This is a genomic window from Parabacteroides sp. CH2-D42-20, from assembly GCF_003670185.1.
Taxonomy (GTDB): domain Bacteria; phylum Bacteroidota; class Bacteroidia; order Bacteroidales; family Tannerellaceae; genus Parabacteroides; species Parabacteroides distasonis.
The window spans coordinates 1-89,894 of record NZ_RAYG01000029.1; the positions used below are offsets into that span (position 1 = coordinate 1).

Consider the following 89,894-nt stretch of genomic DNA (forward strand, 5'->3'; position numbering starts at 1 on the left):
CAACATTCAGATATTCAACAGGTTTTCAAAAATATTCCAATCAACATCTATTTAGCTTATTCAAATACCCCCCACACCTTGTCCCTAAGAGATTTATTCCTTTTTTTCTGTGCTATTGATCTTTTCACCCTTGTGAAAAGAACGTATCACCTAGGTGAAAAGATCGTTTCACCCTTGTGATACGATCATATCATATAGGTGAAAGGATCAATACCTCGGAAGAGGCGATCTACCTCACCTTTATCTTTTGACCACTAAGATATAGAGTGGACGGTAAGTTAATGTGACCCCACCATCCGCCGAGGGGAATCTCTCTTGATAATCCCGGCAGAAACGTTCCTGTTTTCCCCGTGTCCAGACGCAAGAGGCGTTGGCCGTGACACCCGTGTACTTTAGATGTCTTAGCACCTCCAGCGGGTGCCGGAAGGTCAGGGCGATATTTCCTTCCTCTTCATGGACGATCCGGAAGTAGGTGGATAACCACTCCCTTAATTGTCCGGCGGTAGGATAGGTGAGCCCTTCTCCGGTCAGTTCCTTGATCTCGTGAAGGTTGTCTGGCGTGAAGGTGTTGAAAGCCAGCATGCCTCCGGGCGATAGGGTGGACGATAGCTTATGGAGGAAACGTGGAAGGTCTTTCATCCATTGCAGGGCGGAGGCCGAGGCAATCAAGTCGAACGTGCCGGGAAAAGCCAGTCGCTCGGCATCACCGGCCAAGAATAGAGGAGTGGCGGAAGGAAACAACTCCTCGATGGCGCTTTGCCAAGTCTCGCAAAGATCGTTGAGTACCCATTCCTCGATTTGGCATTCTTGTTTTAATAAACGGGTGAATCCGCCGCTTCCGCAACCGATTTCCAGCACCCTGCGGAAATGAGAGGAGGTGTATACGGTCAATAGCTGTACCAGATGGGCGCATATCCGTTTCTGGGCATCCGCGTGATCGTCGTATGTATTCACCGCTTGGCTGAAACGCCGGCGGATCCGTTCTTGTTCGATTACTTCCATAATTCGTTCCATGATTGATAGTGGTAAAAAGGAAGATGAGGCGCCTTGATCTCTTGGATGGGGCAACGGCCTTGCCAGTAGTTCCGGAGGTTGGTTGCCGGGAATATCTTATCTTCGGTGGATAGGATGGCTTGATCCCAGAAGGCGGATATCCGCGGATCGGCTGATTCGAGCTTTTCCGGGAGGATCTGATTATATAGAGATTCCAGTTCCTCCTTGATCTCCTCCAGCGGACGTGGTGAGAGTTCCGAATAGCGATTGAATGTCTCCTTGTCTCCGCACATCCTGCGGTTAAAGCGACGCATGCCTTCCTCGCTGATATGATGGAGGGTTCCCTCGAAGATCGCGGTCGGGATGCCTAGCGTATCGTGCATGGGAAAAGGGGTACCGTTCAGGGCGGTCGCCGTGGTAAAGGATCGGTGGCCTGCCCAGAGTCGGGTGGCTACCCATACGCCTAGAGACCAAGCGACCAGATGTACCTCTTTATAGGGGGCGAATGTCTCTTCGAATGCGAGCGTCCTGTAATCGTAGGCAATCCATAGGTCTGTCTGCTCCGGTACTTCCAGATGGCGGAAAAGCTCCGGCGAGGTGGACCAGCCGGCGAGACAGAGGATCAGACTAGGGGATAGCTTATTTATTATCTTATCTATATACATACTATCAATTCAATTTATATACATACTATCTATCCAGTTATCTATCCGGGGGTGTAGAGACGGGGCATGTCCCGGTGGGAGACAAGGCACGCCCCGTCTCTACAATCAGTTGATGAATATTTTTTATTGTGAGGTTTGCCGTAAGGGAGAAGCGGATACGGGAGGTACCTTTGGGCACTGTCGGCGGGCGAACGGGGAGGCAGTAGAAGCCTTTTCGTTGTAGCTCTTCCGCTTTCCGTACGCAATCCTCGCTCTCTCCCACAATGAAAGGGATGATGTGGCTTTGGCTGATCTCGCCTCCTTTGCCCGTTAAAGCCTCCGCCAGCAATCGGCTATATGCTAGAAGATTCTCCCGTTCCTTCGTGAACGAGGGGAGTTGCTCCCAGATGAAGGAAGTCCATGCGATTTGGAACGGTGGCAGGGCCGTACTGAATATGAGCGGTCGCATCGTATTGACCAGATATTCCCGTATCGTACGGGAACAAACCAAATAGGCCCCCATAGACGCTAACGCCTTGCCGAAAGTACCGACCAATAGATCGATCTCTTGGATACAACTTTGTTCCTCGGCGATACCTAGCCCCGTCTTTCCACGGGCTCCGATGGCATGAGCCTCGTCTACGTACAATAGGATATTGGGATATTGCCTTTTGATAGCTATCAGGCGGTTTAAATCCGCTACATCCCCGTCCATGCTGAAAATGCTTTCGGTCAAGATGATGATCGTCTCGTATTGACAGGCGTTCTTTTGTACGAGGCGTTCCAGTTGGTCATAGTCGTTGTGGCGGTAACGGAGGAATGGGGAGCCACTCAACAAGATGCCATCGATGATGCTGGCGTGCACCAGCTTGTCGGCGAGTAATAAGGTCTGTTTATCGGTTAAGGCCGGGAGGATTCCGGTGTTGGCATGATAGCCACTATTGAAGATCAATGCGGCTTCCCGGTCGAAGGAGCGGGCGATCTGTTTCTCCAGTTTCGTATAGACGGAGAAATTACCCGTCAGCAAGCGGGATGATGAGGAGGAGTAGGGATAGAAGCGGTCTTGTGTGGATGCTTGAAACTCCTCTTGTAAATCCTGCCGGCTGGCTAATCCAAGATAATCGTTGGAAGAGAGATTCAGCATACGCATTCCCTCTTTTAATATCCATATTCCTTGATGCTCGACTTCCGGTAGGTGCCTAAGATTCCCGGAGGCTCGTAAAGCCGTAAGTTGCTCGTTATATGATTTCATATATCTATATATTACCCGGTTGTAGATATGTTAATTATGCGTTAATACTCTCAATAATCCGGAGGTTAGTCTGGATAGTTCATATGTGGAGATAACGAAAGGAGGCATGAGATAAACCAGCCGTCCGAATGGACGTACCCATATCCCTTCCTCTACGAATTGGCGTTGTAATACCGCCATATCCACCGGATGCTTCATCTCGATCACCCCGATCGCCCCCAATACCCGTACCTCAGCGACTTCAGGCAGCTTGGCGGCTGGCGCTAACTCCGCCCGCAATTGTTCCTCTATAAGCTTCACTTTCTCCTGCCAATGACTGGCGATCAATAAAGAGATCGAGGCCGAAGCGATAGCGCATGCCAAGGGATTTCCCATAAACGTAGGTCCATGCATAAAGCATCCCGCCTCGCCGGAACAGATCGTGTCGGCTATCGGCTTTGTCGTGATCGTGGCGGAAAGCGTAAGATAACCTCCCGTCAATGCCTTTCCGATACACATGATATCGGGTTCGACTCCCGCATGTTCCCATGCGAATAACTTTCCGGTACGTCCGAAGCCTGTCGCTATCTCGTCGAATATCAATAAGACGTTATACCGGTCGCAAAGTTCCCGGGCACGCACGAGAAAAGTGGGGGAGTAGAAATACATGCCTCCTGCCCCCTGTACGACCGGTTCCAAGATCAAGGCGGCGATCTCGTCGGCATGCCGCTCTAGTAAATCCCGCAAGGGAGCCATGGCCTCCTCTCTCCATTCCTCGCCGAATCGGACCGAAGGTTGAGGTATGAAGTATTGGATGGGTAGGCTTCCGGAGAAGATCCCATGCATACCCGTCACCGGATCGCATACCGACATGGCGTGCCAAGTATCCCCGTGATAACCGCTACGGATCGTGGCGAAGGTATGTTTTCCCGGTATGCCTTTGGACTGCCAGTATTGGATCGCCATCTTTAAGGCTACCTCCACGGCTACCGAGCCGCTATCTGCTAGGAATATCTTTTCTAGAGAAGGGGGCAATAGCGGTAGTAATTTAGCGGCCAACTCGACAGCCGGCTCGTGCGTGAATCCCCCGAACATGATATGGCTCATCTTATCCAATTGGGCTTTAGCCGCCGCGTTAAGTACCGGATGGTTGTATCCGTGGACTGCCGCCCACCAAGAAGACATTCCGTCTATTAGCTCCCTGCCGTCCGCAAGGGTTATCGTTACGCCCTCCGCTTTGGATACCGGATAGACGGGAAGTGGATCGATGGTCGAGGTGTAGGGATGCCATAGATGATCCTGGTCGTATTGTAAAAGTTCGGTTGTTGTCATTTTTCCCAATCGGTGTTTTCGGTGAGTGAATAGCCTTCGGAGGTAAATAAGACTTTGTCTTCCTCTACCTTGCTTCCGATAGTCGTTAATAAGTCTCCGATGATCGCGGAGTTAATCCCGATATATAGGGATTTCCGTTGCGTGGCCTCGCTTAATTGTGCCCGTCCGCCGGAGAAACGGAGAAATGCGTTCGGATTGATCAAGCGGAAAAGGGCGATCGTTGTTAGCCATTCCTCTTCTTGTAGGAGCTGTGTATTCTCCATAGGAGTTCCCGGTATCGGCTGTAATAAATTGAGAGGGATGGATAAGATACCTTCTTTCTGTAAGAAACAAGCCATCTCGATTCGTTCCTCCATCGTCTCGCCCATGCCGATAATACCACCGCAGCAGATGCGGAAACCGATTTCTCGGGCGGTATGGATGGTTTCCATTTTCTGCTCGATCGTATGCGTAGAACAGAGCCTGCGGAAATAGGAAGGGGCGGTCTCTATATTGCAGTGATAGTTCTCCACTCCGCTATCGTAAAGCGATTGGAGTTGGGAGCGGGTTAGCAATCCCATGGAGGCACAGCATTTAATATCGCTTTGCCGCTTGATTTGCCGGATCGTATCGGTGATCTGTTCCATTTCTTTGTCCGATACTCGCTTACCGCTAGTCACCAAGGCAAAACGCCGGATGCCCTGTTTCCGGTTATATACCGCATGATAGACACATTCCTTGGCCGGAAGCAAAGGATATAAGTTTACGAGGGTCTTGTAATGTCCCGACTGTGCGCACCATTTGCAATCCTCGCTGCAATTGCCGCTTTTGGCGTTGATGATGGAACAAGTGTCGAACTTATTCCCCATAAAATGGCGGGTGACTTGGTGGGCGGCCTCGTAAAGCGCCTTTTTGTCCGGGTGATTCGCCAAGCTTAAAGCCTGTTCCTCAGTAATCTTCCCACCCTCTAGGATGTACTGCTTTGCTTCTTCTATTGTCATTTTCTCTCATTTAATAATTCCACGTATATATATACCTAGTTGTAGAGACGGGGCGTGCCCCGTCTCATCCCCTCCAAATGGTAACTTAGGGTACGCATTAGTCTGTAGTGAGACGGGGCACGCCCCGTCTCTACAACCGGATGGAAATAAGAAAGGCGGGAAGTATTCTTTCGGATACTTCCCGCCTTTACTATATTATATAATGTATAGTGAGCTACACGATGAGCCGGATGAGCGATCTCACTTGATACCAATACCGGGAGTAATGCCGTAAACAGTCCATGCGATACCGCGAGGCTCCGTTTGTTCTCCTCGGTATTCTCCCTCTCCTCGTTATCCTCTTCGAAAAATCCGTCCGTGAACGTACCGATACCGGTATGTAAAGACTGGTTCTTTTTTTCGAAGCGATCGGCTACGGAAAAGGATAATTGTCCGATCGTAACAGCCCTCTGTATACTGATGAAAGCCGCATACGCCTTCCGGCTCCATCTTCTGAAACGGAGTGCCTGCGAACGATATGTATACGACTTCCTCATCCTCTAATTTTCAATTCTCAATTCTCAATTGTCAAGCCACTTTATCTAGTTTCTTCATGATAGAGAACATGAACAACGCAGACAGTAAGCAAAGAACGATCAACACGCTCCATACCATCCATAATTGCATGCTTCCCCACAAATAACCGATGATAGCGACCAGATAGTTACCGATAGCCGTAGCCACGAACCAACCACCCATCATCATACCTTTGTATTTAGGAGGAGCCACTTTGGATACGAAAGAGATACCCATCGGAGAAAGCAATAATTCGGCGAAGGTCAATACCAGATAAGTCGAGATCAACCAGTTCGGAGAAACCAATACCTGCAATTTGCTATCTGCCGCTAAAGCGTCCGGTGTAGGCAAGCCCATAGAACCGATCGCTAAGATCAAGAAACCGCAAGCGGCGATCATCATACCCAATCCGATCTTACGAGGAGCGGACGGCTCTTTCTTCTTATTAGCCAGATAACCAAAGATCGCCAACGATACCGGAGTCAATACAACCACGAAGAACGGGTTAAATTGCTGGAAGGTCTGCGGAAGGATCGTTACGGTTTCCGGCAGAGCCATATATTTGATACCTAGAGCGGCTAATGCGCCCACGGTCACGATGCTGGCGATCGTCTTACCTTTGCTCGTTGTGGATTGTGCGATAGCGAATCCCCCATACACGGCGATAACCAATAACGTTAAGTTAATCACGTCAAAACCGATACGATCCAACCCGGTCACTTGGTTGGCCGTATAGTCGCGAGCGAAGAACGTCATCGTCAGACCATTCTGATGGAAAGCCATCCAGAAGAACAATACCACGGCGAATACCAGCAGCAAGGCGGTGATACGTTGTTTCGTCTCGGCGGGTGACAATTCCTCTTGCGGAGCGTGGGAAGCCTGTGCCTGTTTGGTGTTGACATCCGCATGCTTAAAGGTAGAGCGGAATCCCATATAGATAGCCATCGATATGATCAATGAGATACAAGCTACGCCGAATCCATAGTTGTATGCCTCGGACAACTTCTCGATATACGTGGAACAGAACGTAGCCATATCGCCGGTGAAACCTTGTGCGCTTTGCAGAGCGGCGAGTGCCTCTTTGTTCTCTGCGGAGATGGTTCCGTTTAAGAATTGGTGAGCGAGTGCCGGAATTTGTGACTCGTAGAAAAGGTTATACTTACCCAACATCCAGTCTGTCATTTTCGTGGCAGCCGTAGGTGCGTACATGGCACCGATATTAATCGCCATATAAAACAAACTAAAGGCTTGGTCACGTTTACTTCTATATTCCGGGGCATCATAAAGATTACCTACCATCACTTGTAAGTTACCTTTAAATAATCCGGTACCGCAAGCGATTAGCGCTAGCGAGCCGAACATCATGATTTTTCCCGAGGCGGCATCTGTTGGGATGGCTAATAAAAGATAACCGACAAACATGATGATGATACCCGAGGTAACCATCTTTCCATAACCGAACTTATCGGCCATCATACCGCCAATCAATGGCATAAAATACACGAACGCTAAGAAGCTAGCGAAAATCGTTGATGTCTCAGCGGCCGTATAGCCGAATTTCGCTTGCAAGAATAATGTGAAAATCGCAAGCATCGTGTAATAACCGAAGCGTTCGCCCGTGTTCGCGAGTGCTAGGGCATAGAGACCTTTAGGTTGTCCTTGTAACATGTGTTTTAGATAATATTAGTTTATACTTATTGAATAATTTGCTTTATGGCGCCGGTTTCCGGATAGAAAAGAACTTTGACGGGGGCTTTCTTATCCTCAAACATAACAGGGGCTAATCCTTCCCGTGTTCCGAATTGAGTGATTTGGGCCTCTCCTTTGTAGAGTGTTTTTTTGTTCATTAGTATTTCTATGCTGGCTTTTCCCGGAACATTGTAGACGATTCCTTTCAATGATTTGTCTTTCTTCTCGGCTTCCTTGGCATCAAGGATCGGAGCTCTTTCTGTCGCTTTCAAGTTCATATAGACAGGGGTACCGCCCAAATCGTCAGCGTCTACGATACCTAGCTGCTTGGAGAAACGGAACAATACTTCTTTGTCTAGGTTGTCGTGAGGGATAATGCTTACCTCATAATGCTCGGTTTCTTTGGTCAAGATTCCGGTGAATAGGTTTGTTAATGCTTTTTCTTGCTCCTCCAATTGCTGGATCACCAGTTTCATGGCTTCACCATCGGGGGGTAAATTATCCGCCTCGCCGGTCAAGATGTTCAAACGGCTTTCCCGGATACGGTAAATTTGTTTAGCGGCCACCTCCGCTTGTTTGGCGGTGGAGCCTGCCATTAGTAATTCCTCCGAGAAAACGGAAGTGTCTGTCACTTTTTGTTGGGAGCCTTTATTTTTCTTTGCGGCATCTAGCTCGGATTCAACCGGTGTATATTCTGCGTTTATCGAGCATAATAATCCATCTTCGGTAAGATAAGCGTAAGGGGCGACCGTACCTTGCTTGAATTCTACGATATAGGTATTATCCGCATCGGGTAATCCCCGGTTGATCAGACTGATTTTTCCGAGGTCGAAATAAACCTTGTCTTCCGTGACTGCATCCTTTACGCCTAGATACTTCTCTGCATATTGGTAGTAAGGCCCGGCTTTGCAAGTTACTTTCGTCACTTCGGCGTCTACGACTAGCGAGGTCTTGGGCAACGAGTAGGTGATTCCGAAATTATTTGCTTTTACGGCGTTCTTTTTTACCACCTTGGTTTGTGCCATAAGCGGCATTCCGAGGAGTAAACTAGCTATAATGATTATATTCTTCATATCCCAGTTTATTTTAATTCTGTAATATTATTGCGCAAAACTAGGAAATATTTTGCTTAAAACCAATTGGAAGCATTCTTATTGCATGAAAATCCCGGACAACGTTAAGAATTTCTAGATTCGTATTGTTCGGGATTCTGAGGATGTCCGGGGAGAAAGCTTAAAATAGCACGTCTATATAGATCGGCAGGTGATCGGACGACTGGATATCGATCACTTGGTCGTTGATAATCCTAAATTCATGCTTTAGGTCGCCGAAGATATAATCTAAACGCAAGCGGGGATGATCCGAGGGGTAGGTCTCTAACGTAGGGTCGGATAAGAGCCTCCACGTTTGTTTCATCGCCTTGAATTCTTTAGAGTCTGGCTCCATGTTGAAGTCTCCGGTGATCAGGATTGGTTTGTTTTCTCTTTTCATCGTCTCATTGATGAGTCGTATAGAGGCCAGGCGAGAGTCTGGGTCGAGCGAGAAATGTGTGTTACACAAGGTATAGTTCGGATATTCGAGACAAAGAAAGGTACGTGGCTCTTCCTTTCCCGGCAGGGGTATGTATTGGTAGCTGCGAGGTTTCTTGCGGGAGAGTGCGGCGATTCCGTATAATCCCTTAGAACGTTCTGTGGCGGGTGCGAAGATTGGATACATGCCGGTCAACCGTGCCAATTCTGCATATTGGTTGATCCATCCAGAGCGTTCGCATACACTGTCCACCTCTTGTAGCCCGACATAGTCCGGCTGGACCTTGTTGATCACTTCAGCGATTCGCTTCAAATTGGTCTGTTGGTCCATACCGATCCCGATGCGGATGTTGTAGCTCATGATTCTTAACGATTGTCGTGTCTTGCATAGGCCACTTCCCAAATTTAGGAGGGCGATGGTTAGGAGAAATAAGATTCGTTTCATGGATTTCTAAGGTATTTCGTGAATAGAAACCCCCGCAGACGACAAGAAAGGACTGTCTGCGGGGGGCTACAGTTATAAAAATTGAAGATTAATAATTATCGTTCTGTGTTAATGCGCCTCCTACATAGTCGATCTCGCTTTGTGGAATCGGGTAGGGGTATGTCTTATCGGTGACGAGTGTCCCGGCACCGGAATACTTGCCCTCATCAGTCTTGCCGAATTTCTGCATCGTAGATACGAAGGTGCCCCAGCGAATTAAGTCGTAGAAGCGTAATCCCTCGCCTGCAAGTTCGATACGGCGTTCGTGGCGAACGGCGGCACGCAGATCATCGGAAGCTTTCACTTTATACTTAGCGTTGAAAGTATCCTCGGTCACTCGATCGCTCTCCTTGAGATTGAACTTACGGTATTTTGCGTAGCTATCTGTCAAGGAGGTTGTCACGAAGGCACGGTAACGTACTTGGTTGATCAGGTCGGCCGCCAGTTGTTTGTCGCCACCCGTCTCGATCAGGCACTCAGCGTACATCAGCAATACATCGGCATAGCGGATGTGATAGTGGGTCCAATCCGTGTTCAATAAATCGTTTAGTGGCCGTCTGGAGAAGTCTGGATACTGCTTGCGGCTGTGTTGCTGTGGGAAATTGTCGTAGCCGGAATAGTCGTGTACCTCTTCGGAACCATCGTTCTTGACGAATATATCGCCGGATGACAATACCGTGTGTACCAAGCGTGGATCGCCTACCTCATATTCGTCTACCAAATCCTTCGTCGGACACTCGCCGCCCCATCCGCCGGCAATACCGCGACCGACATTCATTTGTGGACAAACGCTACCGCCAGTGTAGCTAGGAATGTAAGAGCGCAGGGTGATGAAGACGGACTCTTTTGACATATAGCCCTCTGTGGCGCTATTGAATAGCTTCTCGTAGTCATCTACTAATTCATAGCTTCCGGATTCGACAACTGCCTTCAGGTCTTTCAGAGCCTCTCCGTAGTTGCCGTAGAACATCAATACCCTAGCACGGAAAGCCATGGCGGCCTCTTTGGTGATTCGCCCAATCTCGCTGGTCGGAAGGCTTTTTGCATTAGGTAGATTAGGTTCGGCGATTGCGGTGTTCAGGTCTTTCAGGATAAAGTTCATGACCTCCTCTTTGCTGGATTTCGTGATTGTACTTTTGTCGACGACTTCCAGGGGCTTGTCAAGTAGTGGAATATTCTGGAAGATTGTAGCTAGGTCGTAGTAATAGAACGCACGCATGAATTGAGCCTCTGCGATCCATCGCTGTTTGGTTTCTGTGCTGACCAAGCCTCCGGCATCATCGATCAATTCTGATTCAGGTGTGATTAGCGATAGGAATACGTTGCAGGCTGAGATCGCTGTTTGGTAGCGATGAGTCCAAAGGTCGGACAAGACTTGATTAGTCGCCATTGGTGTTCCGCGGGCGATTTCCGTGATACGAACGCGGTCTCCTGCATCAGAGCCGCCTTTGGAGCAGTCGTCGCTCAATTGATCTCCCATGACAAATTTCATGTCCTGATAGTTCCAGCTATCCTGTAAGGGCTGATAGCAATTGACCAAAAGTTTGTAGCCGGCATCCTTGGTACTCAGATAAGTTACCTCATCCAATGTTCCCAATGGCGGGCGGTCTAGAAAGTCGCTGTTACAGCTTGTCGTAAGGGCACCAACGCATGCGATCGATACAAGTAATTTCCCTATGTTAACTATAGATTTCATAATAATTCATTTTAAGATTATAATTTCAAACTAAGACCGAACATGAATGTACGCGGTTGCGGATAGAATCCCATATCACAGCCTTTGTAAAGAGGCGAGTTATTGATCTCTCCGATCTCAGGATCTAGTCCGGAATAACCGGTGATCGTGAATAAGTTCTGTGCGGCAACAAAGAAACGAAGGTTGTTGATCGTGATCTTCTTAGTCCATTCGGACGGAAGCGTATAACCGATTGTCAGGTTCTTCAAACGAACATAAGAACCGTTTTCCACATACCAATCGGACATCTCCAAGTTCATGCGGCTATCCGCATCGATTGCGAAGTTCTCGTTTGTACTACCTGGTCCGTTCCAGTAGGTTGTTAATATATCCTTCGGAGCATTGTACCAACCGGTACCTGAATAGATGTCATATTTCAATATGTTTAAGATGTCGTTGCCGACTGATCCTTGGAAGAAGGCGGAAATGTCGAATCCTTTCCATTCTGCGCCTAAGGTCAAACCAAAGGTGAAGTCTGGATGAGGATTTCCTGTCATCGTGCGGTCTTCGTCGTCTAGTTTACCATCTTTGTTCAAATCTTGGAACTTTAAGTCGCCCGGCTTTGCGTTTGGCATTACCATTTGACCGTTGTTCTTGTAGTTGTCGATCTCTTCTTGGGTCTGGAAGACACCATCGGTTTTATATCCGTAGAAATAACCGATCGGTTGTCCTGGCTCTGTCATCGTATAGGAGAAGTATCCTAGATGGATGCCTTTACCCGGAATATTCGCTCCACTGCCTAGGCTTTTTACCTTATTTTTATAGGTGGATACGTTTCCGTTGATATGATATTGGAAGTCGTTCCCGATCTTACCGTCGTATCCTAGCGTTACTTCAAAACCTTTATTGCTTACGCTACCGGCATTCATCCACGGCGTGTTGGGGAATCCTAGTGAACTGGGCACGGGTACTTGCACCAACATATCACTTGTCTGACGGTCAAAGTAGTCGAAGGTTGCTCTCAAGGAACCTTGGAAAAAGGCCAAATCCAATCCGAAGTCCAGTTGGCGAGTAGTCTCCCATTTCAGATCCGGATTACCCACCTGCGTACGTCCGGCATACAAGTTCGTCTGATACGGATTACCGAAGAGGTAGTAGCTACCATTTCCGAATGTATTCATATAGGCTCCGGAGGAGATAGTCTGGTTACCGATCTCACCCCAAGCTGCTCTTAACTTACCTTGTGACAGCCACTCAAGGTTATTCATGAAGCTCTCTTCCGAGAAATTCCAACCGGCGGATACGGAGGGGAAGCAACCCCAGCGATTACCATCCGCAAATTTAGAGGATCCATCCCAACGGATATTGGCTGTGATCATATAACGGTTGTCAAAGGAATAAAATACACGACCGAAATAAGAATTCAGCGTACTTGTGGCGTAGTAGCCTGATGCGGCGGGATTCATGGTACCGGCGTTGATGATCTGCTGGTTCGGGTTGTTGTTGACCTGTCCTTCTTTATAGGCGTAGATCTCCTCGTAGCGTTCTTTCTCCGCGGAGGTACCGACCATGGCTGTTACCGCATGTTTGTCGAATTTTTGATTGTAAGTTAGGTAATTGTCAAATACCCAGTAATCTTTATTCGCAACGCTCCGACTGGCGCCCGCATAAGTGGAGTACTCATCTCCATCCAGATAGTAAGAAGGACGGAAAGAGTCGCTTTGGTTACGGACTAAGTCAAGAGCGATACTGGATTTGAAGGTCAAGAAGGGTAACAACTTGACTTCGCCGGAGATATTACTTTTCGTGGCGATCCCGTGCCATTGATTTAATGCGGAGCGGTCTACCTGTCCAACCGTGTTCGGTTTGTTTGAGTAAATCACGCCTGTATAGCGAGACCAAGGATTGGTCGGCTCATAACCACCCATAATCCGGTTTTGCAAGAAATCTGGGATATCCACTAGGTTGTCGCGATATACCGGAGTGATTGGGTCTGCCGCAAGGGTACTGAACACGGTTGCTGTGTAAGAGTTATTCTCATCTAGGTTGCGTCTGGATTCGTACGTGACGTTCACATTTGCGGAGAGGTTCAACCACTTGGTTACCTCAGAGTCTACGTTCAACCGACCGGAGAGGCGTTCATAGTCGGAACCTTTCAAGATTCCTTGTTGATCCATATAGCCAAAGCTAGCACGGTATCTGAGTTTCTTCATACCTCCGGAGAAAGCTAGGTTGTAATTCTGACTGATAGCTTCCTTGGGTTTACGGGTACTCTCTTTCCACCAATCCGTACCGGATCGTCCTCCGTTTTTCCCTAGGAAAGTAAGGATCTGCTCTCGCTTCTCTGATGTGGCGAAATCATCGATCAAGGCTTTCCCGGATGCGGCGTAAGCCCGGTTCTTATATTCCATGAAACCTTCGGCGTCTAGCATGTCATACGTTTTCACTACATCTTGGAAACCAATGTTCATATCAAACTCGATGTTGCTTCGGTAACTCTCGCCGGAAGCTCCTCGCTTTGTGGATACTAGGATCACACCGTTGGCAGCACGGGCACCATAGATTGCTTGTGCGGAAGCGTCTTTCAATACCTCTATGCTCTCGATATCACGGGCATTTAACCAACCGATATCACCTTGAGGTAGACCATCTACTACATACAACGGATCATTATTATTGATAGTACCGACACCACGGATACGGACATTACCGAGTGAACCTGGGCTACCGGAACTAGATGTTATGGTTACACCGGCTGCTTTTCCTTGCAAGGCGTCGGCGGCGCTGCGAAGCGGTAGGTTCGAGATCTCGTCTCCTTTTACTTGAGAAACAGCTCCGGTTAAATCTCTTTTCTTGAAGGAACCGTAACCAACAACTACTACCTCATCCAACTTTTGAGTATCTTCCGCTAAAGTGACGTTGAGGTTACTTTTATTGCCTACGTTGATACTTTGTTGGAGATAGCCGATGTATGAGAATTCAACGGTAGCGTTGGAGGGAACATTCTCTAGAATGTAGTTTCCGTCCATATCGGTCATAGATCCGATTGTCGTACCTTTCACTACAACGTTTACTCCGATCAGAGGCTCCCCATCTTGTCCTACTACTTGTCCGGTTAGCCGTTTGCGATTTTGGTTGGTGGATGGCAACTCCGTATCTTTCATGGTCTTGTTGGTAAGTACTACGTGATTCTTGACGATCTTATACGTAATATCCGTACCTCTAAAGACATTGTTTAATACTTGTTCTATGGATTCTTCATGGATACTGACATCAACCCGTTTATTCAAATTGATTTGATTGTCATTATAAAAGAATTTATATTCACTTTGGTCTTCAATCGCCTTAAAAACTTCAGTGATAGTTCCTTTTGTGATATTTAAGGATATAATTTGTGCTGATGCCGCTACTGTGTACGGCTGGAAAAAGGTTAAGCACAAACCTAAAAATAATGATTTTTTCAGGGTTCTGTAATTAGTTCTACCGGAACCATTGACATTCCCCGATATGAAATATCAGAGATGGATAAACAAGAGGCTGTGGAAGATAATGATCCTTATTCGATACTTAGTATTTTTGAAATAGAACGAATCACGGAAAATACGATAGAGGAATTACCAGATCAATGTAAATCCATTTTTAAATTGAGTCGTATAAATGGACTCAAGAACCAAGAGATCGCAGATAAATTGGATATCTCCGTCCGTACAGTGGAAACACAGATATATAGAGCCCTTAAGATTTTGAAAAGTAGATTGAAAGATTATCTGGTTTCTTGAAAAAATATAATACAAAAATCTATCAATCTTGTAAGTAGCACATCGTTTTGAAGTGTCATACATATAGAATCGAGAAAAAACAATGAAAGAATATATAAAAAATATAATTGCGGAAAGTCTCAAAGACGAAGTAGATGTTGATAGGGAGTGGGAGCGTTTGTTTTCATCCATAGAGAAAAAAACTATTACCAAAATGAAAACAAGAAGGCTATTCCTTCAGTACATGAAATATGCCGCTGCCGTGGTTTTGGGCATAGGTATTTCACTATCAACGTTGTATCTTACGAATCAAGAGAACTTATCGACAGTTGGAAATTATAAATTAGTAACGAGCAAAGGAGAGAAGAGCTATTTGCAATTACCGGATGGTACGAGGGTTTGGCTTAACTCTTGTACAACTCTAGAATATGCGGAGAACTACGGCCATTCCAATCGTAGCATTTATTTGGATGGAGAAGCTTATTTTGAAGTCGCAAAGAATAAAGACTTACCATTTGTTGTAAAGGCAAACGGTATCGATGTGAAAGCGATTGGTACGGCCTTTAATGTTTCCGCTTATATGGAAGACTCGCAACTAACCACAACCTTGTTCAATGGCAAGGTCGCCGTACAACCTACGTTGACTAAACAAGAGGTCTTACTTGAGCCTAACCAAGTGGCGGTTTATGATAAAAGTAGAAATAAGATAGAAGTAGTGCCTTACGATAAGAAACTATTCGCTCAATGGAGAGGAGGTTTCTTGTCTTTTGAAATGATGTATCTGCAAGATATAACAAAGTTGTTGGAAAGGAACTATAACGTTGTATTTCGTTATGAAAATCAAGGGATAAAAAAATTAAGGTTTAGCGGAAGTTTCCGTAACAACGAAGATTTATCGGAGATTCTCAATGTGATAAAGACGAATACGGGCATTCGCTATCAAATACTGAAAGATACTATAGTAATCAAATAATAAATCATTGAATTATTAATCTTAAAAACAGTCTTGCTTATGAGAAATGGATGATTTTTAGTGTAATACGGATAAAAACGTAACATTGTTAGATCTTATTATTAATCTTAAATTTATTAATTATGGCTAATCAGATAGGGAGTTCCGGTAGAACGAAGGTAATTGAGGCATTCGTTCTGTATAGCCCTGTATAAATAAGCGTTTAAAGACGTGTGAATATCGATGTTCTCACGCTTTTCCCAGAAGCGGAGGAAGACGTTTTGTAAGATGTCTTTTGCGTCTTCCGGGTCGGGGATAAATTTTCGGCAATGTATATAAAGTTGGAGATAAACAGACTTGAACAGGGTATTAAAGGCGGCTATATCTCCTTGTTTGATCAATTCGATTATTTTGTTGTCAGATGCCATTTTATTCCCGTGTATTATTAGAAAGGTGGAGCGTATAGGCAAGGAGAACATTCCTTGGGCCTATACGCTTACTGCCTGTCAATTAATGCTAACCCTATTATAAGATTTCGTTTGCGGTTTTATTGAAATATTGGATACATTCTTTAATATCCGGTACTGAGTTTTCCCAGTTGTATTCATACTCGATAGAGAATACTCCCTTGAAATTCTGGGATTTGAGTTCTTTCAACATTTCCTTTACATCTAGGATGCCTGTGCCCCAGATCACGTCGTGCTGCTCATTCTCTCCTGCTTTTTTCGGGGCGATATCCTTGAAATGCAAAGAGATGATTCGACCTTTGAGTTGCTTTAAGCAATCAATCTGGTTTAGCCCCTCCCGACGCCAATGCCCCACATCTGAACAAGAACCTAGCAAGTGGCTGCGTCCGGAAATGGCTTTCAACAAGTTCTCCGGTTTCCAATACTCGGAAGGCTGCGGGTGATTATGGACGGAGATCTTAATGTTGTATTGCTTGGACAATTTTTCTACCAGGTCCCAATCGCTTAAAGCCGGTTCGCAAGTAATGAACTCTAGGTCCATCGCTTTCGCGAATTTGAACATCTTTTCCCAATCGGACGACTTTTCGGCTACATACACCCCGGTTCCTACGATCTTGATACCTTTGGATGCCGCAAGCTCCTTGATCTCTTTCTGAGTTTGTGCATCGAGGTTAAAATCGAATACTTTATCTCCCCATTTACCACCGAGCTTATGGCCGGGATAAATCTCGATGTATTTCAATCCCAGTTCTTGTGTCTTATCGAGAGCTTCCGTCAAAGGGAACAGGTGGAAACTATAGGATTGCATCCCTAGACGCCATCCGTTCTTCTCGGCCTTCGTTTGCGCTTCGGTTGGAATAGCCAATAGGCAGCAAACGATCGCTATCATTATTTTATAGATATGTCTTATCATATTCGGTTGTTATTAAAAGGTTTATCTTGGCATATCCGGCAGAGAGAAACCGTTGTTATACGTATGCTTGATCCATTCGTTGGCCATCTCTGCGGCGTTAAACTCGGCGAAGCGACGGTCGAAACGCGGATCTCCGTCAATTACCTTGAAATCATCCACCGTGACGATCTTGATCTTATCGTTCGGGGAGATGTTCGTAAACCGCATATTCTCTCCATCCCATTGCAACTCACGATGCAAACCTTGCAGTCCGGAGAGGCGAACGGCCAAGACTCCCATCACGACCATCTCGTTGAACGGACCGGAGAACTGGAAGTTGGATGAGGCTTCCGTACGATTTTCCGGGGATTCCTTACATGCACGGATCCAGTCTTGCTCATGGGCGTTGGTAGACCATATGTCTCCATTGCCGCCTTTCACTCTCGGGATCGTAGGTTTGGGCTGGTTGAAATGCTCCATGTCGGAAACCGGTAATAAGGTCGGGTTCATTCCGTAACAGCCTGTCATGATCTTTCCTTTCGTTCCGATGAAGATGATACCGCCGTTCTCGTCGCCCATCATCTGCCCGTCTTTCAATTCTTCCGGACGGGGAGGCATCAAGCCACCATCGTACCAATAGACTTTTACTTCCGGCATCTTGACATTTCCTTTGGGCGGACGTGCGGGGAATGTATACGTTACGATCTGTGCGTGAGGAGGGGAGTACAGATTACTCAAAGTCGAGCTGCCGATTACGCTGGTCGGATATTTTAAGTCGAGTGCCCAATACAACGGGTCCATGATATGGCAAGCCATATCGCCCAAGGCTCCGGTTCCGAAGTCCCACCATCCACGCCAGTTCCAAGGGGTATAGACCGGATTATAAGGCCGCTTTTGAGCCGGGCCGATCCATAAATCCCAATCCAGTGTCTTCGGGCACTTCGGGGTATCGTTCGGCTTCATCAAGCCTTGGGGCCAGATGGGGCGGTCTGTCCAACAATGTACCTCATATACATCGCCGATTACGCCAGACTGTATCCACTCCGCGATCTGCCGGCACCAGTCGAATGAGTTACCTTGGTTACCCATTTGGGTGGCTACCTTATATTTCTTCGCCAGTTTGGTAAGCAAACGCGATTCGTAAACGGAGTGGGTAAGCGGTTTTTGCGTATAGCAATGCTTGCCTAGCGTGATTGCGTGGGCGGTCACGCCGGCATGTGTATGGTCTGGGGTGGCTACCATAATCGCGTCGATGGATTTACCCATCTCATCGAACATGACACGCCAGTCTTTAAAGCGTTTAGCCTTCGGATAGTCCTTGAAGGTCTTGTCCGCATAGTGCCAATCTACATCGCATAAAGCTACGATATTCTCCGTGTTCATGTTGGCGAGGTTACGACGTCCCATACCGCCGACACCGATACCCGCGATATTCAGTTTGTCACTAGGAGCTGTATAGCCAAAGGATTTACCGAGCACGGAACCCGGAACGATCGTTAGTCCGGCTGCCGCTACGGCTCCGGTCTTGAGGAAACTTCTTCTCGAAATGTTTTTCATAACTATTAAATTTTAAGAAAACGATAATTCTATAATGTTTGTAAATGAAGGTTGCGCCAAAGAACCTTGATGCCGCCACCATCATGTATTTGTAACGCGATACGCCCTTGACCGGCTCCGATCTTTTCATCCCGGATGTTTACCATCTCCTCTCCGTTGAGCCAAGTCTGTACATTATCTCCTTGTACCCGGATACGCATCGTGTTCCACTCTCCTTGTTTTAGGATGTTCTCCTTCTCGTCCGGGATCTGTATCAACCATCCTCGTCCGTAGGATTCGTAGATACCGCCCGTGTCAAAACCTTTGGGGGCGACTTCCACTTGCCAGCCGTTTACCTTTACATCTTTTTCTTCTACAAAGGAACGAATAAATACGCCAGAATTACCATCCGCTTCCTGTTTAAATTCCACGGTAAGGTCAAAATCGTCGTAATATTCCCGGGTGGCTAGATAGCCGTATTGTTTATCCGGGCCACTTTCGCATATTAATAAACCATCTTTTACATACCATAATTCTGTGCCGTATTTATCCCAGTTCGTAATGTCCTCGCCGTTGAATAAACGAGCCTCTCGTGTCTTGCGGGGAAGTTCCTTGATCTTGATATTACGGAACCATGCGGGATAACCGTGGTCTTGCAAACAAATCAAGCCTTTATGCGCTAATCCGTATTCAGGAGCGTTCGCCCATTTACCGCTGTTCTTACGGGAGAACCAATCATCAGACCATGCATCGAACTCTACGGTTTTGTGCCCGTTCATAAAGTAGGTGACATGTCCGTTGTCAAAAATAATCTTAGAGTTGTTCCATTCGCCGGCCGGATGTACTTTTATCGTGTTGAAGTCCGGTAAATACATTGCGTAATCCACTCCGCAACGTTGCCAATCTTCCAATGGCTCCGCGAAATTGATATCATCAATCAATTGATACTCGGGGCCGGTAACGTAGGGAACCGGGAATTGAGGACGTTCTACCACATGATATAATAAACCGCTATTTCCTCCTTTCGAGATTTTCCAGTCCCACGAAAGCTCAAAATTCTCATAAGCCTTGTCGGTGACGATGTATCCGCTGGCATCGCTACCTTGCCCGTCCGCTTGGATGGTTCCGTTTACAACTTCCCAAGGTCCGGTCAAGGCGGTTCCGTTATAATCCCGCCAGCCATCCAAGGTTTCCCCATCGAATAGAAGTTCCCAACCTTCCGCTTTCTCTTGTTCGGTCAATGTGTTATGCTTCGTGTTATCACAGGCGATTAAACCGAAAGCAGCTGTCATTACGAACGATACGATTGTTATTTTCATGTACGTATAGCTTTATTGTTAATACAAATTTGTCGGTGTTTTATATATGAGACAACTCTGGGGCAAGGGATACGTAAGCTCTTTTTCCTTTTTTATTTATTTTAACGGAAGTGTATGGCAATCGGTCATTTATTAGTCGGCAAACGCAGTAGTACTGACTTTGCCAAGTAATATATACTAACATCGCCAACGCAGTATATCTGATTTGGATACACTAAATACATTATATGATGTAGCCAAATGTTGCTGTAATAGTTATGGTATCAACGACTGAAGCTTTTCTTTACAGAAAATACTACAATAAGCCAGTAATCGAATGCTTTATTTAAAGTGTTGATAATCAATATTGTGAAAATATCATGATGTTTATGCTGAAACACGTACGTGTTTTCGAAAAAAGTCGTACATGTTTAAAAAAATTCATGTACGTGTTTTTCTATAAAATGATAGGGATACAACTATACATGTTTAAAAGTTACAATAACTCTACTTTACAGAGCTTTGTCATAAAAGATATCGCCGACATTTATCGAGTGAGTAAGAAAAGGTTGAAATGTGATAGCAAAAGGCGTTGGGGTACCATGAAAATTTACTACCACCATTCTATATGTACACTGTAAGTCCGTATAATATATGGAATAGCGGTAGTAATTGTAACAAACGAGAGTAAAAACGCCTGTTGTTTTTGCAGGATTTATTTGATTTGCTTAAATGCTTTTCCGAGCATATCCGTGATGTCGCTGGCGATCATGCTCTCTTCCGAGCGGAAAGCGGCGGCGAGATCACCGGCTGTGCCGTGCAAGAATACTCCGACTACAGCGGCAGTTTCCGGAGAATAGTCTTGCGCCAATAAGCTGAGGATGATACCCGTCAGCACGTCTCCGCTACCGGCGGTTGCCATGCCCGGATTTCCGCAACTATTGAAATAAATGTTTCCTGCCGGAGAACAAATAGCGGTATAAGCACCTTTCAATACGATACAAATCTTATGTTCGGCGGCGAAAGATTGCGCTTTCATCAAACGGTCGTATGAGTTCGTGCTTTCACCCGCTATCCGGTCGAACTCCTTCGGATGGGGAGTGAGGATGCTCCGTGGCGGGATCTTATTGAATAAGTCCTTGTTGGATGCCATTATATTAATAGCGTCCGCATCGATAACGACTGGTTTTGTGCTGGATTGCAGGATACGTTCGATCGCTGCTGCGGATTCTAAATGCTGTCCGAGTCCCGGTCCCATGCCAACAGCGGAGTAACTACCTATCTCGGGAACCGTAGAGAAATAATCAGGATTTGCGTCTAGACTTAACATCGCTTCCGGGAAAGCGGTCTGGAAGATTGATTCGCCTCGGGTCGGGATATGCACGGTCAATAGTCCGGCTCCACTCCGTAAGCATGCCTTCGCGGATAATAGGGCGGCTCCCATTTTTCCTTTACTTCCGGCGATCAATAAAGCATGTCCGAACGTTCCCTTATGGGCGAAACGTTTGCGAGACTTTAACGAATAGGATATATCTTCTTCCGTAACCAATGAGTAAGGGGAAGCCGTCTCATAAATTGCGTCCGGATGGATTCCGATATCCAGTATTTTCCACTCGCCTACGTATTGTTCATTCTCCGGAAAAAGAAACGCCAGTTTCGGGAAGCCGAATGTCAAGGTTAAGCTGGCCTTGATGATCGCCTCCGAGTCATTCTTACGATTATCTTCCCCGAATAAGCCGGAAGGAATATCAATCGCTACGACTTCCGCCTCGGATTGGTTGATATAATTGACCATAGCGGCGAAACCTCCGGTGAGAGGACGGTTTAATCCCGAACCGAACAAGCCATCGATCACCACGTCTCGGTCGGTTAGCGTCGGCGGCTCAAAGTCACGGACCACTTCCGTAAATTCGATCCGTTCCATGTCGAGCAGACGCTGCTTGTTTTGCTCACACTCTACGGACAGATGCTCTGTCGGGTTGAATAAATACGTCTCTACCCGGTATGATTCTTCGTTCAAAAGGCGGGCGATGGCCAAAGCGTCGGCTCCGTTATTGCCTTGACCGGCGAAAATCACGATGCGGACCTGCTTGGAGTAGCGCCGGCAAAACTCATGGACGAACGTCGTAGCGGCACGCTCCACTAAGTCGATCGAACTAATTGGCTCGTGTTGAATCGTATATTGGTCGAGCTCCTTTACCTTGTCTGTAGCGAATATCTTAATCATAATTCTAGATGTCTGGGGTTTTATTCTGCTTACAAATGTATAACAAACTTTGGTATGTTGCTACACTTTTTTGTGCATCGCCGAAAAAGTTGTACATTTGTCCCCTCGAAAACCGAAAGATTTATGGACAGAATTCGTCTAAAAGACAAAGAATTTGAACTGTTTATTCCGGAGTCGGATATTCAGGCGGCTATCGCTAAAATGGCCGTTCAGATTAAAGCGGATGTGGAAGGGAAAAATCCTCTATTCGTGGGTGTGCTAAACGGGGCTTTTATGTTTGTCGCCGAGCTGATGCGTGAGCTGGATGTTCCGTATGAGCTGACATTCGCTCGTTATTCCTCGTATCAAGGAACTTCCAGTACGGGCATATTGAATGAGATCATGCCGGTGCAGGCTGATATTCGCGGACGTATGGTGATCTTATTGGAGGATATTATCGATACGGGCTTTACGATGAGCTACGTGATGGAGAAGCTTCGGAGCGAGGGTGCCGCCGATGTAAGATTGGCAACGATGCTTTTCAAGCCGGAATCCTTGAAATGCGAGTTGACTCCGGATTATGTAGGCTTACAGATACCCGCTGATTTTATCGTGGGACATGGTTTGGATTATGATGAGTTGGGCCGCTCATATAAGGATATCTACAAGGTTGTGGAATAAAATAGTATACATTATATATAATAAAGGAACAATAGTATGTTGAACGTGGTTATTTTTGGTGCTCCCGGTTCAGGTAAGGGAACACAAAGTGAGTTGATTATTAAAGAATACGGTTTGGATCATATCTCTACTGGCGATGTATTGCGTGGCGAGATGAAGGCTGAGACAGAACTGGGCAAGATCGCTAAGGATTATATCGAGAAGGGACAATTGGTTCCGGACGAGTTGATCGTTGATATGTTGGCGAATGTATTGGATAGCAAGAAGCCGGCTAAGGGCGTAATCTTCGATGGTTTCCCTCGTACGATCCCTCAAGCGAAAGCCTTGAAGAAGATGTTGAACGAGCGTGGAACAGACGTTTCCGTTATGTTGAACCTTCAAGTAGAGGAAGAGGAGTTGATCAAGCGTTTATTGGAGCGCGGTAAAGTATCCGGACGTTCTGACGATAACTTGGAGACGATCAAATCCAGACTGGATGTTTACCATACTCAAACAGCTCCTTTGGCAGACTACTATGTAGGTGAAGGCAAGCACGTAGCCATCAAAGGGATGGGAACAATCGAGGAAATCTTCGGTCGTATCAAAGAGGCGGTTAATAATGTAAAATAATTGAAATAAACCAATATGGCTGAATCGAACTTTGTAGATTATGTCAAGATCTATTGCCGCTCAGGAAAGGGTGGAAGAGGGTCTTCTCACTTCCGTCGTGAGAAATACATTCCGAAAGGAGGTCCCGACGGGGGCGATGGAGGGAGAGGAGGTCATGTGTATCTCCGTGGTAACCGGAATTACTGGACGCTCCTTCACTTGAAATATGAGCGTCATATCATGGCCACCAATGGTGAGAGTGGTAGCGCGAAGCGTAGCTCGGGTAAAGACGGGGAGGATCGAGTAATCGAGGTTCCTTGCGGTACGGTTGTTTACGATGCTGAGACCGGAGAGTTTATTTGCGACGTTACGGAAGACGGTCAGCAAGTGATGTTGCTGAAAGGCGGTCGTGGCGGTCTGGGGAATTTTAACTTCAAGACGGCTACCAATCAAGCGCCCCGTTATTCGCAACCGGGTGAGCCGGCATTGGAACGTACGGTGATTCTTCAGTTGAAATTGCTGGCCGATGTCGGTTTGGTAGGCTTCCCGAATGCGGGTAAATCTACCTTGCTTTCTGTCGTATCCGCCGCTAAACCGAAGATCGCTAATTATCCTTTTACTACGTTGGAGCCTAATTTAGGCATCGTGAGTTATCGCGATAACCGTTCGTTCGTAATGGCCGATATACCGGGTATTATCGAAGGAGCAAGCGAGGGAAAAGGTTTGGGACTTCGTTTCTTACGTCATATCGAACGTAATTCATTGTTATTGTTCATGGTTCCCGCTGAGGCAGACGATATCAAGAAAGAATACGAGATATTGCATAATGAGTTAGTGAAGTATAATCCGGAATTGCTGGATAAACGCCGTGTACTGGCGATCACCAAGAGCGATATGCTGGATGAGGAATTGATCGAGGCTTTGTCGCAAGACTTGCCGGAGGGAATTCCGTATGTCTTTATATCTTCTATCACGGGACTGGGTATTGTCGAGTTGAAAGACCTTTTATGGAAAGAGCTGAATAAGGAGAATTTCCATGAGGCAGAGCGAATTGTCCATAAGAATATAGATGTAAGCACGTTGGAATTTGAGGACGACGACGAATACATCTTCCCCGTGGACGAGGACGAGGATGACCCGGATGAGGAATACGAGGAATACTGGGACGATGATGAAGATGAAGATACAAGAAAATAAGCAAATAGAGGTGTCGCGGTTCTCCGGGTTAAGCGGATACCGCGACATTTCTCATTTTACGACAACACGTCATGGCGGCGTGAGTACGGGAACGTACGCTTCGATGAATCCGGGCGTTTATACCGAGGATGATCCGGGCTTCATCCGGAAGAACTTGGAACTTCTTTCGGATGCGGTCGGGATTTCCCTAGAGAATATGGTTATACCTCATCAGACCCATGAGGATCGAGTATTGGCGATCGATGCGTCTTTCCTTTCGCTGAATGATAAAGAGCGAAAGCTACGTTTGGAAGGCGTGGACGCTTTGGTGACGAATGTTCCGGATGTATGTGTAGCCGTATCTACGGCGGATTGTGTCCCTGTCTTGTTATATGCGCCGGATCGTAAAGTGGTAGCTGCCGTCCATGCGGGTTGGCGGGGTACGGTTTTACACATAGCTCGTAAGGCGGCAAGCTTGATGATCGAGGCATACGATTGCGATCCTACTCAATTGGTTGCCGGAATAGGTCCCTCTATCAGTCAAGCGGCATTTGAGGTGGGAGAGGAAGTCGTAAAAGCTTTTCAAATGGCGGGCTTCCCAATGGAGCGGATTCTTCGACGTAATGCGGAGACTCAAAAAGCGCATATCGATCTATGGGAAACCAACCGTTTACAATTGTTAGAGGCAGGATTGCTCTCCGAGCATATAGAGATCGCTGGCATCTGTACTTATATTCGGTATGAGGATTATTTCTCCGCTCGTCGCCTCGGTGTCAAAAGCGGCCGGATCCTTACCGGGATATGCTTGAAAAAATCTTAGTTATATTGGCTCAAACTTATAATAGACATGATTTCAATCACTCTTTCATCTGAGATATCGGAGGCTTGCCCCGATCTTCACGTGTTGGCTATCGCCTGCCAAGTAAAGAATACGGAGCCCGATGAACGACTTTGGGAAGAAATAACCCGTGTTGAGGAGGACATCCGTTCTACCTGTAAGATAGAGGATATTAATAAGTGGACTCCTATTTTCGCTACCCGTCAGGCTTATAAACGTCTGGGGAAAGACCCGAACCGGTATCGCCCTTCCGCCGAGGCGTTAAGACGACGGATACTTCGTGGGCTTCCTTTATATAAGATAGATACCTTGGTGGATATCGTCAATCTGGTTTCTATCCGTAGCGGTTATTCTATCGGAGGATTTGACGCGGATAAGATTGTAGGCGGATTGGAACTAGGTGTCGGAAAAGAGGGGGAAATTTATCACGGTATCGGACGTGGTGAATTGAATATCGCCGGTCTTCCAGTCTACAGGGATGGAGTAGCGGGTGTCGGAACGCCTACCAGCGATGAGGAACGTACCAAGATTGAAATGTCGACCACTTCATTGTTAATGATTCTGAATGGTTATTCCGGTAAGGAGGGCTTATTGGAAGCGGGTGGTTACTCGGTTGACTTATTAAAAAGATATGTCTCAGCGGTAAACGTGGAAGCGGAACTGATATGCCGAGAAAACAGAGGAAAAATAACGTTATAACCGTGTTAATATTGTTTACAAAGCGAAAAATGTCCATCTTTTATGCTAAAAAACATCTATAATCTTTTGTTTTAATCATTTAATCTATAAATTTGTCCCCAGTAATCAAATGTTATCATAAAATGATTGAATTAATTGGTACAAACGCCGGCCTTGTATGGAACGTTTTAAATGAAGGCGGTAAAATGAGTTTTAAGGCAGTGAAGAAAGCCACGAAGATTAAAGCGGAAAAAGATATGTACGCCGCTTTTGGTTGGTTGGCGAAAGAAGGTAAATTAGCTTTCGAGGAGATTGAAGGTGAAATGTATGTTTCTTTAGTGTAAACAAGAGGAACGTTTACAAGAATTAGGGAGGGCTGTTCGATTTTTTTGGACGGCCTTTTTATTTGTCCATACGTTTTCTGTCAAAATAATTAAGTCTACAGTTGGTTAATTCAATTCAAAAACTTACTTTTGTGTAGAATTTGGTGTGAAATGACCGAAGATCATAAGAGATTGTTAGCTGTATTTGAGGTTAGAGTTCGTGATTTGATGGCGTTATGCGATCAGCAGAAACGTAGAATTGACGAACTTACAGCTGCTTTGAGCCTTAAAGACGAGGAGTTGCGGCAGGCGAAGGATATGATTGAAGGATTGAATGCCAAATGTGATAACATGCTGACGGCGCGAATTGTTTCCACGAACGAGGAAGAGATGAAGAACGCCCGGATGCGGTTATCAAAATTAGTGCGGGAAGTAGACAAGTGCATCGCACTTTTAAATGAATAGAAGCGATGGACGAAGAATTTCTTATAAATATAGTGATAGCCGGAAAGAAATATCCGCTTACGATCAAACGTCATGAGGAAGAGTTGGCGCGTGCCGCCGCTGATCAGATCAACAGCAAGATTCTTCAATACAGGCAGCATTTTGCGGTCGAGGTGGATACGAAAGATTTGTTAGCCATGGTGGCTTTTCAACTCTCGATGCATAATCTGGAGTTGGAAAAACGGAATGATACAAATCCTTTTACGGATAAGATACAGGAGCTTACAACCGAGTTGGAAGGATATCTGAAGAAATAACATACATATTGTAAGAAGAGAGTTTCCGCACTGCTTTGCACGGTGAGACCGTGTGATGGTAGTGCTTTTTTTGTATATAAATAAATGAATCTTAAATTATTAGTTAAATGGTTGGAATGTATATAATCATACCGATAGTAACCTTCATCATTGGTGGGTTGCTTGCGTGGCTGGGCATGCGTTTCCTTCTGAAGTCGAAGTACGACTCCGTGCTTCAAGAGGCGGAGAAGGAGGCCGAGGTGATAAAGAAGAACAAGATGCTGGAAGTAAAGGAGAAGTTTCTTCATTTGAAAGCGGACTTGGAAAAACAGGTATCACAGCGTAACGCTAAGATCCAGTCTGTCGAGACTAAATTGAAACAAAGAGAACTGACGATGAATCAACGTCAGGAAGAGTTACAGCGTAGGAATAACGAGGTAGAGGCTGTAAAGGAGAATTTATCTTCTCAGTTGGAGTTGGTGGAGAAGAAGAAGCAAGATTTGGATAAACTTCATCAGAAGGAAGTGGAGCATTTGGAGGCTATCTCCGGGTTGTCCGCCGAGGAAGCCAAAGAGCGTTTGATCGAGTCCTTAAAGGATGAGGCAAAGACGCAAGCCGCTTCTTACATCAACGAGATCGTCGAGGAGGCGAAGATGACCGCTAATAAGGAGGCGAAGAAGATCGTGATCCAGTCTATCCAACGGGTAGCGACGGAGACGGCTATCGAGAACTCTATTACCGTGTTCCATATTGAATCGGACGAGATCAAAGGCCGTATCATCGGTCGTGAGGGACGTAATATCCGTGCTTTGGAGGCCGCTACCGGTATTGAGATCGTGGTGGATGATACGCCTGAGGCTATCGTTCTTTCTGGATTCGACCCGGTTCGTCGTGAGATCGCTCGTTTGGCTTTGCATCAATTGGTGCAGGACGGACGTATCCATCCGGCTCGTATCGAGGAGGTGGTAACGAAGGTGAAGAAGCAAGTGGAAGACGAGGTCGTAGAGACCGGTAAGCGTACCGTGATCGATTTGGGAGTGCACGGTTTGCATCCGGAATTAATCCGTATGATCGGTAAGATGAAGTATCGCTCTTCTTATGGACAGAACTTATTGCAGCATGCTCGTGAGACGGCCAACCTTTGTGCCGTGATGGCTTCTGAGTTGGGCTTGAACCCGAAGAAAGCGAAACGTGCCGGATTGTTACATGATATTGGTAAAGTGCCCGATGATGAGCCGGAATTGCCGCACGCTATCTTGGGTATGAAGCTTTGCGAGAAATATAAGGAGAAACCGGATATTTGCAACGCCGTAGGCGCTCACCACGATGAGGTGGAGATGCAGACGCTGTTGGCTCCGATCGTACAGGTTTGCGACGCTATTTCAGGTGCTCGTCCGGGAGCACGTCGTGAGATCGTAGAGGCTTATATCAAGCGTTTGAATGATTTGGAACAATTGGCTTTATCGTATCCGGGTGTTGTCAAGACTTACGCTATCCAAGCGGGTAGAGAATTGCGCGTAATCGTTGGCGCTGATAAGATTGATGATAAGGACACTGAGAACTTGTCCGCTGAGATCGCTAAAAAGATTCAGGATGAGATGACTTATCCGGGACAGGTTAAGATCACGGTGATCCGTGAGACTCGTGCGGTAAGCTACGCTAAGTAAGAATATATTTAATATAAATAAAAAAGGCCGGCTTGTGTAAGTCGGCCTTTTTTATATCTGTCGTTATCGATTTCCCAGATCGTCGTATAAAGTTTGTAATAGGACTTTTCCTTTCTCCAAGCGGGTCTCGTTTCCGCTTTCAGGTTCTTCTACTAAAATCTTGTTCCCTTCATTGTCGTATACGGAAACACCGGATTCGTCTATAAAGCCAAATCCATTATTGAATGTATAAAAGGCGTAATGCGGGACGCAAGGATTCAATATATCTTTGCTGAATGAGAACTCATCCGTGGGGAGACCCATCTGATTTAATAAGGTGGCTGCCAAATCGGTTTGGTTCGCGTACGTATCGATCACTTTAGGTTCAGCGATCGCTCCGCCTAGCCATAGCATAGGTATGTGGAAACGCAAAGGTCCGTACTCCTGCATGTTTTCAGGGTAACGGTATCCGTGGTCGGAGACAAAGATGACTACCGTATTTTTCCATGCCGGCAGTTCCTTGAACGTATCAATGAAATTGCCGATACAGCTGTCCGTAAACGCGACGGAGTTTAGATAGGGATGCTCCAAATGGTGAAACGGGACCTCGAATGGCTCATGGCTACTTAATGTTAGGAATGTACTTAACCAAGGTTTGCCGTCGACTGGTCTTTGCTTGATATCCTCGTAAAGATGCGAGAACGTGATATCGTCGTTTGCTCCCCATTTACTCAGACGGCTGCTCAAGGGAAAATCACGGTCTGCCGTTATCTTGCTGTAGCCGGAACTATAGAAATAACTTTGCATATTCGTGAAATTGATATCACCTCCATAGAGCATATCTGCCGTATATCCTTCTTTGTTAAGACTCTTTGCGATAGATGGAAGGGTCTGGCTTTTCACCGGATACTTCATGATGGAGGTGGTGGGTTGGGCTAAATAGCCGTTCAATACGGAGACTAAGCCTCGGTCGGTACGGAATGAGTTGGCATATAGGTTCGTGAATAATACACCTTCTTTGCTCAGCCGATTCAAGTTCGGCGTAATTCCCGGCTCACCACCAACAGCCTCGATAGCATTTGCCGTGAAACTCTCCATGATGATAATGAGAATATTGGGACGAGTCGTTGTCAATAGCTTGACAGGCTCTGTAGGTATGGAATCTCCCGGGCATAAGGAGTCTTGGGCTTGAATGAGCGTATCGAATAAGGCTTTCCGCTTTTCCTCCGGGTAGAAATCGAATTGCGAGGCAAAATCCTGTTGCTTACTCAATGAGGCTATCAGACTGAAACACGGGTTGATCGCCGAATGATTCAAGAACTGGTTCTGGCTGAAATAAACCATGCCGACATTTGCCGTAGACGTAGTTACGCCTCCCCGGATCGGAATAAACAATATTCCCCCTGCTAAGAGGATGGCGAAAGTACTTCCCAATTGTTCCAATCCCGTAGGTGGAAAGCTAGGCTTTACTGGCGCGAACCGGAGGATGAAGGTGAACCAAGCATAGATACCTAGCGCATATGCCACGAATACCAATAATTGGATAAAGAACATTCCTAACGGAACACTCGCCATCGCATCGGCGGGCGATTGCAGGTAGAAGAATAAAGTAGCGTCCAACCTGAATCCCCAAAAACTGTATAAAGCCACATCTACGGAGAAGATTGCCGATACCAGAATTCCCATGATCAAGAAGTACCCTTTCAATACCTTCTTCAACCAAGTGCCCGGAAGCCAAACTGATACTAGAGTCAATAGGAGAGGGATGGCGGTAAGGTATCCCGCTATCGTACAATCCAGCTTCAGCCCATGAAGCATAACCTGTAGGAAGTCCGTGAAGGTACAAGCCTCGGACAACGCATGCTGATAAAACATAAATACCGGTTTTTGAATAACAAAAACCGGTAGCCATGCGATAAAAACGATTAGTATGAATAATAATCTTTTTTTCATTTCGAATATAACTTTTCCCGTAACTCCGCGATAGCCGGATCTGTGATGTAATCATCATAATCCATCATCTTATCGATGATACCGTTAGGAGTCAGCTCGATGATACGGTTCGCTACGGTCTGTATGAACTCGTGGTCATGGCTGGAGAACAGGATATTGCCCTTGAATGTCTTCAACGTATTATTGAAGGCTTGGATGGATTCCAGATCCAAGTGGTTGGTCGGCGTGTCCAATATGATGCAGTTGGCGTCGGTGAGCATCATACGTGAGATCATACAACGCATCTTCTCACCTCCGGAAAGTACGCTTACCTTTTTCATGAGCTCCTCGCCCGAGAACAACATACGTCCGAGGAAGCCTTTCAAGAATACCTCGTTAGTATCCGGCGAGAACTGGCATAACCAATCGAGCAGGTTGATATCTGTATTGAAATATTTGGAGTTATCGAGAGGAAGATAAGAGGTCGTGATCGTCTGTCCCCATTGATACGTACCGGCATCCGCTTTCTCCTCACCGTTGATGATCTGGAACAAGGCGGTCATGGCACGAGGGTCGTGACTGATAAATACGATCTTGTCATCCTTCTCCACGAAGAAGTTCAAGTCCTTGAACAATACCTGTCCGTCGAAACTCTTCGACAATCCTTTCACTTCAAGGATCTGGTTGCCCGGTTCGCGGTTAGGCGTGAACAAGATTCCCGGATAGCGGCGTGAGGACGGTTTGATCTCCTCGATATTCAGCTTCTCCAACATCTTCTTGCGACTGGTGGTCTGCTTGGACTTCGCTACGTTGGCGCTGAAACGGCGGATAAATTCTTCCAACTCTTTCTTCTTTTCCTCGGCTTTCTTATTCTGGTTCTGCTGTTGACGAAGCGCTAACTGGCTAGACTCGTACCAGAAGCTATAGTTTCCGGCGAATAATTGTAATTTACCGAAGTCGATATCCACGGTATGCGTACAAACGGAGTCGAGGAAGTGACGGTCGTGGCTAACAACCAATACGGTATGCTCGAAATTAGAGAGATAATTCTCCAACCAAGAAACCGTCTCAAGGTCCAAGTCGTTCGTCGGCTCATCCAATAATAGGTTATCGGGCTGTCCGAACAAGGCACGGGCCAATAAGACACGTACTTTCTGCTTACCGCTCAAGTCCTTCATATACATATAATGCAAATCCTCCTTGATGCCTAGTCCGCTCAATAGGTTGGCGGCGTCGCTCTCTGCGTTCCAGCCTTCCATCTCGGCGAATTTCTCTTCCAGTTCCGATACGCGGATACCGTCGGCGTCGCTGAAATCAGGTTTCTCGTAAAGGGCGTTTTTCTCGCTCATCACCTCCCATAAGGTCGTATGTCCCATCAATACGGTATCCATAACCGTATATTCATCGAATGCGAAGTGATCTTGGCTCAATACGGAAAGACGTTCGCCCGGTCCTAGGTTAACGCTACCTCTGGTAGGGTCTAATTGCTTGCTGATTACACGGAGAAACGTAGATTTTCCGGCCCCGTTAGCACCGATAATACCGTAGCAATTGCCCGGTGTAAACTTCATGTTCACATCCTGAAAAAGGATGCGTTTTCCAAACTGTACGTCCAGATTGTTAACTGTTATCATATTTCGTATACCTATTAAATTGCGATTGAGGATGCAAAGGTACGAAAAATATTGTTTATCTTATCATTGGATGTCATACATCCCGCTCGTTCTCTCCCTTTTTTAGGCTAATTATCTTTTGGGCGTTGAGCGGTGAGATAACGCTTTTCCCGGTTTTGGCTTCCAGCTCTAATCGGGCGTTACGAGCCACCTCGCCTCCTTGTTGGGCGACATTTATGTGCTCGCTAAAGGTGTCTGGTTCCGATGCTTCTGATATTTCCTTGGTAGATAACTCGGCCAGCATGTTTAATACAAGCTCTTTGTTTGTCATATTATCTCGAAGATTCTCTTTTCTTAATCCTTTGAATCGTTTATATTCCTTGGAGGTCATGTCGGACCATGACTTATAGATTATGTCGGTTAATGTAGCGAAATGGAGGCCTTCTTCCAGTCCTCTCTTCTTCCATTCGTCTGTTAGATCTTTCCGTATCTCGATGGATTTCAATCGTTGGTTGATCCAATTATCCGAATAGCCCAATCGTTTATAATCGGCCATGGCTTGCTCGATAGACAATTCCGGGTCTTGCATTTGATCCAAACGTTCCTTCGCTACTTGGGCGATCCATAACTTAAAAGGTTCTGCTTTTGGAGATGGTACTGATTGGATAAGGCGGAAGAGTTGCTCGGTATTGGCTACGTCGGTTAAATATTTCTTGCCATCAGCGGCCTGCATTTTCAGTTGACTACAATTTGTAGTCAACTCGCTACCTTCTCTTTTCAATCTGGTTTTTAATACACTCCAGTATTTTCGAGGGTTGGGGCTATCTGTTAAAATAGATATAACATCAACGATCGAGAAATACCATTCCTCTTGTTCGTCATCCCATATGGCGCGAACTTTTCTTTCTTCGAATAAGCGGATAGATTCTTTTTGTGTCATTTGAAGTTGCTTTGAGTAGTTATAGACAAAGGTAAATGAGAATTTAGTATATCCATAGTTTAATAGTTTGATTAAAAGTTTATTTATCGCAAAGTAAGTATATTAATCTCATTTAAGCAAACGATACGCGGTTTAAATGAGAAGGTACGAAAAATATTGCTTATCTTTGCATTATACATTAATATCCAATTGTGTAATGAATAAACAATCTGTCATATCTCTTCTTCGGAAAGCAAAGCAGCCTTTGTCGCAGAGTTGCGGTGTAAAGCAGTTGGGGCTTTTTGGCTCTACTGTTCGTGAGAGCAATACGGAAAGTAGTGATGTGGATATATTGATCGACTTTGAGGATGATAAAGAGACTTATTCCAATTTCCTTTTGGCTTGTGAGATATTAGAGAAGCTTTTTGACAGATTGAAAGTGGACATAGTCACCCTTAAAGGGTTAAGCCCTTTTATTGGCCAGCAGATATTAAAGGAGGTAGAATATGTGTAAGACCCCTATCGCTTATTTGCTGCATATATTGGAGGAATGTAACTACATCCTTTCTGTAGTTACGGATGATCTGCCTATGTATCAATTTCTTTCGGATGAAACGTTAAAGAGGGCGGTTTGCCGTAGTTTGGAGATTGTCGGTGAAGTGACTAAGAAAATTCCCGCAGATGTTAAATATCAATGGAGTGACATTCAATGGAAACATATGGCTGGAATGAGAGATCGGTTGATTCATGACTATATGGGTGTTAATTATCTGATTGTTTGGGATGTGGCAAAGAATATTATTCCAAAATTGCAACCTCAAATAGAAGCGGTGATAGAGAAAGAACAGAGTCGTTGAGAGAGTTGTTGTGTTAGATATGTTTAGAAACCCTGCTATTTCGTAGGTGCTTATCTAGCATGGAACAGTTTTATGTCGTATATTTGCGGCGAATATAAAAACGAAATAATAAGAAACAGAGAGTAAACGATAGAGATATAAGAGATTGACATATTAGTATTTGCTATTTATTTCTTAATGTAGTAAAACGACCAAATAATAAAGCTCAAGAAGAAATAAGTTCGATAGTGAGTACACCCAAACGGGGTGTGTTCCTAGTGCTTATTTGGTTTGGGCTTGGGTGCTTGGTCGTACCTTCTACGTTCTGAATAAGTAGGGTTCACACCTTTTTTTGTGTCCTTATGCCTCTTATTTATTAACCCCATAATAGTATAGCCTATGATTTAAACCCATTCTTTCCTTATTTCCTTAATTTATGCTTCGCCGCATTTCTCCGGAAGAAAAACGACCAATTTTATTCTTAAAGCCCAGAGAAAGGTAAAGGTGGATGCGCCCCCGTTTTATTTTGTTTCGAAATGGGTGCGACACGCTTTTGCATTCTTTTCCCTGTTGGATGGAGATGCAGAGCGTGGCGCACTTTTAGTTTCAAACAATTTAAAAACGAATCTTTTTACGATGACAAATGATGAGTTGCAATCGAAGACGATTGCCTTTTTGCGCTTTCCCTTGATCGTGGGGGTGGTATTGATACATTGCTATTATAAAGAATTGCCGATAGGTGGTGTTAAGGTTCCCGTAATGGATGAATATCCCATTTATAAATTAATAGCGGACCTGTTTTCTCAAGTGCTGGCACGTACTGCCGTACCCCTTTTTTTCTTGATATCCGGTTATCTGTTCTTTTATAAGAGTTCCTTTAGTTGGCCTATGTATGGCTCTAAATTGCGAAAGCGGGCACAAACCTTGCTGTTGCCTTATCTATTTTGGAATGGAGCATTGGTGGGTTTGCACCTCTTGATAGAACTTTTGTTTCCATCTGTGCTTTCCGGTGAGGTTAAACCTGTGCTGGATAACGGATGGTGTGATTGGTGGGATACCTTTTGGGCGAGAGAACCTAGTGAGCCGGGAGGAATGCCGATGCCGATCAACTATCCGTTGTGGTTTATCCGTGATTTGATGGTATTGGTGGTATTCTCGCCATTGGTGTATGCTATGGTACGCTATTTACGGCAATATGCGTTAGCGCTACTTGGCTTTCTTTGGCTCATTTACGATGGGGTCAGTTCGCCGGGTTTAAGTCCGACCGCTTGGTTCTTTTTCTCGCTTGGTGCTTTCTATAGCGTGCATCGGCGGAATTTTGTAGTGGAGACGCGTCCTTTATTACGGGGGGCGGCATTGCTTTATGTGGTTTTGGCTTTAGCGGATCTTCTTTCAAAGGAATTAGGATGGAATGTTTATGTGCATAATGTAGGCATTCTTGTGGGCTGTGTCTTGGCGATCTCTCTTTCTGCGTATGGATTGGAAAAAGCTCTTTGGCGGACTAACTCCTTCTTGGAGGGGGCTAGTTTCTTTGTCTTTGCCTCTCATGTTATCGTGCAGATCTTTATATATCGATTGATATTATGGTTCTTCCGGTCTTCTGCTGAATGGGCGATTATTGGGATTTACTTCGGGGTTGCTTTGGGAGCTATTTTGATCTGCTTGGCTTTCTATGCCATGCTTCGGCGCTTTCTGCCTAGGCTTCTCTCTGCAATCACGGGAGGCCGATAGCTTTCTGTGGGGGTGATGACTTGTCAGTGGGAGGCGCTTTGCTGTGACTATTTGGTCAGGATTGGCGTTTTTCGCTGACAATGCCTTTTTATAGGCAGGGTGAACTGGAGGGAAAGGAGAGCGAAAAAGGTCGGTTTTTACCGGTTTTCGGGTCTGCGGATAGGCATTGTAAGGTTGTTACGATCCAGTTGTAGGGTGTTTACGGCGGCGTTGTTAGTTGCTTTCGACTACGAATGCTATTGTTTTCGGAGCGAAACACTATTGTTTTCGAGTGAAAAGTCTATTGTTTTCGAATAAGAAGTCTATTGTTTGTATGTTTGAGGGTGATAAGAGACGGGAATCCTCGCTAGAATAAAAGCCCCAAAAACGATATATTATTGAAAGATAACTAATTGCGGATTTTTATTCTCAAATATGGAAACCGACTGTACTCTGGGGCGAAATATTCGATTCTCTGGAGCTTTAGAATACAAAATGTCAGAATGTCAAATTGGGCGATCTTCTATTATTAACAAAGGAAATCTCATTATCTTAGGGCAATGTCATAGGTTGTAGAGACGGGGCGTGCCCCGTCTCCCGTATCATGTGCGATGGATTCATGTTTCTTTGGCTATGGATGAAATTTGGTATGGTTGCCTTGTTTTTATCTGAATAATAAGGCTGGATTGGAAATAAATATCTACTTTTGTGCTCTAAAACATTAAAGTAAACGAAAATAGAAAGATGGCTGCAACGAAACGAATGAAACGTGCCTTGGTCTCTGTGTTTCACAAAGACGGGCTGGACGAAATCCTAAAGAAATTGCATAGCGAGGGTGTGAGCTTTGTATCAACAGGTGGTACTCAATCATTTATCGAGTCATTGGGTTTGCCTTGTGATGCGGTAGAGGACTTGACTTCTTATCCGTCTATTTTGGGCGGTCGTGTGAAGACGCTTCATCCGAAGGTATTCGGTGGTATCTTGGCTCGCCGTGAGAACGAGAATGACCAGAAACAATTAGCTGAATATGAGATCCCGGAGATTGACTTGGTTATCGTTGACCTATATCCTTTCGAGGAGACTGTCGCTTCCGGCGCTGAGGAACAAGCAATTATTGAGAAAATAGATATAGGCGGTATCTCTTTGATACGTGCCGCCGCGAAGAACTTCAAGGATGTGGTAATCGTAGCTTCCAAGGCTCAATACCAGCCGTTGATGGATCTTTTGAACGAGAAGGGCGCTGAGACAAGCATCGAGGATCGTAGATGGTTCGCCAAAGAGGCGTTCGCCGTTTCCTCGGGTTACGACTCCGCTATCTTCAATTATTTTGATGGCCGCGAAGGTTCCCATTTCCGTGCAACGGTAGATAGCCCGATGCATTTGCGTTATGGCGAGAATCCTCATCAAGCCGCTAAGTTCTATGGTAAGTTTAACGATATGTTCGATCAAATCCATGGAAAAGAGATTTCTTACAACAACTTATTGGATATCGACGCTGCCGTGAACTTGATCGATGAGTTCGACGAGCTGACGTTCGCTATCTTAAAACATAATAATGCTTGCGGTATCGCTTCCCGCAGTAATGTGGTTGAGGCTTGGAAAGAGGCTTTGGCTGGTGACCCGGTTTCCGCTTTCGGTGGCATCTTGATCACGAATACTACGATTAACAAGGAAGTGGCCGAGGAAATCAACAAGATTTTCTTCGAGGTGATTATCGCTCCGGCTTACGACGCTGACGCGCTGGAGGTACTTCAACAGAAGAAGAACCGTATCATCTTGATCCGTAAGGATTGCAAGACTTGCCCGATGCAGTTCCGTTCTTTATTGAATGGTGTCTTGATGCAGGAGAAGGACTTGAGTATCCAAGGTAAGGCTGATTTGGAGCCTATGACGGATAAGCAGCCGACAGCCTCGGAGGTTGAGGACCTGTTGTTCGCCAACAAAATCGTGAAGAACAGCAAGTCCAACGCGATCACCTTGGTGAAGAACAAGCAGCTTTGCGCCAGCGGTATCGGGCAGACCTCTCGTGTGGACTCTTTGAGACAAGCCATAGAGAAGGCTAAATCATTCGGCTTCGACTTGAATGGCGCCGTGATGGCTTCCGACGCTTTCTTCCCGTTCCCCGATTGCGTTGAGATCGCAGACCAAGCAGGTATCACGGCCGTAATCCAGCCGGGAGGCTCTATCAATGATAAGTTGTCTGTCGAGTACTGTAACCAACATGGTTTGGCTATGGTGAAGACAGGTGTTCGTCATTTTAAACATTAATAATAAGACTAATGGGATTGTTTTCTTTCACACAAGAAGTTGCCATAGATTTGGGTACCGCTAATACCATTATCACGTGTAATGATAAGATGGTGGTAGACGAACCTTCGGTGATTGCTTTGGATGCTCGCTCGGACAAGGTGCTGGCTGTCGGTAAGGTGGCCCGTGAGATGTACGAGAAGACGCACCCGAATATTCGTACCGTACGACCGCTTCGTGAGGGAGTTATCGCGGATTTCTATGCTGCCGAGCAAATGATTCGCGGCTTTATCAAGATGGCGAGCGGAAGGAAGCGCTGGTTTGCTCCGTCCTTACGTATGGTGATCGGTATCCCTTCTGGTAGTACGGAGGTAGAGATACGTGCTGTGCGAGACTCTGCCGAGCATGCCGGCGGACGTGATGTGTACATGGTTTTTGAACCGATGGCTGCCGCTATCGGTGTCGGTATAGATGTCTTGGCTCCCGAGGGTAATATGATCGTGGATATAGGAGGTGGTACTACCGAGATCGCTGTCATATCCTTAGGTGGTATCGTGTCGAATAAATCAATCCGTATGGCGGGTGACGATTTAACAGCTGATATCGTGGAGTATATGCGTCGTCAACACAACGTGAAGGTGAGTGAGCGTATGGCCGAGCGTATCAAGATCAACGTGGGTTCCGCGCTTACGGTATTGGAGGACGCTCCAGAGGATTACGTGGTTCATGGCCCGAATCAGATGACTGCCTTACCGATGGAGGTACCCGTCTCTTATCAGGAGATCGCCCACTGTCTGGATAAGTCTATCTCGAAGATCGAGGCGGCTATCTTGAGCGCCTTAGAGCAAACCCCTCCCGAGTTATATGCCGATATCGTGAAAAACGGTATCTATTTGGCTGGTGGTGGCGCTATGCTTCGCGGTTTGGATAAGCGCTTGCGGGATAAGATGAATATCCAGTTCCATATCGCCGAGGATCCGTTGCATGCCGTGGCTAAAGGTACGGGAGTCGCTTTGAAGAATGTGGAGAAGTTTAATTTCTTAATCCGATAAGAGTAAATAATTGGGAATTGAGAATTGAAAGTTGAAAATTAGCGAGCCGATAGGTTTAGTTCTTTTCAATTTTCAATTCTCAACTTTCAATTTTCAATTCCTATGCGTAAGTTACTAGAATTCCTGATCGGGAAGAGGCATTGGTTTTTGTTCATTCTGCTTGAGGCTATTTCGTTGATGTTGGTCTATCGTAATAACGCATACCAACGGAATATTATATTCAGCTCAGCGAATGTCGTGACAGGATATATCGCCTCGATATCCGGATCTGTTACTTCTTATTTGAATCTTCGGGATATCAATAAGGAGTTATTGGAGCGTAACGGACAGTTGGAATTGCAAATGCTGGATCTGCAAGATCAGTTAGATGCGCTGATTGCGGATACGGTTAGTTTTAAGGGATTCGCGCCGGATTCGACGGAGCAATTTCCTTATTCGTTTGTCGTGGCGGATGTAGTGAACAACAGTGTCACGCATTTGTCCAATTATATTACCGTGAATAAAGGGAAGCTGGATGGGATCATGCCCGATATGGGAGTTGTCTCTGAACGAGGTGTGGTTGGTATCGTATCGACGGTTTCCGATCATTTCTCCGTGATCATTCCGTTGCTGAATCCTAAGTTCCGGTTGAGTTGTAAGGTGTTAGGTAGTAGTTATTTCGGGTCATTAAGCTGGAATGGGCGCAATACGCTGTACGCCAACCTCGATGAGTTGCCGCGTCATGTGGAGTTCCAGAAAGGCGATACGATCGTGACGAGCGGTTACTCCGCCGTATTCCCCTCGGGTATTATCGTAGGTACGGTCGCTGATTTCGAGAAACAACACGATGATAATTTCTATTCATTACAGGTAGAGTTGGCTACGGATTTTCAAGCGTTGAACAACGTGCGTATTATCAAGAATTTCCGTCAGACGGAGCAAATTGGTGTAGAACAAGAGGCGAAAAGAAATGATTAATAATTTACTGCGTGGTTTCATATATTTCGTGGTGTTTGTGTTGATTCAGGTCTTGGTCTTGAACAACATTCATTTCTTGCGGATCGCTACCCCGTTTCTGTATCTCTATTTCATTATTAAGATGCCGGTCGGTAGCTCACGGACGCAAGTCGTTTTCTTCTCTTTCATAGCCGGGGTGGTTATTGATACGTTCAGCAACACACCGGGTATGCATGCGGCCGCCTGTACATTGGCGGGATTTTGCAGGGAGCCGTTAATCCGTGTATTCATGGGGAAAGATTTGCCGGAAGGTATTTACCCGTCTTATAAGACCTTTGGTTTCGGAGGCTTTTTCCGATATGTGTTATCGTTTGTGTTGATACAACATACGACTCTTTTTGTGATTGAGTCGTTGACTTTATTTGACCCGTTGTTTCTGGTTGTCCGTATCCTCTCGAGCGTGGTGATGACAACCTTATTGATTTGTACGGTAGAAGCATTCAATATAGAGTCTCAGAAAAGTGGAGAATAATACCAAGTATGAGTTTGAGAACAGGCGCTATGTCTTAGGTGGGGCGGTGATCCTGTTGGTTATCATCTTTATTATCCGTTTGTTCATCCTTCAGGTGGTCGACAACGATTATAAAGCTTGGGCGGATAGTAACGCTTTCTTGAAAAAAACCTTATATCCTTCCCGAGGTATGATGTACGATCGTAATGGTAAATTATTGGTCTATAACCAGCCCGCTTACGACGTGATGCTTATCATGCGTGAGATACAGCCTTTCGATACCCTCGATTTCTGTGATGTGCTGGGCATCACGAAAGAGCAATTCCTCAAACGTATAGCGGATATTAAGAACCGGCGGTTAAATCCCGGTTATTCTTCCTATGTCCCTCAAGTATTTATGAACCAGCTTTCCGCGCAGGAATATGGCGTGTTGCAGGAGAAGTTATACAAATTTCCCGGCTTCTATATCCAGAATCGCACGATCCGCCAATACGAGTATCCCAATGCCGCTCTTGTGCTGGGAAATATCGGCGAGGTAAACCGGAAAGATATAGAGAATGACGCTTATTATACACAAGGCGATTACTCCGGCAGGACCGGGATCGAGCAATCGTACGAGGAATATTTGCGGGGCGTGAAAGGAGTCGAGATCCTGTTGCGTGACGCTCACGGACGTATCAAGGGGCGATACGAGGAAGGCAGGCACGATATCCAGCCGGAATCCGGCAAAAACTTGAAATTATCCTTGGATATGGACTTGCAGGCTTATGGGGAGAAGTTAATGCAGAATAAATTAGGGGGTATCGTGATGATAGAGCCGGAGACAGGGGAGGTACTTTGTATGGTTTCCGCTCCTACATATGATCCGAGTATCTTGATCGGGCGCCAGCGGGGAAAGAACTACGTGGCTTTGCAGAAGGACCCGTTGAAACCTTTATTCAACCGCCCGCTCATGGCGCAATATCCTCCCGGATCTACATTTAAACCGACTCAAGGTTTGATCTTCTTGCAAGAAGGGGTGATTACTCCGGAAACTCAATATACCTGTGCGCATGGATATACCTTCCGGGGAGGTAAGCCGGCTTGTCACGGGCATCCGTCTCCTCTGAATCTGGTCGGGGCGTTGGCGACCTCTTGTAACTCTTTTTTCCCTTGGGGATTGCATGATATGATCGACAGCCGGAAGCGATATCCGTCGGTACAGGAGGCTTTTGAGGTTTGGAAGAATTATATGGTTTCTATGGGGTATGGCTATAAGCTGGGAATCGATCTTCCGGGGGAGAAGCGAGGGTTCATTCCGAATAGTAAGTTCTACGATAAGGTGTACCGGGGACGTTGGAATTCCAGTACGGTTATCTCGATCGCTATCGGTCAGGGTGAGATATTGGCTACGCCTTTGCAAATCTGTAATTTGGCGGCTACTGTCGCTAATCGGGGATATTATATTACTCCGCATGTCGTGAAAGAGATTCAAGACACCCCGCTGGATACATTATATAGTAAGAGGCATTATACATCGGTGGATACGCATTATTATAGTTATATTGCCGAGGGTATGCGAGGGGCTGTTACGGGAACCGCTTATGGTGGAACCTGTCGTGGGGCGGCTTTACCGGATATCGAGGTTTGTGGAAAGACGGGAACGTCGGAGAACCCGCATGGTAAGGACCATTCTATTTTTATGGGATTCGCTCCTTATCAAAAGCCGAAGGTCGCCATTGCCGTGTTTGTGGAAAACGCCGGATTCGGTGCTACCTATGCGGTGCCTATCGGTAAATTGATGTTGGAGAAATATTTGAAAGGAGAAATATCCGAGGCTAACAAGGCGACGGAGGAATATATTATGAATGCCGTAATACTACCGAACAATGCGCTATAGGAAAACGGAAATATGGAAGTCGGTAGACTGGATTACTATTTTGTTGTATTTGATTATGGTAATCGCCGGTTGGTTTAGTATTTGTGGGGCGAGCTACGAGTTTGATAACGTTGGCTTGTTCGATCCGTCGGGTCGTCCGGGGATGCAGATGATTTGGATCGGTACCTCACTCGCCCTTATTTTCGTCATATTGATGCTGGAAAGTGACTTCTTCGATATATTCGCCTATCTGATCTATGCGTGCGTGATCGTATTGTTGATCGCCACTATATTTTTAGCACCTAATATCAAGGGATCGCATTCTTGGCTCGTATTGGGACCTATCCGTTTGCAACCAGCGGAGTTGGCTAAGTTCGCTACCGCTTTGGCCGTGGCGAAGTTTATGAATGGCTATGGCTTTAAGCTAACGACGGTCAAGAATTTCTCAATCACTTTGTTCTTGATCTTCTTGCCGATGGTTTGTATTCTTTTACAGAAAGAGACGGGGTCGGCATTGGTTTACTTGGCATTCTTCCTGATGTTATACCGGGAAGGAATGACTGGATATATTTTGTTGATAGGAGTTTGTGCGGTCGTCTTTTTCGTTACGGGAATGAAATATTCAGAGGTGATGGTGGGTATTACCCCATTGGGTGAATTAATCGTCTCTTGCCTTGTCTTATTAATAACCATGGGATTAGTTGGGAATGTCCGTAAGGATTATATAAGCGTTAAGATCATGCTTGGGGGAATTGCTTCGATATTCTTGATCGGGTATGTCGTTTCTTTGTTTGTCCCGGTAAACTTCGCTTGGATATCGATAGGCTTGGTAGGAGCCGCATCAATCTATTTATTCTATTTATCCATTCGAAACTGGGTATGGCATTATGCGTTAATCGCTCTGTTCGCTTTAGGTTCTATCGGTTTCCTATTTTCTGTGGATTATGTGTTTAATGACATATTGGAACCTCACCAACAAATTCGTATTAAAGTCTCTTTAGGCTTGGAGGATGATCCTAGCGGGGCGGGGTATAATGTGAATCAATCCAAGATCGCTATCGGTTCCGGAGGATTATCCGGAAAAGGATTCTTGAATGGGACGCAGACCAAATTGAAGTATGTGCCGGAACAGGATACGGATTTTATCTTTTGTACGGTAGGCGAGGAGCAAGGCTTTTTGGGAGCCTCTGCCGTATTGATCGTATTCGGACTTTTTATTCTTCGTCTGATTGTATTGGCGGAGCGGCAAGATAATGCTTTCGGGCGAGTCTATGGCTATAGCGTAGCCTCCATATTCTTTTTCCATCTGGCGATTAATGTCGGCATGGTAACGGGATTGACTCCGGTTATCGGGATTCCCTTGCCTTTCTTTAGCTATGGAGGTTCCTCGCTTTGGGGATTTACGATCTTATTGTTTATTTTTCTTCGTTTGGACGCTTCTCGGAAGGAGCGTTAATGGAAGAAGGTAAGACCCGTAAGCCGATTTCCTGAATGCCCGGAAGTTGGTCGTTACGCATCCCCTGCCGGAAGCTAAAGGTATATTGCCCTTTAACGGGGAAATAGTAAGCAGACCGTATCGGGAAACTGGATTGAAACAGGGAGATCCCGTCCCCATACCATTTCCCAAACTCATCAGCTAACATACATTCGATCGTATCCCTTTTTAAAGGACCTATCGGAAGTTCCTCGCTGCAAAATACCCATAGGTTCTGATACGGATACATATTATTGTTCCGTACTTCCAAGGTTAGGTCGTACGGAACCGATATATCCTCAATCAAGAAAGTGAAATAGTACTCCTTATTCTTCTCCCACGAGGTGTTCTGGATAGCTTGATACTGATCGTATACAGCTTCATTCTCGCAAGAGAAGCATAAGAAGCATGTTACACAGGCAGCAATGAACTTTTTAAGCCTCAGGCTTTGTCTCTGGTCTATTCTCCGTTTTATCAGGTCTGGCCTGTTTGATCGGTTGCTGAGGTTTGTCATTATTCGCAGGCTTGTCATTGTTGGATTGCTTATCGTTATTAGCTCTCGGCCTTTGTTTCGGGCGATTGTTTCGGTTGTTCTCCCTGTTATTATCACGGTTGTTCTCCCGATTCTCCCGACTGTTTTCCCGGCTATTATCTTTGTTATTCTCCCGGTTATTCTCTCTGTCCCGGTTATTCTCACGATTGCTATTCCTATTATTTCCTCCGTTGCGGCGATTATTGCCACCGGCTCCGTTTCCTCCGTTGTTCTTATTCTCAGAAACAGGTGCGTCGGTGTTGGTAACTGCCGTCGCGGTGGTGTTAGCTCCGTTCCCGTTTCCATTGTTCTCGCCATTATTCTTGTTGGCAGGACGTTTTTTCTTTTTCTTTTTAACAGAGTCGAAACGTGTGACGCTTTCTTGCCCAAGAATATCTTGAGCGTCTCGTTTCGGTGGTTGTGGCTTCGTATCCGCCTCTAGAGATATCGGCTTCATGCCTTTCTTATTCATGTTAATGACATCGAAAGCACGGCTTGCCGGAATCGTGATAAGATTAGCCGCAAATGATTTATCCGTAGAATAGGTAATTTCCCGTTTGAAAATATCCGTCTTGAAATGATAGTAATTATTATCTTTGGTTTCCAAGACAATCTCCCGGGAAGGAAGGCGTTTCTGGGCTTCCACATATGTATCTACCTCATAATTGATACAACATTTCAATTTAGCGCATTGTCCGGCCAATTTCTGGGGATTCATGGAAATATCTTGATAACGGGCAGCTCCGGTAGCGACCGATACAAAACTTGTCATCCAACTGGAACAGCAAAGTTCTCTACCGCAAGGGCCGATACCACCGATACGTCCGGCTTCTTGACGAGCACCGATCTGCTTCATCTCGATACGAACACGAAAAGCCTCCGCTAGCACTTTAATTAGTTGACGGAAATCTACACGTTCATCCGCTATATAATAAAAGATCGCCTTATTACCGTCACCTTGATACTCTACATCACCGATTTTCATATTCAATCCTAAATCGGCTGCGATTTGCCGCGAGCGAATCATAGTGGCATGTTCCTTTGCTTTCGCTTCCTCATATTTCTCGATATCGGTCGGTTTTGCCTTTCGGTAAATCCGTTTTGGCTCAGCTTCCGTGCGCACGTTGTTCTTCTTCATTTGCAGCAGAACCAATTTACCCGTTAAAGAAACCGTACCGATATCATGACCGGGACTTGCCTCTACGGCTACTATATCACCTTTTTCCAAAGGTATTTTAGCACTATTCAAGTAATACCCTTTGCGGGTATTTTTAAATTGAACCTCTACGAAATCAGTCGAGCCTTCCGCGTCGGGTACATCGCACAACCAATCATAGGTATTCAGTTTATTGTTTTGCCTTTTGCTGCAACCTTTGCAGCCCATATGGCTACTTCCTTTATCTAATATGAAATCCATTTATTTTTAATTTGTAAGAGGGCCATCGACATAACCGCCCAATTTATCTAAATATGCAAAAATAGTGATTTATTCCCATTCAAAATCATAGTTATGATTTTTTCAGTTATAAAAAAAGACCCGAAGATAGGTGTTATACCTAACCTTCGGGCCTTTTCTTATATATTTACACGATTAGTCTACCAACCCATGGCTCTTGAATACCTTGTGGATTGTCTCCAAAGCGTAATCTAGTTGCTCTTTCGTGTGGGTAGCCATAAGGGAGAAGCGGATCAGTGTATCCTCGGAAGCAACTGCGGGAGCTACTACCGGGTTTACGAAGATTCCGGCCTCAAATAATTCTTTTACGATAAGGAATGTCAAGTCGTTGTCACGGATAAACAACGGGATGATCGGGGTAGAAGTATGTCCGATCTCACAACCCATGTTACGGAAACCATCCAATGCGTAATGAGTCAAATCCCATAAATGTTGGATACGTTCCGGTTCGCTTAACATGATATCTAATGCCGCGTTCGCTGCGGCAGTAGCGGCAGGCGTATTGCTTGCGCTAAAGATATAGGAACGGGAGTGGTGACGTAAGTAATTGATAACCGGTTCGTCCGATGCGATAAAACCACCGATAGAAGCGAAAGACTTACTGAAAGTTCCCATGATCAAATCAACATCGTTCGTAACGCCGAAGTGATTACAAGTACCGCGGCCATGATCACCGAATACACCGATACCATGAGCCTCGTCAACCATTACACTTGCGTTATATTTCTTTGCGAGAGCTACGATTTCCGGTAATTTAGCGACATCACCTTCCATGCTGAAGACACCGTCGATAACGATAAGTTTCACCTTGTCTGGCTCGCATTTCTGGAGTTGTTTCTCCAAGGAGTCCATATCGTTATGCTTGAATTTCAATTTCGTGGAGAAAGAAAGACGATGTCCTTCGATAATGGATGCATGATCCAACTCATCCCAAAGGATATAGTCCTCACGTCCGGTGATACAGGATACAACACCTAGATTAACTTGGAAACCTGTAGAGTATACGATGGCGTCTTCTTTACCAACAAATTCTGCTAAACGTTTTTCCAACTGGAGGTGTAAGTCCAACGTTCCGTTTAAGAAACGTGAGCCGGCACAACCTGTACCATACTTTTTAATGGCCTCGATCGCTGCTTCTTTTACTTTAGGATGATTGGTTAATCCTAAGTACGCATTAGAACCAAACATCAAGACTTTCTTCCCGCTGATTAGAACTTCCGTGTCCTGATCGCTCTGGATTTCCCTGAAGTAAGGATAGATTCCCATTGCCATGGCTCTTTGAGGAGCGTCGTACTTTGCTAGTTTCTCTTGTAAAAGTTTCATATTATTATAAAAGAGAATGATTTATCTCGCTATTTATTTATTCTAATAAAGAACACAGGTTCGCCGCGCACATAATCCCATGTTTCGGCAAATCCAGCCGCAAAAGTAGTAAAAAAATAACTTATAGTAGTCGAAATGCTTTAAAAGTTTTATAAAAGCATTATTTTTGTCCTCTCAAATAAAAAAGAAGAAGTGAGGATGAGCGAACGGGATATAAAAGTACAAGCTATCATAAACCCTATATCAGGTGTAGGGTCGAAGCGCAAGATACCTAAGATGATCGAAGGGATCTGCTCGAAAAAGAACTGTTCGTTAAACATTTCTTTTACAGAGTATGCAGGCCATGCCAGCGAGTTGACTCGGCAAGCCATAGAGGAGGGAGCTGAATATATTTTGGCGGTAGGCGGTGACGGGACGGTGAATGAGATAGCGAGAGCTATGATCCATTCGAACGCGATCTTAGGTATCATCCCGAAAGGTTCGGGCAATGGCTTAGCTAGAGAATTGCACATACCGATGGACGTGAAAAGAGCTATCGATCTGATCGCGAAAGGGCATGTTACGACGATAGATTGCTGCCGGGCGAACGGACAGGTCTTTTTCTGTACCTGTGGAGTCGGTTTTGATGCCGCCGTCAGCCAGAAATTCGCGAATGAGAAACGGCGCGGCTCTCTTACTTATATAAAGAATACGATAGAGGAGTATCTGAGCTATAAGCCTGAGCCTTATGAATTGGTGGTGGATAATCAGACGATCAAGGAGAAGGCGTTTCTAGTCGCTTGCGCGAATGCTTCGCAATATGGTAATAACGCGTTTATCGCTCCGCACGCGAATATACAGGACGGACGGATGGACGTTACGATCTTATCCCCTTTTATGCCATTGGATATCGCTCCTTTGGCCATTCAATTGTTTACCAAACAGATTGATCGGAATAGTAAGATTAAGACGATGAAAGCCCAGCAAGTCACGATTATTCGCCAACATCCGGGCGTGATGCACTTGGATGGAGAACCGATCATGGCAGATCGCCGTATCGATATTACGGTGGAACCAAAGGCCTTACATGTGTTGACTCCGGAGGTTGTGTCTTTCACCAAGGAGGTACATAATTTATTTGACGAGGTAACTCGCTTCTTCGATAAAAAACTTCCTTACATTTTCAAGTAAAAGTCTTTAGCTATAGCGGTGAATTCATCGCTATATCGATGCCGCTCGATTTCTAGGGTCAGATGAGACGACTTGGACTTTGCTACCGGCGTCGCTGAGAGTTCTATTAATAAACGCTTAGGAGGGGCATCCGGGATGGGGGAAACGTGGGTTTCTCTCGATGGAGACAAAGACTCTTCTCGAGCGAGGTCTATTAAAGACTCCCGTTGATCAAAGGGAAGCACCAAGGCGATATTTCCTTCGGCTGCCAACAGTTTGCGGCTATCACGCAATAAATCCGGGAGTGATAGAGTATCCGTATGCCGGGCTAGATTACGTTTAGTATCCGGGCATTTCAATGAATCAATAAAATAGGGTGGGTTGGATACGATCAAGTCATATTTGATATTCTCATCCGGCATATATTCGGAGAGCGAGGTTTGATAGACTTGTATCCGGTTGGCGAAAGGCGATTTCGCGATGTTTTCCCGAGCTTGTAAACATGCGTCTGAATCTATATCGATAGCGTCTAGGATCGCGGTGCTACGCTGCGCCAGCATGAGGGCGATCAATCCCGTTCCGGTTCCCACATCCAAAATCCTTTGACACCTCTCTATGCTAGCCCACGCCCCAAGCAAAACGCCATCCGTTCCGACTTTCATGGCACATTTATCGTGCCATACCGTAAATTTCTTGAATTGAAAATAAGGATTTGCCATATCTCTATTGATTGTATGTCGCGAAATTAGTAAGAATTGAATGAAAAGCTGTAACTTTGGCACGTTTATTGTATTAACATATACAATGATGAATGTATATATGAAAGAAAAGACGAGAGTATTTTGCCAGAATTCGTTTGATGACTTGGATGACAATATTGGTATCGTAATGCCAATTCTTACAGAATGCGATGTAGATGAGGATTTCACAGAAGGAATAGAGAAAGTTGGAGACACTATACCCATTCTTCCGTTAAGGAATATGGTACTCTTTCCGGGTGTTGCCTTGCCGGTGATTATCGGGCGTCCTAAATCGATGCGCCTGATCAAAGAGGCTGTACATAAAAAGAGTTTGATCGGAGTTGTTTGCCAGAAAGAGATGGATACGGAAGATCCGGTTTTAGAGGATTTATATACTACCGGGGTAATCGCTGATATCGTTCGTGTCTTAGAGATGCCGGATGGTAGCACTACTGTTATTCTTCAAGGTAAGAAACGCTTTGAATTGAATGAGTTGACCGAGACAGATCCGTATCTTTCTGGTAAGATCACCGTGTTGGAGGACACGAAGCCGGACAAGACAGACCGCGAGTTCGAGGCTTTGATCTCAACGATCAAGGATTTGACCATCAAGATGCTTGGGGCCGTGGCTGAACCTCCCCGGGATTTGATCTTCTCGATCAAGAATAATAAGAATGTCTTGTATGTGGTCAATTTCTCTTGTAGCAATATACCGAGTGGATCGGCCGAGAAACAGCAATTGTTATTGATCGGGGATTTAAAAGAGCGTGCGTATCGGTTACTTTTTATCTTGAACCGCGAGTATCAGCTGGTGGAGTTGAAAGCTTCCATCCAGATGAAGACACATGAGGATATCAATCAACAACAAAAAGAATATTTCCTTCAACAGCAAATCAAGACCATTCAAGAGGAATTGGGCGGGAATATCAATGAGTTGGAGATAAAAGAATTACGGGAGAAAGCCAGTCGTAAGAAATGGCCTGCCGAGGTAGCGCAGGTCTTTGAGAAGGAATTGCGAAAATTGGAACGATTGCATCCGCAATCTCCGGATTATTCCGTACAGACGCAATATGTCCAGAATATCGTTAACTTGCCGTGGAACGAGTATAGTAAGGACAATTTCAACTTGTCTCATGCCCAGAAGGTCTTAGATCGTGATCATTATGGTTTGGAGAAGGTGAAAGAGCGTATTATCGAGCATCTGGCGGTATTGAAGCTGAAAGGGGATATGAAATCTCCGATTATCTGTTTGTACGGTCCTCCGGGAGTCGGCAAGACTTCATTGGGGCGTTCCATCGCAGAGGCTTTGCGCCGCAAATATGTACGTGTTTCTTTAGGTGGATTGCACGATGAGGCCGAGATCCGCGGACATCGTCGTACCTATATCGGCGCTATGTGCGGACGTATCATCCAGAATATACAGAAGGCGGGAACATCGAACCCTGTCTTTATCTTAGATGAGATCGATAAGATCACGAATGATTTCAAGGGGGATCCGGCATCCGCTTTATTGGAGGTCTTGGACCCGGAGCAGAATAACGCGTTTCACGATAATTATCTGGATATCGATTACGATTTAAGCAAGGTAATGTTTATCGCTACCGCTAACAATTTGAATACGATTTCCCAGCCGTTGCTGGATCGTATGGAACTGATCGAGGTGAGCGGTTATATCATGGAGGAGAAGGTAGAGATCGCAGCGAAGCATCTCGTGCCTAAGCAGATGGATGTACACGGCTTGAAGAAAGGTTCCGTGAAATTCCCCAAGAAAACCTTACAAGTGATCGTTGAAGCCTATACACGCGAGAGCGGTGTCCGGGAATTGGATAAGAAAATCGCCAAAATCATGCGTAAGCTAGCCCGTAAGGTTGCTAGCGATGAGCCTATCCCGACTAGTATTAAGCCGGAGGATTTGTATGAATATCTAGGGGCGGTCGAATATTCCCGCGATAAATATCAAGGGAATGACTATGCCGGCGTGGTTACGGGATTAGCTTGGACGGCTGTTGGTGGTGAGATTCTTTTCGTGGAGTCGAGCTTAAGTAAAGGTAAGGGATCAAAGCTTACTTTGACCGGGAATCTGGGGGATGTGATGAAAGAGTCTGCCATGTTGGCACTTGAGTATATCCATGCGCATGCGGCTCAGTTTAATATCAACGAGGAGTTGTTCGAGAACTGGAATGTGCATGTCCACGTACCGGAGGGGGCGATCCCGAAAGACGGACCGAGTGCCGGAATAACGATGGTGACTTCTCTTGTCTCCGCCTTTACTCAGCGTAAGGTGAAAAAGAACTTGGCTATGACCGGCGAGATTACGTTGCGTGGCAAAGTGCTTCCCGTAGGTGGTATCAAGGAGAAGATCTTGGCGGCTAAACGTGCTGGGATCAAGGAGTTGATTCTTTGCAAGGAGAATGAGAAGGATATCAATGAGATTAAACCGGAGTATTTGAAAGGCTTGGTGTTCCATTATGTGAGTGACATTCAACAGGTGGTGGATCTGGCGTTGCTGAGAGAAAAGGTGGATAATCCATTGTTTTAATAACGACTTTTTATGCATATATTGGTGTGGGCTTATACGTATATACGTGTAGGCCCATATTAATATCGGCGTAAGCCTATACGTATATACGTGTGGGCCTATGCCGATATAGGTGTTTTTAAAGGAAGAGTATGCCTTTATTTAGAGCATTTCTGTAGGAATTCCAAGCTGTTGCGTATCTCTTGGATATCGGATTTGAAATCATCGTACTCAATGGAGATAAGCCCGTTGAAATGCTGACGCTTCAGCTCGTTGACGAACGCTTTTACCGGTAAGATCCCGGTTCCCCATGTGGCGTCTTCCATCTTGTCGGTGAGGTCTTTCAAATGCGCCACCTTGATGCGTCCGGATAATTTCTGGAGATTCTTGAGCGGATCTTCACCCACCCGTTTCCAATGGCCGATATCGGCGCATACTCCCATCAAGGAAGAACGGCCTTTCAGCGCTTTCTCTGCCACCTCGGCACTTGCGTAAATGCATGGACTCGGATGGTTATGGATCGCTACCTCCATATCGTACTTCTTGGCGAGGGATTCGATGTAGTCCAACTGGTTTAACTCCGGTTCGACAGTCACGATATGCGCGCCTATTTTATGAGCGAACGCAAAGAACTTATCCCATTCCTCGTTAGTCCCATAAGAGGCTACACCAAAGGCGATCGGCTTGATTCCCCTTTTCTTGAACTCATGGCGTAATAAAGCGCAGTCATCATCGCTCAAGTCGTAATTTAAATACGTCTCTTTTGGGAATGGAGCGCCCAATTCTTGGAAAAAGAAAGCTTCCGCATACCCCATGCCCAGTTGCTGGGTCTTATCCAAGGTCTCCATCAACGTAAGATTGTGGAAAGTCCAAGTCTGTATACCCACCTTCCAGTCCGCTTTTTGCGCCGCCAGCTGTACGGCCTGCCCAAGGAGCATGACCGTACATAGTGCTAATATAATATATCGTTTCATACTTATACCGGCATTTCCGGAAGGCTCCAGCCTTCACGATAGGTATGTCTGATATATTCGTTGGCAGCCTCTAGCGCATTGAACTCCGCGTATTTCGTATCGAAATAGGGGTGACCGTCTATCACCTTGAAATCATCGCTGGTTACGATCTTCAATACGTCGGAAGAGGATATATTGGTGAAACGCATGTTTTGGGCGTCCCACATCAATTTCTTGTTCAAGCCTTGCAGACGGATCGCCAATACGCCTAATAACACCATCTCGTTGAATGGTCCGGAATAAGCGAAGTTGGAAGTTCCTTCCACACGGTTCTCCGGCGATTCTTTACAAGCACGGATCCAGTCTTGCTCATGGAAACCGTCAAAGTATCCGGTAGCGTTCGGGATACGGCGCAAATAGGGGGTTACTTGAGGTACACGGCCGGATAATAACCGGGAGTTGAAACCTCCGCAATCGCAGATCAACGTGTCTTTAGTACCTACGAAGATACATCCACCCAAACCGTCACGCATCATATCTACGCCATCCGGTAATAAGTCCGGACGCTGAGGAAGCATACCGCCATCGTACCAATATACTTTCACTTCCGGCAAGGCTACCTTTGGAAGATTGTCACGAGCCGGGAAGCGGAATTCTACCACCTCCGATTGAGGAGCGGATTCCGTATTGATCTGGGTAGAACGGCCTTGTACACGATCCGGATAACCTAACTTCAAGGATTGGTAAACCGGATCGAGCACGTGGCAAGCCATATCTCCGAAAGCTCCGGTTCCGAAATCCCACCATCCACGCCAGTTCCAAGGGGTATAGATCTCATGGAACGGACGCATGGCGGCCGGGCCGATAAATAAGTCCCAATTCATCGTCTTCGGACAACGTTGTTTTTCGGTTGGGCGCTGTAATCCTTGCGGCCAGATCGGACGGTTGGTCCATGCGTGTACTTCTTTTACTTCACCGATCTCTCCGTTCCAGATCCATTCGCATAATTGACGTACACCATCGCCGGAGTTCCCTTGGTTACCCATCTGGGTCGCTACCTTATATTTAGCGGCGAGTTTTGTCAATAAACGGCTCTCGTAAACGGAGTGGGTAAGCGGCTTTTGGCAATATACGTGCTTCCCCATTGTCAAGGCCGTGGCCGCGATCGTGGCATGAGTATGGTCCGGAGTAGCTACCATGACACCGTCGATCTGGTCGCCCAACTCATCGAACATCTTTCGCCAGTCCCAATAACGTTTAGCGTCCGGGAATTCCTCGAAGCAGTTCTTCGCATATTTCCAGTCGATATCGCAAAGCCCGATGATGTTCTCGGTTTTCATGCCGACCAAGTTCGGGTGGCCTTTACCACCGATACCGATACCGACAATATTCATTGTATCACTTGGTGCCTTATGGCCTAATCCAGCGATCGTTTTAGAGGGGACGATTGTTAGACCAGCTGCCGCTACGGCTGCTTTTTTCAGAAAATCTCTTCTTGATTCCATGTTGTATAATTTGTTTTTTAGTAGTTACTGTTAGAAATTGAAACAGGAGGTTACCATTCTATGATCCGAAGGGTAAGGGGAGACTACCACGTCCGAGGTGGCCTCGCTTTCGCCTGTGATAAATGAGTCTGTTACCTTACATCCGGAATATAGTACGAAATCCAGACGGTCTAGTATTTCTTGTTCGCTAGGAACGGGAGTCCATGTATAGCCGGGTGTGGAGACCTCGTCCGGATGGATTGTCCGGTAGGAGTCGTTCATCCCGATCTCAGAGAAAGCCTTGGTTGCCGGCCACTCCACCTTGATCTTGTGGATACCGGCATCGGCGGCCCGTTGTGTCCAGTCCAAGAAAGAAGGCTCGTTAAAATCTCCTGTTAAAAAGACAGGATAACCTTCTTTCATGACTTGCTGTATATCCTTTTGATAACGAGTTACTTCTTCACGCCGGGCCTCGTTGGCGAACCGGACAGCTTCTTCCTCGGTATCGATAAACGGATAATCGCCATAAGGAATCCCATTCAATTGATAAGGTTGATACGGAATATAATATAGATGGCAATTAAACATCCAGCAGAATTTGTCTTTGCCTACTTGTATCTTCACCCCGTAGCGGGAAGCCGTACTGTCGACGACCGGATAACGAGATAAGATATAATGTCCCTCCCCTTGGTTGAAAAGGTGGAAACCTAGGGATTCCGCGATTTCCGGTACATGATCGTGCTTGATGCCGTCTTCTTCATAGATATGCCCTTCTTGGATTCCTACGATATCCGTCTGGCTAGCCTCGATCACTTTCGCTGTCTGGCTAGGGGGAAGCTTTCCCCCTAGGGTATTCAACCAAATATTGAAACTGCTGACTTTTACCGTTGCCGGCTTGTCGCTACATGCGCTCAATGCACAACAAAGTATGGCTACGCAGCATAAAATTTCACTTATCTTCCTCATGTTTCTCTGGTATTTACAGGAACAAATATATTAAATGTCCCGTTCTTTTCACTACTAAGACTTCTTAATTTATTTTACCATCGGCCAAGGAAACTTCGATACAAGCTGGATGCGTTGACCTGTAGCTTGTGATTTTCGGGCGGCCTCGATAATCTCTAATACGTGTAACGCATGCTCGACATTTATACGTGGTTCCGTGTTTAATGCCATGTGTTTGCTGATATCGGAAGCACCTTCTTGCCAAACATAGCCATTGGTGTCCGGAACGAAACGCTGGGGTACCGGATGATCCATCGTCGATAAGTCCACCCCGTTCGGTGCCCAGTCGTAACCTACCATATGCATATTGCCGTGTGAACCGTATAAGGAGATCGTCGCTTTCTCCTGTCCTTTACCTAAATGTCCGTATGGATCGAAATAGTTGAAACCACACTCGATATGAGAAAGGACTCCCTTTTCGTGTTCCATGATAATCATGGCATTATCTTCTTCTCGAACTTTGATCTTGCCCTTATCGTCTACGGTTCTCTCCGGGGTTACGATTGTAGTCATGGCAACAACGGATTTAGCCGGTCCCAATAATCCGGTTAGGGTAGCGATATTATAAACTCCTAAGTCGGGCATACTGCCACCTAGCGGTTCGTAGAAGAAAGCGGACCAAGAAGGACCTTCATGTCCGTAATGTCCGTGCGCGCATGCCAGATTACCTAGGGTTCCTTTATTGATTTGTTCGGCCATAAAGGCAAATTGAGGACTGTTTACAACGGCAGGCGCACCCCAGATACGAAGCCCCTTGCTAGTAGCGAGATCGTATAATTCTTTGCCTTCCTTATAGGAATTCGCCAAAGGTTTCTCGCTCCAGACATTTCTTCCCGCCATTAAAGCCTTACGGTTCAACTCTCCGTGAACCTGCATATCGGTCAATGTAAGCATCAAGTCGAACTTGGAACCGCTAAGCATATCATCGATATGCTTGTACCATTTAGGTATATTATATTGCTTGGCCGCCTTTTGAGCACGATCCGGTTTGATATCGCAACAAGCCACGATTTCTACATACGGGCATTTCGATATATGGGGAAAATATTGGGTAGATACACTTCCGCAACCGATAACGGCTACTTTCACCTTTTTACCTTCCGATTCGAATTTCTCCGCATAGGCGGAAAGGGGTGATAGTAGTGACGCGAGACTTGCCGCGGCCGATACTTTAAAGAATTCTTTTCTATTCATGGCATTGATTTCTAAATACAATTAATCTAAATCCTTAATCTTTACATTCTTGAAATATACTTTACTTCCATGGTCCTGAAAACAAAGTTTACCGGTGGTAGAGATACCGTAATCGGGGAAAGCTTCCCATTTACCGCTATAACGACGCATCTTCCAATCTTCGGACCCTTCTTGGAAAGAGAATAGTTTTTCTCCGTTCAGCCAGTGCTCAACATATCCATCCTTGTAAAGTACCATAGAGGAGTTCCATTCTCCCGGAGGGTTCACCTGTTTGGTTTCCGGTACATACATAGCGTAGTTGCAACCCGTTTTCTGCCAGTCTTCCAATCCCTCTTTTCCGGTCTCGCTGACCCAAGGATAGTTATCGTCATCGATCAACTGGTATTCCGGGCCGGTTTCAAAAGGAGCTTTGTACTTAGGCCCTTCTTGTACGTGATATAAGAATCCTGAGTTTCCTTGCGCCCCGATTTTCCAATCCCATTTGATCTGGAAATTATGGTAGTTCTTAACGGTAACGATATCGGTACTTACCTTGATCGTAGTATCCGCTATCACGTCACCACCGTTTCCGTAGCCGACGATCACCCCGTCTTCTACCTGCCATCCCTTGACATCACCCCCGTTGAACATTTTCCAACCGGTAAAATCCTTGCCATTGAATAATAAGGTATAGCCTTCCGCTTTTTCTTCCTCAGTCAATACATTATCTTTTACTTCCGTGGATGAGGAACGACTTCCACATGCAACCATACACATCCCGTAAATGGTTACTAGAAAAATAGATACGATCTTTTTCATATATTAGAATATTTAGTTTAATTATCTCCTTATGATAACGCCATTTGATATGGTTTATTTGTTCATTGGCAAAAATACTGCACATAAAGGATTTGGATAATAGAGTATCTAGCTAAAAAAAATGGATTATCTTTGCGTTATTCAGTAACCATCTAAAAGTTCTGGTTTATGGCGAAAATAAAGCATGGTTTTTCCGGTCAGCGATTGATTGTCTATCCTTTCTACGTTATAGAACAAGCGTTGAACAACCCGTTAGTCGCGGACTTGGTCGTACACTCTATGGGGTATTTTCCGAAGGCGGAAAGCCATTATATTGATCGTGCGTCCGGTTGTGGAGAGTATCTTTTAATTTATTGCACCAAAGGAGAGGGCTGGTACGTGTTGGATGGAAAACGATATGTCGTACCCGAGAATCATTTTTTCATCCTCCCGGCAGAGAAGCCCCATCAATATGGTTCGAGCGAGCATGATCCTTGGTATATTTATTGGGCACATTTTAAAGGGAAAAAGGCGAAGTATATCAGCGATCAACTGCAAGGGGTGATCCCGATCGACATGGATGATAATTCCCGTATCGGCGATCGTATCGCTTTTTTTGATGAACTATTGAATGTGTTGGAGAGTGGGACGGATGAGGCTACGGTTAATTACGTCAATTTAAGTTTTAATCATTTGATCGCCTCTTTCCTCTATGTGAAGACGTATAGGGAGGCTAAATTCTCCAAAAGCAAGGCGGAGAATACGTTCTTTATTAGTTTGGCGACCCACTTCATGACGGAGAATCTGGAGAATAAATTGACATTAAAGGAATTGGCCTCTCATTTCGGCTATTCGGAATCTTATATGTACAGGCTTTTCTTCAAGGAAACCGGTTATGCTCCGATGAATTATTTCTTGCATATGAAAATAGACCGGGCTTGCCAGCTATTATTACATACGAATATGAAGATCAATCAAGTCGCCTTGAAACTGGGCTTTGACGATCCCTACTATTTCAGCCGTATCTTTAAGAAGATAGTAGGGACATCACCCAAGGATTACCGGCACTCGTTACCGAAGTGAGATATTTACGATGAACCTAAACGGGAATTTAGGGCTGCCCTAAACGAGGGCTTAGGGATACCCTAAACGGGAGCTTAGGGCTGGCGGTATTTATTCCGGTCGGCTTCCGTTATTTCCCGGATTACACGGCAGGGATTGCCGGCAGCTATAACATTGGCCGGAATATCTTTGGTTACGACGCTTCCTCCGGCGATTACCGTGTTATCGCCAATGGTCACCCCGGGAAGGATACAGGCTTGCGCACCGATCCATACGTTATCGCCGATAGTCACGGGAAAAGCGTATTCCAAACCCTCATTACGTTGCTTTACGTCAAAAGGGTGGCCGGCGGTATAGATGCCTACGTTCGGGGCGATGAATGCGTTATTGCCGATACGAACTTTCGCTCCATCCAAGATAACGAGATTCACGTTGGCGAAGAAATTATCCCCAATCTCGATATTATAGCCATAATCGCATTGGAAAGGGGATAGGATAACGGTGTTCTTCCCTTTCTTGCCTAGAAAAGAGGTTAGAATCCGATCTTTTTCTTCCTCTTGGTCGGGGGGCAATTGGTTGTATTTGAAAAGGACGCATTTCGCTCTTTTCATCTCATCTTGAAGCTCACTATCATGATTCGCATTGTATAATAGACCTTCCGCCGCTTTCTCTTTTTCTGTTTTCATATGTCTCTTACTAAGATTTATAAAACGATGATTTGCGCGAAGATACTATTTTATTGGGAGGAGTTTATCCTCCGATTCGTATTTCCAAACCCATTTTTTCCCCCATCTCCTTAAAGGGGAACAGCTCTTCTTTGGCTAGCATTTGCTCGCAGGGATAAGGATAGGTGAGACCTAATTGCTCGTATTTATCTTTTCCCAATGTATGGTAGGGAAGCAGGTGTACGCATTTGATACGATTCTCTTTCGCCAGCATGAATATTTCCCGGAGTGTATTCTCATTGAAATTGAAACCGGGAATTACCGGTACACGGATCGTTACTTTATTAGCGCTCTTACTGGATATATACCGTAAATTCGTGAGGATCGTATCCAAGTTCGCTCCAGTTTCTTTCTGAAGTAAATCCTTGTCCGTATGTTTGATATCGAACAAGAACAAATCGATAAGCGGAAGCGCTTGCTTTATCTTATCAAGATTCACTTGCCCGCAAGTCTCTACGGAGGTATGCAGTTTCTCGTTCTTGCATTGGATCAGCAAATCCATCAATCCCTCGAATTGCGTGAAAGCTTCCCCTCCGGAAAACGTAACCCCTCCACCGGAATTCAGGTAATAATCCCGGTCACGTAAAAGGATTTCCATAACCTCGGATGAGGTAATTGATTCACCGACAAACTTAATAGCGTTCTGCGGGCATATACGCTCGCAAGCCTTGCACGCCACACAAGCCTGCCGATTAAATACCGGATAATGATCTTGGATAGAGATATTTCCCCGTGTACAAATCGCCTCGCAACGTCCGCATCCGATACATTTATTATTGATATGGAGCAAATGCGGTTTCCTTTTCTGGGATTCCGGATTGGAGCACCATGAACAATGTAGGGGACAACCTTGAAGGAAAACGACGGTCCGGATGCCCGGGCCGTCGTGAACGGCGAACCGTTCGATCTCCATGATTGATAACCTATTCTCGCTAACCTTATATTTATTCATCATATAATACCCTGCTTAAAAGTTCCTGTTGAATATTGGGAGATAAATCGACGAATACCGCGGAGAACCCGCTTACCCGGACGATTAGGTCCGGGTAATTTTCCGGGTGCTCTACCGCGTCTTCTAAAACTCCCTTATCTACTACAGTCACCATCAAGTGGCAACCCCCTTTCGCAAAATAAGTCTTGAACAGGCTCTTGATGACAGCCCTGTTCTCGTTGAACATGGAAGGAGAAAACTTAATGTTTTGTACCGAGCCTCCATGATACTTGGCGTCGAACTTCGCCAAGGAATTCAGCATGGCCGTGGGGCCGCTTTTATTCGCTCCCCCTTGCGGATTATTGGCAGGATTCATATACATGCACGATAATCGCCCGTCGGGTGAGGCGGCGGTCCGGTTTCCCCATTCCGTGTTTAATTGATTATTGCTGATAACGATCAAGAAGTATTGCATACCGATGGCGATACCGCGATCGCGTACGCCTTTCGCTACGAACTCGTACAAATCGTTGGCCATCGTATCGGCAGTCTCAAGGTCGTTACCATATTTATCACAGTTTAGGCAATCTTTTCGTAAAGCCTCATAGCCGTTAAAATTAGCTAGCATGGCATCATTTAATTGCCGTAACGTGTATTTTTTTTGATTGAATACCAGATCCCGGATTACCCACAGGGAATCGGAAGTGTTGATATTGCCATACGTCTCGTTTGTCCCGCCTAGATAACGTACGCCTCCGTCCAAAAGCGCTTTTCCCCGTGCGATGCAATCATCGGTCAATAGGCTGGTAAACAAGAAACTTACGTGCTGGTTCATCACCTCATACGAATGGTATTGGGCTTTGACAGACAGATCCAGATAATAATCGAGTAAAGCCTTGTAACCGTCATAGAATTCCTCGAATGTCTGATACTCCTCTAATTTCTTTAGAGGTACCGGCCCGGATTTACGTTTACCGTCAATCGGGTCGATACCATCATTCATATAAATCGTAAGTAGTTTTAGTAAATTGATGCAGATGTTGGGCGTACCCGTACTTTGTCCTTGTATCACGAACTCGGTACACCCGAAAGGCACGTATTGTTCCGCTGCTTTCTCGTCTACACGCATTCCGTACATGACGGCCGGGACGTTTACGTCGTCATTGTAAAGGGTCGGGTAAGTAGCTCCCGCACCCAAAGCGTCCAACGCTTCGTCCCAGATTTCCTCGGAGGTCTCTTTATCGAAACGCAAGGTGAATTGCGGCTCTACATACCTGCAATTTTTCGCTACTTTCATGGCGATATGCAGGAATACGTCGGCCTCTTTCGGGTGCTTGCGTCCTTTACCGCCTACGATGATACGTCCGTTTACGGTGGTACGGCGATTTTCAATCATGGTCCAAAGCGAGTGGATATATCGGTATGCCTCTTCGTCGGTCAATCGCCCGGACTTGAGATCGGCTACTAAATAAGGGCCTAGATAATCATCCAGACGACCGTAGTTTATAACACCGGCCAACAAAGCGAATAACCAGAATAACTGCATCGCTTCATGGAACGTACCGGGTTTCTTCTCCTTGATGTTCTCTAGGGCTTGGCAGATACGCTCTAATTCTTTTTGCCTTTTCATGTTGGCTGAAGCCATTTGCTCTCTAGCGTCTTGCTGGAGATGAGAAGCACAATCTACAAAAATATCCAGACATTGGATGCCTGCTTTGTAAAAGTTATTATCGGGTTGCTCTTTGAGTTTCTCCTGTAAATCAGAGCGAAGGCCACCGATGCCCTTATCCAATAGTTTCGGGTAATCCAGCATCATTCCGGATAGACGTGCGGTAGCGATCATCGGGTATTCGCAGTCGATGAACATACCCAATGTATCCTCGGTGAGGACCTCCTTGTTGAATTGGGTCTTTAAATCGTGATCCAACCAATAATCATATAACGTATCCACCCGTTTTCGTTCAGTTTCATCCAGTTGTTGCTGGAAGGCACGGAGTTTCTTGAATACGCAATAATGCCCGACACCCCCTAAGGAAGTTACGCATCCGAACCCGATGGGTAGGAAGTCCGTACGTCCGGCGATCAAGTCTTGATCCGTGATCTTGCGAAATAGCGTGGGGTATAAAACTTTCAGGCATTCCACTTCACGTATCTCTTTGGGTAGGGCGGCACAGGCTTTATGGACTGCCGTATACCGCTCCATGATCTCCAGTTGTACGATCAGAGGTTTCTCGCAAGGTATTTTCTTGCTGATCTCTACGTTTTGCGCCCCTTCTACATTGAAATTTGCCATATGATTATTGTTGTTAATATTGTGTAGAGACGGGGCATGCCCTATCTCTACAAGCAGATGATTTTTTAATGTTTGCTTCTTTCGGCTTCCCGCCAGTTATTTTGGTAACCGGTTAGTAAGTCCGTAAAACGTTTCGTGATCAAGTGCGGACGGGTGATCGCGCTACCTACTACTACGGAATGAGCTCCGAGGAAGATACATTTCATGGCATCTTCCGGCGAGTAGATATGCCCCTCCATAATGACATAGGCTTTGTCTTTAAAGTCACGGCACATACGGGCGAATTCTCGTAAATCCGGTTGCTCGATATGCTTGGTTGCTTCCGTATATCCATATAAGGTAGGGCCAACGATATCGGCTCCCATTTCTACGGCACGTACAGCTTCCTCATAATTGGATACGTCGGCGAAGATGATCGCTTCCGGTATCTCTTTCTTGACGATTGGTAGCAATTCGTATGCAGGGCGGCCTTCATGGGTTATTTGGCTCGTACAGTCCAAGGCGATAATCTCGGCTCCGGCTTCCCATACGGCTTTAGCGGCCTCTAAGGTTGGGGTGATAAACACATCCGTGTCATCGTGCCAGATTTTCCAAAGCCCGATTACTGGTAAATCCACCTCTTTTTTAATTGCCTTGATCTGCTCTGGGTCGTTGGCACGGATACCCACGGCTCCTCCCCATTGGGCGGCTTTTGCCATTTTTACGACAAAGTCTATTGAAAAAGTCGGATCATCATGTTGTACTTGACAGGATACGATCAGGCCTCCCTTGAATGAATCTAAAAGTTCTTTCTTATTTGTTTTCATATCTTTTTTAGTTACATCGTTTTCTCTAAAAGCGCGGCGCCGATTATTCCGGCGTCATTTCCTAATTCCGCACGGATAACTTGAGGGATACCTATTTCCTCGGCGGCGAAGGTACAAGTATGTAGTTTCTCGTTTAAAGGTTTCAACAGCAGGTCACCTGCATGTGCGATACCCCCCCCTAAGATGATTACTTGCGGACGGAAGATGGTTATGAACGTGGAGATTCCGGCGGCCAGTCTACTGATATAGTCATCGACGATCTGTTTAGCGAGGGAATCCCCTTGTTTAGCGGCCTCGAAAAGAATCTCTCCATTGACTTTATTTTCGTCTTCGCCGCAAAGTTTCCATATCAAGGTGTCCTTGTTCTTTTGTAAGGTCTCTTTCATGATACGGATTAATGCGGTGGATGAGCAATAAGCTTCCAAACAACCTTTTTGCCCGCATGTGCAGCGTTCGCCATTGTATACCAATTTGGTATGTCCGAGTTCGGCTCCCATATTATCGGATCCGGAATAAATCTTCTTACCCATGATAATTCCGCCTCCGACTCCCGTTCCTAGCGTTAGCATGATGGCGTCGGTATATTGGCTGGCCGATCCGGCCAAGACCTCTCCATAGGTCGCGCAATTGGCGTCGTTGGCTATATAAGTAGGCAATGAGATATGCTTCTTTAAATAGTCGTAGATGGGGACATTCTTCCATCCGAAACAATTGGCATGTACCAAAAGGTTCGTCTTTGGATTTACGTAACTGGGCATGCCGATGCCCCAAGAAGAGATGTCTTCCATTTGCAAGCCTGCTTTGAGAACCGCTTTTTTGCTGACTTCCGCCATGTCGGTGGTGATCTCCTCGATTGTGCGTCCGGCTTGTGTCGGTATACTCTCCTTTGCGATAATCTGGTGATTCTCATCTACTACGCCAGCGACCATATTGGTACCGCCAACGTCCAGACCGAGATAATACTTGGTGCTTTCCATCTTTGCTCTTTATTTTATGAGGTCAATAGAGTGAATTATTTGTTGGCAAAGATAGAGGAGTTACCCGCCCTAGACAATGTGAGGTTTAGCCTAAAATAATGGACTATTTTTGCATAAGTGCTCTTGTTGGTTAATGTGGCAATATAAAAAAGGACCGGACGATGGGTATCGAACGGTCCTTTCTTTAATCTTTATGTCGTATGCTGTTATTCAGCTTCTTTTTCAGCAGCTTCCTTTTCTGCCGGAGCATCTTCCGGGGTGAAGTCAGTGATACCTGCGTTGATCAAGATGTTATACCAAGAGAGTAGTTTCTTGATGTCGCTTGGATAAACACGCTCACGATCATAGCTAGGCAATACCTCGGCAAAGTACGCACGCAATTGGTCTGTCGTGGCTTTGGAAGGTACCAAAGAAGCGGTTTTTCCCTCTTCTTTATTCTTTACGCTAGTCAATACCTCATGCAAAGGCACTTCTGTTTCATCCGTATAGATTGCGATATCGCCTAATGAGATTACTTTATCTTTTGCGTATGCGGGTACTCTCTTGTTATCAGTCAGCGATTCAACGATCAACATGTTTTTTCCATGGGAAACCAGTTTATACAGACCGGGTTTTCCCGAAATAGACAAAATAGTCTTCAACATAATGTTTTTTATTTTCTATAAGTGTTAAACTTCGAGGTGACAAAGGTAATAAGAAAAAGTGGAATTCTTCCGTCATGAGGACAGTTAACTTCGTTGGAGAAGTATCTTAGGTGCATCGACAAAGTATCTTAGGTTCGTTGACGAAGTATCTTAAGTTCATTGGATGATGAAGGTAAGATGCTGTAAAAGCCACTCGTCCCACTATCGGTGATTATTGGGATTGAAGCCAACATAACAGTTTGCCTACTTGCGGTATAAGGGCCTGTCTATTGTCATTATAGATAACATAATCGGAGCGATCTTTCTTTTCCTCGTCCGATATTTGGCTGTTGATTCTGCGTTCGATTTCTTCTCTCGAGGCTGAGTCCCTCCCCAAGGCTCTTTCGATGCGGAGTTCTCTTGGGGCATAGACCATCAAGCTTATGTCTACCACTTTGTAGAAACCGGATTCGAATAATATGGCGGATTCGATGGCGCATAAAGGGGAAGTCTGTCTCTCTACCCAAGCCGAGAAATGACGGTTTACCTCAGGATGAATGATCTGGTTGACCTGTTGTAATTGTTCCGGATTATTAAAGATGTGGGAGGCTAGAAGTTTCTTGTTCAATCCCTCATTCGTATAAATCTCCGGACCGAAAAGGGCTGTTAATTTCTCACGGATAACCGGGGAGTTATTTGTCAGCCATTTACTTTCCTCGTCCGCTATGTATACGGGTACACCGGATAACGCTAATAAAGAGGCTACGACGGATTTGCCGCTCCCGATCCCTCCTGTAATACCTATTTTAATCATGCTTATTGTTGTGTTCCAAAATAAATTCTACCTTATCTGGCAATAAGGTTGCCGTATGTACCCAGTCTGGTTTCTTGGTGAGTTTGACGGGTAGGGTACCAGATACGTTTTGCTCCAGATCCTCAAAAGGTATATGAATCGAGAACATATCTTCCGAAAGTCCTTTGAATCGGGACAAGGGCACACTGCAAGTCACTTTTACGACCGCCGGAAACATACGTACCGTATAATGTGGCGGTATATGACTGCAAGAGACAGGTATTTCCAATGTCTTCTCCGTGTACTCCTCTATCGGAATCGTGATAGATACGTTTTCCGGATCGAAGTTAACGCCGTCTACTTTGATTAGTTGTACGGTTCTCGTAATGTTTTTATTCGCTTTTTTAACTTCAGTGAAAGCCGTCTTGACCGAGGTCAACGTATCTAAGATCGCTGCGGTGGCATAAGCGTTGATCTTTTGGGGATTGATTTGGATATCCCCGGATAATTGAAAGCCGGCTTCCATATGAATATCACCATTAAAAACGACCTGTATTTCCTTATGGACCCGTTGACTGAAATCCATATCTATTTGTTGCGGATCAAAACTTTGTAATGCCGTAGTGGCTATCAATTGTTTTTGAATATCGTTCTCGATCTGCCTTTTACTTACTTGAACCGAACCATTTTTCTCCTTCGTATTCTTCATGTTCACTTCGATCGGAGCAAACGATCTTCCAAAAGTATAGTTGAGTAAAACGCTACCCTTGTCTTTTACCTTTGCGGTAATCGTTTCCACCTCAGGGGCATTAAACGCTATATCGGCAGGTACGTTCTTATACTTAACCGGAAAAACAAGTTCTATCTCATATTCCTGCTGCAAGCTTTGGAGTAGCCAGAAACCGAAAGCCAAAAGGGCGAAAAAGAAAAAGACCAAGACCTCTTTCCATCTGTCTCCGTGGAAAAAAGCCTTAGTCTTTGCTTGGATAGACTTGAAGGAATTTTGTATGTTCTCAAGTCGTGACATATTCTGTAGTTAGATTATTTCTGCTGCTGAGCGTCTTCCGCTGAAGCGAAAATAGAAGTTTTATCTACACGGATACGTACTCCATCCGCTACCTCGATTAGCATATAAGTATCACCGATCTCTTTGATCTTTCCATAGATACCTCCGGCGGTAATCACTTTATCGCCTGTTTTCAACGCCTCACGTGATTTCTGGATTTCTTTTTGTTTCTTTTGTTGCGGACGGATCATGAAGAAATAGAAGATAGCTACGATAACTACCATCATCAAAATACCGGACCACTGACTTCCTCCAGCTGGAGCTTGAAGTAAAATACTGAGTAAGTTCATACTATAATAATCGTTTTACAAGTTAATATCAATAATGATATGCACAAATGTAATGATAATAATTAATCTTTGAGCAATAACTTCTCTTTTTTTAATTCGTTGACTATTGAATCCAGAATTCCGTTAATGAATGTTCCGCTTTTAGGTGTACTATAATATTTTGCGGCATCGATATATTCATTTAAGGTAACGTTGATGGGAATGGTCGGGAACGATAAAATCTCGGCTAAGGCGACTTGCATGATGATCAAGTCCATATTGGCGATACGTTCGGTTTCCCAATTCTTCATATGTTTGTCGATGCGTTCACGATATTCCTTACCTTTCAACAAACTTTGACGGAATAACTTGATTGCGAAAGCCTTGTCTTCCAAATCCTTGAACATTGGCAATAAGGCTTGTTTACTACCTTTCTTCTCCTCGAATTTCTTGATAGTCTTCAAGGCGAAAGTCTCTACGATCTCAATATCGTCGTTCCAGTAGATGCTTTTGTCTTCCAGATATTCCTCTATCATCTCGTTCCCACAGATTACTTTCTTGAAGATCTGGCGCCAGAACTCACGATCCGTCTCGTACGAGTCTTCTTCGTTTTTCAAGTATTCGGCGTAAATTTCAGAGCTTAAGATCGTATCCAATACGTTTTTAACAAACTCCTCGTCGTTACTCCATGAGAGACCTTGCTCGTCCACATACTTTTTCAACGTATCGTTTTCCGCTAATTGAGCGACAAAACGATTGTCTACGAAGCGTGTATTCGGGTTTAACTCCTCATCGGTAGGCATGTATTTGCACTTCCGGGTGTCAAGGATCCTTCTTTGCAGGTTGGTAACTTCGATAATTAGGAGTAAGAAATAATAATATAAGTCATATGACTTCTGAAGGCTGAAAAGCAATTCGTTTTCCGCAACTTTGAGGTCACCGTTTCCGTTTTGATAGTAAGAGTATACTATCTGTAAAACTTTAATGCGGATTAAAATTCTGTTGATCATCGTTTGAAGGAACTTCTTATTATAAATTAGGCTGCAAAGGTAGTCGTTTTTTCCATAAAAGAATCCGGATTTACTTAATTTTATATGTGTTAGATGATATTTTACAAATTTAGCCTCAATGGGCGTATTTTCGATCGTTAAAATAGTTGCTAATAAAAAAAAAATGCACATATTTGAAGCAAGTTATATAAAGTGGGTGGTTTTTTAACGAATGTTAGCTGTCATGGAAGAATCAAGGAATAAAAAACATGTTGAAGGTGGCGACAGGGAGATTCTATACTCTAAAGCCATTAAAGCGGGAAAACGGATTTATTATCTGGATGTGAAGAGGAATTTGAAAGATGACCTATTCGTTGCCGTTACGGAAAGTAAGAAAATTCAATCAAAGGATGGTTTGCAAATCTCATTTGAGAAGCATAAGATTTTCCTTTATAAGGAGGACTTTGAGAAGTTTATGGAGGGAATGCAAGATGTAATCAGTTATATCAAGAACTCAAATCTGAAGAAATCCGCGGAAGACGTGGTGGAACCTGAAGAGGAGGAAACGATTCATGGCGATTCCCCGGAGGAGGATATGGCTTCCGGTGCTATAAAGTTGGATATTGAGTTTTAATGTAACACGAAGAGAAAAAGATAACGGGCTGTTTTACTCATGGAGAGAAACAGCCCGTTATGTGTTAGGAGCTTTCCGCAAAGGAAAATCCTATTCTTTGCTGCGAATTATTCAGCCGGGTGGATAGCCTCTGTAGGACATGCGTCAGCGCAAGTTCCACAATCTGTACACATTTCAGGGTTGATGCTGTATTTATCACCTTCTGAAATTGCTCCTACCGGACACTCATCAATACAAGTTCCGCATGCAATACAATCATCGCTAATTACGTAAGCCATTTTTTTAAACGTTTAAATTGATAACTATTAGTAGGTGCAAAAATATAGCTTTCTTTCTATTTAAAAAATATCTACTGGCTTATTTTCTTCAAAAATCTTCTTTTTTGCAATATCTTTGTCGGGTTTTCGTTATTAAACAAAATAGGTTGAGATTTGAGACGATTATTACTTATATTATATGTGGTAAGCTTGGCTACCATGGGAGCCATGGCTCAAAAGGAAAGGGTGAGGAATCAGCCGTACGCTGATTTGAAATGGCTTCATCTGGGGTTTCATGTGGGTATTCACTCGCAGGATTTGTTATTGACCCATACCGGTGTCATGACCAATGGAGAGACTTGGTTCGCGGAGATTCCTTCTTACTCACCCGGCTTTAGTGTCGGGGTGATCGGAGATATGTATATGAATCCTTATTTCAATTTACGTTTCACGCCTTCTATCCATTTCGGAGATAAGAAATTTAAGTTTCGGGAACAGGCTACGGGAGAGGAATTCATCACGAACGTTCGTTCCAGTTATCTGAATTTCCCCTTAGACGTTAAATATACGGCTTTACGCTTGAATAATTATCGTCCTTATTTGATCGGCGGTATCTATGGCTCCGTGGATATAGGCCGTAAGAAAGGTAATCCGATTCTATTGAAAAGCACGGACTTCGGATTTGAGTTTGGCTTGGGATGTGATATCTATCTACCCTACTTTAAGTTATGCCCGGAGCTGAAATTCTGTTTCGGATTGGTTAACCTATTGGAGAAAGATCGTCCGGACTTGGTAGATCAAGCAAATATCAAATATACGGATGCCTTATCGAAAGCTACATCCCGTATGGTGATCCTGACATTTAATTTCGAATAAATAACTCGATATAGATATAAGCGGCCGGAATAGCCATCATTACGCTATCGAAGCGATCCAGCATGCCTCCATGTCCGGGTAATACATGCCCGGAATCTTTCACGCCTAACGTACGTTTCATCAAAGATTCGATCAAGTCGCCCCAAGTCCCGAATACTACGATCGTGCCGGCTAATCCAAGCCATGTGTACCAGTTCGTGGCCGGCATGAACCAAGCGAATATTTGGGAGGTTATTAATACGAATGCCAACCCTCCGTAAAAACCTTCCCAGGACTTCTTGGGAGAGATACGTTCGAACAATCTTCTTTTTCCAAGCATAGATCCCACTAGATAAGCTCCCGTATCATTTACCCATACGAAAACGAAAATAGCCAAGGCAAAATAGGGGATATGTACGATCTCGCCCGGCGTATTAGGTACCGATGTAATAAAGTTTAGCAGAGAGAAAGAGCCTGCGCAATAGATTTGACCGAATAAGGTCAATGCCCAGTTATTGATTGGATTACTGGCTTTATCGTAAAGCTCGGTGATCATGGTATACATTAAGAATAAAAGATAGGGGAGAAATATATTGCCTCCAACCAAGCCATTGGCGTAACCGAATGTGGCGGCGAAGAGGTAGGCTCCCCCCAAGGAGCTGACAAATCGTTTGATGGCGGCATTCTCATAATGTTTAACCAATCCGTAGAACTCCCATAGAGAAAGTCCGGTAATGAGTCCAAATACCGTAAGAAAATAATAGGAGTGGAAATAGATCGCACCGACTAATACCGCGACGAAAATGATGCCAGTCAATGCACGTGTAATCAGATTTTTCAAAACAATAGTGTTTTTGCTTGTTTGTAATTTTGGCTGCAAATATAACTAATAAATTGATAATACAGCAATAAGGAAGGCTGGATAGTAACTTTTGATCAAAGATACGCCCCAGCCTTACTTGTTATGAATGTCTTGACTTTGGTCAAGCTATTTTCCCTGTCTTGTTTTCTTCGGTAGGAGTATCGGTTACGTTTTCCGTTGTTGCGTCCGCTTCTGCCTCCTTATCCGCATTCTCCTTGTTCTTTCCGTTAGCCTTTTCCTGCAACTCCAGAATCTCTTGGGAACGGGAGATCCAGGCGCGTTTCCCGAAGATATGCTCTACATCTTCTGAGTAGATTACCTCACGATCCAATAATACCTGCGCAAGTTTACTATGTCCTTCCTTATTCTCGGATAATATCCGTTTTGCCCTGTCGTATTGCTCATTGATGATCTTCTGTACTTCCGTATCGATCAATTTTGCGGTCTCCTCACTATAAGGCTTGGTGAATCCCCAATCCTGTCCGGTGGAGTCGTAATAGTTCAAGTTTGGAAGTTTATCGCTCATACCAAAGTAAACGACCATCGCATATGCTTGTTTCGTGACACGTTCCAAATCGTTGGATGCGCCTGTGGATATTTTTCCCAAGACTAATTCCTCTGCGGCACGTCCTCCTAAAGTAGCGCACATCTCATCCTGCAATTGCTCGCGGGTGGTGATCTGTCTCTCTTCCGGCAAATACCATGCCGCACCTAATGCCTTACCACGGGGAACGATTGTCACCTTAACCAGCGGATTGGCATGTTCCAACAACCAACTTAACGTAGCGTGACCGGCCTCATGGTTCGCGATACATTTCCGTTCTTCCTCCGTCGTGATCTTCGAACGTTTTTCAAGACCACCGACAATGCGGTCTACCGCATTCATGAAGTCTTCTTTCTGTACGAATTTCTTTCCGTTACGGGCGGCGATCAAAGCGGCCTCATTACAAACATTAGCGATATCAGCACCCGAGAAGCCCGGAGTCTGCCTTGCTAGGAACTCAGCGTCTACGCTTTCATCTATCTTGATCGGACGCAAATGCACCCCGAATATCTCTTTACGTTCATTCAAATCCGGTAATTCAACATGGATTTGTCGGTCAAAACGTCCGGCACGCAACAACGCTTTATCCAAAATGTCCGCACGGTTTGTAGCGGCTAAGATAATAACACCACTGTTAGAGCCGAAACCATCCATTTCGGTCAACAGCTGGTTCAACGTGTTCTCACGCTCATCGTTGCTATTCATATTCGCGTTCTTCCCACGGGCACGGCCTACCGCATCGATCTCATCGATAAAGACGATACAAGGAGATTTTTCCTTCGCTTGGCGGAATAAGTCACGCACACGGGAGGCGCCTACACCGACGAACATCTCCACGAAATCAGAACCAGACAAGGAGAAAAACGGCACATTAGCTTCTCCGGCAACAGCCTTCGCCAATAATGTCTTACCGGTTCCCGGAGGGCCTACCAACAATGCACCCTTGGGTATCTTACCTCCTAATTCAGTATATTTTTCCGGATTCTTCAAGAAAGAGACGATTTCCTCTACCTCTTGTTTCGCTTCCGCCAATCCGGCGACATCCTTGAATGTCACCTTACGGTCATTATCTTTATCAAAAAGCTGAGCTTTTGCCTTACCAACGCTGAACACGCCACCCGGACCTGCGCCGGTACCACCGGACATACGTCTCATCAAGAACATCCATACACCGATCAATAAGATAATCGGGCCGAATGAAACCAAGAAATTCCAGATAGCGTCATCGCCTTCCTCGAACCGGACTTGTGTATCGATGTGACTATCGGCTACCGCTTTGTCATAGAAATCGGAAAACTTGTCGGCCGACGGGATTTTTACGTATACTTTCGGAGAAACCCCGATTTTAGAAACGTCCATATTCCCAAAGACCTGTTCAGTCTTTCCATTTTTCACTGTAGCCTCCACCAAGTTCTTCTTGTTGTAGACTGTCATTTTATCGAATACGTTTTCCTGCGCTAGTTTCTGGAACTCTGTCCAGCCTAGCTCTTTCGCTCCCGAAGAATCATTTGTCATGTATAGGGCAACAAGCATGATGAAGATCAACCCGTACATCCAATACAAATTAAAGCGGAACATCTTAGGTTTCCCGCCCTTCGGTGTTTTATTAAACATGTCGTTTTTATTTTCCATAAGAGATTATCATCAAATATTTAGACCGGCTTAATCAATGTTAGGTACTTGTATAACCTTCGAGTCTGCCCAAAGGTTCTCCAAGTTATAAAATGCACGTTGTTCCGGCAGGAATATATGTACAAGAACCGTGCCATAATCCATGCCGATCCATTGAGCGCCCTGTGTACCGTCAATAGACAAAGGCTTCTCATTTGCATTCTTGCGTGCGAAATCCCATACGGAATCGGATAAAGCAGAAACTTGGGTAGGAGTGTTTCCCTCACAAATAACCATATATTGACAAATGGCACCAGAAGTCTGGCTTAAATCTACTGTTACAATATTTTTGCCTCTTTTTTCTTGAAGGCCTTCAACAATCGTTTTTACTAATTCTTTTGTTTGATCCATTTATTTCTATTGATATAATTTTCCAAGTCGCAAATATACTTCTTAATTCGTTACATACGTCTTTTTCTTTCATTAATATATGTGTAATACCTTGTTTGAGACTATCTCCTCGATCGTTATAAGCTTTTAAAAAAACACGTACGTCTTTTTGAGAAAACATGTACGTGTTTTATCCGAAAGACGTACGTGTTTTTTCTGGACATTTTTTTCGAAGGTTTATTTGCAAATTTTGAAAAAGTATATACCTTTGCACTCGCTAACAAGAGAGTTGGTGATTTGTTAAATATTGTTCTATGGTGTAATGGTAGCACAACAGATTCTGGTCCTGTTTGTCCTGGTTCGAATCCAGGTAGAACAACGTTTAAAGTTTACTTGACAATTTTGTAGAGATTGTTCTATGGTGTAATGGTAGCACAACAGATTCTGGTCCTGTTTGTCCTGGTTCGAATCCAGGTAGAACAACATAAAAAAGCCTCGTTATTCGATAAGAGTAGCGAGGCTTTTTGTTGTAGATATCATGTTTTTATTTGTAACGAAGCCATTTGGACATCTCCTTTATACTAGGTTTCTTACCATACATGAGAATGCCTACACGGTATATTTTGGCGGAAAACCAAGTAAAACCGATGGATGATATATACAAAAATCCAATGGAAAGTAGTATTTCCCACAAAGGCACCTCGAATGGCACCCGGACCATCATGACGATCGGAGAAGTGAAGGGGATCATGGAGCACCAGAAAGCTAATGGTCCGTCAGGGTTTTCCATGCTATAGATCCCCGCATAGAGGGCGAAAACCAAAAGAAGCGTGACTGGTAGCATGAATTGTTGCGTGTCTTCTTGGCCGTCTACAGCTGATCCGATAGCGGCGAATAAAGAAGAATATAATAAGTAGCCGCCTATGAAATAAGCGATAAACAAGATGCCTATCTCGGTGAAGTTAATCGTATGAAGCATCTCTATCCATTCATTTGCCGGCTGCTGGGCTGCGATAACCGTCATGTTAGGGGTTGTGTTAAGTGCCATGCTTGATTGCAAGATCTCGCTTTCCATACCTCCTCCCAAAAAGAAAGTTCCCCCGCTGATGAGAATAAAGGTCATAACCGCCCAAAGGAATACTTGCGTAAGCCCGACAAAACCGATTCCTATAATTTTACCCATCATTAAGTCGAAAGGTTTGACGGACGAGATCATAATCTCGATGATCCGGTTCGTCTTTTCTTCCATAACCCCTTGCATGACCATTCCTCCATAGATTAGGATGAACATATAGATAAGCATGGTGAAAATTACTCCGGTTATGGATGCCACTACGGACGAGGATTGCTTTTCGCTTCCGTCATCCCCCCATTTGATCGTTTGTATGTTGAAATCTACTTTACTTTCTTTTATGATCTCTTGTAGATTGGGGATATTGAATGTTGCCAGTTTGTCACTCTCTATCTGCTTCTTTAATGTCATATTGACGAGTCGGCTCAAATCCGCCGGGATTTGTTTCTTGGAATAGAGGGTTGCGTTTTTCGGATTTTTCTGCAAGTCGTCGGAGATGTTGAGAAATGCGAATATCTCCTTTTCCGACATTTGCCTGTACTTATCCATATCTTTGTCGCCGTTGATAAAACGATAGCTTTCCGTATCCTCGAACAACGGGGCGTATTTGCCGGTGGCGTCGAGTATGGCGACTGTATGAACCTCATCTCCCTTGATGGAAGAGAGCCATAGGGGGACGAACGCAAGTGCAGCGAATAGAAACGGTGTGAGGAACGTGAGCAGGATAAATGACTTTTTACTTACTCTCCGGAGATATTCCCGTTTGATGATTAATCCAATTTTGCTCATACCTTTGATGTGTTTGTACCGGAAACGGTGTTGATAAAAATGTCATTCATAGAAGGGATCTCCTCCGTGAAGGAAAGAATCTCATATTGGGACGCCAGCCGGGTAAGCCAATCGGAGTTACTGATATTTTCTTCCTTGCGTATCCTTAACTCCTCAATACCTCCAGTCTCCTTGCGTACATTTAATATATAGGTATTACTCTTAAACCGTTCCCGTACCTCCTTGACATTGCCGGACAGGACGACCTCAGAGCGATTGATTAAAGCAATCTCGTCACAAATCTCCTCAACGGAGGACATGTTGTGAGTTGAGAATATAATGGTATGTCCGGCCGCCTTCAATTCCAATATCTCTTGTTTAAGGCGATCGGCGTTGACCGGATCGAATCCGCTAAATGGCTCGTCAAAGATCAATAGCTCGGGTTCGTGTATCACGGTAATGATGAACTGTACTTTCTGCTGCATTCCTTTCGACAGCTCTTCCAGTTTGCGATTCCACCAAGGCATGATGTCAAATTTCTCGAACCAACGGGTCAAACGACTGCGTGCCTCTGGGTAGGAGAGACCTTTCAATTGTGCCAGATAGATCGCCTGCTCCCCGACTTTCATCTTTTTATACAACCCTCTCTCTTCCGGCAAGTAACCGATCTGGTAGATGTCTTCCGGGCTGGATTCATGGCCGTTGAAGCGAACGATTCCGCTATCCGGCGCTGTAATCCGGTTGATGATCCGGATCAAGGTCGTCTTGCCCGCCCCGTTAGGCCCCAGTAATCCAAAGATTGTTCCTTGAGGAACTTGGATACTTACCTTGTTCAGCGCCAGATGCCCGGCGTACTGTTTTACCACGTTTTCTGTCTCAAGGAAATTCATAGATGTTTTTTTATTACATTTTTAATACGATACGCTCACCCAGCTCTTTGCAGAGCACGTTCTTGATCTCGTTGAGGTGGGCGTTCTGTTTCATTAAATCAAAGATCAGCTCCATGTCTCCCTTGTTTTGAGCCTCTTTGATTTTCGCTTGGATATCCTTTATCTTATGGAGGATATAGGCATCTTTCATAGAATAGATTTCCCGGGGTACCAAGTAATCCAATTTATCTTCTTCTTGCTCCAGTTCCCTGAACTTCGTATGATATTTACTAAGCTGGTACTTATCGCTGATAAGGTTGGCGGCAAGCCGGCTGATGTTCGGGTCCGGATGGGCAAGGAAATAACGACTGGCCATAAAGCCCTCGTTTTGACAACGTTCAGCAGCTTCGTCCAGCATTTGTTTGAAGGCTGGCGTATAAAACGTAAGGTCATCACGTTCCAGATCGAAACGGATATAATCGGCGACCCTCATGATGACATGCTCGTTGGTCTCCTCATCTACGTAGTCATAGAGGACACGTTCGCCATATCGTACGATATAGCGCAGAAGAGCCAACTCATAAGCCTCAAAAGGAGAACGTTTCGGTTGGACCTGTATGTTGGGAGCCGTCGGAACCTTGTAGGGAGGAGTAGGGGGCGGACCCGCTTCCTCTTCCGGAATATAGTCTTCGGGCGGTGGAGGCGGAATATTTTCCGGAGGAAGAGTATTCACCTCTTCCGGTGTATACGGTTGGTAGCCGGGGAAATCCGGATACTCCGGAATCGTATTGACGGGAGATTGAACGGGCGGTGTATTCCTTACGGATTTAGCCGCTTGGTTCTCTTCCTTGTTGAGACGGATCTTATTGACCTCGTTGAGTAAGACTTGCTCGTCTATCTCCATGGTCGTACTACATTCCCGGATATACACGGAGCGAGCGATATTATCAGGTATGATCGCTACCGTACGGATAATATCCGAGATCAGGGCGGAACGTTTGATCGGATCACCCCCCGCTTCCGCCAATAACAACTTCGTCTTGAAACGGATGAAATCCGTCTCGTTCTGGCTGATAAACTCTGCGAACTCGCTTGCGCTATGGCTGCGGGCAAACGAGTCCGGATCTTCTCCCGCTGGAAGAAGCACGACCTTGACGTTCATCCCTTCTTCCAATAACATATCGATACCCCGGAGAGCCGCTTTGATTCCGGCGTCGTCTCCATCGTATAATACCGTGATATTATTCGTGAAACGATGTATGAGCCGGATTTGCCCTTGCGTGAGCGCCGTACCCGAGGAGGCAACCACGTTCTCTACGCCCACTTGGTGCATACCGATCACGTCCATATATCCTTCCACCAAGAAACAGCGATCCTGTTTCATGATTGCTTGCTTGGCGAAATAGATGCCGTAAAGCTCGTTACTCTTATGATAAATCTCGCTTTCGGGAGAGTTTACGTACTTCGCGGTCTTCTCGTCCTTTTTCAATACACGTCCGCCGAATGCCACGACCTTTCCGCTTAGCGTATGGACGGGAAAGATGACACGTCCTCGAAAACGATCGTTCACGTTTCCATTATCATAAGCGATAACTAAACCGGTTTTCTCGAGGAATTCCTTTTTATAACCTGCTTTTATAGCGGTTTTGTATAAAGCATCCCGCTGGTCCAAGCTATACCCGAGCTGGAATTTACGGATGATATCTTCCCGCAATCCTCGCTCGGCAAAGTAACGCATACCTACGCTTTTCCCTTCAACATGCTCATGTAATAAAGTAGAAAAGTATTGTCCCGCCCAACTATTGACGATAAGCATACTTTCCCGGTCGCTACGGATTTGTTTCTCTTTCTCGGTAAGTTCCCGTTCCTGTATCTCTATATTGTATTTTTTCGCCAGAAAGCGTAAAGCGTCGAAATAGCTGAGTTGCTCATGCTTCATGATGAAGTGAACGGCGGTTCCACCTTCTCCGCAAGCGAAACACTTACAGATATTCTTTGAGGGGGATACGTAAAAAGACGGTGATTTGTCCGAATGAAATGGGCATAATCCTACATAGTTGATCCCTCGTTTCCGAAGAGTCACGAATTCAGAGACAACATCCACGATGTTCGCCGCATCCAATATCCGGTCTATGGTAGGTTGATCGATCATTTTAAATTACTCCTTTTTTAGCGAACACAAATGTAGTGAAAAATAACCAAACACAAACAAGGCTTGATGTTTGCTTGTGTTTGGTTATTTTTTGCTATATTTGCGGCGTGAAACGAATGCTATTCGCCAAGTAGCCTATTTGCCAAAATAGCTCAAAGGCTATAAAAATGCCTTCTCGGTATTAAATATAGGGTCTTTTGAGCGTAAAACAAGTTGGCTTCGATGGCAACAAAAGGTCTTGAAAAGAGAGTATACGCTTTCTAACTTACAAGAGTCTATTGTATAACTGATTGGATATTAAGAAAATACACATCCTTTCAGGACTAGAAGAATTATCCCTTATCCAATGGAATATCCTTTAACAGACGATTGGTTCGTATTGCGAGACTTGACCCGTCCCAATGCTAAACGCCCGGCCTATAGGTTGCTAGAGGAAAAGGGTATTGAGATTTTCACTCCTATGCGTTGGCGGTTGGTCGAGAGGAAGGGTAAGCGGATTCGTGAGGAGGTTCCTCTTCTGCACGATTTACTTTTTGCCCATACTACCCGTACCTGTATGGATCCAATCGTAGAAGAGATCAGTACCCTCCAATATCGTTATTTGCGTGGTGGCTACCGTAAGCCGATGACGGTAGGCCATGCGGAGATGAACCGTTTTATCTGTGCTGTCCATTCCGATGATTCCCCACGTTATTTCTTGGTGGAAGAATTAACTCCTGCGATGTACGGTCGCATGATCCGCATCGAGGGTGGTCCACTGGATGGCTACGAGGGTCGTTTACTCTCTATACGAGGGGCCCGTGTGAAACGTTTGATCGTAGAGATACCAGGTCTGTTGGTTGCTGCTGTAGAGGTCGATCCTAAATATATTCGGTTACTATAACATATATCTACCTATCTGTCTCTTGAGGATATATACTACATGTGCATCCGGATATATACTGTATATTCCCTTGAATATATACTGCGTGACCGAAGTCAGTGCTAACGCTTTTTATGTGGTTCGTTTTGATGGCTATCCAAGCAGTATGAAGGCTGTGTGCAAATCAAGAAAGTTGTACGCTTGAGAATTTGAAGAGTGTTACAGTTGCTCTAAATTTGAAGGATACCAATTCTCAATAAGATATATGCATTCAATATCCGAGAATAATAAGCGGATAGCGAAGAACACGCTGTTCCTCTATGTACGTATGCTCTTGATCATGGGGGTGACGCTATACACCAGCCGAGTTGTATTACAGATGCTGGGGGTAGAGGACTACGGGATTTATAACGTGGTGGGAGGAATAGTTGTACTCTTTACGTTTGTCAATAACGCCATGGTCACCTCCACGCAACGGTTCTTGAATTATGAGTTGGGACGTGGGGATTTGGTGACAACCCAACACGTGTTCTCTGCCAGTGTCACGATCCATCTAGGAATAGCGTTGCTGACGTTCGTACTTGCGGAGACTGCTGGGTTGTGGTTTTTGGAACGCTACATCCAATATCCTGCGGATAGGGGATGGGCGGTGACACTTACATATCAATTTACGATATTGGGCACTTGTGTTAATATCATGCGTGCTCCTTATAACGCAGCCATTATCGCACATGAGCGGATGTCATTCTATGCTTATATCAGTGTGATTGAGGCCGTGTTTCGTTTGTTGATTGTGTATTTGTTGACTTGGACCGCATGGGATCGTTTGATCTTTTATGGGTTCTTGATGTTTGTCGTACTGGCTTTGGTGTTGGCTTGTTATTATTTGTATTGCAGGCGATCGTTTGCAGTATGTCATTATCATTTCTTTTGGGATAAAGGGTTGTTCTGCGAGTTGCTAGGTTTCTCTGGCTGGAGTCTGTTTGGAGGAATAGCCAATATGGGAGCCTCGCAAGGATTGAACATCTTGTTGAATCTTTTTTTCGGCGTGACGGTGAACGCTGCTATGGGTATCGCCAATCAGGTACAAACGGCGGTCTATAGTTTTGTGAGTAATTTCCAGACAGCATTCAATCCTCAGATCGTGAAATCCTATGTGTCAGGCGATCGTTGTTATTTCATCGACTTGATCATGCGTACCTCGAAATACTCTTATTTCCTGTTGTTCGCTATCTCTTTGCCTCTGTATATCTGTTGTGAGGAAGTGTTGTCGCTGTGGTTGGGGGAGGTACCTGCGCATACGGTGTCGTTTTGTCGCTTGATGATATTGCTCTCTTTGCTGGACGCTTTGCAAGGTCCACTTTGGGTATCGGTACAGGCCACGGGAAAGATCCGTGATTATCAGATACTGATGAGTGTGATGATCCTGGCCAACCTGCCAGTCAGTTATTTGTTTTTGAGGATAGGGTATGTACCAGAGGTGGTACTGGAGATTCGTTGTATTTTGAGTATTTTGATACTTTGGGTGCGCTTGTGGTATTTGAAGCGGCTTTATGCTTTTTCTATTAAAAGATATTTGCGAGAGGTGTTAGGGAGAGTGATCGTGGTGACTGCGTTTGTCTTCCCTATTGTTTATTTACCATTGGAAATGATTGGTGATGAAGAGAAAATTATTTTTTTAGGAATACTCTCGTTGGTATTGAATTTTTTAGTTATGTATTGTTTCGGTTTAGATAGAAGAGAACGGGAAATTTTGATTGTTCAACTTAGGAAAATTTGTGGGATATATAAGTGATAGAGGAAAAATTGTAGTCGTTATGAAAAATGTTTATCTGTAATAGATATTGAAATGATTGATTATAAATGGCTTAAATATAAAATAATGGATTTTCAGGAAAAGATAGAAGAATTAAGGAAGATAATAAAAGATAATATAGAACCTTTAATAACATCAGATTATGTACATTTAGATAATCCTTATCATGGTAATATAGGAGATATATTGATATGGGAAGGTGAAAGGCAGTTTTTATCTTCTATAAAATATAAGTGTTTGCAGTCTTCGTCAAATTCATGGTGTGAAAATTACCTCCACCCCGAAACCGTTATACTGTTTAATGGTGGAGGTAATTTTGGTGATTTGTATAGGGAGTGTCAAGATTTCCGTTTGAGAGTAATAGAACAGTTCCCAAATAATCGGATCATAATGTTTCCTCAGTCTATTTGGTATGAGGATGAATCTTTAATAGCGAAAGATGCGGCAGTCATGGCTCGTCATAATGATTTGACATTGTGTGCGCGTGATAAATGGAGTTATAACTTTTTGAAAGAGCATTTTGGAAAGAATAAGATTTTGTTAGTTCCAGATATGGCTTTTTATATATCTGATGAATATTTGAATAAATACAGAGAATGTGTTTTTTGGGGGCAAAAACTTTATCTGAGGCGTATTGATAAGGAAATGGATTTTTCTACCATATTGGATGATTTGAGAGGTTTTGATATACGTGACTGGCCCTCATTAGAAAGAAGACCAATTTGCTTATTGATTTTGAGGATAATGAAAAGAGCTGCTTATTACTTGCAAAAAATAACTTGTTTAACTGTTTTGCAAAGATTTGTTAACCATCTGGCTGATGAATATGCTATCCGTATTGTTCGTCCTTATCTTCTAAAGAGAGGTTGTGATTTTATTTCCCCTTACTCGGAAGTAATAACGACTCGTTTGCATGGGTTAATTTTATCTATTTTATTTCATAAGCCAGTTTATTATATAAATAATACGACAGGCAAATTATCAGCTTATGTGGATACATGGCATTTGCAGGATATTTTAGAAGTATCTCCTTATGTGGATAAAATATTAGAAAAGCATGTTGATTAGTGTAGTATTGCCGGCTTATAATGTTCAAGATACGATAGGGGAATCTATCGATAGTATTTTAAGCCAAACATTTACGGACTTTGAGTTGATCATTATCAATGACGGATCGCAGGATAATACAGAAGAGGTGATTCATGCTTATTCGGATAAGAGAATTCGTTATTATCGGAATGAAAAAAATGAGGGTTTGATCTATACATTGAATAGAGGATTGGACTTGGCTCAAGGGAAATATATAGCACGGATGGATGCTGATGATGTTTCTCTTCCAACACGTTTTGAAAAGCAAGTCAAGGTGATGGAGGAAAGTCCAAATATCGTAGTTTGTGGAACGCAAATCATTCTTTTTGGAGTAGATACGGCTAAGAGATTCACTCTGTTTTTGCCAGAAGAATCGGAAGATCTGAAAAATCTATTGTTTATTCAGACTTGTTTTGCTCATCCAACGGTAATGGTTCGTCGGCAAGTGCTCATTGATAACGAGGTGAGGTATGATGCTGATTATCCTCATGCGGAGGATTATAAGATGTGGATTGATTTATCTTTGTTGGGTGAGTTTTATAATATACAGGAACCGTTGTTGAGATATAGATTGTCGGATGGGCAAGTAAGTCATAAATTTAGTGATGTCCAGAAACGGACTGCATCTGCTTGTCGTAGGTTTTTAATTTCTGCACGGTTTAAGGATGAAAAGTTGGATCGTCAAATCGAAAATAGTATAGATATAAGTACAATTTGTTATATAAAAAAGAAAGAGTACCCACGAGAATTATTGGAAGTACTTTATTCCTCTTTAAGAAAGTATAACTTTAAATGTTTGTGTTATTTGTTTGTTAGTGGTGATATTTTTCGATTTGAAATTGTTGTTGCATTGGCTTTATTAAAGAGATTTATTATAAAGAAAGATAGACTATTATGAATGTGTCTAATAGAGGGTATCTATATTTTGTTCGTTTGTCAGGAAAAATAATTCTGCTATTTTGTGTGTTTTCTTATGTATATCAAATACATTATAAGATCTTTCCTGTGACCTTTTCTGTTATATTAGGACTTTTTGGTATTTTATATAATTTCTTTATAAATAGAGGTCTTTTTAAAATCAAATGGTGTAATTTTCATGTTTTTTGTGGGTTTTATTTGGTTATTATATCTTTGATTATTTCTGCTGTTGTAAATGGTACTAATGATTATACTTTTTTGCAATTTGGAATTGTGAATCTTTTAAATGTGTATTCATTTTATACGATATCGATTCTTTTTAAAATTCTATATAAAGATATAAGTTTTGAATTGATTGTGAAATATTATATTGCTTCAGCGTTGCTTCAATTGATTATTTCATTAGTTATGTTTTTAGATGTGGATAAAATGGTGTGTTTTACTGATTTATTGAAGTATACGTCTTTGGCTGAAACTAAATTGATTGAAGAGATGGGAGCTAGATTGATAGGGTTTGGTACTCAATTTTTTCAATCAGGTATAATACATGGAATGATTTTGTTGTTGTTAGTATTTTATGCTGATAAAAAAAAGTGTATGTTATATGAAAAAGTATTCTTGTGCTTTGTTTTTTGTTTGATATCTATTGTTGGTATGATGATGGCAAGAACAACTTTAGTGGGTGTTTTAATGGCGATTGCTTTTGTTATATTTAAATCTAATATGTGGAAATTAAAAATCAAAATTAGTTCGATTAAATTGGTTTTGAGTATGTTTGTTGTGTTGTGTGCTTTTTCTTTATTCGTGATGAATTTTTCTTATGAGGTGAAGACTAGTTTGTTGGTAGCCTATGATTTTGGATTTGAATTGATTAATTCATATACTCAGACAGGGCAATTGGAAACGGCTTCGACAAATGCAATGTTTAGAATGTATATATTTCCTTCTTTGTTTAAGACATGGGTGATAGGAGACGGGCTATGGATGGATTCTTTTGGCAGGTTTTATATGCATACAGATATTGGATTTATACGTATGATATTCTATTTTGGAATTGTTGGATTGATTAGTTTTATTGTGTTTCAATCTGTATCTATATTTGCAGTTTATAGAAATAATAAATATCTTGGAAAAATTCCTTTTATTTTAATATTTGTTTATTTTTTTGTTTTGAATTTGAAAGGGTTTACTGATTTGTTTTATCTAATTATTCCGTTTTGTTACTGCTCTAGTTTTACTTTAAAACATAGGTATTAATTCTTTATGTGTAATATTTTGATTGTAACCCATGCTTTTCTTCCAGATTTAGATGGAGGAATCATTGTTGCTTATGATTATGCAAATCTTTTGGTAGACTTGGGTCATAAAGTGACTGTATTATCGAAGGAATATAAGAATCCAATCCAAAGTACTAAATTTACATATATTCAAATACCCAATAAATATGGTGAGTATTTTTGGATGTATAATTATGGTACGTTCTTGAAAAATATGGATTTGGATGGTTTTGATCTTATCTTGTTGAATCAGTGTCCTTCGGCTGCTATAGCAGGAAAATATTTCTCAAAAGAACAATTGAGTAGAACTGTACCTATCATACAAGGTGTGGAGGTTGAATGGGTTTATAGAAATGTAGACCTGAAGAGTAATCTTTTCTATAACGTGTTTTTGAGGATGAAACATTATCATAGGAAGTGTTTGATGAGTTGTAGAAAGATTGTCTCGGTCAGTGATTTTCATAGACAAAAAGTAATCTCTGCCGGAGATTTTCAATCCATATCAAATAAATTTCAGGTAATCTATACAGGAATAGATAAAGAACTATTTAGGGAAATTCCTTCCGATTTTAGGAAGCAAATAGACGCTTTTGATAAAGATATATTGCTTACGGTTAGTAGGATAGAAAAGATGAAAGGTCTTGCGGAGATGTTATCTGTTTATAAGCGTTTGATAGAAAAAAATGACCGATATATATGGGTAATTATTGGTGATGGCCCTTATTTGCAATCGTTGAAGGAAGAGGTTAAAAGAGAAGGGTTAGCTACATCTGTTATTTTTTTAGGAAGAAGGAATAGGGATGAGTTGAGTTATTATTATTCTGCGGCTGATTGTTTTTGGTTACTGTCTAATTATGATGAATGTCTTCCTTTGGTTTATTTAGAGGCTCAAGCTTGTGGTATTCCTGCGATCGGGCGTAAGAAAGGGGGGACGCAAGAAACGATCCGGAATCGTAGAACTGGTTTTCTTGTTAAGTCTGATGAGGAGTGCCTTGAGATTCTTTTAAATAGAGAATATAGGTATATTGAGAAAGATGCGCTTCGTGATTTTTCTGCTTCTTTTGATAAAATACAAGCGACTCAAAGTTTAATATCTTAAAGATTCATATTCTATACATCATGAGAAATATAGCTGTGGTTTTGGCCGGTGGTTTCGGTCAACGTTTAGGAGATGCGACACCTAAACAGTTCTTGAAGTTAGCGGGGAAAAAAGTGATTGAACATACGATAGATGTTTTCCAAAATCATCCGTTAATAGATGAGATCGTTGTGGTTTCTAATCCTAATTATGTGCAGGAGGTAGAGAATATCTTGGTGAAGAATGAATATTCCAAGATGAAGAAAATCCTCAAGGGAGGAAAGGAACGTTACCATTCAAGTTTAGCGGCGATTAATGCTTATGAGGAAGAGGTGAATATGATTTTCCACGATGCGGTTCGCCCATTGGTCAATGATCGTATTATATCTGATTGTATCAATGCCTTGAAAACGTATAATGCGGTGGATGTCGCAATCAAGACGACTGATACGATCATTCAAGTTGATGCGGCGGACCATATTACCGGAATACCTGCTAGGGAGTATTTGCGTAACGGACAGACTCCGCAAGCTTTTAAGCGTTCTACGATAAAACGAGCTTATGAATTGGCTTTAAAGGATGTTAGTTTTCAAACGACAGATGATTGTGGGGTTGTCTACAAGTATCTTCCGGAAGAATTCGTGTATGTAGTCAAGGGTGAACAGTTTAATATGAAATTGACTTACAAAGAAGATCTGTTTTTATTGGATAAATTGTTTCAGCTAAAATCAATCGCTCAACAGAATGAAACGGTAACTCCTAAGACTATAGCCGCTTTGCCTTCATCGGTTATCGTTGTTTTTGGCGGAAGCTATGGGATTGGGCTTGATATTATCCATATTTGTCGCCAGTACGGGGCGCATATCTATTCTTTCAGCCGTTCAGAGAATGGAGTGGATGTCTCCGATCCTGCTCTAGTGGCTGATGCTTTGAGAACTGTCATGGATAAGGAAGGACGTATAGATGCGGTTGTCAATACGGCTGGAGTCTTGAATCGGGAGCCATTGGCTACAATGACATATGAGGAGATTTGTAAAAGTATTCATGTGAATTATCTTGGAGCTGTTATTGTAGCAAGGGAATCTTATCCGTATTTAAAAATGAGCAAAGGGGCGTTGCTGCTGTTTACTTCCAGTTCTTATACGAGGGGGCGTCAATTATATAGCTTGTATTCATCTTCTAAAGCCGCTATCGTGAATTTTGTACAAGCGTTGAGTGAAGAGTGGCTGGATAGTGGTATTCGTATCAATTGTATTAATCCGGAACGGACTAAGACCCCTATGCGGGAGAGAAATTTTGGCATAGAACCGGAGGATACCTTGTTGAAATCAAGTGTTGTTGCGTCTGTGTCGGTGAATACTATATTTTCTTCCCTGACCGGAGAAGTGGTGGATGTTAAAAAAAGACCGTAAAGATGAAATCTGATAGTGAATTGATGAATGAGTTAGCTCATAAAACGAATTATTTACATGAGATGACATCTTCGGAGTCTTCTGCCATGAAGCGAGCTTTGTTGGATATATACAGGGATGTAGCGAAATTATGTGAAAAAGAAGGCTTGACATTAATGCTCAGTGGTGGAAGTTGTTTGGGAGCAGTCCGACATAAAGGTTTTATACCTTGGGATGATGATTTAGACGTAATGATGAGACGTGATGATTATGAAAGATTGATTCGATTGTGTAAGGAGGGGAGGTTAGGTGATAAATATGAGTTTGACTATCCTAATAAGGATGCTGACGCGAAAACAGTATTCTTGAAGATATATAGAAAGAACTCCTTTAATATAGAACTTTTCAATGAAAACTCTCCCTTCCCTAAAGGTTTATATATTGATGTATTTGCTTTAGATTCAGTACCTCAGTCTAAGTTCATGCAAGCCATGAAAGGTTTTGTTGCCAATGTAATCCAGTTTATATCCATTATGGTTTTGTATGCGCAGTATCCTAGTAAGTCTTTGTCTGAATTTGTATCTCTAGATTCATCGTTAAAGAGAAGATATCAGATTAAGAAAATCATGGGATCTTTCTTCGGAATTATTCCACATGCAAAATGGGTTTATTGGTTTGATCGTTTTGTGGCTTCTTCAAAGAATGGTAACCCTCTAGGTATTCCTACTGGTAGAAAATATTATAATGGAGAAATATTTGATGCTTCTGTATATTTTCCTCCAAAAGAGGCTTTGTTTGAAGGAGAAATCGTTTATATACCTGCTGACTATGATCGGTATTTGACAAATCTTTATCATGATTATATGCAATTGCCTCCAGTAGAAAAAAGAGAGAGGCATTTTATTTTGAAGTTTCAATTGCCTAATGATTGAAGCATAGAAAATTTTTGTATTCTATTATTTAGAATGAAAAACAAGCTATTTAGCGTACTTATTTCTGTTTATAAGAACGATAACCCTGATGATTTTAGAACAGCTATCGAGAGTGTGACCATTAAGCAGACGGTACAACCGGATGAAGTGTTCGTCTATGTGGATGGACCTGTACCTAATGCTCTGGCGAGTACTATCAAACAACTTGAAATGGAGATTCCGGCTGTTTATGTACATTGGGAGGTTGAGAATAAAGGTCTCGGCAGGGCTTTGCAATATGGTATGGAACATGTGAAGCATGAGTTGGTCGCACGAATGGATGCAGATGATATATCTGTTCCGGACAGATTTGAATGTCAACTTTGTCAGTTTGAGAAAGATCTAGAGTTGAGTGTTGCAAGTGGGCACATTGTTGATTTTATTGGTACTCCTGAAAATGTTATCGGTAAACGTACAGTTCCCATAGGTAGTGAGACATGTATGCAATATATCAAGAAACGCGATGTAGTTAATCATCCTGCGGTGATGTTCCGAAAGTCGGAAGTGTTGCGAGCTGGTAACTATCAGGATTGGTATTTAAACGAAGATTCTTATTTGTGGTTGAGAATGTATCTAGTGGGATGCAAATTCAATAATTTAGATAGAGTACTTGTATATATGCGTTCGGGCGAAGGACAGTATGCTAGACGTGGTGGTTGGAAATACTTCAGGAGTGAAGCTGGTTTACAGAAGTTGCGTTATAAACATAGAATCATCAGTTTTCCTCGATACTTATTTAATATGACAGTCCATTTCACAGTGAAAGTGTTGATGCCAAACAGTGTAAGAGGGTGGGTATTTCAGAAGTTGTTAAGAGAATAAAATTATATCTAACAAAAGGTTTAGGTACTATTTGTGTTATTTTATAGTGTTGTTGTATTTTATGAAGAAGATACCTTTTTCGCCTCCCGATATGTCAGAGGCAGAGATCAATGAAGTTGCAGAGGCTCTTCGTTCCGGTTGGATCACTACGGGGCCTAAGACAAAAGAATTTGAGAGATTAATTGCCTTGTGTTGTCAGACGGAGCAAGCTGTATGCTTGAATTCGGCTACGGCTTGTATGGAGTTGATATTGCGTGTTTTGGGCGTTGGACAAGGAGACGAGGTGATTACTCCCGCTTATACGTATACCGCTACCGCAAGTGTAACTTGTCATGTGGGGGCAAAGGTTGTCATGGTGGATACCGCTCCTGATTCGTTTGAGATGGATTATGATAAGTTGGCAGATGCGATCACGGAGAGGACAAAGGTGGTTCTGCCTGTTGATCTTGCCGGTGTGGTTTGTGATTATGATAAGATATTCGCTGCCGTAGAGAGCAAGAAACATTTGTTTTCGCCAGCGAACGATATCCAGAAGGCATACGGTCGGGTTATCGTACTTGCGGATGCCGCTCATGCTTTTGGTGCCAAATGGCATGGAAAGATGTGTGGCGAGATCGCTGATTTTACTTCGTTTTCCTTCCATGCCGTGAAAAACCTTACGACCGCAGAGGGAGGTGCGTTGACTTGGAGAAATCATGATGGGGTTGACAACGAGTCTCTTTATAAACAGTTTCAATTGCTTTCCCTTCATGGGCAGAACAAGGATGCGTTTGCTAAAACGAGGTTGGGGGCATGGGAGTATGATATTGTGGCTCCGTATTATAAGTGTAATATGACGGATGTGATGGCGGGTATTGGCCTTGCGCAGTTGAAGCGTTATCCGGAAATGCTGTATCGTCGTCGTCAGATTATTGAGAGGTATAATGAAGGACTGAAGGGGTGTGATGTGCAGGTCTTGGATCATTTTGGTGATGACCATTCTTCGAGTGGGCATTTGTATCTTGTACGTTTGCTTGGTGAGGATGTGGAATATCGAAATGTTGTGATAGAACAAATGGCTGAACGTGGGATCGCTTGTAACGTACATTATAAGCCTTTACCTATAATGACGGCCTATAAAAATTTAGGCTTTGATATCGCAAATTATCCGAATGCTTATAACCAATACCATAATGAGATTACTTTACCTTTACACACCAGTCTTACGGATGAGGATGTGGAGTATGTGATTTCCAATTTTGTTGACATTATTTCCCAATAAAATAACCCAAACGATTTGAAACGTATATTTGATATTGTTGCGAGCGGGATAGGGCTTATCTTGCTTAGTCCTCTATTTATCATTTTGACAATTTGGATTAAGTGTGATTCTATCGGTCCAGTCTTTTATAAGCAAGTTCGTGTGGGGCGTAATAATATGGATTTTCAGCTATTTAAATTCCGTAGCATGCGTGTGGGTTCAGATAAGAAAGGACTTATTACTGTAGGTGGACATGATCCTCGGATTACTCGGTCCGGCTATTATATCCGTAAATACAAATTGGATGAATTTCCTCAATTGATTAATGTGTTTAAAGGGGATATGAGTTTGGTTGGTCCTCGTCCAGAAGTTCGTAAGTATGTTGATATGTATACGGAAGAACAAATGCATGTGTTGGATGTTAGGCCGGGCATTACTGATTTGGCTTCTATTCGGTATCGAAATGAGAATGAACTTCTTGAACGGGTTAATGATCCAGATAAGTATTATGTTGAAGTAATAATGCCAGATAAATTGCGTATTAATCTGGAATATGTTGCCAGACATTCCTTTACTTTCGATATAAGATTGATATTTCAAACATTTAGAGCTATTGTATCGGAATAGCCCAAAAGAGCTTTTATTCTATAGATTATTCGTGTAACTATATAAACAAGAATTGATATGAGGGATCCTTTTTCTCGACTATCTACCTGGTACTTTTCCAAGAAATCCTTACCCTATTGGGGTATTATCTTGCTGGATTGCTGCT

Annotated in this window: 82 protein-coding genes and 2 tRNA genes; 39 read left to right on the top strand and 45 right to left on the bottom strand. The window is 44.2% G+C overall.

The features are described from left to right. Nucleotides 1-180 (top strand): hypothetical protein (locus tag D7V92_RS22530; protein WP_233572869.1); only part of this gene is annotated, 180 nt, incomplete at its 5' end. A gap of 60 nt (nucleotides 181-240) precedes the next feature. Here D7V92_RS22530 and bioC read toward each other — a convergent pair. The 11 genes from bioC to D7V92_RS16575 all read right to left on the bottom strand — a co-directional run bounded on the left by bioC (nucleotide 241) and on the right by D7V92_RS16575 (nucleotide 14,552). Further along, nucleotides 241-1,002, bottom strand: a complete 762-nt coding sequence (bioC, locus tag D7V92_RS16525) for a malonyl-ACP O-methyltransferase BioC (RefSeq protein ID WP_034527241.1) — start codon at nucleotides 1,000-1,002, stop codon at nucleotides 241-243. Continuing rightward, the gene (locus D7V92_RS16530; protein ID WP_121773334.1) at nucleotides 993-1,658 is read right to left on the bottom strand and encodes a DUF452 family protein; all 666 of its coding nucleotides are present in this window, start codon (nucleotides 1,656-1,658) and stop codon (nucleotides 993-995) included. The genes bioC and D7V92_RS16530 overlap by 10 nt, the downstream gene beginning before the upstream one ends. Nucleotides 1,659-1,695: 37 nt before the next feature. Next, the gene (locus D7V92_RS16535) at nucleotides 1,696-2,889 is read right to left on the bottom strand and encodes an 8-amino-7-oxononanoate synthase (protein ID WP_011966631.1); all 1,194 of its coding nucleotides are present in this window, start codon (nucleotides 2,887-2,889) and stop codon (nucleotides 1,696-1,698) included. Nucleotides 2,890-2,919: 30 nt separating this feature from the next. After that, nucleotides 2,920-4,200, bottom strand: coding sequence for an adenosylmethionine--8-amino-7-oxononanoate transaminase (gene bioA, locus D7V92_RS16540; protein ID WP_121773335.1), 1,281 nt, complete (start codon nucleotides 4,198-4,200; stop codon nucleotides 2,920-2,922). Next, nucleotides 4,197-5,180, bottom strand: a complete 984-nt coding sequence (bioB, locus tag D7V92_RS16545; protein WP_121773336.1) for a biotin synthase BioB — start codon at nucleotides 5,178-5,180, stop codon at nucleotides 4,197-4,199. The genes bioA and bioB overlap by 4 nt, the downstream gene beginning before the upstream one ends. A gap of 35 nt (nucleotides 5,181-5,215) precedes the next feature. Continuing rightward, a complete protein-coding gene (locus D7V92_RS16550) occupies nucleotides 5,216-5,716 on the bottom strand; it encodes a hypothetical protein (RefSeq protein WP_233572870.1) in 501 nt (166 codons plus the stop codon). A 31-nt stretch (nucleotides 5,717-5,747) separates the two neighbouring features. After that, a complete protein-coding gene (locus tag D7V92_RS16555) occupies nucleotides 5,748-7,403 on the bottom strand; it encodes a peptide MFS transporter (RefSeq protein WP_057326691.1) in 1,656 nt (551 codons plus the stop codon). A 26-nt stretch (nucleotides 7,404-7,429) separates the two neighbouring features. Next, complete coding sequence (locus D7V92_RS16560; RefSeq protein WP_121773337.1) at nucleotides 7,430-8,497, bottom strand: DUF4831 family protein; 1,068 nt, start codon at nucleotides 8,495-8,497, stop codon at nucleotides 7,430-7,432. A 160-nt stretch (nucleotides 8,498-8,657) separates the two neighbouring features. Beyond that, nucleotides 8,658-9,398 (bottom strand): endonuclease/exonuclease/phosphatase family protein, encoded by a 741-nt coding sequence (locus tag D7V92_RS16565; RefSeq protein WP_036651545.1) that lies wholly within the window; start codon nucleotides 9,396-9,398, stop codon nucleotides 8,658-8,660. An 88-nt stretch (nucleotides 9,399-9,486) separates the two neighbouring features. Next, on the bottom strand, nucleotides 9,487-11,133 hold the full coding sequence (locus tag D7V92_RS16570; RefSeq protein WP_036612951.1) for a RagB/SusD family nutrient uptake outer membrane protein: 1,647 nt from the start codon (nucleotides 11,131-11,133) through the stop codon (nucleotides 9,487-9,489). 17 nt (nucleotides 11,134-11,150) lie between these two features. Continuing rightward, on the bottom strand, nucleotides 11,151-14,552 hold the full coding sequence (locus D7V92_RS16575; RefSeq protein ID WP_121773338.1) for a TonB-dependent receptor: 3,402 nt from the start codon (nucleotides 14,550-14,552) through the stop codon (nucleotides 11,151-11,153). 81 nt (nucleotides 14,553-14,633) lie between these two features. On the opposite strand from D7V92_RS16575, the gene D7V92_RS16580 reads away from it, so the two are divergent. Beyond that, the gene (locus tag D7V92_RS16580) at nucleotides 14,634-14,891 is read left to right on the top strand and encodes a sigma-70 family RNA polymerase sigma factor (RefSeq protein ID WP_005854787.1); all 258 of its coding nucleotides are present in this window, start codon (nucleotides 14,634-14,636) and stop codon (nucleotides 14,889-14,891) included. 82 nt (nucleotides 14,892-14,973) lie between these two features. After that, nucleotides 14,974-15,843 (top strand): FecR family protein, encoded by an 870-nt coding sequence (locus D7V92_RS16585; RefSeq protein WP_057319807.1) that lies wholly within the window; start codon nucleotides 14,974-14,976, stop codon nucleotides 15,841-15,843. Nucleotides 15,844-15,959: 116 nt separating this feature from the next. On the opposite strand, the gene D7V92_RS16590 is transcribed toward D7V92_RS16585, so the two are convergent. From D7V92_RS16590 to D7V92_RS16615, 5 genes are all read right to left on the bottom strand, one after another. Continuing rightward, on the bottom strand, nucleotides 15,960-16,250 hold the full coding sequence (locus D7V92_RS16590; RefSeq protein WP_008778163.1) for an RNA polymerase sigma factor: 291 nt from the start codon (nucleotides 16,248-16,250) through the stop codon (nucleotides 15,960-15,962). Nucleotides 16,251-16,347: 97 nt separating this feature from the next. After that, on the bottom strand, nucleotides 16,348-17,202 hold the full coding sequence (locus D7V92_RS16595) for a sugar phosphate isomerase/epimerase (protein WP_048927651.1): 855 nt from the start codon (nucleotides 17,200-17,202) through the stop codon (nucleotides 16,348-16,350). 21 nt (nucleotides 17,203-17,223) lie between these two features. After that, entirely contained in the window at nucleotides 17,224-18,738 is a 1,515-nt protein-coding gene (locus tag D7V92_RS16600) for a Gfo/Idh/MocA family oxidoreductase (protein ID WP_005854795.1), read from the bottom strand. A gap of 29 nt (nucleotides 18,739-18,767) precedes the next feature. Beyond that, on the bottom strand, nucleotides 18,768-20,036 hold the full coding sequence (locus tag D7V92_RS16605) for a DUF1080 domain-containing protein (protein ID WP_005864875.1): 1,269 nt from the start codon (nucleotides 20,034-20,036) through the stop codon (nucleotides 18,768-18,770). A 694-nt stretch (nucleotides 20,037-20,730) separates the two neighbouring features. After that, complete coding sequence (locus D7V92_RS16615; RefSeq protein ID WP_005854801.1) at nucleotides 20,731-22,242, bottom strand: bifunctional ADP-dependent NAD(P)H-hydrate dehydratase/NAD(P)H-hydrate epimerase; 1,512 nt, start codon at nucleotides 22,240-22,242, stop codon at nucleotides 20,731-20,733. A 123-nt stretch (nucleotides 22,243-22,365) separates the two neighbouring features. Here D7V92_RS16615 and hpt point away from each other — a divergent pair, with 123 nt between their 5' ends. The 9 genes from hpt (at nucleotide 22,366) to rny (ending at nucleotide 28,912) form a co-directional block, all read left to right on the top strand. Further along, the gene (hpt, locus tag D7V92_RS16620; protein WP_010183721.1) at nucleotides 22,366-22,902 is read left to right on the top strand and encodes a hypoxanthine phosphoribosyltransferase; all 537 of its coding nucleotides are present in this window, start codon (nucleotides 22,366-22,368) and stop codon (nucleotides 22,900-22,902) included. Between the two features lie 36 nt (nucleotides 22,903-22,938). Then, on the top strand, nucleotides 22,939-23,511 hold the full coding sequence (locus tag D7V92_RS16625) for an adenylate kinase (protein ID WP_005854805.1): 573 nt from the start codon (nucleotides 22,939-22,941) through the stop codon (nucleotides 23,509-23,511). A 15-nt stretch (nucleotides 23,512-23,526) separates the two neighbouring features. Beyond that, nucleotides 23,527-24,687, top strand: a complete 1,161-nt coding sequence (obgE, locus tag D7V92_RS16630) for a GTPase ObgE (protein ID WP_005854807.1) — start codon at nucleotides 23,527-23,529, stop codon at nucleotides 24,685-24,687. Continuing rightward, on the top strand, nucleotides 24,659-25,486 hold the full coding sequence (gene pgeF, locus D7V92_RS16635; RefSeq protein WP_121773339.1) for a peptidoglycan editing factor PgeF: 828 nt from the start codon (nucleotides 24,659-24,661) through the stop codon (nucleotides 25,484-25,486). The genes obgE and pgeF overlap by 29 nt, the downstream gene beginning before the upstream one ends. 27 nt (nucleotides 25,487-25,513) lie before the next feature. Beyond that, nucleotides 25,514-26,203 (top strand): B3/4 domain-containing protein, encoded by a 690-nt coding sequence (locus tag D7V92_RS16640; RefSeq protein WP_005854811.1) that lies wholly within the window; start codon nucleotides 25,514-25,516, stop codon nucleotides 26,201-26,203. A 122-nt stretch (nucleotides 26,204-26,325) separates the two neighbouring features. Continuing rightward, the gene (locus tag D7V92_RS16645; protein ID WP_005854813.1) at nucleotides 26,326-26,526 is read left to right on the top strand and encodes a winged helix-turn-helix domain-containing protein; all 201 of its coding nucleotides are present in this window, start codon (nucleotides 26,326-26,328) and stop codon (nucleotides 26,524-26,526) included. Between the two features lie 150 nt (nucleotides 26,527-26,676). Next, entirely contained in the window at nucleotides 26,677-26,970 is a 294-nt protein-coding gene (locus D7V92_RS16650) for a hypothetical protein (protein ID WP_005864886.1), read from the top strand. Between the two features lie 5 nt (nucleotides 26,971-26,975). Further along, nucleotides 26,976-27,266 (top strand): cell division protein ZapA, encoded by a 291-nt coding sequence (locus tag D7V92_RS16655; protein ID WP_005864888.1) that lies wholly within the window; start codon nucleotides 26,976-26,978, stop codon nucleotides 27,264-27,266. Between the two features lie 107 nt (nucleotides 27,267-27,373). Then, nucleotides 27,374-28,912, top strand: a complete 1,539-nt coding sequence (gene rny / locus D7V92_RS16660) for a ribonuclease Y (protein ID WP_005854819.1) — start codon at nucleotides 27,374-27,376, stop codon at nucleotides 28,910-28,912. A 63-nt stretch (nucleotides 28,913-28,975) separates the two neighbouring features. Here rny and D7V92_RS16665 read toward each other — a convergent pair whose 3' ends face one another. From D7V92_RS16665 to D7V92_RS16675, 3 genes are all read right to left on the bottom strand, one after another. Continuing rightward, complete coding sequence (locus D7V92_RS16665) at nucleotides 28,976-30,844, bottom strand: LTA synthase family protein (RefSeq protein WP_121773340.1); 1,869 nt, start codon at nucleotides 30,842-30,844, stop codon at nucleotides 28,976-28,978. Next, nucleotides 30,841-32,457, bottom strand: a complete 1,617-nt coding sequence (locus tag D7V92_RS16670; protein ID WP_121773341.1) for an ABC-F family ATP-binding cassette domain-containing protein — start codon at nucleotides 32,455-32,457, stop codon at nucleotides 30,841-30,843. Before D7V92_RS16670 ends, D7V92_RS16665 begins: the two co-directional genes overlap by 4 nt. Before the next feature lie 73 nt (nucleotides 32,458-32,530). Continuing rightward, on the bottom strand, nucleotides 32,531-33,376 hold the full coding sequence (locus tag D7V92_RS16675; protein ID WP_008773381.1) for a Bro-N domain-containing protein: 846 nt from the start codon (nucleotides 33,374-33,376) through the stop codon (nucleotides 32,531-32,533). Nucleotides 33,377-33,572: 196 nt separating this feature from the next. Between D7V92_RS16675 and D7V92_RS16680 the strand changes: the two genes are divergently transcribed. From D7V92_RS16680 to rodA, 9 genes are all read left to right on the top strand, one after another. After that, complete coding sequence (locus tag D7V92_RS16680) at nucleotides 33,573-33,869, top strand: nucleotidyltransferase family protein (RefSeq protein ID WP_005854828.1); 297 nt, start codon at nucleotides 33,573-33,575, stop codon at nucleotides 33,867-33,869. Next, complete coding sequence (locus D7V92_RS16685) at nucleotides 33,862-34,212, top strand: DUF86 domain-containing protein (protein ID WP_005864896.1); 351 nt, start codon at nucleotides 33,862-33,864, stop codon at nucleotides 34,210-34,212. The genes D7V92_RS16680 and D7V92_RS16685 overlap by 8 nt, the downstream gene beginning before the upstream one ends. Nucleotides 34,213-34,827: 615 nt before the next feature. Continuing rightward, complete coding sequence (locus tag D7V92_RS16690) at nucleotides 34,828-35,922, top strand: acyltransferase (RefSeq protein WP_121773342.1); 1,095 nt, start codon at nucleotides 34,828-34,830, stop codon at nucleotides 35,920-35,922. Nucleotides 35,923-36,645: 723 nt separating this feature from the next. After that, nucleotides 36,646-38,169 carry a bifunctional phosphoribosylaminoimidazolecarboxamide formyltransferase/IMP cyclohydrolase gene (gene purH, locus D7V92_RS16695; protein ID WP_121773343.1) on the top strand — a complete coding sequence of 508 codons (1,524 nt, stop codon included), beginning with the start codon at nucleotides 36,646-36,648 and terminating at the stop codon, nucleotides 38,167-38,169. An 11-nt stretch (nucleotides 38,170-38,180) separates the two neighbouring features. Further along, the gene (locus D7V92_RS16700) at nucleotides 38,181-39,200 is read left to right on the top strand and encodes a rod shape-determining protein (RefSeq protein WP_008773378.1); all 1,020 of its coding nucleotides are present in this window, start codon (nucleotides 38,181-38,183) and stop codon (nucleotides 39,198-39,200) included. A 102-nt stretch (nucleotides 39,201-39,302) separates the two neighbouring features. Next, complete coding sequence (mreC, locus tag D7V92_RS16705) at nucleotides 39,303-40,157, top strand: rod shape-determining protein MreC (RefSeq protein WP_057326697.1); 855 nt, start codon at nucleotides 39,303-39,305, stop codon at nucleotides 40,155-40,157. Continuing rightward, nucleotides 40,150-40,668, top strand: coding sequence for a rod shape-determining protein MreD (gene mreD / locus D7V92_RS16710; protein ID WP_005854832.1), 519 nt, complete (start codon nucleotides 40,150-40,152; stop codon nucleotides 40,666-40,668). The genes mreC and mreD overlap by 8 nt, the downstream gene beginning before the upstream one ends. Next, nucleotides 40,658-42,526 carry a penicillin-binding protein 2 gene (gene mrdA, locus D7V92_RS16715; RefSeq protein WP_121773344.1) on the top strand — a complete coding sequence of 623 codons (1,869 nt, stop codon included), beginning with the start codon at nucleotides 40,658-40,660 and terminating at the stop codon, nucleotides 42,524-42,526. The genes mreD and mrdA overlap by 11 nt, the downstream gene beginning before the upstream one ends. Continuing rightward, nucleotides 42,516-43,961 carry a rod shape-determining protein RodA gene (gene rodA / locus D7V92_RS16720; protein WP_121773345.1) on the top strand — a complete coding sequence of 482 codons (1,446 nt, stop codon included), beginning with the start codon at nucleotides 42,516-42,518 and terminating at the stop codon, nucleotides 43,959-43,961. Before mrdA ends, rodA begins: the two co-directional genes overlap by 11 nt. Here the strand turns inward: rodA and D7V92_RS16725 are convergent. From D7V92_RS16725 to D7V92_RS16735, 3 genes are all read right to left on the bottom strand, one after another. Next, nucleotides 43,921-44,493, bottom strand: a complete 573-nt coding sequence (locus tag D7V92_RS16725; RefSeq protein WP_121773346.1) for a gliding motility lipoprotein GldH — start codon at nucleotides 44,491-44,493, stop codon at nucleotides 43,921-43,923. The genes rodA and D7V92_RS16725 overlap by 41 nt on opposite strands. Further along, nucleotides 44,414-45,928, bottom strand: a complete 1,515-nt coding sequence (locus D7V92_RS16730) for a regulatory iron-sulfur-containing complex subunit RicT (protein ID WP_008773373.1) — start codon at nucleotides 45,926-45,928, stop codon at nucleotides 44,414-44,416. The genes D7V92_RS16725 and D7V92_RS16730 overlap by 80 nt, the downstream gene beginning before the upstream one ends. Nucleotides 45,929-46,102: 174 nt before the next feature. Then, entirely contained in the window at nucleotides 46,103-47,290 is a 1,188-nt protein-coding gene (locus tag D7V92_RS16735; protein WP_005854840.1) for an aminotransferase class I/II-fold pyridoxal phosphate-dependent enzyme, read from the bottom strand. 198 nt (nucleotides 47,291-47,488) lie between these two features. Between D7V92_RS16735 and D7V92_RS16740 the strand changes: the two genes are divergently transcribed. Further along, entirely contained in the window at nucleotides 47,489-48,460 is a 972-nt protein-coding gene (locus tag D7V92_RS16740) for a diacylglycerol kinase family protein (RefSeq protein ID WP_005854843.1), read from the top strand. On the opposite strand, the gene D7V92_RS16745 is transcribed toward D7V92_RS16740, so the two are convergent. Further along, entirely contained in the window at nucleotides 48,445-49,158 is a 714-nt protein-coding gene (locus tag D7V92_RS16745; protein ID WP_199718916.1) for a tRNA1(Val) (adenine(37)-N6)-methyltransferase, read from the bottom strand. The two genes, D7V92_RS16740 and D7V92_RS16745, sit on opposite strands and share 16 nt — an antisense overlap. Nucleotides 49,159-49,246: 88 nt before the next feature. On the opposite strand from D7V92_RS16745, the gene lon reads away from it, so the two are divergent. Beyond that, complete coding sequence (gene lon / locus D7V92_RS16750; RefSeq protein ID WP_022192022.1) at nucleotides 49,247-51,718, top strand: endopeptidase La; 2,472 nt, start codon at nucleotides 49,247-49,249, stop codon at nucleotides 51,716-51,718. Between the two features lie 137 nt (nucleotides 51,719-51,855). Here the strand turns inward: lon and D7V92_RS16755 are convergent, their stop codons facing one another. The 5 genes from D7V92_RS16755 to D7V92_RS16775 form a co-directional block, all read right to left on the bottom strand. Then, nucleotides 51,856-52,671, bottom strand: a complete 816-nt coding sequence (locus D7V92_RS16755) for a sugar phosphate isomerase/epimerase (RefSeq protein ID WP_121773347.1) — start codon at nucleotides 52,669-52,671, stop codon at nucleotides 51,856-51,858. Between the two features lie 2 nt (nucleotides 52,672-52,673). Then, entirely contained in the window at nucleotides 52,674-54,155 is a 1,482-nt protein-coding gene (locus D7V92_RS16760) for a Gfo/Idh/MocA family oxidoreductase (protein WP_005864916.1), read from the bottom strand. A 30-nt stretch (nucleotides 54,156-54,185) separates the two neighbouring features. Continuing rightward, nucleotides 54,186-55,100, bottom strand: a complete 915-nt coding sequence (locus D7V92_RS16765) for an endonuclease/exonuclease/phosphatase family protein (protein ID WP_005854855.1) — start codon at nucleotides 55,098-55,100, stop codon at nucleotides 54,186-54,188. A gap of 69 nt (nucleotides 55,101-55,169) precedes the next feature. Then, nucleotides 55,170-56,333 carry a Gfo/Idh/MocA family protein gene (locus tag D7V92_RS16770; RefSeq protein ID WP_005854857.1) on the bottom strand — a complete coding sequence of 388 codons (1,164 nt, stop codon included), beginning with the start codon at nucleotides 56,331-56,333 and terminating at the stop codon, nucleotides 55,170-55,172. Nucleotides 56,334-56,354: 21 nt separating this feature from the next. Beyond that, complete coding sequence (locus D7V92_RS16775) at nucleotides 56,355-57,131, bottom strand: DUF1080 domain-containing protein (protein WP_005854859.1); 777 nt, start codon at nucleotides 57,129-57,131, stop codon at nucleotides 56,355-56,357. 168 nt (nucleotides 57,132-57,299) lie between these two features. Between D7V92_RS16775 and D7V92_RS16780 the strand changes: the two genes are divergently transcribed. After that, nucleotides 57,300-58,193: an AraC family transcriptional regulator gene (locus tag D7V92_RS16780; protein ID WP_005854860.1), complete on the top strand. Its 894-nt coding sequence runs from the start codon at nucleotides 57,300-57,302 to the stop codon at nucleotides 58,191-58,193. Nucleotides 58,194-58,267: 74 nt separating this feature from the next. Here D7V92_RS16780 and D7V92_RS16785 read toward each other — a convergent pair whose 3' ends face one another. The 10 genes from D7V92_RS16785 to nusB form a co-directional block, all read right to left on the bottom strand. After that, nucleotides 58,268-58,858 carry a sugar O-acetyltransferase gene (locus D7V92_RS16785; RefSeq protein WP_005854862.1) on the bottom strand — a complete coding sequence of 197 codons (591 nt, stop codon included), beginning with the start codon at nucleotides 58,856-58,858 and terminating at the stop codon, nucleotides 58,268-58,270. A gap of 64 nt (nucleotides 58,859-58,922) precedes the next feature. Next, nucleotides 58,923-59,852, bottom strand: coding sequence for a glycyl-radical enzyme activating protein (locus tag D7V92_RS16790; RefSeq protein ID WP_121773348.1), 930 nt, complete (start codon nucleotides 59,850-59,852; stop codon nucleotides 58,923-58,925). Beyond that, on the bottom strand, nucleotides 59,842-62,121 hold the full coding sequence (locus D7V92_RS16795) for a pyruvate formate lyase family protein (RefSeq protein ID WP_057327821.1): 2,280 nt from the start codon (nucleotides 62,119-62,121) through the stop codon (nucleotides 59,842-59,844). Before D7V92_RS16795 ends, D7V92_RS16790 begins: the two co-directional genes overlap by 11 nt. 65 nt (nucleotides 62,122-62,186) lie before the next feature. Next, the gene (locus tag D7V92_RS16800; RefSeq protein ID WP_008773364.1) at nucleotides 62,187-62,927 is read right to left on the bottom strand and encodes an N-acetylmannosamine-6-phosphate 2-epimerase; all 741 of its coding nucleotides are present in this window, start codon (nucleotides 62,925-62,927) and stop codon (nucleotides 62,187-62,189) included. Nucleotides 62,928-62,938: 11 nt separating this feature from the next. After that, a complete protein-coding gene (locus tag D7V92_RS16805; RefSeq protein WP_005864930.1) occupies nucleotides 62,939-63,904 on the bottom strand; it encodes an ROK family protein in 966 nt (321 codons plus the stop codon). Nucleotides 63,905-64,110: 206 nt separating this feature from the next. Then, complete coding sequence (locus D7V92_RS16810) at nucleotides 64,111-64,548, bottom strand: DUF5606 domain-containing protein (RefSeq protein WP_005864934.1); 438 nt, start codon at nucleotides 64,546-64,548, stop codon at nucleotides 64,111-64,113. Nucleotides 64,549-64,759: 211 nt separating this feature from the next. Beyond that, on the bottom strand, nucleotides 64,760-65,341 hold the full coding sequence (gene coaE, locus D7V92_RS16815; RefSeq protein ID WP_036612883.1) for a dephospho-CoA kinase: 582 nt from the start codon (nucleotides 65,339-65,341) through the stop codon (nucleotides 64,760-64,762). Continuing rightward, nucleotides 65,334-66,347 (bottom strand): YbbR-like domain-containing protein, encoded by a 1,014-nt coding sequence (locus D7V92_RS16820; RefSeq protein WP_005864938.1) that lies wholly within the window; start codon nucleotides 66,345-66,347, stop codon nucleotides 65,334-65,336. Before D7V92_RS16820 ends, coaE begins: the two co-directional genes overlap by 8 nt. Nucleotides 66,348-66,361: 14 nt before the next feature. Next, nucleotides 66,362-66,676: a preprotein translocase subunit YajC gene (gene yajC, locus D7V92_RS16825; protein WP_005864940.1), complete on the bottom strand. Its 315-nt coding sequence runs from the start codon at nucleotides 66,674-66,676 to the stop codon at nucleotides 66,362-66,364. Between the two features lie 62 nt (nucleotides 66,677-66,738). Next, on the bottom strand, nucleotides 66,739-67,665 hold the full coding sequence (nusB, locus tag D7V92_RS16830; RefSeq protein ID WP_005864942.1) for a transcription antitermination factor NusB: 927 nt from the start codon (nucleotides 67,663-67,665) through the stop codon (nucleotides 66,739-66,741). A gap of 223 nt (nucleotides 67,666-67,888) precedes the next feature. On the opposite strand from nusB, the gene D7V92_RS16835 reads away from it, so the two are divergent. Next, nucleotides 67,889-68,278, top strand: a complete 390-nt coding sequence (locus D7V92_RS16835) for a DUF3276 family protein (RefSeq protein ID WP_005864945.1) — start codon at nucleotides 67,889-67,891, stop codon at nucleotides 68,276-68,278. Between the two features lie 107 nt (nucleotides 68,279-68,385). Here D7V92_RS16835 and D7V92_RS16840 read toward each other — a convergent pair whose 3' ends face one another. Further along, entirely contained in the window at nucleotides 68,386-68,556 is a 171-nt protein-coding gene (locus D7V92_RS16840; protein ID WP_005854886.1) for a DUF362 domain-containing protein, read from the bottom strand. A gap of 153 nt (nucleotides 68,557-68,709) precedes the next feature. On the opposite strand from D7V92_RS16840, the gene D7V92_RS16845 reads away from it, so the two are divergent. Next, nucleotides 68,710-69,411: a porin family protein gene (locus D7V92_RS16845; protein WP_008778155.1), complete on the top strand. Its 702-nt coding sequence runs from the start codon at nucleotides 68,710-68,712 to the stop codon at nucleotides 69,409-69,411. Here D7V92_RS16845 and D7V92_RS16850 read toward each other — a convergent pair. The 3 genes from D7V92_RS16850 to rsfS form a co-directional block, all read right to left on the bottom strand. Then, complete coding sequence (locus tag D7V92_RS16850) at nucleotides 69,398-70,231, bottom strand: phosphatidate cytidylyltransferase (protein WP_005854890.1); 834 nt, start codon at nucleotides 70,229-70,231, stop codon at nucleotides 69,398-69,400. The two genes, D7V92_RS16845 and D7V92_RS16850, sit on opposite strands and share 14 nt — an antisense overlap. Nucleotides 70,232-70,373: 142 nt before the next feature. After that, the gene (gene ftsH / locus D7V92_RS16855; protein ID WP_034531951.1) at nucleotides 70,374-72,428 is read right to left on the bottom strand and encodes an ATP-dependent zinc metalloprotease FtsH; all 2,055 of its coding nucleotides are present in this window, start codon (nucleotides 72,426-72,428) and stop codon (nucleotides 70,374-70,376) included. Between the two features lie 30 nt (nucleotides 72,429-72,458). Then, nucleotides 72,459-72,818, bottom strand: a complete 360-nt coding sequence (rsfS, locus tag D7V92_RS16860) for a ribosome silencing factor (protein WP_005854895.1) — start codon at nucleotides 72,816-72,818, stop codon at nucleotides 72,459-72,461. A 287-nt stretch (nucleotides 72,819-73,105) separates the two neighbouring features. Here rsfS and D7V92_RS16865 point away from each other — a divergent pair. Together D7V92_RS16865 and D7V92_RS16870 are read left to right on the top strand one after the other, a co-directional pair. Continuing rightward, nucleotides 73,106-73,176, top strand: a tRNA-Gln gene (locus tag D7V92_RS16865). A 33-nt stretch (nucleotides 73,177-73,209) separates the two neighbouring features. Then, nucleotides 73,210-73,280 (top strand) — tRNA-Gln (locus D7V92_RS16870). A 61-nt stretch (nucleotides 73,281-73,341) separates the two neighbouring features. Here D7V92_RS16870 and D7V92_RS16875 read toward each other — a convergent pair. From D7V92_RS16875 to dnaG, 3 genes are read right to left on the bottom strand one after another with little or no spacing between them, the layout of a single operon-like run. Next, nucleotides 73,342-74,658, bottom strand: a complete 1,317-nt coding sequence (locus tag D7V92_RS16875; protein WP_121773349.1) for an ABC transporter permease — start codon at nucleotides 74,656-74,658, stop codon at nucleotides 73,342-73,344. Then, entirely contained in the window at nucleotides 74,655-75,527 is an 873-nt protein-coding gene (locus tag D7V92_RS16880; protein ID WP_008780206.1) for an ABC transporter ATP-binding protein, read from the bottom strand. The genes D7V92_RS16875 and D7V92_RS16880 overlap by 4 nt, the downstream gene beginning before the upstream one ends. 13 nt (nucleotides 75,528-75,540) lie before the next feature. After that, nucleotides 75,541-77,658: a DNA primase gene (dnaG, locus tag D7V92_RS16885; RefSeq protein ID WP_121773350.1), complete on the bottom strand. Its 2,118-nt coding sequence runs from the start codon at nucleotides 77,656-77,658 to the stop codon at nucleotides 75,541-75,543. 346 nt (nucleotides 77,659-78,004) lie between these two features. Between dnaG and D7V92_RS16890 the strand changes: the two genes are divergently transcribed. From D7V92_RS16890 to D7V92_RS16940, 11 genes are all read left to right on the top strand, one after another. Then, a complete protein-coding gene (locus D7V92_RS16890) occupies nucleotides 78,005-78,541 on the top strand; it encodes a UpxY family transcription antiterminator (RefSeq protein WP_036612860.1) in 537 nt (178 codons plus the stop codon). A gap of 244 nt (nucleotides 78,542-78,785) precedes the next feature. Continuing rightward, complete coding sequence (locus D7V92_RS16895) at nucleotides 78,786-80,315, top strand: lipopolysaccharide biosynthesis protein (protein ID WP_011966612.1); 1,530 nt, start codon at nucleotides 78,786-78,788, stop codon at nucleotides 80,313-80,315. 54 nt (nucleotides 80,316-80,369) lie between these two features. Beyond that, nucleotides 80,370-81,404 (top strand): polysaccharide pyruvyl transferase family protein, encoded by a 1,035-nt coding sequence (locus D7V92_RS16900; RefSeq protein WP_051635777.1) that lies wholly within the window; start codon nucleotides 80,370-80,372, stop codon nucleotides 81,402-81,404. Next, nucleotides 81,394-82,323 carry a glycosyltransferase family 2 protein gene (locus D7V92_RS16905; protein ID WP_011966610.1) on the top strand — a complete coding sequence of 310 codons (930 nt, stop codon included), beginning with the start codon at nucleotides 81,394-81,396 and terminating at the stop codon, nucleotides 82,321-82,323. Before D7V92_RS16900 ends, D7V92_RS16905 begins: the two co-directional genes overlap by 11 nt. After that, the gene (locus D7V92_RS16910) at nucleotides 82,320-83,600 is read left to right on the top strand and encodes a hypothetical protein (protein WP_121773351.1); all 1,281 of its coding nucleotides are present in this window, start codon (nucleotides 82,320-82,322) and stop codon (nucleotides 83,598-83,600) included. The genes D7V92_RS16905 and D7V92_RS16910 overlap by 4 nt, the downstream gene beginning before the upstream one ends. Before the next feature lie 6 nt (nucleotides 83,601-83,606). Next, nucleotides 83,607-84,719 carry a glycosyltransferase family 4 protein gene (locus tag D7V92_RS16915; RefSeq protein ID WP_036618033.1) on the top strand — a complete coding sequence of 371 codons (1,113 nt, stop codon included), beginning with the start codon at nucleotides 83,607-83,609 and terminating at the stop codon, nucleotides 84,717-84,719. A 20-nt stretch (nucleotides 84,720-84,739) separates the two neighbouring features. Next, nucleotides 84,740-86,110, top strand: a complete 1,371-nt coding sequence (locus D7V92_RS16920; RefSeq protein WP_036618031.1) for a bifunctional cytidylyltransferase/SDR family oxidoreductase — start codon at nucleotides 84,740-84,742, stop codon at nucleotides 86,108-86,110. A 2-nt stretch (nucleotides 86,111-86,112) separates the two neighbouring features. Further along, the gene (locus D7V92_RS16925; RefSeq protein ID WP_011966606.1) at nucleotides 86,113-87,021 is read left to right on the top strand and encodes a phosphorylcholine transferase LicD; all 909 of its coding nucleotides are present in this window, start codon (nucleotides 86,113-86,115) and stop codon (nucleotides 87,019-87,021) included. Between the two features lie 33 nt (nucleotides 87,022-87,054). Beyond that, complete coding sequence (locus D7V92_RS16930; RefSeq protein ID WP_011966605.1) at nucleotides 87,055-87,882, top strand: glycosyltransferase; 828 nt, start codon at nucleotides 87,055-87,057, stop codon at nucleotides 87,880-87,882. A gap of 61 nt (nucleotides 87,883-87,943) precedes the next feature. Next, nucleotides 87,944-89,143: a DegT/DnrJ/EryC1/StrS aminotransferase family protein gene (locus D7V92_RS16935; protein WP_011966604.1), complete on the top strand. Its 1,200-nt coding sequence runs from the start codon at nucleotides 87,944-87,946 to the stop codon at nucleotides 89,141-89,143. Nucleotides 89,144-89,158: 15 nt separating this feature from the next. Then, nucleotides 89,159-89,749 carry a sugar transferase gene (locus D7V92_RS16940; RefSeq protein ID WP_011966603.1) on the top strand — a complete coding sequence of 197 codons (591 nt, stop codon included), beginning with the start codon at nucleotides 89,159-89,161 and terminating at the stop codon, nucleotides 89,747-89,749. Nucleotides 89,750-89,894: the final 145 nt, after the last annotated feature.

What these genes read in the sequence shown, in the direction of transcription:
- bioC (WP_034527241.1), bottom strand. Translation starts at nt 1,002, where the DNA reads ATGGAAGTAATCGAACAAGAACGGATCCGCCGGCGTTTCAGCCAAGCG.
- D7V92_RS16530 (WP_121773334.1), bottom strand. Translation starts at nt 1,658, where the DNA reads ATGTATATAGATAAGATAATAAATAAGCTATCCCCTAGTCTGATCCTC.
- D7V92_RS16535 (WP_011966631.1), bottom strand. Translation starts at nt 2,889, where the DNA reads ATGAAATCATATAACGAGCAACTTACGGCTTTACGAGCCTCCGGGAAT.
- bioA (WP_121773335.1), bottom strand. Translation starts at nt 4,200, where the DNA reads ATGACAACAACCGAACTTTTACAATACGACCAGGATCATCTATGGCAT.
- bioB (WP_121773336.1), bottom strand. Translation starts at nt 5,180, where the DNA reads ATGACAATAGAAGAAGCAAAGCAGTACATCCTAGAGGGTGGGAAGATT.
- D7V92_RS16550 (WP_233572870.1), bottom strand. Translation starts at nt 5,716, where the DNA reads ATGAGGAAGTCGTATACATATCGTTCGCAGGCACTCCGTTTCAGAAGA.
- D7V92_RS16555 (WP_057326691.1), bottom strand. Translation starts at nt 7,403, where the DNA reads ATGTTACAAGGACAACCTAAAGGTCTCTATGCCCTAGCACTCGCGAAC.
- D7V92_RS16560 (WP_121773337.1), bottom strand. Translation starts at nt 8,497, where the DNA reads ATGAAGAATATAATCATTATAGCTAGTTTACTCCTCGGAATGCCGCTT.
- D7V92_RS16565 (WP_036651545.1), bottom strand. Translation starts at nt 9,398, where the DNA reads ATGAAACGAATCTTATTTCTCCTAACCATCGCCCTCCTAAATTTGGGA.
- D7V92_RS16570 (WP_036612951.1), bottom strand. Translation starts at nt 11,133, where the DNA reads ATGAAATCTATAGTTAACATAGGGAAATTACTTGTATCGATCGCATGC.
- D7V92_RS16580 (WP_005854787.1), top strand. Translation starts at nt 14,634, where the DNA reads ATGGATAAACAAGAGGCTGTGGAAGATAATGATCCTTATTCGATACTT.
- D7V92_RS16585 (WP_057319807.1), top strand. Translation starts at nt 14,974, where the DNA reads ATGAAAGAATATATAAAAAATATAATTGCGGAAAGTCTCAAAGACGAA.
- D7V92_RS16590 (WP_008778163.1), bottom strand. Translation starts at nt 16,250, where the DNA reads ATGGCATCTGACAACAAAATAATCGAATTGATCAAACAAGGAGATATA.
- D7V92_RS16595 (WP_048927651.1), bottom strand. Translation starts at nt 17,202, where the DNA reads ATGATAAGACATATCTATAAAATAATGATAGCGATCGTTTGCTGCCTA.
- D7V92_RS16600 (WP_005854795.1), bottom strand. Translation starts at nt 18,738, where the DNA reads ATGAAAAACATTTCGAGAAGAAGTTTCCTCAAGACCGGAGCCGTAGCG.
- D7V92_RS16605 (WP_005864875.1), bottom strand. Translation starts at nt 20,036, where the DNA reads ATGAAAATAACAATCGTATCGTTCGTAATGACAGCTGCTTTCGGTTTA.
- D7V92_RS16615 (WP_005854801.1), bottom strand. Translation starts at nt 22,242, where the DNA reads ATGATTAAGATATTCGCTACAGACAAGGTAAAGGAGCTCGACCAATAT.
- hpt (WP_010183721.1), top strand. Translation starts at nt 22,366, where the DNA reads ATGGACAGAATTCGTCTAAAAGACAAAGAATTTGAACTGTTTATTCCG.
- D7V92_RS16625 (WP_005854805.1), top strand. Translation starts at nt 22,939, where the DNA reads ATGTTGAACGTGGTTATTTTTGGTGCTCCCGGTTCAGGTAAGGGAACA.
- obgE (WP_005854807.1), top strand. Translation starts at nt 23,527, where the DNA reads ATGGCTGAATCGAACTTTGTAGATTATGTCAAGATCTATTGCCGCTCA.
- pgeF (WP_121773339.1), top strand. Translation starts at nt 24,659, where the DNA reads ATGATGAAGATGAAGATACAAGAAAATAAGCAAATAGAGGTGTCGCGG.
- D7V92_RS16640 (WP_005854811.1), top strand. Translation starts at nt 25,514, where the DNA reads ATGATTTCAATCACTCTTTCATCTGAGATATCGGAGGCTTGCCCCGAT.
- D7V92_RS16645 (WP_005854813.1), top strand. Translation starts at nt 26,326, where the DNA reads ATGATTGAATTAATTGGTACAAACGCCGGCCTTGTATGGAACGTTTTA.
- D7V92_RS16650 (WP_005864886.1), top strand. Translation starts at nt 26,677, where the DNA reads ATGACCGAAGATCATAAGAGATTGTTAGCTGTATTTGAGGTTAGAGTT.
- D7V92_RS16655 (WP_005864888.1), top strand. Translation starts at nt 26,976, where the DNA reads ATGGACGAAGAATTTCTTATAAATATAGTGATAGCCGGAAAGAAATAT.
- rny (WP_005854819.1), top strand. Translation starts at nt 27,374, where the DNA reads ATGGTTGGAATGTATATAATCATACCGATAGTAACCTTCATCATTGGT.
- D7V92_RS16665 (WP_121773340.1), bottom strand. Translation starts at nt 30,844, where the DNA reads ATGAAAAAAAGATTATTATTCATACTAATCGTTTTTATCGCATGGCTA.
- D7V92_RS16670 (WP_121773341.1), bottom strand. Translation starts at nt 32,457, where the DNA reads ATGATAACAGTTAACAATCTGGACGTACAGTTTGGAAAACGCATCCTT.
- D7V92_RS16675 (WP_008773381.1), bottom strand. Translation starts at nt 33,376, where the DNA reads ATGACACAAAAAGAATCTATCCGCTTATTCGAAGAAAGAAAAGTTCGC.
- D7V92_RS16680 (WP_005854828.1), top strand. Translation starts at nt 33,573, where the DNA reads ATGAATAAACAATCTGTCATATCTCTTCTTCGGAAAGCAAAGCAGCCT.
- D7V92_RS16685 (WP_005864896.1), top strand. Translation starts at nt 33,862, where the DNA reads ATGTGTAAGACCCCTATCGCTTATTTGCTGCATATATTGGAGGAATGT.
- D7V92_RS16690 (WP_121773342.1), top strand. Translation starts at nt 34,828, where the DNA reads ATGACAAATGATGAGTTGCAATCGAAGACGATTGCCTTTTTGCGCTTT.
- purH (WP_121773343.1), top strand. Translation starts at nt 36,646, where the DNA reads ATGGCTGCAACGAAACGAATGAAACGTGCCTTGGTCTCTGTGTTTCAC.
- D7V92_RS16700 (WP_008773378.1), top strand. Translation starts at nt 38,181, where the DNA reads ATGGGATTGTTTTCTTTCACACAAGAAGTTGCCATAGATTTGGGTACC.
- mreC (WP_057326697.1), top strand. Translation starts at nt 39,303, where the DNA reads ATGCGTAAGTTACTAGAATTCCTGATCGGGAAGAGGCATTGGTTTTTG.
- mreD (WP_005854832.1), top strand. Translation starts at nt 40,150, where the DNA reads ATGATTAATAATTTACTGCGTGGTTTCATATATTTCGTGGTGTTTGTG.
- rodA (WP_121773345.1), top strand. Translation starts at nt 42,516, where the DNA reads ATGCGCTATAGGAAAACGGAAATATGGAAGTCGGTAGACTGGATTACT.
- D7V92_RS16725 (WP_121773346.1), bottom strand. Translation starts at nt 44,493, where the DNA reads ATGACAAACCTCAGCAACCGATCAAACAGGCCAGACCTGATAAAACGG.
- D7V92_RS16730 (WP_008773373.1), bottom strand. Translation starts at nt 45,928, where the DNA reads ATGGATTTCATATTAGATAAAGGAAGTAGCCATATGGGCTGCAAAGGT.
- D7V92_RS16735 (WP_005854840.1), bottom strand. Translation starts at nt 47,290, where the DNA reads ATGAAACTTTTACAAGAGAAACTAGCAAAGTACGACGCTCCTCAAAGA.
- D7V92_RS16740 (WP_005854843.1), top strand. Translation starts at nt 47,489, where the DNA reads ATGAGCGAACGGGATATAAAAGTACAAGCTATCATAAACCCTATATCA.
- D7V92_RS16745 (WP_199718916.1), bottom strand. Translation starts at nt 49,158, where the DNA reads ATGGCAAATCCTTATTTTCAATTCAAGAAATTTACGGTATGGCACGAT.
- lon (WP_022192022.1), top strand. Translation starts at nt 49,247, where the DNA reads ATGAATGTATATATGAAAGAAAAGACGAGAGTATTTTGCCAGAATTCG.
- D7V92_RS16755 (WP_121773347.1), bottom strand. Translation starts at nt 52,671, where the DNA reads ATGAAACGATATATTATATTAGCACTATGTACGGTCATGCTCCTTGGG.
- D7V92_RS16760 (WP_005864916.1), bottom strand. Translation starts at nt 54,155, where the DNA reads ATGGAATCAAGAAGAGATTTTCTGAAAAAAGCAGCCGTAGCGGCAGCT.
- D7V92_RS16765 (WP_005854855.1), bottom strand. Translation starts at nt 55,100, where the DNA reads ATGAGGAAGATAAGTGAAATTTTATGCTGCGTAGCCATACTTTGTTGT.
- D7V92_RS16770 (WP_005854857.1), bottom strand. Translation starts at nt 56,333, where the DNA reads ATGAATAGAAAAGAATTCTTTAAAGTATCGGCCGCGGCAAGTCTCGCG.
- D7V92_RS16775 (WP_005854859.1), bottom strand. Translation starts at nt 57,131, where the DNA reads ATGAAAAAGATCGTATCTATTTTTCTAGTAACCATTTACGGGATGTGT.
- D7V92_RS16780 (WP_005854860.1), top strand. Translation starts at nt 57,300, where the DNA reads ATGGCGAAAATAAAGCATGGTTTTTCCGGTCAGCGATTGATTGTCTAT.
- D7V92_RS16785 (WP_005854862.1), bottom strand. Translation starts at nt 58,858, where the DNA reads ATGAAAACAGAAAAAGAGAAAGCGGCGGAAGGTCTATTATACAATGCG.
- D7V92_RS16790 (WP_121773348.1), bottom strand. Translation starts at nt 59,852, where the DNA reads ATGATGAATAAATATAAGGTTAGCGAGAATAGGTTATCAATCATGGAG.
- D7V92_RS16795 (WP_057327821.1), bottom strand. Translation starts at nt 62,121, where the DNA reads ATGGCAAATTTCAATGTAGAAGGGGCGCAAAACGTAGAGATCAGCAAG.
- D7V92_RS16800 (WP_008773364.1), bottom strand. Translation starts at nt 62,927, where the DNA reads ATGAAAACAAATAAGAAAGAACTTTTAGATTCATTCAAGGGAGGCCTG.
- D7V92_RS16805 (WP_005864930.1), bottom strand. Translation starts at nt 63,904, where the DNA reads ATGGAAAGCACCAAGTATTATCTCGGTCTGGACGTTGGCGGTACCAAT.
- D7V92_RS16810 (WP_005864934.1), bottom strand. Translation starts at nt 64,548, where the DNA reads ATGTTGAAGACTATTTTGTCTATTTCGGGAAAACCCGGTCTGTATAAA.
- coaE (WP_036612883.1), bottom strand. Translation starts at nt 65,341, where the DNA reads ATGATTAAAATAGGTATTACAGGAGGGATCGGGAGCGGCAAATCCGTC.
- D7V92_RS16820 (WP_005864938.1), bottom strand. Translation starts at nt 66,347, where the DNA reads ATGTCACGACTTGAGAACATACAAAATTCCTTCAAGTCTATCCAAGCA.
- yajC (WP_005864940.1), bottom strand. Translation starts at nt 66,676, where the DNA reads ATGAACTTACTCAGTATTTTACTTCAAGCTCCAGCTGGAGGAAGTCAG.
- nusB (WP_005864942.1), bottom strand. Translation starts at nt 67,665, where the DNA reads ATGATCAACAGAATTTTAATCCGCATTAAAGTTTTACAGATAGTATAC.
- D7V92_RS16835 (WP_005864945.1), top strand. Translation starts at nt 67,889, where the DNA reads ATGGAAGAATCAAGGAATAAAAAACATGTTGAAGGTGGCGACAGGGAG.
- D7V92_RS16840 (WP_005854886.1), bottom strand. Translation starts at nt 68,556, where the DNA reads ATGGCTTACGTAATTAGCGATGATTGTATTGCATGCGGAACTTGTATT.
- ftsH (WP_034531951.1), bottom strand. Translation starts at nt 72,428, where the DNA reads ATGGAAAATAAAAACGACATGTTTAATAAAACACCGAAGGGCGGGAAA.
- rsfS (WP_005854895.1), bottom strand. Translation starts at nt 72,818, where the DNA reads ATGGATCAAACAAAAGAATTAGTAAAAACGATTGTTGAAGGCCTTCAA.
- D7V92_RS16875 (WP_121773349.1), bottom strand. Translation starts at nt 74,658, where the DNA reads ATGAGCAAAATTGGATTAATCATCAAACGGGAATATCTCCGGAGAGTA.
- D7V92_RS16880 (WP_008780206.1), bottom strand. Translation starts at nt 75,527, where the DNA reads ATGAATTTCCTTGAGACAGAAAACGTGGTAAAACAGTACGCCGGGCAT.
- dnaG (WP_121773350.1), bottom strand. Translation starts at nt 77,658, where the DNA reads ATGATCGATCAACCTACCATAGACCGGATATTGGATGCGGCGAACATC.
- D7V92_RS16890 (WP_036612860.1), top strand. Translation starts at nt 78,005, where the DNA reads ATGGAATATCCTTTAACAGACGATTGGTTCGTATTGCGAGACTTGACC.
- D7V92_RS16895 (WP_011966612.1), top strand. Translation starts at nt 78,786, where the DNA reads ATGCATTCAATATCCGAGAATAATAAGCGGATAGCGAAGAACACGCTG.
- D7V92_RS16900 (WP_051635777.1), top strand. Translation starts at nt 80,370, where the DNA reads ATGATTGATTATAAATGGCTTAAATATAAAATAATGGATTTTCAGGAA.
- D7V92_RS16905 (WP_011966610.1), top strand. Translation starts at nt 81,394, where the DNA reads ATGTTGATTAGTGTAGTATTGCCGGCTTATAATGTTCAAGATACGATA.
- D7V92_RS16910 (WP_121773351.1), top strand. Translation starts at nt 82,320, where the DNA reads ATGAATGTGTCTAATAGAGGGTATCTATATTTTGTTCGTTTGTCAGGA.
- D7V92_RS16915 (WP_036618033.1), top strand. Translation starts at nt 83,607, where the DNA reads ATGTGTAATATTTTGATTGTAACCCATGCTTTTCTTCCAGATTTAGAT.
- D7V92_RS16920 (WP_036618031.1), top strand. Translation starts at nt 84,740, where the DNA reads ATGAGAAATATAGCTGTGGTTTTGGCCGGTGGTTTCGGTCAACGTTTA.
- D7V92_RS16925 (WP_011966606.1), top strand. Translation starts at nt 86,113, where the DNA reads ATGAAATCTGATAGTGAATTGATGAATGAGTTAGCTCATAAAACGAAT.
- D7V92_RS16930 (WP_011966605.1), top strand. Translation starts at nt 87,055, where the DNA reads ATGAAAAACAAGCTATTTAGCGTACTTATTTCTGTTTATAAGAACGAT.
- D7V92_RS16935 (WP_011966604.1), top strand. Translation starts at nt 87,944, where the DNA reads ATGAAGAAGATACCTTTTTCGCCTCCCGATATGTCAGAGGCAGAGATC.